104 protein-coding genes and 1 tRNA gene are annotated in these 113,709 nt (G+C 66.9%); 45 read left to right on the top strand and 60 right to left on the bottom strand.

Annotation, left to right across the window (positions count from 1 at the left end; translation table 11 throughout):
• Positions 1-336 precede the first annotated feature (336 nt).
• On the top strand, positions 337-1,215 hold the full coding sequence (locus tag DOL89_RS02815) for a hypothetical protein (RefSeq protein ID WP_162937291.1): 879 nt from the start codon (positions 337-339) through the stop codon (positions 1,213-1,215).
• A 94-nt stretch (positions 1,216-1,309) separates the two neighbouring features.
• Positions 1,310-2,617, top strand: coding sequence for a DUF3422 family protein (locus tag DOL89_RS02810; protein WP_119677777.1), 1,308 nt, complete (start codon positions 1,310-1,312; stop codon positions 2,615-2,617).
• Between the two features lie 4 nt (positions 2,618-2,621).
• Here the strand turns inward: DOL89_RS02810 and DOL89_RS02805 are convergent, their stop codons facing one another.
• A complete protein-coding gene (locus DOL89_RS02805) occupies positions 2,622-2,912 on the bottom strand; it encodes a hypothetical protein (RefSeq protein WP_119677776.1) in 291 nt (96 codons plus the stop codon).
• A gap of 53 nt (positions 2,913-2,965) precedes the next feature.
• Between DOL89_RS02805 and DOL89_RS02800 the strand changes: the two genes are divergently transcribed.
• Complete coding sequence (locus DOL89_RS02800; RefSeq protein ID WP_119677775.1) at positions 2,966-3,241, top strand: DUF3072 domain-containing protein; 276 nt, start codon at positions 2,966-2,968, stop codon at positions 3,239-3,241.
• 21 nt (positions 3,242-3,262) lie between these two features.
• Here the strand turns inward: DOL89_RS02800 and DOL89_RS02795 are convergent, their stop codons facing one another.
• The 9 genes from DOL89_RS02795 to DOL89_RS02760 form a co-directional block, all read right to left on the bottom strand.
• The gene (locus tag DOL89_RS02795; protein ID WP_119680198.1) at positions 3,263-4,240 is read right to left on the bottom strand and encodes a threonine ammonia-lyase; all 978 of its coding nucleotides are present in this window, start codon (positions 4,238-4,240) and stop codon (positions 3,263-3,265) included.
• A 162-nt stretch (positions 4,241-4,402) separates the two neighbouring features.
• Entirely contained in the window at positions 4,403-5,191 is a 789-nt protein-coding gene (locus DOL89_RS02790; protein WP_119677774.1) for an FtsX-like permease family protein, read from the bottom strand.
• Between the two features lie 72 nt (positions 5,192-5,263).
• On the bottom strand, positions 5,264-6,757 hold the full coding sequence (locus DOL89_RS02785) for an ABC transporter permease (protein WP_162937290.1): 1,494 nt from the start codon (positions 6,755-6,757) through the stop codon (positions 5,264-5,266).
• A 57-nt stretch (positions 6,758-6,814) separates the two neighbouring features.
• On the bottom strand, positions 6,815-9,274 hold the full coding sequence (locus DOL89_RS02780) for an ABC transporter permease (RefSeq protein ID WP_119677772.1): 2,460 nt from the start codon (positions 9,272-9,274) through the stop codon (positions 6,815-6,817).
• A 68-nt stretch (positions 9,275-9,342) separates the two neighbouring features.
• Entirely contained in the window at positions 9,343-11,832 is a 2,490-nt protein-coding gene (locus tag DOL89_RS02775; RefSeq protein ID WP_162937289.1) for an ABC transporter permease, read from the bottom strand.
• Between the two features lie 64 nt (positions 11,833-11,896).
• On the bottom strand, positions 11,897-12,577 hold the full coding sequence (locus DOL89_RS02770; RefSeq protein ID WP_119677770.1) for an ABC transporter ATP-binding protein: 681 nt from the start codon (positions 12,575-12,577) through the stop codon (positions 11,897-11,899).
• A 60-nt stretch (positions 12,578-12,637) separates the two neighbouring features.
• Complete coding sequence (locus DOL89_RS02765) at positions 12,638-13,900, bottom strand: efflux RND transporter periplasmic adaptor subunit (protein ID WP_162937288.1); 1,263 nt, start codon at positions 13,898-13,900, stop codon at positions 12,638-12,640.
• Positions 13,901-13,929: 29 nt separating this feature from the next.
• The gene (locus tag DOL89_RS24715; RefSeq protein ID WP_162937287.1) at positions 13,930-14,082 is read right to left on the bottom strand and encodes a hypothetical protein; all 153 of its coding nucleotides are present in this window, start codon (positions 14,080-14,082) and stop codon (positions 13,930-13,932) included.
• A gap of 256 nt (positions 14,083-14,338) precedes the next feature.
• Complete coding sequence (locus DOL89_RS02760) at positions 14,339-16,789, bottom strand: ABC transporter permease (RefSeq protein WP_119677768.1); 2,451 nt, start codon at positions 16,787-16,789, stop codon at positions 14,339-14,341.
• Between the two features lie 204 nt (positions 16,790-16,993).
• Between DOL89_RS02760 and DOL89_RS02755 the strand changes: the two genes are divergently transcribed.
• Positions 16,994-18,427 carry a sigma-54-dependent transcriptional regulator gene (locus tag DOL89_RS02755; protein WP_119677767.1) on the top strand — a complete coding sequence of 478 codons (1,434 nt, stop codon included), beginning with the start codon at positions 16,994-16,996 and terminating at the stop codon, positions 18,425-18,427.
• Complete coding sequence (locus DOL89_RS02750) at positions 18,417-19,781, top strand: sensor histidine kinase (RefSeq protein WP_119677766.1); 1,365 nt, start codon at positions 18,417-18,419, stop codon at positions 19,779-19,781. Before DOL89_RS02755 ends, DOL89_RS02750 begins: the two co-directional genes overlap by 11 nt.
• A 106-nt stretch (positions 19,782-19,887) precedes the next feature.
• On the opposite strand, the gene rsmA is transcribed toward DOL89_RS02750, so the two are convergent.
• The 5 genes from rsmA to lptF form a co-directional block, all read right to left on the bottom strand.
• Positions 19,888-20,733 (bottom strand): 16S rRNA (adenine(1518)-N(6)/adenine(1519)-N(6))-dimethyltransferase RsmA, encoded by an 846-nt coding sequence (gene rsmA / locus DOL89_RS02745; protein ID WP_119677765.1) that lies wholly within the window; start codon positions 20,731-20,733, stop codon positions 19,888-19,890.
• A 5-nt stretch (positions 20,734-20,738) separates the two neighbouring features.
• Positions 20,739-21,782 (bottom strand): 4-hydroxythreonine-4-phosphate dehydrogenase PdxA, encoded by a 1,044-nt coding sequence (pdxA, locus tag DOL89_RS02740; protein WP_119677764.1) that lies wholly within the window; start codon positions 21,780-21,782, stop codon positions 20,739-20,741.
• A gap of 19 nt (positions 21,783-21,801) precedes the next feature.
• A complete protein-coding gene (locus DOL89_RS02735; RefSeq protein ID WP_162937286.1) occupies positions 21,802-23,073 on the bottom strand; it encodes a peptidylprolyl isomerase in 1,272 nt (423 codons plus the stop codon).
• Between the two features lie 78 nt (positions 23,074-23,151).
• Positions 23,152-24,246, bottom strand: a complete 1,095-nt coding sequence (gene lptG / locus DOL89_RS02730) for an LPS export ABC transporter permease LptG (protein ID WP_119680197.1) — start codon at positions 24,244-24,246, stop codon at positions 23,152-23,154.
• Between the two features lie 5 nt (positions 24,247-24,251).
• Complete coding sequence (lptF, locus tag DOL89_RS02725) at positions 24,252-25,379, bottom strand: LPS export ABC transporter permease LptF (RefSeq protein WP_119677762.1); 1,128 nt, start codon at positions 25,377-25,379, stop codon at positions 24,252-24,254.
• 263 nt (positions 25,380-25,642) lie between these two features.
• On the opposite strand from lptF, the gene DOL89_RS02720 reads away from it, so the two are divergent.
• Together DOL89_RS02720 and DOL89_RS02715 are read left to right on the top strand one after the other, a co-directional pair.
• Positions 25,643-27,136, top strand: a complete 1,494-nt coding sequence (locus DOL89_RS02720) for a leucyl aminopeptidase (RefSeq protein WP_119677761.1) — start codon at positions 25,643-25,645, stop codon at positions 27,134-27,136.
• 77 nt (positions 27,137-27,213) lie between these two features.
• Entirely contained in the window at positions 27,214-27,663 is a 450-nt protein-coding gene (locus DOL89_RS02715; protein ID WP_119680196.1) for a DNA polymerase III subunit chi, read from the top strand.
• A 234-nt stretch (positions 27,664-27,897) separates the two neighbouring features.
• Here the strand turns inward: DOL89_RS02715 and mltG are convergent, their stop codons facing one another.
• The 5 genes from mltG to fabD all read right to left on the bottom strand — a co-directional run bounded on the left by mltG (position 27,898) and on the right by fabD (position 32,515).
• Positions 27,898-28,947: an endolytic transglycosylase MltG gene (gene mltG / locus DOL89_RS02710; protein ID WP_318658528.1), complete on the bottom strand. Its 1,050-nt coding sequence runs from the start codon at positions 28,945-28,947 to the stop codon at positions 27,898-27,900.
• Positions 28,948-28,966: 19 nt separating this feature from the next.
• Entirely contained in the window at positions 28,967-30,232 is a 1,266-nt protein-coding gene (gene fabF, locus DOL89_RS02705; RefSeq protein ID WP_119677760.1) for a beta-ketoacyl-ACP synthase II, read from the bottom strand.
• Between the two features lie 167 nt (positions 30,233-30,399).
• Positions 30,400-30,639 (bottom strand): acyl carrier protein, encoded by a 240-nt coding sequence (locus tag DOL89_RS02700; RefSeq protein ID WP_119677759.1) that lies wholly within the window; start codon positions 30,637-30,639, stop codon positions 30,400-30,402.
• Positions 30,640-30,806: 167 nt separating this feature from the next.
• Entirely contained in the window at positions 30,807-31,544 is a 738-nt protein-coding gene (gene fabG, locus DOL89_RS02695) for a 3-oxoacyl-[acyl-carrier-protein] reductase (protein WP_119677758.1), read from the bottom strand.
• Positions 31,545-31,582: 38 nt separating this feature from the next.
• Entirely contained in the window at positions 31,583-32,515 is a 933-nt protein-coding gene (fabD, locus tag DOL89_RS02690) for an ACP S-malonyltransferase (RefSeq protein ID WP_119677757.1), read from the bottom strand.
• Positions 32,516-32,905: 390 nt separating this feature from the next.
• On the opposite strand from fabD, the gene rpsF reads away from it, so the two are divergent.
• The 8 genes from rpsF (at position 32,906) to DOL89_RS02650 (ending at position 41,103) form a co-directional block, all read left to right on the top strand.
• Positions 32,906-33,367 (top strand): 30S ribosomal protein S6, encoded by a 462-nt coding sequence (rpsF, locus tag DOL89_RS02685; RefSeq protein WP_119677756.1) that lies wholly within the window; start codon positions 32,906-32,908, stop codon positions 33,365-33,367.
• Positions 33,364-33,639, top strand: coding sequence for a 30S ribosomal protein S18 (gene rpsR, locus DOL89_RS02680; protein WP_119677755.1), 276 nt, complete (start codon positions 33,364-33,366; stop codon positions 33,637-33,639). Before rpsF ends, rpsR begins: the two co-directional genes overlap by 4 nt.
• A 22-nt stretch (positions 33,640-33,661) precedes the next feature.
• Positions 33,662-34,219, top strand: a complete 558-nt coding sequence (gene rplI, locus DOL89_RS02675; RefSeq protein WP_119677754.1) for a 50S ribosomal protein L9 — start codon at positions 33,662-33,664, stop codon at positions 34,217-34,219.
• Between the two features lie 215 nt (positions 34,220-34,434).
• Entirely contained in the window at positions 34,435-35,664 is a 1,230-nt protein-coding gene (locus tag DOL89_RS02670) for an SAM-dependent methyltransferase (RefSeq protein ID WP_119677753.1), read from the top strand.
• Between the two features lie 217 nt (positions 35,665-35,881).
• Complete coding sequence (locus tag DOL89_RS02665; RefSeq protein ID WP_119677752.1) at positions 35,882-37,378, top strand: replicative DNA helicase; 1,497 nt, start codon at positions 35,882-35,884, stop codon at positions 37,376-37,378.
• A gap of 24 nt (positions 37,379-37,402) precedes the next feature.
• Entirely contained in the window at positions 37,403-38,536 is a 1,134-nt protein-coding gene (gene alr / locus DOL89_RS02660) for an alanine racemase (RefSeq protein ID WP_225889862.1), read from the top strand.
• Positions 38,537-38,606: 70 nt separating this feature from the next.
• Complete coding sequence (locus DOL89_RS02655) at positions 38,607-39,251, top strand: vitamin K epoxide reductase family protein (RefSeq protein WP_119680194.1); 645 nt, start codon at positions 38,607-38,609, stop codon at positions 39,249-39,251.
• 79 nt (positions 39,252-39,330) lie between these two features.
• Entirely contained in the window at positions 39,331-41,103 is a 1,773-nt protein-coding gene (locus DOL89_RS02650; protein ID WP_119677750.1) for an ankyrin repeat domain-containing protein, read from the top strand.
• Between the two features lie 33 nt (positions 41,104-41,136).
• Here the strand turns inward: DOL89_RS02650 and DOL89_RS02645 are convergent, their stop codons facing one another.
• On the bottom strand, positions 41,137-41,784 hold the full coding sequence (locus tag DOL89_RS02645; RefSeq protein WP_119677749.1) for an FMN-binding negative transcriptional regulator: 648 nt from the start codon (positions 41,782-41,784) through the stop codon (positions 41,137-41,139).
• 174 nt (positions 41,785-41,958) lie between these two features.
• Positions 41,959-42,471 carry an Lrp/AsnC family transcriptional regulator gene (locus DOL89_RS02640; protein WP_162937285.1) on the bottom strand — a complete coding sequence of 171 codons (513 nt, stop codon included), beginning with the start codon at positions 42,469-42,471 and terminating at the stop codon, positions 41,959-41,961.
• Between the two features lie 162 nt (positions 42,472-42,633).
• On the opposite strand from DOL89_RS02640, the gene DOL89_RS02635 reads away from it, so the two are divergent.
• The 3 genes from DOL89_RS02635 (at position 42,634) to DOL89_RS02625 (ending at position 46,396) form a co-directional block, all read left to right on the top strand.
• Positions 42,634-43,632 (top strand): mitochondrial fission ELM1 family protein, encoded by a 999-nt coding sequence (locus DOL89_RS02635; protein ID WP_162937284.1) that lies wholly within the window; start codon positions 42,634-42,636, stop codon positions 43,630-43,632.
• Between the two features lie 64 nt (positions 43,633-43,696).
• Positions 43,697-44,326 carry a 2OG-Fe(II) oxygenase gene (locus DOL89_RS02630; RefSeq protein ID WP_119677747.1) on the top strand — a complete coding sequence of 210 codons (630 nt, stop codon included), beginning with the start codon at positions 43,697-43,699 and terminating at the stop codon, positions 44,324-44,326.
• A gap of 138 nt (positions 44,327-44,464) precedes the next feature.
• Positions 44,465-46,396 (top strand): hypothetical protein, encoded by a 1,932-nt coding sequence (locus DOL89_RS02625; RefSeq protein ID WP_119677746.1) that lies wholly within the window; start codon positions 44,465-44,467, stop codon positions 46,394-46,396.
• A gap of 21 nt (positions 46,397-46,417) precedes the next feature.
• Here DOL89_RS02625 and DOL89_RS02620 read toward each other — a convergent pair whose 3' ends face one another.
• From DOL89_RS02620 to DOL89_RS02605, 4 genes are all read right to left on the bottom strand, one after another.
• Positions 46,418-47,608 (bottom strand): DUF2336 domain-containing protein, encoded by a 1,191-nt coding sequence (locus tag DOL89_RS02620; RefSeq protein WP_225889861.1) that lies wholly within the window; start codon positions 47,606-47,608, stop codon positions 46,418-46,420.
• Between the two features lie 114 nt (positions 47,609-47,722).
• Positions 47,723-48,274, bottom strand: coding sequence for a MarR family winged helix-turn-helix transcriptional regulator (locus DOL89_RS02615; RefSeq protein ID WP_318658527.1), 552 nt, complete (start codon positions 48,272-48,274; stop codon positions 47,723-47,725).
• Between the two features lie 294 nt (positions 48,275-48,568).
• Entirely contained in the window at positions 48,569-49,006 is a 438-nt protein-coding gene (locus DOL89_RS02610) for a TIGR01244 family sulfur transferase (protein ID WP_119677745.1), read from the bottom strand.
• Between the two features lie 125 nt (positions 49,007-49,131).
• Positions 49,132-49,635 carry a MarR family winged helix-turn-helix transcriptional regulator gene (locus tag DOL89_RS02605; RefSeq protein WP_162937283.1) on the bottom strand — a complete coding sequence of 168 codons (504 nt, stop codon included), beginning with the start codon at positions 49,633-49,635 and terminating at the stop codon, positions 49,132-49,134.
• Positions 49,636-49,957: 322 nt separating this feature from the next.
• On the opposite strand from DOL89_RS02605, the gene DOL89_RS02600 reads away from it, so the two are divergent.
• The 3 genes from DOL89_RS02600 (at position 49,958) to DOL89_RS02590 (ending at position 51,786) form a co-directional block, all read left to right on the top strand.
• Complete coding sequence (locus tag DOL89_RS02600; RefSeq protein WP_119677743.1) at positions 49,958-50,536, top strand: hypothetical protein; 579 nt, start codon at positions 49,958-49,960, stop codon at positions 50,534-50,536.
• Between the two features lie 72 nt (positions 50,537-50,608).
• Positions 50,609-50,848, top strand: coding sequence for a hypothetical protein (locus DOL89_RS02595; protein WP_119677742.1), 240 nt, complete (start codon positions 50,609-50,611; stop codon positions 50,846-50,848).
• Positions 50,849-50,859: 11 nt separating this feature from the next.
• Positions 50,860-51,786 carry a ribonuclease Z gene (locus tag DOL89_RS02590; RefSeq protein ID WP_119677741.1) on the top strand — a complete coding sequence of 309 codons (927 nt, stop codon included), beginning with the start codon at positions 50,860-50,862 and terminating at the stop codon, positions 51,784-51,786.
• A gap of 21 nt (positions 51,787-51,807) precedes the next feature.
• Here the strand turns inward: DOL89_RS02590 and DOL89_RS02585 are convergent, their stop codons facing one another.
• From DOL89_RS02585 to DOL89_RS02555, 7 genes are all read right to left on the bottom strand, one after another.
• Complete coding sequence (locus DOL89_RS02585; RefSeq protein ID WP_119677740.1) at positions 51,808-52,572, bottom strand: phosphocholine cytidylyltransferase family protein; 765 nt, start codon at positions 52,570-52,572, stop codon at positions 51,808-51,810.
• 193 nt (positions 52,573-52,765) lie between these two features.
• The gene (locus DOL89_RS02580) at positions 52,766-53,428 is read right to left on the bottom strand and encodes a Fe2+-dependent dioxygenase (RefSeq protein WP_119677739.1); all 663 of its coding nucleotides are present in this window, start codon (positions 53,426-53,428) and stop codon (positions 52,766-52,768) included.
• A gap of 119 nt (positions 53,429-53,547) precedes the next feature.
• The gene (locus tag DOL89_RS02575) at positions 53,548-53,772 is read right to left on the bottom strand and encodes a PP0621 family protein (RefSeq protein ID WP_119677738.1); all 225 of its coding nucleotides are present in this window, start codon (positions 53,770-53,772) and stop codon (positions 53,548-53,550) included.
• A gap of 82 nt (positions 53,773-53,854) precedes the next feature.
• A complete protein-coding gene (locus DOL89_RS02570) occupies positions 53,855-55,252 on the bottom strand; it encodes a M20/M25/M40 family metallo-hydrolase (protein WP_225889951.1) in 1,398 nt (465 codons plus the stop codon).
• A 109-nt stretch (positions 55,253-55,361) separates the two neighbouring features.
• The gene (locus tag DOL89_RS02565; RefSeq protein ID WP_318658526.1) at positions 55,362-56,282 is read right to left on the bottom strand and encodes a S49 family peptidase; all 921 of its coding nucleotides are present in this window, start codon (positions 56,280-56,282) and stop codon (positions 55,362-55,364) included.
• Positions 56,272-57,051 carry a tRNA1(Val) (adenine(37)-N6)-methyltransferase gene (locus tag DOL89_RS02560; RefSeq protein WP_119677737.1) on the bottom strand — a complete coding sequence of 260 codons (780 nt, stop codon included), beginning with the start codon at positions 57,049-57,051 and terminating at the stop codon, positions 56,272-56,274. The genes DOL89_RS02565 and DOL89_RS02560 overlap by 11 nt, the downstream gene beginning before the upstream one ends.
• A complete protein-coding gene (locus tag DOL89_RS02555; protein WP_119677736.1) occupies positions 57,051-57,266 on the bottom strand; it encodes a putative signal transducing protein in 216 nt (71 codons plus the stop codon). Before DOL89_RS02555 ends, DOL89_RS02560 begins: the two co-directional genes overlap by 1 nt.
• 225 nt (positions 57,267-57,491) lie before the next feature.
• On the opposite strand from DOL89_RS02555, the gene DOL89_RS02550 reads away from it, so the two are divergent.
• From DOL89_RS02550 to DOL89_RS02495, 12 genes are all read left to right on the top strand, one after another.
• A complete protein-coding gene (locus DOL89_RS02550; RefSeq protein WP_119677735.1) occupies positions 57,492-58,514 on the top strand; it encodes a polyprenyl synthetase family protein in 1,023 nt (340 codons plus the stop codon).
• A 117-nt stretch (positions 58,515-58,631) separates the two neighbouring features.
• A tRNA-Pro gene (locus tag DOL89_RS02545) sits at positions 58,632-58,708 on the top strand.
• Positions 58,709-58,869: 161 nt separating this feature from the next.
• Positions 58,870-59,256: a DUF6491 family protein gene (locus DOL89_RS02540; protein WP_119677734.1), complete on the top strand. Its 387-nt coding sequence runs from the start codon at positions 58,870-58,872 to the stop codon at positions 59,254-59,256.
• A gap of 114 nt (positions 59,257-59,370) precedes the next feature.
• Complete coding sequence (locus tag DOL89_RS02535; protein WP_205574621.1) at positions 59,371-59,952, top strand: tyrosine phosphatase family protein; 582 nt, start codon at positions 59,371-59,373, stop codon at positions 59,950-59,952.
• Positions 59,953-60,051: 99 nt separating this feature from the next.
• Entirely contained in the window at positions 60,052-60,657 is a 606-nt protein-coding gene (locus DOL89_RS02530) for a GNAT family N-acetyltransferase (protein WP_162937281.1), read from the top strand.
• 267 nt (positions 60,658-60,924) lie between these two features.
• Positions 60,925-61,569, top strand: coding sequence for a response regulator (locus tag DOL89_RS02525; protein WP_119677732.1), 645 nt, complete (start codon positions 60,925-60,927; stop codon positions 61,567-61,569).
• Between the two features lie 63 nt (positions 61,570-61,632).
• Positions 61,633-62,271, top strand: coding sequence for a bifunctional nicotinamidase/pyrazinamidase (gene pncA / locus DOL89_RS02520; RefSeq protein ID WP_119677731.1), 639 nt, complete (start codon positions 61,633-61,635; stop codon positions 62,269-62,271).
• A 138-nt stretch (positions 62,272-62,409) separates the two neighbouring features.
• Positions 62,410-63,162: a glycosyltransferase family 2 protein gene (locus tag DOL89_RS02515; protein ID WP_318658525.1), complete on the top strand. Its 753-nt coding sequence runs from the start codon at positions 62,410-62,412 to the stop codon at positions 63,160-63,162.
• On the top strand, positions 63,159-63,515 hold the full coding sequence (locus DOL89_RS02510) for a lipid-A-disaccharide synthase N-terminal domain-containing protein (RefSeq protein ID WP_119677729.1): 357 nt from the start codon (positions 63,159-63,161) through the stop codon (positions 63,513-63,515). The genes DOL89_RS02515 and DOL89_RS02510 overlap by 4 nt, the downstream gene beginning before the upstream one ends.
• Entirely contained in the window at positions 63,512-65,191 is a 1,680-nt protein-coding gene (locus DOL89_RS02505) for an ArnT family glycosyltransferase (protein WP_119677728.1), read from the top strand. Before DOL89_RS02510 ends, DOL89_RS02505 begins: the two co-directional genes overlap by 4 nt.
• 57 nt (positions 65,192-65,248) lie before the next feature.
• Entirely contained in the window at positions 65,249-65,716 is a 468-nt protein-coding gene (locus DOL89_RS02500; protein WP_119677727.1) for a RidA family protein, read from the top strand.
• 84 nt (positions 65,717-65,800) lie between these two features.
• A complete protein-coding gene (locus tag DOL89_RS02495; protein ID WP_119677726.1) occupies positions 65,801-66,973 on the top strand; it encodes a GNAT family N-acetyltransferase in 1,173 nt (390 codons plus the stop codon).
• Positions 66,974-66,983: 10 nt separating this feature from the next.
• On the opposite strand, the gene DOL89_RS02490 is transcribed toward DOL89_RS02495, so the two are convergent.
• From DOL89_RS02490 to DOL89_RS02480, 3 genes are all read right to left on the bottom strand, one after another.
• Positions 66,984-67,457: a nucleoside deaminase gene (locus DOL89_RS02490; RefSeq protein ID WP_119677725.1), complete on the bottom strand. Its 474-nt coding sequence runs from the start codon at positions 67,455-67,457 to the stop codon at positions 66,984-66,986.
• 113 nt (positions 67,458-67,570) lie between these two features.
• A complete protein-coding gene (locus tag DOL89_RS02485) occupies positions 67,571-68,407 on the bottom strand; it encodes a DUF2279 domain-containing protein (RefSeq protein ID WP_119677724.1) in 837 nt (278 codons plus the stop codon).
• Positions 68,408-68,496: 89 nt separating this feature from the next.
• A complete protein-coding gene (locus DOL89_RS02480; protein ID WP_162937280.1) occupies positions 68,497-69,003 on the bottom strand; it encodes a hypothetical protein in 507 nt (168 codons plus the stop codon).
• 176 nt (positions 69,004-69,179) lie between these two features.
• Between DOL89_RS02480 and DOL89_RS02475 the strand changes: the two genes are divergently transcribed.
• Positions 69,180-70,415, top strand: coding sequence for a TCR/Tet family MFS transporter (locus DOL89_RS02475; RefSeq protein WP_119677722.1), 1,236 nt, complete (start codon positions 69,180-69,182; stop codon positions 70,413-70,415).
• 106 nt (positions 70,416-70,521) lie between these two features.
• On the opposite strand, the gene clpA is transcribed toward DOL89_RS02475, so the two are convergent.
• The 3 genes from clpA to DOL89_RS02460 form a co-directional block, all read right to left on the bottom strand.
• Positions 70,522-72,819 carry an ATP-dependent Clp protease ATP-binding subunit ClpA gene (clpA, locus tag DOL89_RS02470; protein WP_119677721.1) on the bottom strand — a complete coding sequence of 766 codons (2,298 nt, stop codon included), beginning with the start codon at positions 72,817-72,819 and terminating at the stop codon, positions 70,522-70,524.
• Between the two features lie 6 nt (positions 72,820-72,825).
• Positions 72,826-73,152 carry an ATP-dependent Clp protease adapter ClpS gene (gene clpS, locus DOL89_RS02465; protein ID WP_119677720.1) on the bottom strand — a complete coding sequence of 109 codons (327 nt, stop codon included), beginning with the start codon at positions 73,150-73,152 and terminating at the stop codon, positions 72,826-72,828.
• 332 nt (positions 73,153-73,484) lie between these two features.
• Positions 73,485-74,012, bottom strand: coding sequence for a phasin family protein (locus DOL89_RS02460; protein WP_119677719.1), 528 nt, complete (start codon positions 74,010-74,012; stop codon positions 73,485-73,487).
• Between the two features lie 390 nt (positions 74,013-74,402).
• Between DOL89_RS02460 and DOL89_RS02450 the strand changes: the two genes are divergently transcribed.
• The gene (locus tag DOL89_RS02450; protein WP_119677717.1) at positions 74,403-75,152 is read left to right on the top strand and encodes a peptidase; all 750 of its coding nucleotides are present in this window, start codon (positions 74,403-74,405) and stop codon (positions 75,150-75,152) included.
• Here DOL89_RS02450 and DOL89_RS02445 read toward each other — a convergent pair.
• The gene (locus tag DOL89_RS02445; RefSeq protein ID WP_119677716.1) at positions 75,136-75,720 is read right to left on the bottom strand and encodes a hypothetical protein; all 585 of its coding nucleotides are present in this window, start codon (positions 75,718-75,720) and stop codon (positions 75,136-75,138) included. The genes DOL89_RS02450 and DOL89_RS02445 overlap by 17 nt on opposite strands.
• A gap of 244 nt (positions 75,721-75,964) precedes the next feature.
• On the opposite strand from DOL89_RS02445, the gene DOL89_RS02440 reads away from it, so the two are divergent.
• Positions 75,965-77,260 carry a D-alanyl-D-alanine carboxypeptidase gene (locus DOL89_RS02440; protein ID WP_225889860.1) on the top strand — a complete coding sequence of 432 codons (1,296 nt, stop codon included), beginning with the start codon at positions 75,965-75,967 and terminating at the stop codon, positions 77,258-77,260.
• Positions 77,261-77,363: 103 nt separating this feature from the next.
• Here the strand turns inward: DOL89_RS02440 and pgmG are convergent, their stop codons facing one another.
• The 5 genes from pgmG to DOL89_RS02415 form a co-directional block, all read right to left on the bottom strand.
• Positions 77,364-78,761, bottom strand: coding sequence for a phosphoglucomutase/phosphomannomutase PgmG (pgmG, locus tag DOL89_RS02435; RefSeq protein WP_119677714.1), 1,398 nt, complete (start codon positions 78,759-78,761; stop codon positions 77,364-77,366).
• Between the two features lie 12 nt (positions 78,762-78,773).
• Positions 78,774-80,138 (bottom strand): UDP-glucose dehydrogenase family protein, encoded by a 1,365-nt coding sequence (locus DOL89_RS02430; protein ID WP_119677713.1) that lies wholly within the window; start codon positions 80,136-80,138, stop codon positions 78,774-78,776.
• Positions 80,139-80,192: 54 nt separating this feature from the next.
• Positions 80,193-81,062: a UTP--glucose-1-phosphate uridylyltransferase GalU gene (gene galU, locus DOL89_RS02425; RefSeq protein WP_119677712.1), complete on the bottom strand. Its 870-nt coding sequence runs from the start codon at positions 81,060-81,062 to the stop codon at positions 80,193-80,195.
• A 132-nt stretch (positions 81,063-81,194) separates the two neighbouring features.
• Positions 81,195-81,923 carry a J domain-containing protein gene (locus DOL89_RS02420; protein ID WP_119677711.1) on the bottom strand — a complete coding sequence of 243 codons (729 nt, stop codon included), beginning with the start codon at positions 81,921-81,923 and terminating at the stop codon, positions 81,195-81,197.
• Between the two features lie 8 nt (positions 81,924-81,931).
• Entirely contained in the window at positions 81,932-82,666 is a 735-nt protein-coding gene (locus DOL89_RS02415; RefSeq protein ID WP_225889859.1) for a vWA domain-containing protein, read from the bottom strand.
• Positions 82,667-83,046: 380 nt separating this feature from the next.
• Here DOL89_RS02415 and DOL89_RS02410 point away from each other — a divergent pair, with 380 nt between their 5' ends.
• Both DOL89_RS02410 and DOL89_RS02405 read left to right on the top strand, forming a co-directional pair.
• Positions 83,047-83,709: a LuxR C-terminal-related transcriptional regulator gene (locus DOL89_RS02410; protein WP_119677710.1), complete on the top strand. Its 663-nt coding sequence runs from the start codon at positions 83,047-83,049 to the stop codon at positions 83,707-83,709.
• A gap of 63 nt (positions 83,710-83,772) precedes the next feature.
• Positions 83,773-84,714, top strand: a complete 942-nt coding sequence (locus DOL89_RS02405) for an SAM-dependent methyltransferase (protein WP_119677709.1) — start codon at positions 83,773-83,775, stop codon at positions 84,712-84,714.
• A 57-nt stretch (positions 84,715-84,771) separates the two neighbouring features.
• Here the strand turns inward: DOL89_RS02405 and DOL89_RS02400 are convergent, their stop codons facing one another.
• On the bottom strand, positions 84,772-85,734 hold the full coding sequence (locus DOL89_RS02400) for a patatin-like phospholipase family protein (protein WP_119680186.1): 963 nt from the start codon (positions 85,732-85,734) through the stop codon (positions 84,772-84,774).
• A 228-nt stretch (positions 85,735-85,962) separates the two neighbouring features.
• On the opposite strand from DOL89_RS02400, the gene DOL89_RS02395 reads away from it, so the two are divergent.
• Positions 85,963-87,267 carry a globin-coupled sensor protein gene (locus tag DOL89_RS02395; RefSeq protein WP_162937279.1) on the top strand — a complete coding sequence of 435 codons (1,305 nt, stop codon included), beginning with the start codon at positions 85,963-85,965 and terminating at the stop codon, positions 87,265-87,267.
• A 27-nt stretch (positions 87,268-87,294) separates the two neighbouring features.
• Here the strand turns inward: DOL89_RS02395 and DOL89_RS02390 are convergent, their stop codons facing one another.
• A complete protein-coding gene (locus tag DOL89_RS02390) occupies positions 87,295-88,494 on the bottom strand; it encodes a BaiN/RdsA family NAD(P)/FAD-dependent oxidoreductase (protein ID WP_119677707.1) in 1,200 nt (399 codons plus the stop codon).
• A 313-nt stretch (positions 88,495-88,807) separates the two neighbouring features.
• Complete coding sequence (locus DOL89_RS02385) at positions 88,808-89,224, bottom strand: response regulator transcription factor (protein ID WP_119677706.1); 417 nt, start codon at positions 89,222-89,224, stop codon at positions 88,808-88,810.
• Positions 89,225-89,931: 707 nt separating this feature from the next.
• Here DOL89_RS02385 and DOL89_RS02380 point away from each other — a divergent pair.
• The 3 genes from DOL89_RS02380 (at position 89,932) to DOL89_RS02370 (ending at position 94,384) form a co-directional block, all read left to right on the top strand.
• The gene (locus DOL89_RS02380; RefSeq protein WP_162937278.1) at positions 89,932-91,671 is read left to right on the top strand and encodes an ABC transporter ATP-binding protein; all 1,740 of its coding nucleotides are present in this window, start codon (positions 89,932-89,934) and stop codon (positions 91,669-91,671) included.
• 112 nt (positions 91,672-91,783) lie between these two features.
• Positions 91,784-93,043 carry a glycosyltransferase family 61 protein gene (locus DOL89_RS02375; protein WP_162937277.1) on the top strand — a complete coding sequence of 420 codons (1,260 nt, stop codon included), beginning with the start codon at positions 91,784-91,786 and terminating at the stop codon, positions 93,041-93,043.
• Between the two features lie 144 nt (positions 93,044-93,187).
• Positions 93,188-94,384 (top strand): glycosyltransferase family 2 protein, encoded by a 1,197-nt coding sequence (locus tag DOL89_RS02370; protein WP_119677703.1) that lies wholly within the window; start codon positions 93,188-93,190, stop codon positions 94,382-94,384.
• On the opposite strand, the gene cysG is transcribed toward DOL89_RS02370, so the two are convergent.
• From cysG to DOL89_RS02310, 12 genes are all read right to left on the bottom strand, one after another.
• Positions 94,374-95,822, bottom strand: coding sequence for a siroheme synthase CysG (gene cysG, locus DOL89_RS02365; RefSeq protein ID WP_119677702.1), 1,449 nt, complete (start codon positions 95,820-95,822; stop codon positions 94,374-94,376). The genes DOL89_RS02370 and cysG overlap by 11 nt on opposite strands.
• Positions 95,797-98,460, bottom strand: coding sequence for a nitrate reductase (locus DOL89_RS02360; protein ID WP_119677701.1), 2,664 nt, complete (start codon positions 98,458-98,460; stop codon positions 95,797-95,799). Before DOL89_RS02360 ends, cysG begins: the two co-directional genes overlap by 26 nt.
• 11 nt (positions 98,461-98,471) lie before the next feature.
• Positions 98,472-98,819, bottom strand: a complete 348-nt coding sequence (gene nirD, locus DOL89_RS02355) for a nitrite reductase small subunit NirD (RefSeq protein WP_119677700.1) — start codon at positions 98,817-98,819, stop codon at positions 98,472-98,474.
• Complete coding sequence (gene nirB, locus DOL89_RS02350) at positions 98,816-101,284, bottom strand: nitrite reductase large subunit NirB (protein ID WP_119677699.1); 2,469 nt, start codon at positions 101,282-101,284, stop codon at positions 98,816-98,818. The genes nirD and nirB overlap by 4 nt, the downstream gene beginning before the upstream one ends.
• A 13-nt stretch (positions 101,285-101,297) precedes the next feature.
• On the bottom strand, positions 101,298-102,098 hold the full coding sequence (locus DOL89_RS02345) for an ABC transporter ATP-binding protein (protein ID WP_119677698.1): 801 nt from the start codon (positions 102,096-102,098) through the stop codon (positions 101,298-101,300).
• A gap of 11 nt (positions 102,099-102,109) precedes the next feature.
• Entirely contained in the window at positions 102,110-103,015 is a 906-nt protein-coding gene (gene ntrB, locus DOL89_RS02340; RefSeq protein WP_119677697.1) for a nitrate ABC transporter permease, read from the bottom strand.
• Between the two features lie 14 nt (positions 103,016-103,029).
• Positions 103,030-104,400, bottom strand: coding sequence for a CmpA/NrtA family ABC transporter substrate-binding protein (locus tag DOL89_RS02335; RefSeq protein WP_119677696.1), 1,371 nt, complete (start codon positions 104,398-104,400; stop codon positions 103,030-103,032).
• A gap of 306 nt (positions 104,401-104,706) precedes the next feature.
• Positions 104,707-105,963, bottom strand: a complete 1,257-nt coding sequence (locus DOL89_RS02330; RefSeq protein WP_119677695.1) for a CmpA/NrtA family ABC transporter substrate-binding protein — start codon at positions 105,961-105,963, stop codon at positions 104,707-104,709.
• A 37-nt stretch (positions 105,964-106,000) separates the two neighbouring features.
• The gene (locus tag DOL89_RS02325; RefSeq protein WP_119677694.1) at positions 106,001-106,588 is read right to left on the bottom strand and encodes an ANTAR domain-containing response regulator; all 588 of its coding nucleotides are present in this window, start codon (positions 106,586-106,588) and stop codon (positions 106,001-106,003) included.
• 56 nt (positions 106,589-106,644) lie between these two features.
• Complete coding sequence (locus DOL89_RS02320; RefSeq protein ID WP_119677693.1) at positions 106,645-107,592, bottom strand: alpha/beta fold hydrolase; 948 nt, start codon at positions 107,590-107,592, stop codon at positions 106,645-106,647.
• A complete protein-coding gene (locus DOL89_RS02315; protein WP_205574620.1) occupies positions 107,589-108,410 on the bottom strand; it encodes an SDR family NAD(P)-dependent oxidoreductase in 822 nt (273 codons plus the stop codon). The genes DOL89_RS02320 and DOL89_RS02315 overlap by 4 nt, the downstream gene beginning before the upstream one ends.
• A gap of 17 nt (positions 108,411-108,427) precedes the next feature.
• Positions 108,428-109,966 carry a flavin-containing monooxygenase gene (locus tag DOL89_RS02310; protein WP_119677692.1) on the bottom strand — a complete coding sequence of 513 codons (1,539 nt, stop codon included), beginning with the start codon at positions 109,964-109,966 and terminating at the stop codon, positions 108,428-108,430.
• 196 nt (positions 109,967-110,162) lie between these two features.
• On the opposite strand from DOL89_RS02310, the gene DOL89_RS02305 reads away from it, so the two are divergent.
• The 3 genes from DOL89_RS02305 to DOL89_RS02295 all read left to right on the top strand — a co-directional run bounded on the left by DOL89_RS02305 (position 110,163) and on the right by DOL89_RS02295 (position 113,670).
• A complete protein-coding gene (locus DOL89_RS02305) occupies positions 110,163-110,819 on the top strand; it encodes a TetR/AcrR family transcriptional regulator (RefSeq protein WP_119677691.1) in 657 nt (218 codons plus the stop codon).
• Between the two features lie 104 nt (positions 110,820-110,923).
• The gene (gltS, locus tag DOL89_RS02300) at positions 110,924-112,132 is read left to right on the top strand and encodes a sodium/glutamate symporter (protein WP_162937276.1); all 1,209 of its coding nucleotides are present in this window, start codon (positions 110,924-110,926) and stop codon (positions 112,130-112,132) included.
• 14 nt (positions 112,133-112,146) lie between these two features.
• Positions 112,147-113,670, top strand: a complete 1,524-nt coding sequence (locus DOL89_RS02295) for a TAXI family TRAP transporter solute-binding subunit (RefSeq protein ID WP_119677689.1) — start codon at positions 112,147-112,149, stop codon at positions 113,668-113,670.
• Positions 113,671-113,709: the final 39 nt, after the last annotated feature.

The raw sequence follows: 113,709 nt of genomic DNA, 5'->3' as shown, positions 1-113,709 counted from the left end.
CCGGCAACGATCCAGGCCCGTCCTGCTGTCCTGCCAATTCCGGAATTGATCCCGGCCAACGCGGACACGGTTGCCCAGCCCCAAGCCGCTCCAGCCCCGGCCCGGAGCGCTCCTGCCCTGCCGGCCCTGGCGCCGGACGCATCGGCGTTCCTCCCGGATGCGCTGGCGCATGCGCCTGAAAGCGCGCAGGGAAAACCGACCGTGCCCCAGGCGCCGGTCTTGCTGGTGCCGGGCCAGCAGCTCCGGCTTCGGATCGTCTCCATTGAGGGGGAAGCGCAGCCGGTGCCGTCCCAGGCTGCGACGGCCGGAACTGTAACCGGCATGAGACCGCCGCCCATGGCAACCGCGTACCCGGCTCCTCCGGCCCCGCCGGGTCCGGTCCTGATCGGGACGCTGATGGGCAGCACGGCAGGCGGGCTGCCGGTCATCTCCACGCCTCAGGGCACCTTGGTGCTTCAGGCCGCAACCAGCCTGCCGCCCGGCACCATCGTCCATCTGGCGGTGGAAGCGGATTCGGAGGAAGTCGTCCGCAGCATGCTGCCGGCCATCGACCCGCTGCAAGGACGGGGCTGGCCGGCGCTGAAGGATGTCATGGCCCTGATCGCCGCCAGCGACCCTGCCCTGGCCCGGACCCTTGCCCATGCCGTGATCCCGCAACCGAACCGGCGGCTTACAACGAACCTGCTGTTCTTCCTGACGGCTTTGCGCGGCGGGGATGCCGCCGGCTGGCTCGGCGGTGCTGCCATGGACGTGCTGGACCAGTCCGGCCGACGTGACTTGTTCCAACGGCTGACGGAAGATTTCCAGTCCATCGCCCGGCAGTCGGCAGAGCCGCTGGCCGATGGCTGGCGAAGCTGGGCCGTGCCGTTCGGCGATCCGGCCCGGCTGGAGCGGCTGCAATTCGCAGTGCGCGCCGCCAGCGAGGAGGAAAATGAAGGCGGGCGTGCCGCCGGCGACCGGTCCAAGCGGTTCCTGATCGATCTGACCCTGTCCCGCTTCGGCCCTGTCCAGATGGAGGGCATGGTGCGGCCCGCCCGGCTGGACCTGATGATCCGGACCATGGAGCGGCTGCCGGGCGGCCTGGGCGCGGAGATCGGGGAGATGTTCCGCTCCAGCCTGGAGGCGGTCGGCTTCACCGGAGTGATCGCCTTCCAGACCGGCGCCCATGCCTGGGTGAAGCTGCGCCCGGCCAGGCGCTCCGCCGCCAATGCCTGAAGGTGATTCCGCCGCACAGCGGCTATCCGCGGCAGGCTGGCGCGGGTCCTGTGCCGCTGGCATAGTCGATCGGGTTTGAACCGGGAGCAATGCCATGCAGGATGCCGTGGAGATCGCGACGGCCCTTCCGTCCGGCGGCGAGCATGCGCTGCGCCGGGAGCTGAATGACGAGCTGCATGCGCGCCCTCATCTGCGGGTGCCGATTCCGTCCCGCGTCACCCACATGGCCCTGCTGTCCGGTGAGGATCAGGCCGACCGCGCGCATATCGAGACGCTGTGCACCCGCTTCGGCCTGCTGCCCCCCGCGCCCACGGACCGGCAGGTGGTGCTGCATATCGACGGCCGCATCTTGAAATGGGAGCGGCACACCGAATTCACCTCCGTCACCGTGGTCCAGCCGAATCCGCCGGACGGCCAGGGCTGGTCTGCCCTCAGCCTCGGCCTCGCCGACTGGGTGCGCGGCCTTCCGGGAGAGCGGCTGGTGGCCGTCCACCTGCGTTTGGAGCCGGATCAGCTGCCGCAGCATGATGCAGCAAGCCTTTCCCACCTCTTCACCGGCGAAGTGCAGGGATCGCTGGTTCATGGCGGCGACGCCCTGGTCTGGACTGATTTCCAGATCGGCACGGACGGGCATACCCGCCTGCTGGTCCGCGCCGTCAACCTGTCGATCAACCGGGCCGGTCGGCTGATCCAGCGGCTGCTGGAGCTGGAAACCTACCGCATGATGGCCCTGCTGGGCCTACCGCTGGCGCGGGAAAGTTCCGGCATCCTGTCCGGCCTGGAACGGCGGCTGGGCGAGATCGTCGAGCGCACCGCCGCCGCCGACAAGGCCGGGGTGGAGGATGAGCACCGGCTTCTGGACGCGCTGACCCAGTTGGCGGCAGAGGCGGAGGCGCTGGCCTCCCGCACCCGCTACCGCTTCGGCGCCACCAAGGCCTATGCCCATCTGGTGGAGCGGCGGCTGTCCGACATGCGGGAGGACCGCATTCCCGGCCTGCAACGGCTTGGCACATTCCTGGAGCGGCGCTTCGGTCCCGCCGTCCAGACCTGCATGGCCGTGGCGCGCCGGCAGGAGGAGCTGTCGGAGGGGATCAGCCGCGCCAGCGGCCTGCTGCGCACGCGGGTGGACGTGCATCTGGCTGCCCAGAACGCCGACCTTCTGCGCTCCATGGCGGCTCGGACGGAGGCGCAGTTGCGCATCCAGGAGACGGTGGAGGGTCTCTCGGTCTTCGCCATTTCCTACTACTTCATCGGACTGATGAAGTACCTGCTGGACGGGCTGCCGGTGCTGGGATATGGCGGCGGGAAGCAGATCCTGACATCCATCGCCGTGCCGGTGGTGATCGCCGCGGTCTGGCTGGGCGTGCGCCGCCTGCGGCGGGTCCTGCACGCGGCCGAGTAGAAGCCTAGCGCTCCCCCGTCCGCTCCGGGGCCGCCGGCGCGGCATCCATGTCGAAATACTGCTCCTCGAATTCGCCGATCATCTCCTTCGCCTCGGCCAGCAGGGCGCGGATGACGCGGCGGTCGGGTTCGGTGCACAGGGTCTCGCTCACAGCCTTGCCCAGCATGGAGGAGGCCTGGGCCAGCAGCTTCACGGCCAGTCTTTGTTCGAGATTCATGCCCTTCGCCTCGGCCTGGGATCGGTCCACGAGGTCTAGCGCATCCGCGCCCTGACCTCCAGCCTCGCAGATGTTCATGGAACGTTCTTCGCATTCGGCTGTTGCCCCAGCCCGTAGCAACGGAGTTGAGCATGACCGACCAGAAGAACCCCAAGAGCGCCGACGTGACCGGCCAGCCCAGCAACCGGCAGAAAGACCCTGAGGATTGGGTCACCGGCGATGAGCCCATGACCGGCGCCCAGGCCAGCTACCTGAAGACCCTGTCCGAAGAGGCGGGCGAGGAGTTCAACGCGGAGCTGAGCAAGGCGGAAGCGTCGGAGCGGATCGACGCCCTCCAGTCCAAGACCGGCCGCGGCCAGGGCAGCGGCGGCAGCCACCACCAGGATGGCGGCAAGCGCGAGGGCTGAGCCGGCTCAGGCGGCGGCCACTCAGGCCGCGGCAAGGACCCGGGCGAACAGCCCCGGGTCCACATTGCCGCCGGACAGCACCACGGCGATGGTTCGCCCCTTCGTCTCCAGCTTGCCGGTCAGCACAGCCGCAAGCGCGACCGCCCCGCCCGGCTCCACCACCAGCTTCAGATGCTGGAAGGCGAAGCGCATGGCGGCGAACGCCTCCTCATCCGTGACGGAGAAGCCCGGCCCAAGCTCACGCTGGGCAATGGCGAAGGTGATGTCGCCGGGCGTCGGGGCCATCAGCGCGTCGCAGGCGGAGCCGCTGGCGCTGGCGTTGCGCTGCTTCTGCCCGGTTTCCAGAGAACGGGCGAAATCGTCGAAGCCGGCCGGCTCCACCGTGTGGGCCTTCGCATGGGGGAAGATCCGGTGCAGGCCCAGCGCCATGCCGTTGGCGAGCCCGCCGCCGGAGCACGGGGCCAGGGCCTCCTCCACCGCCAGCCCCATGCCCAGCGCCTGATCCCCGATCTCCAGCCCGACGGTGCCCTGGCCGGCGATGATGTAGGGATCGTCGAAGGGCGGCACGATGATGGCGCCGCGCTCCTGCGCGATGCGGCCGCCGATCTCCTCCCGGCTTTCGCGTACGCGGTCGTACAGCACCACCTCCGCCCCCAGGGCGCGGGTGTTGGCGATCTTCAGGGCCGGCGCGTCGGCCGGCATGACGATGGTGGCCGGAAGGCCCAGCAGACCCGCCGCGGCGGCGACGCCTTGCGCATGGTTTCCCGACGACCAGGCCACGACGCCCTGGGGCCGGTTCTCCTTCGGGATGCGGGAAAGGCGGTTGTAGGCGCCGCGGAACTTGAAGCTGCCGGTGCGCTGGAGAACCTCCGGCTTCACCAGGATGGTGCCGCCGGTCAGCCGGTCCAGCTCCGCATTGCGCAGCAGCGGCGTCCGCACCGCCCACCCTTCCAGCACCCGCGCCGCATCCTCGACATCAGCGCCCGTGGGCAGCGCCATTCTGCCGGCAGCTTTCATACCCGTAACCATCGCCGCACCTCGCATCCTTTCCGTCCGGCCTTGTGCCCCACCAAGCAGGCCGATGCAAGGTGCTCACTCATGGCGCAGGGCATGGATCGGCTTCTGGCGAGCAACATGGGCCGCATGACCGGCAACCGTCACCTAGGCAATAAGCATGGCGGCAATGCCGACAGCCAGGAAGAAGAGGGGATTGAGGTCGATCCGGTTCACGAAGCCGGAAAGCCAATCCTCCAGCCCCAGCCACGCGATCGGCCACGCGATCAGGCAAGCCGCCGCCACCGGCCGGCTGAACTGCCAGACCAGAAGCCTGACAATATCAGCGGTGCGGGCCCCCATCACCTTGCGTATCCCGATCTCCCGGCTGCGCCGCTCGGTGGTGAACGCCGCCAGACCGAACAGGCCGAGGCAGCCGATTCCAACCGTCAGAACCGCAAATGCTCCGAGCACGATTCCTTGCCGCAACTCCGCCCGATGGATGCGCTCGATCCGTTCGTCCAGGAACTCGCGGTTAACGGGCAAGTCGGTAAACAGCTCCCGCCAGACCGCGTCGATCAAGCCATGCACCTCGGGCGCTGCCCCGCCCCTTACCCGGACAGCCAGGGTGGATATGCCCTGCTTCTGGACGGTAAAGATCGTGGGCGCGTGGGGCTGGCGCGCGGAATAGAACTGCAGGTCGGGAATGACGCCGATCACCGTCAGCGTGATGTTCTGCCCCTCTTCCGGCACCAGGACGGTGCCGCCCAGCGCCGCCTCCGGCGATCTCCAGCCCAACAGTCGGACCGCCGATTCCGACAAAATGACATTGGCCGCGTCTTTCTGCGGCCCCTTGGAATCGACCAGTATGTCGGCTGACCGCCCCTCCTCGAACCCGCGCCCGGCGACAAGCGGAATGCCCAATGTTTGAAGATAGGTCGTATCGACCGCCTCCATCCTGAGGCTGAGCTCGGCCGATCCATTCGGATGGCGCACTATGATGGAGGAGTCGGACCCGTCGCCTGGAACCTACCGCACAGCAGCGGCGCTGACGACGCCCGGCAGCTCCGTCACGCGATCCCGGAAGACCTGCCAGCCCCCTGCAACCGCGGGATTGTTCAATCCGCGCCACAGGACCACGTTCTCGCGGTCAAAACCCAACTGTGCGGAACCGGCGTGGCGGGTCTGGGCTAGGATCACCAGGGATGCGGTCGACAATCCGATCGCCACGGCGAACTGCCCGACGACGAGCGCCGTCCGCAGACGTCCCGACCCTTGGGGGGCCGAACCGCCGCGCATGGTGTCAGCCGGATTGTGGCGGGTGAGGAGGAAAGCTGGATAGATCCCGGAGAGGATTCCGATCACAAGCACCAGACCTGCCAGCGTCAAGAGCTGCGACAACGGGCTGGCGAAATCCTCTTCCAACCTGATGTTGAGCGCGTCGGTCAGCAGCGGCAGCAGAAGTTCGGCCAGCGCCATGGCCACGACGCCGGCCAACGCCGTCAGCAGCACCGCCTCCCCCATGAAACGCAGGACAAGACCCCCGCGGGAAGCGCCCAGTGTCTTGCGGAGCGCCACTTCCCTCGCGCGCAGCGTGGCCCGGGCGGTGGACAAGTTCACGAAGTTGATGCCGGCGACGATCAGGATCAGGCCTGCTACAGCGGCGAACGCCGCCAGTGTCCTGCGTCCGGAATAATCCAGGCCTGGGAAAGGTCCCAGGTGGAAATCGGCCAATGGCTGCATATGCAGCGTGAAGGTGGAACTCGCCTTGCCCGGCGGTTCGTAGTTCGGAACGTGGCGCTGGAGCATATCGCCTAGCTCCGCTTCCACCGCGTTGGCCGACTCGCCAGGATGCAAGCGGACAAAGACGTTCAGCCAATTATTGAACCAGAGCGTCCGTGGCTTCTCGAATTCCGGGAACGGCGTCGCGAGGGACACGACCATATCGAACTGGATGCTGCTGTTCGTCGGAGGGTCGGCGACGACTCCGGTAACTCTGAAGCTTTCGCCGCGAGCAATGGACAGGCTTTGCCCCACCGGGTCCGCATCGCCGAAATACTTACGGGCCATCTTTTCTGTAAGCACCAGCCCATATGGCTCGGCAAGGGCGGTCACCGGATCGCCCTTCAGGAACGGCAAGTCGAAAATCTGGAAGAAGCCCGGACTGGCAATGTGCATGATTTCCCGGATCGGCTCGCCTTCATGCTGCAAGACCACGGGGAACCAACTGATCAAGGCCAGATGTTCGAACTCCGGGCGCTCCCGCTGTAGCAACTCGCCGACAGGGTACGACACCGGTCCGACGGGCCGGGGCTGCTGGCCGGAACGATGCTCGATCCGAGTGATCCGATAGATGCGGTCGCCATCCGCATACATACTGTCATAGGACAGCTCGTGACGCACATAGGTCCCGATCAGCAGTGCCGCGGCAAGTCCGACGGCGAGGCCCATTATGTTGATTGTTGTGTAGAGCCTGTGCCGGATCAGTCCCCGCAAGCACACCGTCAACCAGTCGCGCAGCACTGTTCACCCTCTCCTTCCAAGCTGGCGCCGCCTATGGCGCAATGCCGATCAGGAAAATCACTCATACCGTAAAGCGGTGACCGGTCTGCGCCGCGCCACCCGCGCCGCGTGGCCGGCCACGGTGGCCCAGGCGATCACCAGGGCGCCGGCTCCCGCCGCCAGGAACGGGCCGGGGCCGAGGTCGATGCGGATGGCGAAGCCGTTCAGCCAGTGCTCCATCGCAATCCATGCAACCGGCCAGGCGATCAGGTTCGCCAGCAGCACCGGACGGGAGAACTGCCAGACCAGCAGGCGGACGATGTCGCGCGTGCGGGCGCCCAACACCTTGCGCACACCGATCTCCTTCGTCCGCCGCTCCGCCGTGAAGGCGGCAAGGCCGAAGAGGCCAAGACAGGCGATTACGATGGTAAGGCCGGCAAAGGCCGCCAGTACGGTTGCCTGCCGCGCCTCCGCTGCATAAAGCCTGCGGACGCGCTCATCCAGGAAGTCGCGGCGCACCGGCACGTTCGGAACGACGTCCCGCCACATTGCATCGATGGCGGCCAACGTGTCCGGCCCCGTGCTGGCCGCGAGCCGGATGGCCAATACGTCCAGCTGCGTGCGATCCACCATGAAGACCGTGGGCACCAGCGCGTCCCGCGCGGAGGAGAATTGGATATCCTCCACAACGCCGACGATGGTGACGATATGGTGCCGCTCCACCCCGTCGGTCACGGTGCTTCCATAGATCATAGGCCGCCCCAGTGCCTCTTCCGGCGTGGCGACGCCCAGCACCGGCAGAATCCCGGCAGTGACCACCGCGGTGCCATCGAAGCGGCCATTGGTCTGCCCTGACTCCTGGAACAGGTCCACCGGCCGGGCGCGGTCGAAGATGCGGCCGGCCAGCAGCCGTGCGCCCAGCGCCTCCAGATAACCGAAATCCACCGGCTCGTTGCGCAAGGTGACCGCCCTCTCCTCACCCGGGAAGCGGAAGGTGGTGGTCCGCTCGGAGGGGTCCGCCGGCGCCCAGGAGGTGAGGCCGGCGGTCACCACGCCCGGCAGACGGCCGATCCGCTCTATCAGCGCTTCGCGTTGCGGACGTACCTCATCCAGGTCCAGGCCCCTGAGCAGCACCAGATTCTCCTGATCGAAGCCGAGGCGCTGGCTGCTGGCGTAGCGGGTCTGCGTCAGGATGACGGTGGTGCCAATCACCAGCGCGATGGCGATGCCGAACTGCACCACGACCAGCACGGTGCGGAGCTTTCCACCGCCCGGCGCGGTGCCGCCCCCCTTCAGCGCGGACGCGGGAGCGAAGGCGGAGAGGATGAAGGCCGGATACAGCCCCGCCGCCACACCGAGGAGCACCAGAAACGGCAAGGCGTAGGTCAGCAGCTCCAATGATTCCGCCGGCCCTGCAAGGGCTGGTAGTTCCAGTCCTTGAAGAACCAGGGGCAGGCTGAGCTCCACCAGCGCCAGGGCGACCAGCCCGGCGAACAACGACAGCATCACCGATTCCCCCAGGAACTGGGCGATGATGCTGGCGCGGCGAGCGCCCAGCGTCTTGCGGACGGCAACCTCGCGGGCGCGCAGGCTGGCACGCGCGGTCGTAAGGTTCACGAAATTGATGCCCGCCACTAGCAGGATCAGCCCCCCAACCGCGATCAGCGCATGGATGACCGTGGTCGGCGTTCCTGGCTCACCGCCCTGCGGATTGGTGTTGATCTCCGCCAAGGGTTGGAAGGAAAGCGTGAAGCTGTAGCCCAGTCCGGGCGTGTCGGGCCGCTGATAATCAGGGGTTTCCGCCAGCACATCCTCCATGCGGGCCTGCATGGCCGCGAGGTCGGCGCCGGGACGGAGCAGCAGGTAGGTGGTGAGCCAGTGGTTGGACCATCCATCAACCCTTTCCCGATACCACTGGTCGGCGCTGTCGCTGAAGCTGCTGTCCAAGTGGGTGATGATGCCCGCATCGAACCGCGTATTCACGGGCGGGTCGGCTATCACGCCGGTAATGCGCCAACTGCGCCCGGTGGTCAGCGTCAGCGTGCGGCCGACAGGGTCCACATCACCGAAATATTTGCGCGCCTTGGATTGGGTCAGCACGGCGCTGTCCCGCTCTGCCAACGCCAGGGACGCATCCCCGTGCAGAAAGACCGCGTCGATCAGTTGGAAATAGCCGGGATCGGTCCGGAATACCCGTTCCCGGAACACGCCTCCATCGGTCTGGATGATAGCGCCGAAGCGGGCCACCCGCACCATCATCTCCACTTCGGGATATGCATCGGCCAGAGTCGGGCCGACCGGCATGGCGGTGGTGCCGCTGGTCTGGGGAGCGCGCTCTGCGATGAATTCCGTCCGGTTCACCCGGACGATCCGGTCCGCGTTCGCATGAAACCCATCGAAACTGGTTTCATGCCGGACCAGCACGGCGATCAGCAGGCAGGCAGCAAGCCCTACCGCCAGGCCAAGTATGTTCACCGCCGCATAAAGACGATGACGCGCCAGATTGCGCAGGGTCACTGTAATCCAATTCCTAAGCATCCCGCCCCTCCTCACACGACCCTTGCGCACGCAGGGGCGGCCCGTTCCGGCCGCCCCCTTTGCCCGGCTTACTCGTACCGCAACGCCGTGACCGGCTTGGACCGCGCGACCTTGGCGGCATGCAGGCCAACCGTGGCCCAGGCGATGGCCAGAGCCGCCGCTCCCGCCAGCAGGAAGGGCAGCGGGTTCAGGTCGATGCGGTAGGTGAAGCTCTCCAGCCAGCGGGACATGCCGTACCAGGCCAGCGGCCATGCAATCAGGTTCGCCACCAGCACCGGCTTGGAGAACTGCCAGACCAGCAGCCGCACGATGTCGGTCACGCTGGCGCCGAGCACCTTGCGGAGCCCGATCTCCTTGGTCCGCCGCTCCGCCGTGAAGCTGGCCAGCCCGAAGAGGCCGAGGCAAGCGATCACGATGGCGAGGCCGGAGAAGGCGGCGAACAGGGTGCCGGTCTGCTGCTCCCGCTCATAGAGGGCCTGAAGCTGGTCGTCCAGGAAGGCCCGCTGCACCGGCACCGACGGGTTGGCATTGCGCCAAGCCGTGTCGATCGCCTCCAGCGCGCCCCGCACATCGTCGCCGCGCACCCGGATCACGGCATCGCTGCTGTATCCGTTGTCGGTGATGAAGAAGCCAGGCGCGATGGGATCGTGGATGGAGCGGAAGTGGAAATCCTCCACCACGCCGATGATGGTCAGGTCGAGCGAACTGACCTCGCTGTCGCCCGCCGTGAAAGTCTGGCCGATGGCCGCTTCCGGCGACGCGTAGCCGAGGCGGCGCACGGCGGACTCGTTGATCAGCGCCGCACCCGGCTGGGAGAAAGGCTGGGTTCCCTCGGGCGTGGGTTCGCCGCGGAGCTGCCAGTCCGGCCGCTGGATCACATCCGTGCCGCGGGACTTGTCGAAGTCGCGGCCGGCAATGATCCGCATGCCCATGGTGGAAACGAATTCCGGCCCGACCGTGTCGTTGCGAATGACGATCTGCTCCGTCGGGTCGCCGCCCGGCAGGCGGATGTTGGTATTGCTCTCATCCATCTCGCCGGGAATGATGTTGGTGGCGGCCGCGCCGACGATGCGCGGGTCCTGGCGCAGCGTTTCCAGAAGACCGTTCAGATTGTCCCGCACGCCGGGACGGCCGGTTCCGCTCAGGACAACCAGATTGTCCCGCTGGAAACCGAGGTTCTTGTTCTGGGCAAAGAGGAGCTGCCCATAGACCACGGCAGTGGCGACCATCAACCCGATGGAGATGGAGAACTGCACCACCACCAGGATCATGCGCAGCCGGCCGCTACCCCCGCCCACTCCGCTGGAAGCGCCCTTCAGCACCTTGGCCGGGTTAAAGCCGGACAGGAAGAAGGCCGGATATGCGCCGCCCGCGATGCCGACGAAGAAGGCCAGACCGAGCAGGATCGCCAGCAGAGCCGGATCGCTGTAATCGAAGGCGAGATCCTTCTGCAGGAAGGCGCTGTAGGCCGGCAGCGCCAGCTCCACCAGCGCCAGCGACAGCAGCAGCCCGATCAGGGTCAGCAGCACGGATTCGCCGATGAACTGCGCCACGATCTGGGTGCGGCTGGCCCCCACCACCTTGCGCACGCTGACTTCCCGTGCGCGTTGGGTGGCGCGGGCCGTCGCGAGATTCATGAAGTTGATGCTGGCGATGGCCACGACCAGGAGCGCCACGGCGCTGAAGGTATAGATTTCAGCCTTGCTGGTGCCTGGGCGCATGTCGCCCAGAAGCGGTTCCATATGGACATCGGCCACCGGGCGCAGGCTGGGAATGAATGCATCGCCCAGATTGACGCTGCCGTTCGGGCCGTTCAGCGTGGGGGCGGTCCGCTTCATCCAGGGAAGAAGCCGCTCACGCACATCCTCGATGTCGGCACCCTCGGCCAGCCGCACATAGGTCTTGCAGCAGATCGCCCCCCAGTTCTCCTCCAGCGCGCGCAGATTGCGTGCCGCGACGGAGTTGATGGGCATGACGATGTCGAAGTCGAACTGCGTGTTGGAAGGCAGGTCCTTGAACACACCGGTGACCACCAGCTCATGCTGATTGTCGATGGTGATGGTCTGGCCGAGTGCGGACCGCTCCCCGAAATATTTCCGCGCCATACGCTCGCTGAGCACGATGCCGGTCGGCTGATCCAGGGAGGTTTCCCGGTCGCCCGCCACGAAGGGGAAGTCGAACATCCGGAACATCGAAGCATCGGCGAGGATCACCAGTTCGAAGAACTGGGTCTCGTCCCGCCGGAGGACGGAGCGCTGCCGCACGATGCGGGTGGTCTCCTCTACCTCCGGGAAGCTCTCCTTCATGGCGCGGGCGAAGGGCAGCATGGTCATGCTGGTCTTTTCCGGCTGCCGGCCGGGAGTGTTGGCCGTGATCGCGACCTGATAGAGCCGCTCATGGCCGGTGAAGAACCGGTCGTAGCTGAGCTCGTTGCGCACGAAGACGAGGATCAGGACGCAGGCTGCAAGCCCTACCGCCAGCCCCACGATGTTGATCGCGGAGTAGAGCCGGTGCTTGACCAGATTGCGCAGGGCGACGGTAACGTAGTTGCGGAACATGGAGGGGTTCCTTCGGGCTTGCAGGGATCGGGCGGCCCGCCGCGGGACGGCGGCGGGCGCCGGATCAGGCCGCGCGCAGGTTCTCGGCCACGACCTGGCCGTCGAACAGGTTGATGATGCGGCGCGCATACTGGGCGTGCGGCATGGAGTGGGTGACCATCACGATGGTGGTCCCCTCCTTGTTGAGGTCGGTCAGCATGTTCATGACCTCATCGCCATTGGCGCTGTCCAGGTTGCCGGTCGGCTCGTCGGCCAGCAGCATCTTCGGCCGGCTGACCACGGCGCGGGCGATGGCGACGCGCTGCTGCTGACCGCCGGATAGCTGCTGCGGCAGGTGTCCCTCGCGGTGGCTGATCGCTACCTTCTCCAGCGCTTCCTTGACCCGCTGCTTACGCTCCCGCGCCGGGATGTCGTGGTAGAGCAGCGCCAGCTCGACGTTCTCGAACACAGTGAGTTCGTCGATCAGGTTGAAGCTCTGGAAGATGAAGCCGATGTTCTTCTTGCGGATATCGGCCAGCTTGCGCTCGCCGTACTTCGAGACTTCCTCGCCCGCGAACCAGTATTCGCCCGAACTCGGGCTGTCGAGCATGCCGATGATGTTCAGCAGGGAGGACTTGCCGCAGCCAGACGGCCCCATGATGGCGACGAACTCGCCCGGATGGACATGGATGTTGGCCTGGTTGAGGGCGGTCGTCTCGACCTCCTCGGTGCGGTAGACCTTGGTGAGGTTCACAAGCTTCAGCATCGTGTTTCTTCCTTCTGATCGGCCGGATCGCAATCCAGCGGTGTCCGTGGTCGGTTCGGTTCAGTTGAACTGGATGCGGTCCATGCGGACCATGTCTCCATAGGCCGAGGTGATGACCCGCTCGCCGGGAGCCAGCCCCTCCTCCACCTCGATCACCTGGGTGTTGCGGCGGCCCACCTTGATGTTGCGCTTGGTGGCGAATTCACCGGACGGGTCCACCACGAAAATCCAGGAGCCGCCGGTATCCTGATAAAAGCCGCCGTTCGGGATCAGCAGCGCGGTGGAGGTGGCCCCCAGCCGCAAGCGCATCTGCAGCGTCTGGCCCGGCCGGATGCCGGCCGGCTTCTCGTCTCCGAATTCCAGGTCCACCCGGAACTGGCCGTCCCGCACCTGCGGGTAGATCTTTGCCACGGTCAGCCTGTAGCTGCCGGAACCGATGGCGGCCTCGGCCGACTGCCCGACCTCGAGGCGCGAGAGGTAGAACTCGTCCACCTGGGCGACGACCTTGAAGCCGTCGGTGCGGTCGATGCGGCCGATCTGCTCCCCGCGGGTCTTGTTCTGGCCGATCTCGGCGTCCAGCACGGTCAGGATGCCATCCACCGGCGCACGGACCGTGAGATTGTCCAGCGAGCGGCGCATGATCTCAAGCTGCTGCTCCAGGCTGGCCGTGGACTTGGCGAGCTGGTCATACTGCTCGGCCCGCATGCGGTCGGTGGTGCTCACCGTCTCCAGCAGGACGGCACGGCGGTTCTTGTAATAATCAAGCTCGTCGCGGGTGTCCTGGTACTCCCGTTCGGATACGGCAGAGGTCTTCACCAGGGTGGAGCGGCGCTCCAGCTCCCTGCCCAGCCGGACGATCTCGTACTCGACCTGCACCAGCGCCGTCTTGTTGGACAGGCGGGTGCTCTCCAGCGAGATTTCCAGGGATCGGAGCTGGTTCTGCTGCTCCACCACCTGCACCTCGTTGCCCAGCACCTGGAGCTGGAGCTGGGTGTTGGAGAACTCAACCAGCGGCTGGCCGGCCTTGACCGGCTGGCCCGGCTCCACCAGACGGCGCTCGACCCGGCCACCTTCGCTGGCGTCCAGGAAAATGCTGGTCAGCGGCTCCACAGCGCCGCGGACGGGGATGAAGTCCTCGAACTGGCCTTCCTGCACGGCCGCGACCGACAGCCGCTCCTGCGCCATGCGGATGGTCTGCCCGCCTCCCATGCCGGACGCCGCGTAATAGCCGCCGCCCGCCAGAAGCAGCGCCACCGCGGCAGCACCGATCCAGCGCTTGTGCTTGGTCCAGCCGGCCTTCTCGATCTTCCGATCCATTCCCATCGTTGCTTTTCCTTCCGTCCGGACCAGCGTCAAGCGAGGCGGTTGAGCCATGGCACGATCACCGCGAACACGGCCCCCGCGAGCCAGAAATCGGGATTCACGGAAGCGATTCCGTCATCCAACCGCTCCCACAGGGTGCGGCGCTGTGCTCTGTCCGGGTGCGCTTCAGGGGCAGTGTTCATGGTCGTCCTCATGGGTCCCGCACACAGGTCCGGGCAATCCGCCCGTTGTCGCGAGTTTCATGGCAATCCACGTGCCAGAACTGGAAGTGACGGAATTCTTGAGGTTGCGGGCCGAGCGTCACTGTCCGGAAATGAACGCTGTCCGCAATCGGACACTTACCTGCATGTCCGATTGCGGACACCTGCAAGGGGACAAAAAAAGAGGCGCCATGGTCAAGCCATGGCGCCCCAGGATTTCCTGGGCAGTCGGGAACGGCTACTCGTAGCGCAAGGCCTGGACCGGCGGGCGGGCGGCCACACGGGCGGCATGGCCGGCCACCGTGATCCATCCGATCAGCAGCGCGCCGCCGCCGGCCAGGATGAAGGGCAGCGGCGTCACGTCGATACGGTAGGCGAACCCGCCCAGCCACTCCGCCACAAGGAACCACGTCACCGGCCAAGCGATGAGGTTCGCGATCAGAACCGGGCGGGAGAAGCGCCAGGCCAGCAGCCGCACGATGTCCAGCACCGTCGCCCCGAGGACCTTGCGGACACCGATCTCCTTGGTCCGCCGTTCCGCCTCGAACGCAGCGAGGGCGAACAGACCCAGACAGGCGATGGCGACGGTCAGCGCGGCGAAGCCGCCCAGCACTCCGGCGATCCGCTTCTCCCGCTCATACATGCGCTCGATATACTCGTCCAGGAAGCTGCGGGCGACGGGGATATCCGGCGCGAAGCGGCTCCAGACGACATCCACCTGCGTCAGAACCCTATCCAGGTCGGCTCCCGGCGCCAGCCGCAAGGTCAGGAAGTTGTAGCGGTACACCGGGTCGCCGCCGACGAAGACCGTGGGGCGGATCGCGTTGCGGGCATTGCGCGGGCGGAAATCCTCCACCACCCCGATGACCCGCAGCCGTGACGTCACCGGCGTGTCATCACTGAAGTCGAGGATCTGTCCTAGCGCCTCTTCCGGAGAAGCGAAGCCGAGGTTGCGTGCGGCCGTGGCGTTCAGGACAGTGCTGAAGACCTGCGGTCCTTCCACCCCGTCGGGGAACCGCATCTCGTCCTCAGCCCGGGCCCGATCGAAGCCGCGGCCGGCAAGCATGCGGACACCCAGAACGTCCAGGAAGCCATGCTCGACCCGGTAGACCTCGGGGTTCATTCGTTCGCCGTCCGGCGTGCCGGGCAAATAGACCTCCCGCCCCTGCGCTCCCGCCCCTCCGGGCACCATCCAGGAGGCGGCTGCCCCCGTGACGCCGGGAATGCGCAGCAGTTCGTCCTTCAGCGGTTCCAACTGGAGCCGCACCTGCTCATGCCGGATGCCGCTGAGGATCAGACGGTTCTCCTTGTCGAAGCCGAGTTCGGCGGTGGTGGCGTAGCGGGTCTGCTGCACGACGATCAGCGTGGCCGCGGCCAGCCCGACGGCGCAGGCGAACTGCACGATCACCAGGGCGGCGCGCAGCCGTCCCGCCCCGCCGACACCGCCTTTCCCCGCCCGCAGCACCGCCGCCGGCCGGATACCGGAGAGATAAAGGGCGGGATAGGCGCCTCCCACCACGCCCACGCCCAGCGTCAGCAGGATGGCGCCGGTGAGCAGTAGCGGGTCCGTCCAGGGGCTGAAATAAAGCCTGATGCCGATAAGGCTGGCGAAGGGCTCCGCCATCAGTTCGGTCAGGACCAGGGCGAGGAGCAATCCGCCGGCTGCTACCAGGATGGACTCGCCCAGGAACTGGACGATCAACTGACGCCGTTTCGCCCCCACCGTCTTGCGCAGCCCGACCTCGCGGGTCCGCAGACTGGCGCGAGCGGTCGCCAGATTCGTATAGTTGATCGCCGCAATGCCGAGGAGCAACACGGCCACGCCGGCGGTGGCATAGACCGTTGCCGCATTGGCTGGAGGCTGGTTCATGCTCGTCCAGCGCCCGGAATGCAGATAGAGATCCGACAGCGGCTCCAGGCCGAGGCGGATTTCGCCCTGGTCCTCCCGTACCTCGCCGGGCACAAGCGGCGGGATGACCTCATCCAGGCGACGTTCCAGTTCCGCTCCCGATACGCCCGGCGACGCCAGGATATAGACCGGCCCGTTGCTGTTGATCCATTGCGGCGGGCCGATCAGGGGCGAACTGGTGGACATCAGCGCCTCGAACCAGACCTGGCTTGGACCGCGCGGCTCCGCGATCACCGCGGTCACGCGCAGCACGGCGCCGGTCTGGGCGGTCAGCATGCGCCCGACCGCCTCCCTACTTCCGAAGAACTTGCGCGCCGCCGCCTCCGAAAGGACCAGACTGTCCGGCGTGGCCAGCGCGCTCCGCGGATCGCCCGCGATGAACTCGAAATCGAAGATCCGCAGGAATTCCGGGTCCACGATGCCAACGCTCTGCGAAAGCGGCGGCCCGCCTTCCGAGAGGATCAGATTGCCATTTTCCACCCGGCTCACCGCCTCGATCCCTAGCGATGCACCGACGCCGCGGATCATGTCGGCCATGGGCTGGGACGCCAGATGGTGACGGATACCGTCCGACTGGCTCTCGTCCCGCGGGTCCTGCGCCAGTCGGTAGATACGGTCGGCCTGGGTGAAGTGGCGCTCGTACGAGGTTTCGTGGCGGACATAGATCAGGATCAACAGGGCCGCCGCCAGACCGACCGCCAATCCGAACAGATTGATCGCCGCATAGAGCCTGTGCCGGGCCAGCGTGCGGAGCGCCATCAATGCATAGTGCCGGATCATTGAGCCCCTCTCCCCTGGGTGCGCCGCGACCGTATATCGGCGCGGGTCCGTGGGGAGGCATGTAGCAAGACGCGCGCCAAGCTGGCCTGCCCCTTGCTTCAGCCGGTTGCAGAGCTTTTCTGATGCACCTTTTCGGTGCCGCCTGTACGTTTACGGACAGTTGTGTCCGGAACCGGACAGAGCACCCAACCTGGATTGCCGCCCATGTCTGAAGCCGGACGCGTCCTGATCGTCGATGATGATGAGGATATCCTCGTCGCCGCACGCCTGCTGCTGAAGCGCCAGGGCATCCAGTGCCACACGGAATCGCGGCCCGACCGCATCCCGCAATTGCTGAAGGACGGGCAGTTCGATGCCGTCCTGCTGGACATGAATTTCGCCATCGGCGCCAATACGGGGCGCGAAGGCTTCCAATGGCTGAAGCGGATCGTGGAGATCGATCCGACGCTGTCCGTGGTGCTGATCACCGCCTATGGCGATGTCGGCACGGCGGTGGAGGCGATGAAGCAGGGGGCGGCCGACTTCGTGCTGAAGCCCTGGCAGAACGAGCGGCTGGTGGCCACCCTCTCCTCCGCCCTCAAGCTCACCGCATCGAAGCGGGAGGCGCAGACGGCGGATGCCCGCGCGAAGGAACTGGCAACCGCGGCGGACGGAACCGGGCAGGCCATCGTCGGCACCGCCCCCGCCATGCTGCGCGTTTTCCAGCTCATCGACCGGGCTGCCCCCACTCAGGCAAATGTGCTGATCCTTGGCGAGAACGGCACCGGCAAGGAGGTGATCGCGCGAGAAATCCACCGGCGCTCCAGCCGCGCGGACAGGATTTTCCTCTCCGTCGACCTCGGCGCGGTGACGGAGACACTGTTCGAGAGCGAGCTGTTCGGCCACAGGAAGGGCGCCTTCACCGACGCCAAGGAGGACCGGGTCGGCCGTCTGGTGGCCGCCAATGGCGGCACCCTGTTCCTGGACGAGATCGGGAACCTGCCGCTCTACCTCCAGGCAAAGCTGCTGACGGTGCTGGAGCGGCGGGAGGTGGTGCCGGTGGGCGGAACCCGGCCGATGCCCATCGATGTCCGCCTGATCAGCGCCACCAACATGCCGCCGGAGCAGTTGGGGCGAGAGGATGTGTTCCGCCAGGATCTGCTGTACCGCATCAACACGGTGGAGCTGACCCTGCCACCCCTGCGCGACCGGCCGGAGGACATCCCGACGCTGCTGGAGCATTTCATCGGTCTCTATGCCCGCAAGTACAACATGCCGCGCAAGCGGGTCTCGGCCGACGCTCTGGCCCGGCTGATGTCCTATCGCTGGCCGGGCAATGTGCGCGCCCTGCGCCATGCGGTGGAGCGGGCGATGATCCTGTCCGCCGGCGATGTGCTGGAGGCGGAGGATTTCTCCCTCCCCTCCACTGCCGGACAGCCGGCCGCTGCGACCGTGGCACACTCCCCGGCCATCGTGGCGACCGATGCCGACAGCCCGGCTGGCGGGCTGCATCTGGACACCTTCGACCTGGAGGCGGTAGAGCGGGAGGTGATCCGACGGGCGCTGGAGAAACACCAGGGCAATATCAGCCACACCGCGCACGAGTTGGGAATCACCCGCACTTCGCTGTACCGCCGGATGGAAAAGCATGGGCTCTAGGATCGGCTCCCGGCGGTTCGAGCTGAACGTCACCGTCCGGGTGGCGCTTCTGGCCTTCTCTTCCATGCTGCTGGGCGTGCTGCTGGTAGCGACGGAGTACCGCGCCACATCGCTGCTGGTGGGCATCGCCATCCTGGTCCAGATCGGCGGATTGCTGCGCAAGGTGACGATGACGAATCGGGAGTTGTCCCGCTTCCTGACCGCCATTGCCCATTCGGATTTCTCCCAGACCTTCGGCATGCGGGGCATGGGCTCCGCTTTCGATGAGCTGGGCGCCAGTTTCACTACGGTGCTGGAACGCTTCAAGGCCACCCGCGCCGATACCGAACGCCAGGCCGAATATCTGAACGCCCTGCTGGAGCATGTGCCGGTGGCCCTTGCCGCGGTCTTCCCCAGTGGACGGGTTGAGCTGCTGAACAATGCCGCCCGCCGCCTTCTGGGGCCGGAGGATCTGAACCGCCGTCTGGCGGACGGAAGCAAGACGGTGGCCGACTCGCTGCGCGAGTTGAAAGCCGGAAGCCGCGCCCTGCTGCGCGTCGCGGGCGGGGTCGGCGGCGGGCCGCTGCAGATGACGGTGGCGGCCACACAGCTCACCCTGGCCGGGGAACCGCGGCTGCTGGTCTCCCTTCAGAACATCGGCGCGGACCTGGAAGCGACGGAGGTGCGCGCTTGGCAGGAGCTGGTTCGGGTCCTGACCCATGAGATGATGAATTCCCTCACCCCCGTCTCCTCCCTCACCCGCACAGCCAAGGCGGTCATGGAGGATCTGACGGAGAAGGTGGCCGACCGCCCCGATCTGGCGGAGGAGATGGGAGACGCCGTCCAGGCCATCGACACCGTGGCCCGCCGCAGCGACGGGCTGCTGCGCTTCGTCGAACGCTATCGCCAGTTCACCCAGGTGCCGAAGCCGGCGCTGGAGCGGATCAAGGTGCGGGAAGTGCTGGACCGCATGCGCCGCCTGATGGCCCCCGCGCTGGCGGAAAAGCGCATCCGGTTCGAAACGCTGGTGCTTCCGCCGGCGCTGGAAATGGCGGTGGACCCCGATCTGTTGGACCAAGTCCTGATCAATCTGTTGAAGAACGCGGTGGAAGCGTTGGCCGGGCAGGAGGATGCCTGCGTACGCATGAATGCCTTCCTGGACGAGGGCGGGCGCGTAGCCCTTCAGGTCATCGATAACGGCCCCGGCATCCCGCCGGAGGTGGCGGACAAGATTTTCGTCCCCTTCTTCACCACCAAGCGCGAGGGGTCCGGCGTCGGCCTCTCCCTGGCCCGCCAGATCATGCTGGCCCATGGCGGCAGCATCGCCGTGGCGCGGGCGGAGGAAGGCGGGACGGTCTTCACCCTGCGCTTCTAGGCGAATCGCGATGCTGTGCGATGGGCGGTTTTGAAAGATGGGAAGGAATCCGGCTTTGCCGGCCTACTGACAGAAATAAGAGTCGGCTACGCTGTGCGTGTCTGATCTACGTAGCCCGAGCGCGTTCCCAGGCTTTCGCCAGTTCCACGAAACCTGCCACCTCCACCTCCTCCGCCCGGGCGGTGGGCAGGATGCCGACGCTTTCCAGCAGGGGTTCAGGCTCCCCCAACGTGCCGCGCAGGCTGGAGCGGAGCATCTTGCGGCGCTGGTTGAAGGCGGCGGCGACCAGCGTTTCCATGGTGCGGAAGGCCGGATCGTCGGCGAGGCGCGCGCGCGGGGCGATGCGAACGACGGCGCTGTCGATCTTCGGCGGTGGAGTGAAGGCGCGGGCGGGCAGCACCATCATGGTCCGGCAATCCGCCAGCCACTGGCACATCACTGCCAGCCGCCCATAATCGGAGCTGCGCGGGCGGGCCACGATCCGGTCGACCACCTCTTTCTGGAACATCAAGGCGAGGAACCGGTACTCCCCGATCCGCTTCAGCCAGTTGAACAGCATCGGCGTGCCCACATTGTAGGGCAGGTTGGCGATGATGGCCCGCGGGGCAGGCACCAGCTCCACCGGGTCCACCTCCAGCGCATCGGCCTCGACGAGGCGAAAACGCCCGCCGGATGCCTCCACCACATCCGCCAGGGCCGCGGCGAAGCGCGTATCGCGCTCGATAGCGGTGACCGTAACTGCATCGGACTCGACCAGCGGGCGGGTCAGGCCGCCGGGACCGGGCCCGACCTCCACCACATGCACGCCCTCGAGGTCTCCGGCCTCGCGCACGATGCGGCGGGTGAGGTTGAGGTCGAGCAGGAAATGCTGGCCGAAGGATTTGCGGGCGGCAAGATCGTGCTGCGAGATCACATCCCGCAGCGGCGGCAGGTGGGACAGGTCGGTGGTCATTGAACTTAGCTTGTGGCGGCGCGGCGGGCGGCGATCCGGGCCGCCGACTTGGCCGCCGCGATCAGGCTGGAGGGGCTGGCGGTACCGGTCCCCGCGATGCCCAGCGCCGTGCCATGGTCCGGCGAGGTCCGCACGAAGGGCAGGCCCAGCGTGATGTTCACGCCGGTGTCGAAATCCAGCGTCTTCAGCGGGATCAGCCCCTGATCGTGATACATGCAGATGACGGCGTCATACCGTTCCCGCGCGGCGGCATGGAACAGGGTGTCGGCCGGCAGTGGGCCGGTGACCTCCAGCCCATCCTGCTGGAGTTCCGCCACGGCGGGCGCGATCACCTCGATCTCCTCCCGTCCCATGCTGCCCCCCTCCCCCGCGTGGGGATTCAGGGCGGCCACTGCGAGGCGGGGCCGATCGATGCCGAAATCCCGGCGGAGCGCCGCCGCGACCACATGCGAAACCTGCACGATGCCGTCCCTGGTCAGCACGTCCGGCACCTGTCGCAGGGACACATGGATCGTGGCAAGTGCCACCCGCAGGCCGCCGCCTTCCAGCAGCATCACAGTCCGGTCCTCCGCCTGACCGGCGAGGTGGGCGAGATATTCGGTATGGCCTGGCCAGCGGAACCCGGCGGCGTAGAGCGCGCTTTTCTGGATCGGGTTGGTCACAACGGCTGCGGCGGCCCCGGACCGCGCAAGCTCAACGGCCCGGTCGATGCTGGCGATGACGGACCCGCCATTGGCCGGGTCCGGCCTGCCCGGCGTTACCGCGGCCGCGAGATGCACCGGCACGACCGGCAGCGCCTCCGGAAAGCGGCGCGCCGCCTCCGTCGGGTCGGCCACTTCGGCGATGCGCACCTGCCAGCCCAGGCGGGCCGCCAGATCGGTCAGCCGCCTCGGATCATCCAGCAGCACGAAGGGCGGGACCTGCCGCTCCTTGCGCAGACGCCAAGCGGCCAGCGCGATTTCACCGCCGATGCCGGCCGGATCGCCCATGGTGAGGGCGAGCGGCGGCAGGTCCGGCGCGAGTGGAGAGGAGATGCTGCCGCCCGACATGGTGGCTCCTTCCCCGCCGTCAGAGACGGTATTCGATGGACGCCTCGCGCCGCAGGTCACGGAGATAACGGCGCTGGAGCATATCCAACCGCTCCATCATCAGGGCGTTGCGGACCTGGTCCACCGGCGGGGTGGAACCTTCCGGAACTTCGCGCTCGCAGATCATCAGCAGCATCACGCCGACATCGGTGACCAGGGGCTGGGTCGGGGTTCCGACGCCCAGATTCTGGACCAGGGCGCGGATTTCCTGCGGAATGTCCCCCATGCGGGTCAGCGGCAGTCCGGCCACCTGGGCGCCCGGCAGCCGGTCCGCAGCGTTCTGGAGCGCCTGACAGCTCGACGCCTCCTCGGCAACGGCCGAGACCTGCTGGAACTGCGGCGCGGCATCGGCGCCCTGGGGAACGGGCAGGATGAACTGCCCGATCGCGACCTTGATGTCGTTCGGGTCGCCGGCGATCACCGTGCGCTGGTCGCGCATCCAGAAGATATGGTAGCCGCCGGTGCCACGGATCGGGCGGGAGAACTGGCCAGGCTTCAACTGCTGAAGGGCGCGGTCCAGGTCGGGCTCGAGCTGGCCGAGCTGGACCCAGTCCAGGTTGCCGCCCGCAGCCGCGCTGGCGCTTTGCGAGAACTGCTGGGCGACGGCCGCGAATGGCGCGCCGGCGCCGATCTGTTCGACCAGCCGGTCGGCCAGCCGCCGCACCTCGGCCTCGCTCGCGGGATCGTCCACGGAAAGGAAGATTTCGGAGATCAGATATTCCGGCTTGCCGACATTCGCCTTGATCTGTTCCAGCCGGTTCGCGACCTCCTCCTCCGCCACGGTGGCGGTGGGACGCAGGCGACGCTGTACGATCTGGCTCCAGGCGATGCCGGCGCGGGTCTGCTCCCGCAGGGTGTTGAAGGGAATACCCTGCTGGGCCAGCGCCTCCTGGAAGGTCGCCGTGTTCATCTCATTCCGTCGCGCGATGTCGGAGATTTCCCGGTCGACCATCTGGTCGGTGACCTGCAACTCCAGACGGCGGGCCTCCTGGATCTGAAGCCGCTCATCGATCAGCACGCGCAGGACCTGCGGCAGCAGCCGTTGCCGCACCTCGGGGCTGTCCGGCAGGCCGGACGATGCGAGGGCGAGCCGCATGCGGCCCATCAGGTCGGAATAGGAGACCACCTCCTCATTCACGAGGGCGGCAATCCGCTCCACCTCCGCCTGCTGCTGCTGGGCAGCCGCCATGCCGGGCGCCGCGCAGAGGGCGGCAGCCAGGGCGACCAGGGCGGACCGGGCGAATTTTGTCATGGTATTTCGTTTCACGGCAGATGACATGGGCGGTGTTATAGAGGCTAAAGGCGCTGCTGGCAAAGCTGCTGGCATCGCTTATCCGTCTTCGAGGTGAAGCAGGGCGGCAGTGCCGAGCATCACGGCCACGCCAGCCGGCGCCCAGGCTGCCAGTGCCACGGGGATGGTCCCCGACAGGCCGAGCGCCAGGACCACGTCCTGCACCGCGAACAGCACCAGCGCCGCGACAATGCCGGTCCCGATCAGGGCCAGGCTGCCCCCCGTGCGCGAATGGCGCAACGCGAACGCCGCCGCCAGCAGCACCATGGCCGCGAACAGCATGGGACGGGCCAGCAGCGTATGCCAGTGCATCCGGTGCCGGACGGAGGAAAGTCCCGTTGTCTCCAGAGTCCGGATGAAGCCGGGCAATTCCCAGAAGGACAAGGTGTCGGGAGAGGCGAAGCTGCTCTGGATGCGCTCTTCCGTCAGATCGGTCGGCAGCTCGTACTTGGCGAGGAACTCCGGCGGCAGGCCGGGTCGGTTGTACCACGCCTCCCGCAGCAGCCAGTGCCCGTCGGCCAGAGTGGCGCTTTCCGCGTCGAGGCGGCTGGTAATGCGCCCGCCGGGCGCTTCCAGCAGCACCATGACACGCCGCAGCGTGACCGTTCCTGGCACCACCGATTCCGCATGGATCAGATAGCGCTGCGTCTCCCCCGTCTGACGCAGCCAGAGGCCGGAACGGGCGATGTCGAGGGAGGAGGTCTGGCCGCGCAGATACCGGTTCTCCAGATGCTCGTAGCGCGACAGCATGGCGGAGAAGACGGGGTTCAGCACCATGATTTGCGCCAGACCCAGCAGCAGCGCCACGGCCAGCACGGGAGCCATGAACTGCCAGACGGAGATGCCGCTGGCCCGCGCCACCACCAGCTCCTGTGTGCGGGTCAGCCGCCAGAAGGTGTACATGCCGCCGAACAGCACGACGAAGGGAAACACCTCCTGCCCGATCTCCGGCAGCTTCAGCAGGCCCATGCCCACGACCAGCTCGAACGAGGCGTCAGGCTTGTTGGCGGCGCGGCGCAGCAGTTCGACCGTGTCCAGCAGATAGATGATGGCCAGCATTCCGCCCAGCACAGCCAGAAACCAGACTAGAAACTGGCGGCCGATATAGGTGGAGAGGGTGGGTGAAAGACGCATGATGCTCACCCCTCCGTCGCGGCTACGGGCCGTTGACGGCCATACCGGTGGCGCATCCGCCGCCAGTGCTTCATGTACCAGAGGCCGCCGATGACGGGCAGCAGGGCCGTCGCATAGAGCAACGGCACCAGCGCGGGGATCTTGCCCACCAGATTGGAAAGCCCCAGCACGGCGCTTTGCAGCAGCAGGGCCAGCACGGCCGCCAGTCCGATGCGGCGCACCTGCCCGCGGCGGGAGAATTCGCCGGGCAGCAGGGCCGCCAGCGCGATCACGGTGAAGGCAAGGGCCAACAGGGGATTGGCCAGGCGCGAATGCAGCTCCGCCCGCAACCGGCCGGCAGCGGCGGCATCCTGTGGATTGGCGGAGAGCTGGATAAGGTCCCACAGGCTGCGCTCCCGCGGGTCGGGCTGCCGGTCCCCGATCTGACGCCGGAGCACCTGGAGATCCACCGTGTAGCGGGAGAATTCCAGCCAGTCCTGCCGCCCGGTTTCCGGGCTGAAGGTCATCTGCGTCCCGTTGTAGACGACGACCTGGGGGGTTCCGTTCCCGGTGACGAGTTGCCCGCTTTCCGCCACCACGGTGGTCAGCAGATCGGGCTTGCGCGCGTCGTGGATCAGAAGGTCCGACAGCTCTCCGCCATGCCGCTCCCGCACATAGACGGTCAGCCCCTCGCCCACATCGTTGAAGGTGCCCTCGCGCAGCAGCACGGCGGAATAGTCGCTCTGGGCGGCATAGCGCAGGCGCACCAGTTCCCGCTGGGCTGCGGGGCCGATATGGATTGTCAGCACATAGCAGATCAGGGTCACGATGCCGGCCAGGACCAGCGCCGGTTTCGCCAGCGCCAGCGGCCCCATGCCCGCTGCCCGCATGACCACCAGCTCGCTGTCCATGGTCAGGCGGTTATAGGTGAACAGCACCGATGCCAGCAGCCCCAGCGGCAGCACCACCGCCAGGAAGGTCGGCAGCGTCAGGACGGCGAGTTGCAGGAAGATCCAGAACGGCGCGCCGCCTTCGACCACCAGTTCCACAAGGCGCAAGGACTGCGTCAGCCAGATGGCCGCGGACAGCCCGGCGGTGACGAACACGGTCGCCACCGACAGGTTGCGTAGGAGATAGCGGCTGATCTGGTTCATCACGCGCGTCAGAAATCCAGGCGGTTGGTCGGCCGCTTCCCGGGGCCGGCAGGCCCGCGGATCATCCCATGGACGTGCCTAACCCGTTATCTTGGCGGTTCTTGGGCAGAAGTCTTCGGTCCCGCATCCGCCGCCATCAACCCGCAGCGGCTTGACACCGCCCGACCACTGTTCTTTATCGGGTCCGGACCCGCCAAACAACAGCCGGGCGCGCCGGCCCGCCATGCCGGATGCCCGCCGTCCCCACCAGGTGAGAGAAACTCATGAAAATCGCCTTCTCCTCCCTCGCGCTGCCGAAGTCGGGCGCGCTTGCCGTGACCGTGGCCGCCGGGGCCAAGCTGGGCAGCTTCGGCGCCGAACTGGATGAGCGCACCGGAGGTCTGCTGGGCCGCTCCATGAAGGCGGCCCGTTTCAGCGGCAAGGCGGACGAGACGCTGACCGTCCTGGCTCCCAACGGGGTCGAGATCAACCGCATCGTGCTGGTGGGCATCGGCAATCCGGCGGATGCGACGCAGCTGACGGCTGGCAACGCCGGCGCAACCGTGGTCGCCGGCCTCCTCACCTCCGGCGAGACGGAGCTGTCCATCGCGTCGGACGCCCATGAAGGCCTGACCGTTCCGGCGGCCGAGTTCGCGGCAGAGCTGGCATTCGGCGCGCTCGCCCGCGGCTGGCGGTTCGAGCGTTACAAGACGAAGACGCCCGAGGAGAAGAAGCCGACCCTGACCAGGATCACCCTCCTGGCCGGCGAGGCGAAGGCCGCCAAGAAGGCGTGGGAGCGGCTGGAGAAGGTCGCAGACGGCGTGTTCCTCGCCCGCGAGGTCGTCTCCGAGCCGCCGAATGTCCTTTATCCGGAGAGCTTCGCCGAACGTTGCGCGGCGCTGCGCGACCTGGGCCTTGAGGTCGATGTCCTGGACGAGAAGCGCATGCGGAAGCTCGGCATGGGCGCGCTGCTGGGCGTCGGCCAGGGCAGCGCCAAGCCGCCCCGGCTCGTCGTCATGCGCTGGAACGGCGGCAAGCCGGGCGACCAGCCCATCGCCTTCATCGGAAAGGGCGTCACCTTCGACACCGGCGGCATCAGCCTGAAGCCCGGCCTGAACATGGACGACATGAAGTGGGACATGGCCGGCGCCGGCGCCGTCTATGGCCTGATGGCGGCCCTGGCCGGCCGCAAGGCGAAGGCCAATGTGGTCGGCATCGTCGGGCTGGTGGAGAACATGCCGGACGGCAACGCCCAGCGTCCGGGCGACGTGGTCACCAGCATGTCCGGCCAGACCATCGAAATCCTGAATACCGACGCGGAAGGCCGCCTCGTCCTGTGCGACGCCATGTGGTACTGCCAGCAGGAGTTCAAGCCGAAGTTCATGATCGATCTGGCCACCCTGACCGGCGCCATCATCGTCAGCCTCGGCAACGAGCATGCCGGCATGTTCGCCAACAATGACGAGCTGTCCGAGAAGATCGCCAGGGCCGGTCAGGCGACGGGCGAGAAGGTGTGGCGCATGCCGCTGGCTCCGGCCTATGACCGGGACATTGACTCCGACATCGCCGACATGCGGAACATCGGCTCTCCGGGCAAGGCCGGCTCCATTACCGCTGCCCAGTTCCTGGCCCGCTATACCAACGGCGTGCCGTGGGCGCATCTCGATATCGCCGGCACGGCCTGGTCCAAGGCGGACAAGGGCGTGGTCCCGAAGGGCGCCACCGCCTTCGGCGTCCGCCTGCTGGACCGGCTGGTCGCGGACAATTACGAGGGCTGAGCGCGCTTGCGCGGGTGATGCCAAGGGGCCGGAGCGATCCGGCCCCTTTTCCTTTGCCGATCTGCTATCCTACCGTCATGACCGAGCTGCGCTTCTACCACCTGACCCGCAAGACGCTGGAACAGACCCTGCCGGACCTGCTGGAGAAGTCGGTCGAGCGGGGCTGGCGCGCCGTGGTCAAGACCGGCAGCGAAGAGCGGGCGGAGGCGCTGGCCCAGCATCTCTGGACCTACAAGCCGGACGGCTTCCTGCCCCATGGCACGGCCAAGGACGGCCACGCCGAGTCGCAGCCGATCTGGATCACGCCCGGCGACGATCGCCCCAACGCCGCCACCGTCCTGTTCCTGACCGACGGGGCGGAAGGTGCGGCGCTGAACGAATACGAGCTGGCCTGCGACCTGTTCGACGGCAACGACCCCGATGCGGTCTCCGCCGCCCGCCGCCGTTGGAAGGCGGCCAAGGATGCCGGCCACGAGTTGACCTACTGGCAACAGACCGAGCGCGGCGGCTGGCAGAAGAAGGCCTGACCGGGACGGCCGGTTCTGCCGTAGGTCGGATCAAGCGCAGCGCCGATCCGACACGGTGGCGAAGACCGGGGGCACTGTGTCGGATCATCGCCCCTCCGGGGCTCGATCCGACCTACGGCGGCCCACCCCACCCCACCCCTCGTCCTGAGCCCGTCGAAGGACACCAGGACGACCAGCACGGCGAAGGCCCTCTCACCCTTCGACAGGCTCGGGGTGAGGGGTGGTGATGCGGTCCTACTCCACCTCTTCCGCCGGCTGGCCCTGCTCCCGTTGGAAGCGGCGCCAGGCCGCGACGTTGCGGTTGTGCTCCTCCAGCGTCTCGGCGAAGGCATGGCCGCCGCTGCCGTCGGCGACGAAATACAGATATTCGTGGTTGTCGGGGTTCAGCACGGCCCGGATCGACTCGGCGCCCGGATTGGCGATGGGGCCGGGCGGCAGGCCGGCGATGAAATAGGTGTTGTAGGGATGCTCCAGCTTCCAGTCGGCGCGCGTCAACGGCCGGTCCAGCGGCCCCTTCCCCTCCGTCAGCGCGTAGATCACCGTGGGATCGGACTGGAGGCGCATGCCGAGGCGCAGGCGGTTGACGAACACCGCGGCCACCTTCGGCCGCTCCGCCGCCACGCCGGTCTCCTTCTCCACGATGGAGGCCAGGGTCACCGCCTGCTCCGCCGTGGCTACCGGCAGGTCGGGAGCGCGCTTCTCCCACGCCTGGGCCAGCAGTTCGCGCATCCCGGTTTCCATGCGGCCCAGCAGCTCCGCCCGGTTGTCGCCATAGCTGAAATGGTAGGTTTCCGGCAGCAGCGTGCCATCGGGCGGCACCTCCGCGATCTCGCCGGACAGGGCCGTCTCGGCCCGCAGCAGCTCCACGATTTGGGCGGAGGTCAGCCCCTCGGGAATGGTCAGGCGGCGGACCACCGTTTTCCCGCTTTCCAGTATGTCCAGCGCGCCCTTCAGGCTGATTCCCGCCGGGAAGGCGTACTCCCCGGCGCGCAGGCGGCGGGCGGATTCGCGCAGTCTGGCCGCGATCAGCAGTTCCCAGTGCCGGCGGACGATCCCGGCGGATTCGAGCTGCCGGGCGATGGCCTGCACGCCGCTGCCCCGCTCCACCACCAGCGTGGCGTCGGCGGCCAGCGGCCCGGGCTGGATGTAATGCTGCCGGGCGATCCAGGCCGTTCCGGCACCCGCCAGGACCAGCACAAGCAGAAGCGCCGCCACCAGCCAGGGCCAGCGGCGGCGCTTCTTCGGTGCGGCGGACGGGGTGGACTCTGATGTCGGGTCCGTCACCCTCGCAGACTCCCGCGCCTTACGAGAACTGCTTCAGGATCAGCGAGGCGTTGGTGCCGCCGAAGCCGAAGGAGTTGGAGAGCGCGGCCTTCACTTTGCGCTCCTTTGCCTGCTTCGGAACGAGGTCCATGCCCTCCGTCCCCTCGGACGGGTCCTCGAGGTTCAGCGTCGGCGGAACCACCTGGTCGCGGATGGCGAGGATCGAGTAGATCGCCTCCACCGAACCGGCCGCCCCCAGCAGATGGCCGATGGCCGACTTGGTGGAGGACATCGAGACGCCAGCGGCCGCGTTGCCCAGCAGGCGGCGCACGGCTCCCAGCTCGATCATGTCGCCCACCGGCGTCGAGGTGCCGTGCGCGTTGATGTAGTCGATTTCCGACACGTCCAGCCCGGCCCGCTTCAGCGCCATGCGCATGGAGCGGAAGCCGCCATTGCCATCCTCGGACGGGGAGGTGATGTGGTAGGCGTCGCCGGACATGCCGTAGCCAACCACCTCGGCATAGATGTGGGCGCCGCGCTTCTTCGCGTGCTCCAGCTCCTCCAGCACCACGATGCCGGCGCCCTCGCCCATGACGAAGCCGTCACGGCCCTTGTCATAGGGGCGCGAAGCCCTCTCCGGCGTGTCGTTGTAGCCGGTGGAGAGGGCGCGGGCGGCCGCGAAGCCGGCCATGCCGAGGCGGCTCACCGCGGCTTCCGTACCGCCGGCCACCATGATGTCGGCATCGTCGAAGGCGATCAGCCGGGCGGCGTCGCCGATGGCGTGCGCGCCGGTCGAGCAGGCCGTGACCACCGCGTGGTTCGGACCCTTGTAGCCATGGATGATCGACACATGGCCAGAGGCCAGGTTGATCAGGGCGGAGGGGATGAAGAAGGGCGAGACGCGGCGCGGACCCTTTTCGGCCAGCAGCAGCGAGGTCTCGTAGATGGCCGGAAGACCGCCGATGCCGGAGCCGATCATCACGCCGGTGCGCTCGGCCTGCTCCTCGGTCTCGGGCTTCCAGCCGCTGTCCTTGATCGCCTCATCCGCCGCGCCGATGGCGTACAGGATGAAGTCGTCGATCTTCTTCTGGTCCTTCGGCGGGACATAGGCGTCGGGGTTGAACCCGCCTTCCATGTCAGCGCCGCGAGGAACCTGGCCGGCGATCTTGACCGGCAGGTCGGATACATCGAAATTCTCGATAGTTCGGATGCCCGACTGGCCGGCGATCAGGCGCTGCCAGTTGTGCTTGACGCCCGTACCCAGCGGGGTGACGAGGCCTAATCCGGTGACGACGACGCGACGCATGTGTCCGACCCGCAGAAATTGGCGGAAATGGTAACGGACCCGCCCGGTCGGCCATCAAGGCGCCCGGTCGGGCCCAGGCCCGGAGATGGGCGTCCAGCCCCACAGGCGGGCGCTGGACTGGAACAGCAACAGGGCCAGCCGCATGGGCTGGCCCTGGAGACCTGTGATCAGGCCGCCGACTTCTGCTGGATGAAGTCGATGGCGTCCTTCACGGTCAGGATCTTCTCCGCGGCGTCGTCCGGAATCTCGATCCCGAACTCCTCTTCGAAGGCCATGACCAGCTCAACCGTGTCGAGGCTGTCGGCGCCGAGGTCGTCGATGAAGGAGGCGTTCTCCGTCACCTTGGCCTCTTCCACGCCCAGGTGCTCGACGACGATCTTCTTAACGCGCTCCGCGATGTCACTCATGTCTTCTGACCTTATCTTCTGGTGGTCTGGTGGTTTGGACGTGGTCCGTGACGGGTTGGTCAGAGCCGGTGTGACCCGTGCGCCGGTGCCTCAAAAGTGCCGTCACATACCATGGACGGCTGCGATTGACCAGCGCCGGAAACCGGCTCTTACCCCCCTTTCCCGGATCAGATCATGGCCATGCCGCCGTTGATGTGCAACGTCTGGCCGGTGACGTAGGCCGCTTGCTCGCTCGCCAGATACAACACGCCGGCGGCGATATCGTCCGGGGTGCCGAGGCGGCCCGCCGGAATACGGGAATGCATGGCTTCCTTCTGGGCGTCGTTCAGCACGTCCGTCATGGCCGTCTGGATCATGCCCGGCGCCACGCAGTTCACGGTGATGTTGCGGCTGGCGACTTCCTGCGCCAACGCCTTGGTCATGCCGATCATGCCGGCCTTGGAGGCGGCATAGTTCACCTGCCCCGGATTGCCGGTGACGCCGACCACGCTGGTGATGCCGATGATGCGGCCCCAGCGGCGCTTCATCATGCCCTTGACCATGGCGCGGGACAGGCGGAAGCCCGCCGTCAGGTTCACGTCGATGATCAACTGCCAGTCCTCGTCCTTCATACGGAGGACCAGCCCGTCGCGGGTCAGGCCGGCATTGTTGACCAGGATGTCCACCTGGCCCAGCGCCGCCTCCGCGTCCTTGGCCAACTGCTCCACCGCAGCCGGGTCGGACAGGTTGGCGGGCGTGACCTTCGCGCGGTCTCCCAACTCGGCGGCCAGCTTCTCCAGCGCCTCGACCTTGGTGCCGTGCAGGGCGACGGTGGCGCCCCGGGTGTGCAGCGTGCGGGCGATGGCGGCGCCGATGCCGCCGGAGGCGCCCGTCACCAGGGCGGTCTTGCCGGTCAGGTCGAACATGGGGGAGGCTCCCTAAATCTTCTGGTTCTGAGAAAGGATCAGGGCTCGAAACCGGCGACATCGGCCGGCGTGCCGATGGCGCGGCCGGCGATTTCCTTGTCGATCCGTTTGGCAAGGCCGGACAGCACCTTGCCGGCGCCCAGCTCCACCAGTTCGGTGACGCCCTGCTCCTTCATGTAAAGGACACCCTCGCGCCAGCGCACCGCACCGGTCACCTGCTCCACCAGCAGGCGGCGAATAGTTTCCGGGTCGGTCACGGCGGAGGCGGTGACGTTCGCCACCAGCGGCGCCCGCGGGGCGGCGATCGTGACGCCGGCCAGCGCCTCCGCCATCGCATCGGCGGCAGGCTGCATCAGCGGGCAGTGGAAGGGCGCGGAGACGGGCAGAAGCACGGCGCGCTTGAAGCCCTTCTCCGCCGCGATCCGGATGGCGCGCTCCACCGCCGACTTGTGGCCGGACACGACCACTTGGCCGGGCGCGTTGTCGTTGGCGGCCGAACAGACCTCTCCCTCCGCCGCTTCCTCCGCGATGGCGCGGGCGGTGTCCAAGTCGGCGCCCAGGATGGCGGCCATGGCCCCGACACCCACCGGCACCGCCTTCTGCATGGCCTGACCGCGCAGCCGCAGCAGCCGGGCCGTATCGGCCAGGGTGAAGGACCCGGCGGCGCAGAGCGCTGAATATTCACCCAGGCTGTGGCCGGCGACGAAGCGCGCGGACTTGGACAGGTCCAGTCCCTTTTCCGCTTCCAGCACCCGCAACACGGCAATGGACATCGCCATCAGGGCCGGCTGGGCGTTCTCGGTCAGGGTGAGTTGATCCTCCGGCCCCTCGAACATGAGGGTGGAGAGCTTCTGGCTCAGCGCATCGTCCACTTCGGCAAAGGTCTGGCGGGCCACGTCGAACGTATCCGCCAACTCACGGCCCATGCCGACGGCTTGGCTGCCCTGCCCCGGAAAGACGAACGCACGCATCGGAAGCTTCCAATACCTGGGTAGAATCACGGAACCGCCAGGGGTGCCCCCGACGAATTGGCGACCTTGATAGCGCCTTCCGTGCCTTAGTCAAGCAAACACACAGGATTTAGTCTGCTTCCTTAGTTGACGTATACGTAAGCCGGCCGGCATCTTCACCGCGCATGCCTTATATATTAGGGCGTCCCTGCGATGCCCTTTCCCCATGCGCTCAGGTCCGCCCGGCCATGCCGCTTTGCGCTTGAGCGGAAGGCGGTTCCGTGTATATTGCGCGGCTTCCTTATCCCTGCCGGCGTGCGCCATCGCGCCGGCTAGGCTCGTGCGGCTGGCGGCCGGCGTCGAAACCGGAACCGTACAGCGGCGGGCCATCAACAGCCATGGGGAGTCCATATGGCACTGTATGAAACCATCATGATTGCCCGCCAGGACGTCACGTCCTCGCAGGTGGAGAGTCTCACCGAGACCTTCTCCAACATCCTCACCGAGAATGGCGGCAAGATCGCCAAGACCGAGCAGTGGGGCCTGAAGACCCTGACCTACCGGATCAAGAAGAACCGGAAGGGTCACTACGTGTATGTCGCTTACGAGGCTCCGGCTGCCGCCGTCGCCGAGATGGAGCGCAACATGTCCATCAACGAGGACGTGCTGCGGTACATGACCGTGAAGCTGGACACGATCCCCGAGGGTCAGACCGCCATGCTCGCCAACAAGGGTGAGCGTAGCGAGCGCGGCCCGCGCCGGTTCGACGGCCCCCGTGGCGGTGGGTTCGGCGACCGGGGTGATCGTGGCGACCGCGGTGACCGCGGTCCCCGTCGTGAGCGCAACACCGAGGGTGAAGGAGACCGCGCATGAGCGCCGAGCGTACCTCTTCCGGCCCCCGCGCCGGTGGCGGCGGCGGTGGCCGTCGTCCGTTCTTCCGTCGCCGGAAGACCTGCCCCTTCTCCGGCCCGAACGCCCCGGCCATCGACTACAAGGACGTGAAGCTGCTGAGCCGCTTCATCTCCGAGCGTGGCAAGATCGTTCCGAGCCGCATCACCGCCGTCTCCACGAAGAAGCAGCGTGAGCTGGCCCGCGCGATCAAGCGCGCCCGCTTCCTCGCCCTGCTTCCCTACGTGGTGAAGTAAGCTCTAGCCGAGGAGAACTGACATGGACGTGATCCTGCTGGAGCGCGTTGAGAAGCTCGGCCAGATGGGCCAAGTGGTGAAGGTCCGTCCGGGCTTCGCCCGGAACTTCCTGCTGCCGCAGAAGAAGGCCCTGCGCGCGACGAAGGCGAACCTCGCCTTCTTCGACAAGCAGAAGGCCCAGCTCGAGGCCGCGAACCTCGAGCGCCGCAAGGATGCCGAGCAGGTCGCCGGCAAGCTGGACGGCATGTCCGTCGTCATCACCCGTCAGGCGGGTGAAACCGGCGTGCTGTACGGTTCCGTCGCCGCCCGCGACGTGTCCGAGGCGGTCACCGCCGCCGGCGTCACCATCGAGCGCCGTCAGGTGTCGATCGACGAGCCGATCAAGACCCTGGGCCTGTTCAAGGTCCGCATCGTCCTGCACCCCGAGGTTTCCGTGTTCGTCACGGTGAACGTTGCCCGGTCCCAGGACGAGGCCGAGCTGCAAGCGCAGCGCGGCGGCATGGTCACCGGCATGCCGGAGGACGATGATGAGGACGAGACGGTCGAGACCACGGACGAGACCACCGAGGAGCAGGCCTGAGCCTGATCCCCTCGATCCGAGAGATGAGCGGCGCGCCCCACCGGGCGCGCCGTTTTTCTTTGCACACATCGGTCGGGGTATAGCGAACGCGCCCGCCGCCCTCCCCCTTCAAACCGCCCGCTTGTATCAGCAGATCATAGAATAGCGTGCATCGCCGCGCGTTTGTCCCGTGCGCCCTGGAGATTGATCCGCCACCCCGCAAGGAGGCACCCGCCATGCTCTTCGCCCGACTGCTGAAGCCCCTGATCCGCACCGGCCGCATCACGCTGATCGACGCGCATGGAAAACGGTGGGAGTTCGGCGGGGAGTCGGGCCCCGCGGATGAACGGCCCTGCACGGTACGACTGACCGACCCGTCGCTGCACTGGAAGCTGGGCGTCAATCCCGGCCTGCATGCGGGGGAGGCCTATATGGCCGGTACGCTGGTGGTGGAGGAAGGCTCCATCTACGATCTGCTGAGCATCGTCACCCGCAACGCCGGCGACAACCATCTCGGGCCAGTGGGCAAACTCCGCCGGTTCGGCGTGGGGCTGCAACGGCTCTGGCAGCAGGCCAATCCCGCCGACCGGTCCCGCCGGAACGTGGCCCACCATTACGATTTGTCGGAAAAGCTCTACGACCTGTTCCTGGACAAGGACCGGCAATATTCCTGCGCCTATTTCGCTGATCCCGGCATGAGCCTGGATCAGGCGCAGGCGGCCAAGAAGCGGCACATCATCGCCAAGCTGCTGCTGAAGCCCGGCTTGAAGGTGCTGGATATCGGCTGCGGCTGGGGCGGGCTGGCGCTGGAAATCGCGAAGAGCGCCGACGTCCAGGTGAAGGGCATCACCCTGTCCCAGGAGCAACTCGCCATCGCCCGGCGTCGCGCTCGGGAAGCTGGGCTGGAGCACCGCGTCCAGTTCGAGCTGCAGGACTACCGCGCCGAGTCGGGCACATATGACCGAATTGTCTCCGTCGGCATGTTCGAGCACGTAGGCGTGCCCCAGTACGGCGCCTTCTTCCGCAAGATCGACGAGCTGCTGGACCCCGACGGAGTCGCCCTGCTGCATTCCATCGGGCGCACGGACGGGCCGGGCACGACGAATCCCTGGCTGCGCAAATACATCTTCCCCGGCGGCTACAGCCCGGCCCTGTCAGAGGTTATTCCGCATGTGGAACGATCAGGCCTGATGCCGACGGATATGGAGTTCCTGCGGCTGCATTATGCCGAGACACTGTGGCACTGGCGGCAGCGGGTTGCGGCCAATCGGGACAGGCTGGTCGCGCTCTATGACGAGCGCTTCTACCGGATGTGGGAATTCTATCTGGCCGGCTGCGAATGTGCCTTCCGCCATCAGGGCCACATGGTCTGGCAGCTCCAGATGGCCAAGCGTGCCGACGCGGTCCCCCTGACCCGCGACTACATCTACGAGGCCGAGCACCGGATGGCTGTCGCGGCGGAGTAATGGCTCCCGGGCGGCCTGAGAGCCCAGCTTCTCACCCTGAGCTTGTCGAGGGATGAGGCGGAGAGCTCACAGGTGGCACATGCGTTCTCCGCCCCAAGCCGCGCACAGAGTTTTCCCACTTATCCACAGATCTGTTCACACTCTGTCCACGGTTTGCACCTATGCCTCTGGCCTTGCGGATTACCCGCCCATGGCCCGACGCTGTTAGAGTGCGCGTATGGACACGAAGCTGATCGATCCCCCTGGTCTCCGCGAGTCGGCACTCGCCTACCGGACCCCGCCCCATAATGAGGAGGCGGAGCAGGCGTTGCTGGGTGCCATCCTGGTCAACAACAAGGCGTTCGAGAAGGTGGGCGAGTTCCTGCGCCCAGAACACTTCTTCGATCCCGCCAATGGCCGCATCTATGCCGCCTGCCTGAAGCTGATCGACCGCGGGCAGGTCGCGAACCCGCTGACGTTGAAGGCCTATTTCGAGCAGGACAAGGACCTGTCGGAGATCGGCGGCGCGGAGTATCTCGCCCGTCTGGCCGCCGCGATCGTGGCTGTCCACAATGCCGAGGATTACGGCCGCATCATCCATGACCTGTTCCTGCGCCGCCAGCTCATCGAGGTTGGCGAGGACATGGTCAACACCGCCTACAAACATGAGCTGGACGTCGGCGCCACGGACCAGATCGAGGAAGCGGAGAAGAAGCTGTTCGATCTCGCCTCCTCCGGCGACATCAAGGGCGACTTCATTCCTTTCGAAAAGGCGCTGGCGGGGGCGATCAACTCCATCGAATCCGCCTTCCGCCGTTCCACCCATGTCACCGGCGTCACCACGGGCCTGCGCGATCTGGACCACAAGCTGGGCGGCCTGCATCCCAGCGACCTGCTGATCCTGGCCGGCCGTCCTTCCATGGGTAAGACGGCGCTGGCCACCAACATCGCCTTCAACGCCGCCAAGGCGCACATGCTGTCGGGCGGCAAGGAAGGGGCTGCCGTCGGCTTCTTCTCCCTGGAAATGAGCGCCGAGCAGCTTGCCGGCCGTATCCTGGCGGATCAGGCGGAGGTGTCGGGCGACAAGATGCGCCGCGGCGAGATCGCGGCCAGCGACTTCCCGAAATTCGTGGAGGCCAGCCAGTATCTGTCCCGCGTTCCCTTCTTCGTGGACGACACGCCGGCCCTCACCATCACCGCCGTCCGCACCCGCTGCCGCCGCCTGAAGCGCACCCACGGGCTGGGACTGGTGGTGGTCGACTATCTCCAGCTCCTGCGCGGCGGCGGGCTGAAGGGGTCGGAGAACCGGGTGCAGGAAATCTCCGAAATCACCCGCGGCCTGAAGGCCATCGCCAAGGAGCTGCATGTGCCCGTGCTGGCGCTGTCCCAGCTTTCCCGCGGCGTGGAGCAGCGCGAGGACAAGCGGCCCCAGCTTTCGGACCTGCGCGAATCGGGCTCCATCGAGCAGGACGCCGACGTAGTCATGTTCGTGTTCCGCGAACAGTACTATCTGGAGCGCGCGGAACCCGGCCGGCGGCCCGACGAGGCGGAGGACAAGTTCAACGACCGATATCAGCGTTGGAAGGAGCGTCTGGAGCTGGTCCACAACACCGCCGAATGCATCATCGGCAAGCAGCGCCACGGTCCCGTGGGCACGGTGCGACTGTTCTTCGACGGCAACTACACCCGCTTCGGCGATCTCGACACCCATCACGACTTCGGACCCGACGAGTAAGGCGGGTTGATTATGGACGAGGCTGTGAAAGACGGCCCGGACCTTCCTGACCTCTCCTCCGTGCCGGCCCGTGCCGGTGCGGTGCTGGTGGTCGATTTGGATGCGGTCAGGGGCAACTGGCGGCACATGGCCGGTCTTGCGGACGGTGCCGAGTGCGGGGCGGTGGTCAAGGCGGATGCCTATGGCCTGGGGGCCGCCCCGGTGGCCCGGGCGCTCCGGGCCGCCGGCGCCCGCACCTTCTTCGTGGCGACGATCGAGGCCGGGATCACGCTGCGGAAGGGCCTGCCCGATGCGCGCATCGCGGTGCTGCACGGCATTCCGCCGGGCTCGGCCCCAGATATCTCCGGCGCCGGGCTGGTTCCCATCCTGAACACGCCGGGCGATATCGAACAATGGCAGGCGGAGGCGCGCCGGCAGGGCCGCCCCCTGCCCTGCTTCATCCATCTGGACACCGGCATGAACCGGCTGGGGCTGACCCCGGCGGAGGTGGATGAACTGGCAGACGACGCCGCCCGGCGGCTGGACGGGCTGGAGGTGCAGGCCTGGATGAGCCATCTGGCCTGCGCGGACGATCCGGGCAACCCGATGACCGCCCGGCAGGCGCGGAGCTTCCGCGCCTCCCTGGCCCGCCTGCCCAAGGCCCCGGCCAGCCTTGCCAACTCCGCCGGCATCTTCCACGGGGCGGAGTACCATTTCGACCTGGTGCGGCCGGGCATCGCGCTGCATGGGGGCAATCCCGCCCCCTGGATGTCGAACCCGATGGCCCCCGTGATCCGCATCCTGGCCCGCATCCATCAGGTGCGGCATGCGCCGGCCGGCGATACCGTGGGCTACGACGCCACCCACCGCATCGATCGTCCGGCCAAGGTGGCGGCGCTGGGCATGGGCTATGCCGACGGCTATCCCTGGCGGCTGGCCGGCAAGGGGCATGTCCGCATCGGCGGGCACATCGCCCCGATCATCGGGCGCGTGTCCATGGATCTGCTGACCGTGGACGTGACCGAGGTGCCGGATCGGTTCCTGGCCGAGGGCGCCTGGGTGGAGGTGGTCGGCCCCCACCGCACGGTGGATCAGGCGGCGGCCGAGGCCGGCACCATCAGCTATGAGATCCTGACCTCCCTCGGCGACCGTTACCACCGGGTCTATCTGGGCGGCTGAGCCGCCGGCGCAACGTTTGCGGCTCTTTCCCATTGTCATTCCGGATATGGAACAACCGGAGGAATGGCCCATGGACCCGCGGCGGCTGAGCCATGAGTTGCGCAAGGACCGGTCGGCGGAGCTGCGCCGACGCAGGCAGATCACCGGCCTTTCCCTGGTCGGGGCTGCGGCGGGGGCCATCGTCGGCGCCTACCAGATGGGAATGCTGCGCCGCCTGCCCGACCTGCCGCTGCGCGTCTTCGACGCCAGCAAGGTCGATGCCTCGCCCTATGGCTACAAGCGGATGGAAACGCCCGACGGGCTGCTCATGATCGCCAACTACGCCTTCACCGCCATCCTGGCCGGTGCCGGCGGGCGGGATCGCTGGCGCGACCAGCCCTGGCTGCCCTTGGCCCTGTCCGCCAAGACCCTCTACGACGCCGTTACCTGCCTGCGCCTGGCGCGGGAGGAGTGGCAGGACAACAAGGCGCTCTGCGGCTACTGCCAGTCGGCCACCCTGGCCTCCATCGCCTCCGCCGTGCTGTCGGTACCGGAGGCGGCCCGCGCCGTGCAGGCGCTGCGCGGACATGGCAAAGAGCAGGCCGATGACGCCTATGTCTATGAGGATGGCTACGGCATCGAGGAGGAGAGCCTGTACGAGGCCGACGCCTTCGACCGTGCCTATCCCGACGACATCCACCCGCACCCGCGGCACCGCTACCGGGCCTTCGCCTGACCGCAGGCCGGCCGCACATCCGGGTTGAGCCCTCCACCTCCGGCACCTACTCTGGCCCTTGTCGGATTTGGAGAGCGATATGTGGCGCAACGCGGCCGGTATGGGTGTGGTGCTGGTTTCGCTTGCCATGCCGGCTGCGGGCCGGGACGTCGCGAGGCCCAGCTTTTCCTGCGAGGCGGCGCGCGCCCCCCTCGACTTGGCGATCTGCGGGAATGAAGGGCTCTCCCGCCAGGATGCCCTTCTGGCCGATCTCTACCGCCGGCACCTGGAGCAGTCCGGATCGGAGGAGGAGCGGCGGGCGCGTGTCCAGGCGCAGCGGCAATGGATCGCTCAGCGCAACGGCGACTGCCGGTCCGGCGACGCGGCTGCGGAGTGCCTGTCCGCCCAGTACGGCCAGCGCGTGGCGGACCTCTACAGGGCGGTGCATCCGCCGGAGGAGACCGAACTGGCGGCCGCCATCGAGGCGATGACCTCCGATCCCGACCGGGCGGAAGGGCTGCTGGAGCCGTTGCGGTCGGCCACGGCGCGGCTGGACCTGATGCTGTTCCTGCACGCCTTCCGCCCGCCGGGGCCGGAGCGGGATGAGCGCATACGATCCATCCAGGCCGGGATCGACGGGCTGGCGGAACCGGCGCTGGACCCGTTCGCCCGTGAGGTCTTCGGCCCGCCCACCCCCTATGACGGCAGCGACGCATCGCTGGTCTGGACCGTGATCGCGGTTCCCACGGCCAGGCTGGCCGACGGATACGCCCTGCCCTGCCCCGTCCTTCAGCGCCGGCCGGGCCTGTTGGAGGCGACGGCCCCACGCTTCGGGAGCAGCCGCGACAATTTCCTTCCGCAGTCGGGATGTGACCAGGGCCGCGGCTCGGTCGCGGGATTCCCGAATGCGGATGTCGAGCGGTTCATGCAGGCGGCACAAGCGGCGGACGGAAACTTCCTGGCCCTCCATCCGGGCACTGTCCGCTTCGCCATCGCGGCCCAGCAGGCGCAGCAACTCCAGGCGCTGAAGCTCACCCCCAGCGAGATTCTGTCCGAACCGCCGCCGGCCCAGACGACGCCCTATCGGACATGGTCCTATCTGGCGGTGAACAACCGCCATGTCCATCCGGGCGTGGCCGCGGCGTACGCCCAGGCCCATGCCGCCCTGTCCGCCTTCTACGCCGATGCGGGGCTGAGCGGGGACGAGGCTGCGGAAGCGGCGCGCCGGGGCCTGTTCATGCTGGTGTTCGGGGCGGATTGCGGGGACGCGCCGCCCCCACGGTCGTTGCGTACCATGATCCTGGATGGGGCGTCGCGGGACGATGTTTCCGCATTCCTTACACGCGGAAGCTGGCAGGACGCGGCAATGCTGGAGCCGTTCAGCCGCTGCGCGGAATCCGCGGGCAAGGACCCGCTGATCCATCTGGCCGTGACCCGGCCGGAGCTGCTGGACGATCTCGCCGCGCTCGCGGCATCGGTCCCGGCGGACCGGCGGAATGCCCTCGACCTCGACATGGAACCGCAGGCCGTGAACGGCTTCGGCAAGACGCCGCTGATGTCGGCCGCCCAATGGGACAGCTTGCCCGGTCTGGAGTGGCTGCTGGCCAGAGGGGTGGAGGTCGATGCCGCTACCAGCGCGCCCGAGGAGTTCGGCGAGGGCCCGCGACACGGGCTGCGCACCGCCCTGATGTACGCCGCCGCGAACGCCTCCCTGCCCGTGATCCGGCGCCTGCTGGATGCCGGAGCGGACAAGGAACTGCGGGACAGCCAGGGGCTGCGCGCCCATGACTACCTGACCGGCAACGGCCCTGTTCCCGCCAACCCGCTGCTACAGGGGCCGGAGCGGGAGCAGGCTGAAGAACTGCTGCGATAGCAGGAGCGCCGTAGCCCGGTAAATCTTCGGCCATCAGCATTGGCGCGGTTCCAAGCTGTCCATCATCGCCTCTGCCACGGCCCGGTCGCCCGGGTTCCCATCGGTCAGAAGACCTTCACGGACGCCGGCCCGATCGTCCGCGCGCCGGTTCTGGCTGAGCTTCCACTTGGCCTCGACGCGGTCCACCACCAGGCGGATGCCGACGATGCCCTTGAGCTGGGCCGCGATATAGTCGGCCGGGGCATCGGTGACAGACCAGGGGGCGGAGCGGCCGGCTTCGTGCCGGCTGGTCAGGCGGGTGACGATATCCAGCTTGCCGGCCGCGTCATCCACCAGCTCCAGCCGGCCATGGCAATGCACGGCGATGTAGTTCCAGGTCGGCACCACCCGCCCGGTCTCCGCCTTCGACGGGTACCAGGACGGGGTGATGTAAGCGTGCGGCCCTGCGAAGATGGCAAGCGCCGGCATCGCCGCATCGAAGTTGCGCCATTGTGGATTGGCCCGCGCCAGATGACCGATCAGGGTGCCATGCGGCCCGCCGTCCGCCGTGCGCAGCAGGGGCAGCGGCGTGGCCGACAGCCCGCCCTCTCCCACCGTCACCAGTGTGGCGAAGGGGTGCGCGTCCAGGAAGGCCGCGATGGCGGCGGGATCGTCCTGGCGGAAGGCGGGGGGCGTGTACATGGCGCGGGGACTTGCAGGGAGGGGTTGGATGGGGTCGCCTCCATTTCACCTGCTTCCCGGCGCTTGTCATCCCGAACCTTGTCCGGGTGACAAATCCCAGAACGGAAACGGGCGGGCGCCTGTCCGACTGCCCGCCCGTCTCCGGGAACGCTGATCCTGTTGGAGGGAAGAGGATCAGTCCTCCTCATCCTCCTCCTTCGACTCCGGGCCCACATCGACGTCGATGGGCACGCCGGGCGCGAACTTGGACTGGCGGATCGCCAGGGCCGACTTCACATGGCTGACATTGGGGGCCGCCGTCAGCTTGCTGGTGAGGAAGCGCTGATAGCTGTCCCAGTCGGTGGCGACGATCTTCAAGAGGAAGTCGGTTTCGCCGGCCAGCATGTTGCACTCGCGCACTTCGGCCCAGCTATTGACCAGCTCTTCGAATTTCTTCAGATCGTTCTCCGCCTGGGAGGAGAGGCCGACCTGGGCGAAGACGGTCACATGGTAGCCCATGGCTTCAGGGTTGATGTCGGCATGGTAGCCGCGGATATAGCCCGCCTCCTCCAACGCGCGGACGCGCCTCAGGCAGGGCGGAGCCGAAATCCCGGCGCGCCGTGCAAGTTCAACATTGGTCATCCGGCCATCCGCCTGCAGGTCGCGGAGGATACGCCGGTCAATTCGGTCGAGTTTGACCCGCCGCATGGTGATTTCTTAAGGCTCCCGGGAGATAGGGTGAGCAATGATATTACACGTATGCAGTCCATTCGCCAAGCCGTGCCCGCATCACCGGCATATTCCAGGCGCATCCGTGGTAAGCGCGATGGAGATGGACAGGAGCCGTTTAATCCGGCGGAGTGCAATATCATGAATGAAATTAACAATTTCAGCGCGCCGGTCTGCTGGGTCATGTCCGATGGAAAGGCCGGGATGGAGAACCAGTGCCTGGGCCTTGCGGAGGCTGTCGGAGCCGTTCCCGTGGTCAAGCGCATCGGCCTGAAGTCGCCCTGGCGGCAGCTTACCCCCTATCTGCCGGTCGCGATTCCCGGATCACTGACGGATACGTCGGACAGGCTGGCGCCGCCCTGGCCGGACCTTCTGATCACCAGCGGGCGGCAGGCGGTGGGCCTGGCCCTCGCCATCCGGCGGAGCAGCGGCGGGCGCACCTTCTGCGTCCACATCCAGAATCCCGGCGTGCCCACCGCCCTGTTCGATTTGGTGGTGATGCCGCAGCATGATCGCAAGACCGGCCGCAACATCGTCACCACGCGCGGGGCTATTCATCGGGTGACGCCGGAGCGGCTGGCCGATGCGGCGTCACGTTTCGCGCCCCGCCTCTCCCACCTGCCCCGCCCCCCCGTCGCCGTCCTGATCGGCGGCAGCAATGGCGTCTATGAGCTGACGCCGGAGGTGATGCGCGACGTGGCCGGCAAGCTTGCCGGGCTGGCGCGCGACCACGGCGCCGGGCTGATGGTGACGCCGTCCCGCCGGACCGGGGCGGAGAACGAAGCCACCTTGCGCGCGGCGCTCGACGGGCTGCCGGCGGAAATCTGGGACGGCACCGGCGAGAACCCCTATTTCGCCTATCTGGGGCTGGCGGACACGGTGGTCGCCACCTGCGACAGCGTCTCCATGATCTCGGAAGCGGCAAGCACCGGAAAGCCGGTCCATGTCATCGAACTGGCGGGGGGATCGGCGAAGTTCCGTCGCTTCCATGAGATGCTGTACCAGGACGGCACGGCGCGCCCCTTCACCGGCGAGCTGGCGGACTGGAGCTATACGCCGCTGGACGATACCGTCCGCGTCGCGGCGGAGGTGCGACGGCGCATGGCTGAGAAGACGGTCACGCGGCAAAGGGCTGCTTGATCGGACTGGAAAGCAGGGTCAGATAGTTCAGCGGCCTCACCGCCAATCCATTGGACCAAGCCCTATGACCGCCGACCTGATCGATCTGGACAAGTTCCGCACGACCCCTCTCTCCGCCGATCCCTATGACCATCTGGTCGTGCCCGGCTTCATCCGGGCGGAAGCGCGGGAGGCGATCCATAAGGATTATCCGGAGGTCGCCACCCCCGGCAGCCATCCGCTACCGGAGCTGAGCTACGGCCCGGTCTTCCGCCGCTTCATGGAGGAGATCCAGGGGCCGGAGATGACGGCGGCCTTTTCCGAGAAGTTCGGGATCGACCTGACCGGCCATCCCACCATGGTCACCGTGCGCGGACATGCACGCGCCAAGGACGGGCAGATCCACACCGACAGCAAGACCAAGATCATCACCGTCCTGATCTATATGAACCCGGCCTGGGAATGCCCGGACGGCCGCCTGCGCCTGCTGCGCACGCCCGACAGCCTGGAGAACCCGGTGGTCGAAGTGCCGCCGGACGAGGGCACCCTGCTTGCCTTCCGCAACAGCCCCACTGCCTGGCACGGCCATACCAGCGTGGAAGGCCCCCGCCGCGCCATCCAACTGAACTGGGTGACGGATGAGAGCGTGGTGCGCCGCGAGCAGTTCCGGCATGGCCTGTCATCCAAGCTGAAGAAGCTGAATCCCTTCGCCTGACGAAAGAGCATGCCGTCCGCGCCCCTCTGCCCTGAGCGGCGATGCGCCATGCAGTGAGTCGGGGTGCTCGGTGGGCAGCCGGGGGTCTATATAGGGGCCTTCATTTTCCCCTTTCGCAGATCAGGCTGGACCCGTCCCATGGCGCTGCGCATTGAGACTTTCAGCAACGTGACCGGCGGCAACGCCGTGTTCAAGGCGCTTGGCCACCCGCTGGTAGCCCCCAAGGCGGACAAGCTGCTGATGGAGCTGCGGTGCGCCGGCCCGGTGGCGGTCTATGACCCGCTGGGCCTTGCCGTTCCCTTTGCCGAGCTGTTCCCGCTGACCGGGGTGGAGATCGCCGCGGTCTATGTCCAGGACGTGCAGAAGATCGGCGCCCGCGTGCTGGGCGTGGAGGCGGAGCCTGTAACCGCGCTTGCGGGCAGCGACGCGCGCGTGCTGTTCGTCGTCTCCTTTGATGCCGACAAGCTGCTGGGCCATGTCCGTCATCTGATCCCCGAGGGTGTCGAGGTGGTGACGCTGGATGGGCTGAAGCTGCCCGACCGGCTGCTGACCGAAACGCGGCAGTATCTGGCGCCGTTGAACTTCGCCACCAATTTCGCCTTCTTCCGCGACAAGGACGGCCACCACACCCGCGTCGTGACGGCCAATTACTGGTCCGGCTATGGGGCGAAGGGGCCGCGGCTATGGCTCTGCCTGTTTGCCGATGACGGCCGGGTGCTGGCCGAGTGGCAGGAGGATGTGCCCGGCGCCGGCGCCACCGTGGTGGTGGACAGTGCCGAGGTGCGCCGCCGCTTCGACCTGCCGGAATTCGAAGGCCAGCTTTTCATCCATGTCATCGGCGCCGCCGGCCACGATGTGGTCAAGTACGCGCTGGACACATACGGCGACGATCCGCACGTCCTGTCCTGCACCCATGACGCCAACGCCTGGCCCGCCGATTACTATGCCGGCCTGCCTGCCCCGGCGGAAGATGAGCGGGTGATCCTGTGGGTGCAGAACAGCCATCCCACCCCGATCCCGGCCGGCGCCATCAAGCTGAACCCGATGGGCCGCGACGGCGAGGCTGTGGCGCTGGAGCGTGAGGTGCCGGCCTTCGGCAGCCATGCGCTGGACGTGGCGGAACTGCTGCCGAACCTGCGCTGGCCGGGTCAGATCGAGATCGCGGCCGGCAAGCACATGGTGCGCCCCCGCTATGAGGTGGTGCGGCTGAACAAGGAGGGTGCGGAGGTCCGCCGCCGCATCGCCCATCCCAATGTCGAGCGTACGGACCTGAAGCCGGACCCGCAGCTTGCCGAGCTGGGCAACCTGATGGGCAAGGGCTTCATCCTGCCGGCACCGGTCTTCCCGGTGGGGCGCTTCCGCACCATCGCCCTGCCGACCCCGATGGCCCGTACGCAGGAGCGGTTGCCGATCACCGCCATCCTGTACGATGCCGACGGAACCGAAGTGGCCCGCTCCAGCCTTGGTGCCCTGCCCCGCGACCATGTCACGGCGCTGGATGCGGCGGAGTTGCTGAATGGCCATCACCTGAAGTCCGGCTATGGCCATCTGGAGATGATCTACGATTTCTCCGCCGGCCAGGATGCGGATGGATGGCTGCACGCCCTGTTCCGCTATCAGGACAAGATGACGGGCCATGCGGCGGAGACCAGCTTCGGCGCACACATGTTCAACACCTGCCTCACCTACAAGGGTGAGCCGCAGAGCTATTCCTCGCGGCCGCCGGGGCTTTCCACCCGGCTGTTCCTGCGCCTGGGCTGCCAGGGTTTGGACACGCTGTGCCACCTGATCTACCCGGCCAGCACGACTTGGCACCCGTTCAGCGACACGCAGTTCGTGCTGACCCGCCGCGACGGGTACGAGGTGGCGCGGCGGCAGGTGAAGATCGCCTGTTCCGGCAGCTTCCACTTCCGCGCCAGCGAGCTGTTCGACGCGGAGGAGATGCGGGAGGCCGGCGGCAACGGCTATATCCTGATCCGCGACACCACCTGCCGGCTGTTCGGCTATCACGGACTGATCCGGGAGGGCGAGACCGGCGCGTTCTCCCTGGACCACATGTTCGGCTTCTAGGAACGAAGCGGGGCGCAGCGCTCAGGCCTGCGCCCCGCGCCCATCCTCCCGCAGCGGAACGAAGGGCATGCCGGCCATCTCCATGGCCTGCTCGATCATGTCCGCGGTTTTCTGGTCGAAGAGCTGCATCAGCAACTCATCCACGGCCCGCTCCTCGGTCTCGCCGCAGTCGGCATGGACACGGGCCAGCACGGCTACCTGGAAGTAGCGCCGTCGCTCCTCCTCCCCCCTGTAGGCCAGTTGCTTCACCACATTCAGGGCGGAGCGGAAGGGCGGCAGCAGCAGCGCCGGAATCCGCGCCCGGTTGAACACCGCCCGGAGCGCCAGTCCACCATCGTCCAGCAGCAGCAGCCGCGCATTCTCCACTGTGATGCCCGCGCGCACCGCCATTCCGGCCACGAACAGATCGATGTCGCCGGTGCACAAGGCCCGGAACAGCAGCGATGCCGTCAGGCGGCCGTTCAGCATCAGGTGATGGGCGAACAGCTCCATGTCCGTGCCCTGGCGCACCAGCGGCTGGAGCATCAGCACGGTAGCCGCCTCTCGGCCATGGGCCACCAGTCCCGCCACCATTTCCGGTCCCAGCCCGTACCGCTCCACCAGATCGCAACGCAGCTCGTCGGAGACGCGGGCGATCAGCTTTTCCACCACCGCCATCGGCAGGTGCGCCCGACCGGCCATCGGCTCGGCGACGAACGGCACGTCGCCATAGCGGTCGGCCACCTTCTCCAGCGTCGGGGGGCCGATCTCGGCGCCCTCGTTCCGCAGCAACGCCCCGATGGCGGTGAGGTTCGCGGTTTCCACGATGGCGTCGGCAACAGCGGGAGAGACGGTGGGCCTTCCGGCAATCGCGACCTGCTTCTCCGCATCGCGCTGCCCGATCAGTTCGAGCAGGAAGTCGTCGGCCAGTTGCTCGACATGGCGAAGGATGGGGAAGGCAACCCTGCCGACATCGTTCGCCAGCCGGCGCGCCAGTTCCTCGGACAGTAGCGGGCTATTATAGATCTGCCAGGCGACCGCCTCCCGCACGGCGATTTCCGCATCGCGGGCGAACCGCTCCAGCACATCGCGGGCAAGCTCCGCCTCGCGTCCCGCTAGGCCCGCCCGCAGGTCGGCGACGACCTTGACCATGGTATCGATCCGCGCCTGCGCCGTCCTGTCGGTCAGCAGCCGCTCCACATCGGAAGATGACAGGGTGCTGGGCTTGTTCACCGTGGAACCTCCGGGCGTGCGAGGCCTGCCGGCCGGGACCTGTGCCCGGCCGTCGTCTGCAGTTGGCGAAACATCTGTGGAACCGTGGAACGGGCCGGCGGGGCCGGTCTCCGGTCAGGGGTAGTCCAGACCGTGGTAGCGGATGACGTCGGTCCAGGTCCGCTCCAGCCGCCGCAAGGTCCTGTAGGTGGCTTCGACGTCCTGCCCGTCCTGCTCCGCCCGGATCAGGCTGTCGATATGGCCGGCCTCCATGCGCTTCAACTCGGCGCAGAGTTCCAGACCGCGGGGAGACAGGCTCAGCCGGGCGGAACGCCGGTCGCGCTGGCTCTGCGTCCGTTCGACGAAGCCCGCCTCGACGAGATGCTTCAGATTGTAGGAGGCGTTGGAGCCGAGATAATAGCCGCGCTCGATCAGGTCGCGGACGGACAGCTCATCCGTACCGATGGTCATGACCATCAGGGCCTGCACCGGGCTGATATCCTCCACCCCCAGACGGGCCAGCTCGATCCGGACCACATCCAGGAAGCGCCGGTGCAGACGCTCGATCAGGCGGGCGAGATCATGATAAAGCCGCATCGTGGGCTGCCGGCCCGGCTGCTCCGGAAGGCTGCGGTCCTCGGATGGCGTGGCCGCGATGAGTTCGGCAGCGGTCGAGAGAGCGTTCATTCGTCATCCATCCCCATGCTTGCGGTCCCTGTATCCCAGGGGCTTCCTCTGCACTCGGATCGCAATTAGTTCGATTTTATACGCAACTTCTTCCATTTAGACTTCACTGAAAGAAGTCCGCGCGTTACTGGGAAAACGATAACACTCCCTTCGCGCCTCCGCTAGAAGGAGTTAAGTATTTCTTTAGGAGCATGATGAGACCCGGGACAAGGCGCACACCGGCGCTGGCTACGGCCGGGCGTGGCTCCGGCCGCAGCATCCGTCGATATGCATGCGTGTCCCGGCGTAGCGGGCTCAGCCGCCGGCCAGTCTCTGCAGGGCGGGCCGCAGCGGCTCAAGGTCGTAACCGGCGGATGAGGCCCGGCCGATGATGTCTTCAACCGGCTTGTCGCCCTTCCTCGCTTCCGCCATGGCCCAGAGATGGGTGCTGCGGGTACCGCTGCGGCAGTGCGCCAGGATCGGCCCCTCATTCGCTTCGACCGCCCGCCCGAACTCTTCGGCGACGGCGGGTCCCATGGTCTGGGCGTTCACGGGGATGTAGACATAGGCGAGGCCGTGGGCCTTGGCGACCTGGGCGGCGCGCTCGGCCGGAAGCTGGCCGGGCTCCTCCCCGTCCGGGCGGTTGTTGATGATCGTCCGGAAGCCCTGGGCCGCCGCTTCGGCGATGTCCTCTTCCGTGATCTGGGAGGCGGCGGAGACGCGGTCGTCGAGTTTACGGGGGGAAAGCGCCACGGGAATCCTCCATTACATTGTTCGGCAGGCATCTCGTACAGCGGATGACCACCGGCCTGAAACGGCACAGACCCGACGCTAGACCAGCGCCGGGCGCAAATCCACTGCGAGCGCCGCCCCCTTTCTCAGACAGCAGCGCGCAAGGCCGGCTCGGGTGCCGCTTCCAATGTGCGCGCCCGATGCCGCAACCTGACCAGCGTGTCCAGCAGCGCCTCACGCTGCTCCAACGGCAGATCGCCCAGCAGCGCGTCGTTGATCGACTGGCGGAGCGGCTGCAGGCGGCGAAGCACCGACAGGCCTTCGGCGCTGATGGACAGCAGCTTGCGGCGGCGGTCCGCCGGATCGTCGTCCTGGCGGATCAGTCCCTTGCGGATCAGTTCAGTCACGGTAGCGCTGATGTGCGGGCGGGAAAGGCCGCGCGCGGCCGCGATCTCGGAAGAGAAGATGCTGCCGCCCTGCCGGCAGATGTCCTGGAAGTTCGCATCGCCGGCGACGTTCAGCAGAACCGTCCACTGCGGCGCGGTCAACCCCGCCTGCTCGAGGATCGCCTCACTCTGCCGCGAGATGGCATTGGCGAGGTCCACGAGGCACAGGGTAATGGCGTCCTCGGGACGGAAGCGGAAGTTCATGTCAGGCATCGGCTTGGCCCCGATTGGATGTGACTGTGCCCACTCTGCGCCGCCGCCGCATCCCCGGCATTGATGCGGATCAATAATGGTTTGCGCGAAAAGCTCCTGCCCACCCGCAACATTCGAGCGGCCAAGGCGGTTGACCCTCATGACATTTCGATGACAGTCTTATTTCAGAACTATTGCATGGAGGGTCGGGAGAATGATCGCAGCCCTGCGAAGTGCCAACAAGGCTACTCCTCTCTGGTGCGCGATATCACTTTCGATCGTCATTCTTTGCATTCTGCTCGGCATGTACTTCCATGCGCGGACTGGCGTTCGCATGTCCTTTCTGTACAGGGACGCGAATGCCATCGCCGGACAGCCCTTCTATTATGGCGTCCTGGAAATCGCGACCGGGGCCATGCTGCTGATGTCGGGGGCCGTGCTTCTGTATGAGGGGGCGGCCGGCCGTCTGTTGGACAGGGGCGTGACGCGCTTCCTGCTGCTTTTCGGGGGTCTGACGGTCCTGCTGGGGCTCGACGACATCCTGATGCTCCATGAGTCTGCCGGGTTCTTCTACTGGCGGCTCACGGAACAGCATGTCTACGCGTTCTATGGTCTGGTGCTGCTGCTTGCCGCCGGCATGAATGTGAGGCTGTTCCTGCGCACGCCCTTCCTGCTGCTGGGGCTGGCAATGTGCTTCCTGGCGCTGTCCACGGCGGAGGACCAGCTCGGCATCCGGCCGCTGGGAGTGGGTCTTGAGGATTATCTGGAGATTTTCGCCTTTGCCTTCTGGTCGTCCTACGCACTGTCCGTGGCGGTTGCCGCCCGGCGGGGCCTGATCCGCTCACAGGAGGAGACGTCCCGGACGCAACAGCGCGCCATGGTGCTCGGCAACACCAGCTCACGCGGCCTCTGACCGCGCGGGACGGCGGAACGCCCCTGCCCCGCCGCTGTTCGAACGGCACAGCTGAGCGAGAGGGATACCGTCATGAGCCGCAGGAAGGTGCTGGGGGTCGAGGTGGAGACGGATGATCTGCCCGACCCGGATGAGGTGAATACCGACGCGCCAGGCCCCGCTCCGGGCGGGTTCTTCAACACCGGCCCGACCGCCGGTCCCGGCGAGGCCGAAGCCACCAATGTGGCCCGCATTGCCGACAGCCTGGAAGGCATACGGTCGGAACTGGCGGAAATCCGCAAGATGCTGACCCGGTTCGCGGGCCAGGGCTGAAGCACGACCCCATGTTCCAGGTCACTTTCCTTGGCACCGGGGCCACCGTGCCCTCGGCCGACCGCGGCCTGTCCTCCCTGATGGTGGAGCATGAGGCGACGCGCGTCCTGGTGGATTGCGGCGAGGGCACCCTGCGCCAGATCCGCAAGGCCCATCTGGGCATGCGCCGCCTGGATCGGGTGCTGCTGACCCATGGGCATCTGGACCATGTGCTGGGGCTTGCCGGCATCGCGAGCACGTTGGAGCTGTGGGACCAGGCAAGCGGCCTCACCATCCATGGCAGCGACACCGCCTTGCAGGTCGCCCGCACGCTGCTGGACCAGGTGGTCTGGCCGGAGGATGGGCCGGCCATTCGGGTCGAGTACCAGGAGGTCAAGCGCGACAGCCCGGTGCTGGACCAGAACGGGCTCCGCATCACCGCTTTTCCCGTCCGTCATCATGAGACGCACAGCTTCGGCTATCTGTTCGAGGAGGCCGGGCGGCGGCCGATGGATGTCGGTAAGCTGGAGGAGTTGGGCGTTCCCGCAGGGCCGGATCGGCATCGCCTGACGGAGAAGGGCAGCATCGACCTGCCCGATGGGCGCACGGTGCGTCTGGAGGATGTGCTCGGCCCACCGGAGCGGGGCGCCCGGCTGGCTGTGGTCGGGGATGCGGAGCGCATCGACGATCTCGTCGAACCTGTCCGCGGGGCCGACCTGCTGGTGATCGAGGCCACCTATGTCACCGCCGACGAGGGAACGGCCCGGAGCCGCGGTCATCTGACCGTGCGCGATGCCTGCGAGCTGGCCAAGCGGGCAGAGGTGCGCCGGCTGCTGCTGACCCACCAGTCCAGCCGCTATGATCCCGAGGCCGTGCGCCGGGAGGCGCAGGAATTCTTCCCCGCAGCGGAGATCGCGAAAGACTTCGACAGGGTGCGGGCGGAAGCGTCGGCCGGCTGACCGGCGCTTCCGCTCAGGATGTCAGACCCGGACCTTCTCACGCTGGTTGGCACGGGCCAGCCAGCCGGAGGTCAGCTCCTTGTTGCGGGCCACATCGGCGGGGAAATCCATCTCGCCCCACTCCAGCCCTTCGATGGAAACGGTGCCGACCGCGCCGGTCTGCTTGGCGATCGTGTCGATCACCGACAGGTACCAGCGGCGCAGACCTTCCGGCGTGCGCATGGTGCGCTCTACCTCTTCCCGGAACAGGCGGCCGCCTTCCGCGCTGAAGCGCAGGAAGCCGATGCTCTCGCCCGTCACGATATCCAGCGGCAGCGTCTTGCCGATCGCCAGCAGCGCGCCGTCCACGTCCTGCACCTTCATATCGTCTGCGTCGTAATCGTCCTTGCGGTCGATGGTGACGGTGATCGGGGCCGTGGCACGTGTCAGCAGCTGCTTCACCACCGCCGGCTCCAGCAGCGTGTCGCCGTTGAGGATCAGGAACTCGCCCTGCATCTCATGCCGGGCGACCCAGCAGCTCGCCGTGTTGTCGGCCAGCGCATAGAAGGGGTTGTACAGCGTGCGCACGGAAATACCGGGCACGGCCATGCGCTCGATGGCGCGGTCCACCATGTCGGCGGCGAAGCCGGTGACGACCACCGCCTCGGCCACGCCGTTGGCTGCCAGGGCGCGGATCTGCCATTCCAGCAGGGACAGGCCGGACAGCTCGATCAGGCATTTCGGCCGATCGGCGGTGAGCGGCATCAGGCGCTTGCCCTGGCCGGCGCTGAGGATGATCGCTTTCACTGGTGTCTACCCATCTGAAGCAGGTCCGGCGGAGGACGCCGGACCCGATGATCCCTTGTCCTGGCAGGCCCGGATCGGCCCTTTGTTGCCAGGACGGTAAATGATGGATACGCCAAGGTCGATTGCCAAGGCTGTGACCGGTCTCACGCCTGTGCGGAAATCTCACAGGCGATGCGCACAGAACACAGGTTTCCTAGTCTTCCATCCATTTGCGGAGCAGATTGGACAGGCACTTGGACAAGAGGTCGAACTCCGCGGTTTTGCCTTGCGCCTTGAACAAGGACTGCCGGGCGGTGTCCAGGTCGAACAGAAGTTCCCGGTCCGCGGGATCGCGGACATAGCTCCGTATCCATCCCACCGCGGCCATCCGCTGACCGCCGGTGACCGGTTCAACCCGGTGAAGGGTGGTCGAGGGATAGAAGATGGCCGCGCCCGCCGGAAGCTTGAAGGCCATTTCCCCCGCCGCGGTCTCCATCACCAGCTCCCCGCCCTGGTAGCTGTCCGGATCGGCCAGGAAGATTGTGAAGGACACGTCGGTGCGGACGCCGCCCATAAGCGCATCGTCGACATGGCTGCCATAGGTCTGGCCGCCGCCGTAGCGGCTGAACAGGATGGGACCGAAGCTTTTGGGCCGCGTCGCCATGGCGGCCACGGGATGCGCCCGCACCGCCTTCTCCACCTCTGCACGCAGATCGGCATGGGCGGGGTCGGCGGCGCTGAGCTGGTCGTTGTGCTTGACCAACTTGGCGTGCCAGCCCGCCGTCGCCTTGCCGTCCTGGAAACGGCCAGCGGACAGGCGATCGAGGATGGCCGCGACCTGGTCGGGCGTAAGGATATCGGCGACGGGCAGGATCATGGCCCATGATTGCCATGCCGGCGGGATGCGAGCAAATGAGAATGACTATCAGCACCCATGCGGGCAGGGTCTGCCAGGGCCGGAAGCATTCGACGCGTTGCCGGCCTCAAACGCCGTCATCAGCCCTGGGGACAGCCAGGGCGACCGCACTTCATCGCGCCCACGGCCGGAACATAGACGCCGCAGGCCTTGCACTGGACCATGTCCTCGGCCGAGACACGGGCCGGGTTGCGGGCCTTCTCCATCTCCGCCCTGGCCCGCTGCTTCTGGATGCGGCCCATGACCTTGAAGCCGTACCAGACGGCCAGAACCAGGACGATGAAGACGAGAAGTTTCGAAAGCATGGGCCAATTCAGGTAGGCTGGCGGGCAGGTCGGACCAGCATGGCGATCCGCCCCGCCCGTGCAAGCGTAATCGTCCGCGGGCTTACTCCGCCGGGATCGGGCCGAAGCTGCCCCTGCCCTGCGCCGCCAGCCAGGCGAAGGTGACATAGGCCGCGACGGACTGGTCCAGCTTCGCCGGATCGACCCGCGCCAGCGTGTCGTCGGCGGTGTGGTGGACGTCGAAATAGTCGGTCCCGTCCAGTTCCAGATCGACCACCGGCATGCCGACCTGACGCAGGGGGATCATATCCGGCCCGCCGCTGGCCGGCTCACCGCTGGGCAGGATGCCGAGCGGGGCCAGATGGCCCATGATCAGGTCTGTGGCGGGTTTGGCATCGGGGTGGACGCGGGTGCCGAAGGCATAGACCGGGCCGGCACCGAAATCCGCTTCCGTCCCGATGACGTGATTCGCCATCTCGTCCTTATGTGCGGCGGCATAGGCCTTGGCGCCGATGAGACCGGCCTCCTCCGCCGCGAACAGCACGACGCGGATGGTGCGGCGGGGCCGCTGGCCGCTGTCCATGATCAGCTTCGCAGCACTGGTCACGATGCCGATGCCGGCTCCATCATCCACCGCGCCCGTGCCGAGGTCCCAACTGTCCAGATGCGCGCCCAGGATCACGATCTCCTGCGGCGCTTCGGCTCCCACGACTTCACCGATCACGTTGTGGCTGGTGACCGCGCCCGGGAACTCCGGCGTCATGCGCAGCCTCACGCGAACCGGCTTGCCGCGGTCCAACATCCGCTCCAGCTGCTCGGCATCGGCGACGGACAGGGCGGCGGCCGGAATCTTCTCCACCCCTTCGGCATAGCGCATCACGCCGGTATGGGGAAACCGATGGTCGTCGGTGCCGACCGAACGGATCAGCACCGCTACCGCGCCGCGCTTTGCCGCCTCGACCGCGCCTGCCCCGCGCATCCGCACGGCATAGCCATAGCCGGCCCCGGTCTGGGTCCGCGCCGTGCGCTGGGCGATGAAGGCAATCTTGCCTTTCAGTGCCCCCTCCGGTGCCGCCAGCATGGCGTCGAAGGTCGGGAACCACGCGATCTCCGCCTCCACCCCGTCAGGGCCGGTGGGGACGGAGCCGCCCAGCGCCGTGACGTGCAGCGGCTGCGGATAGGGGGCGGTGACTTCCGCCCGCTCCTCGCCCCGGATCCAGCCTTCGACCTGCACCGGCTCGGCCCGGACGTTCTCGAATCCCAGTTCCTTCAGCTTGGCGATGGCCCAGTCCACCGCCGCCTTGTCGGCCGGCGTTCCGACCAGCCGCGGCCCGACTTCCGTCGTCAGCGACTCGACGATGGCGTAAGCGCCGGACCCGGCCAGCGCCTTCTTCTGCAGGTTGGAAACGATGGCGCCCTGATCGGCAGGGATGCTGGCCGGTTCGGCATGGGCCATGGCGGCCCAGCCCATGAGAACCGCAGACGCGGCCCCGATGATCACCTTGCGCAACTGACTGACTCCCTTCGGAATTTCCTGGAAGGGAGAGTATCGGCCGATGCCTGCTGCGTGAAGCCGTCTGTTGCCCCGCCTGCCCCGCGGCCCGGAAATCCTACAGCCCGTACCGCGCCCACATGGCCCGGTCCTCCATGGCCGTCATCAGGCCGGACGGCAGGTCCGACAGCAGGTCGGAGCCGATTTCCGGCGCCACGACGCTGAACCGCAGGCGGGAAAAGAGCGACTTCTTCTGACCGATTCCGCGGATCACGACCTTGTTTCCGAACCGCTCGCGCAGGACGGTGCGGGCATCGCCCAGCCGGTCCACCAACCCGAGTTCCAGCCCCTTGGCTCCCGTCCAGAAGGCGCCGGAGAACAGTTCCGCCGCATCCCCGTTCAGCTTTCCGGCACGGCGCTGGCCGACCCATTGCTTGAAAGCGTCGTGGATTTCGAGCTGGAGGGACTTGAGCCGGGCCACATCCTCCTCCTTCTCCGGCTGGAAAGGGTCGAGAATGCTCTTGTTCTCGCCGGCCGTGTAGACACGCCGCTCGACGCCCAGCTTCCGGATCGCCTCGGTGAACCCGAAGCTGGCGGAAATGACGCCGATGGAGCCGACGACGGAGCTGGGGTCGGCAACAATCTCATCGGCGGCACAGGCGATCCAGTAACCGCCGGAGGCTGCCACATCCTCAACGAAGGCGATAACGGGAACCCTCTTCTCCTCCGCCAGCGCGCGTATCCGCTTTCCGATCAGGGCGGATTGCACGGGCGAGCCGCCGGGGGAGTTGATCACGATCGCGACGGCCGCCAGCCCGGCCGGGGCAAAGGCCCGCTCCAGCAGCGGCGCTGTGCCGGCGATGTTCAGACCGCCCTGGCGCAAGGGCCCGCCCCCGGCGGCAATGACGCCGGACAGGCGGATCAGGGAAACGACGGGTGGGTTTTCCAGGCCGAACAGCCTGCGGAAGCGACGCATCATCATGCAGATATAAATGGTGGCGGCCTGCCCGCCTTGCCAGATGCGGTCATCAGGCGGCATTGGGATCGGAAACGACGGAAATCGACGCGCCGTCGCGCAGCACCGCCTCCGCCTGCGCCGAATAGCGCTGGCCCTCCGCATGCAGAATCAGGCCGGGCAGCAGAACGGACGGGCTTCTTACATTCCGGCGGGCATGGACGATGATCCTGCGGGCCGGCTCCCCGGCGCGCGGCCAGAGAGGCAGGATGCTGATTCCGCCGAATCGGCCTTCCAGCAATGCCACCACCCTGTCCAGCCGTTCCGCGCTGTGGATGATGGTCAGCGTTCCCCGCGCACTCAGCAGGCGCAGTGCCGCCTGCACCCAATCCGCCAGCCCGGCCGCCCCTTCCCCATGGCTGACCGCCTTGTGGGCGAAGGGGGAGCGAGTGTGGCGGCCGGCGGGGTGGAACGGCGGGTTCATCATGATGCGGTCGAACCGGCGTGCGGCCAGCCCGGCCGGTGGAACCGACAGGTCCCCCTGGTGGACTGCGACGCGCTCCGCAAGGCCGTTCAGCCCGATGTTGCGCACCGCCAGTTCCGCGTTCAGCGGTTGAAGCTCCAGCCCCTCCACCCGCACGCCGGGCACCCGCGTAGCCAGGCACAGGGCTGCCGCCCCGACGCCGCAGCCGAGGTCCAGCACGCTTTCCCCCGCCCTTGCGGGAACGGCCGCCGCCAGAAGAACCGGGTCCACCGCCACGCGGTAGCCGTGGCGCGGCTGCAGCAGCCGTACCCTGCCGCCCAGCAGCGAATCTTCCGTCACTTCCATGGGCTCCACGGCTGGTTCCCGCATCAGTCCGCCGCCCGGATATCCGCATCTGCAAGAATGTCGCGGGCCTGCTCCCAATCCTCCTCATCCACCATCAGACGCCGGGGAATCGCGCCAATGGAGCCCTCGAGGACGGATGTGTGCTCATCCAGCAGCACCGTCGCGATCCCGGCATCGGCCAGCAGCGCGCGGCAAAAGGACAGTTCCACCAGATTGTTGCTGCGCATCAGCGCCTTCATGCCGCATCGTCCATGTCCGGTTCCGTTCCTATCTCGACCGTAGCATCACCGACGCGCTTTTCCGGCGGCCGGTTCCCGGCATGGGAGCCATGCGGCGCCCCCCATGAGAGGCCGAAGACTTGACCGCCGGGGGACCGCGGCTATGCTCGCGGACGGGTGCCGGCCGGTCAAGCCGGCAAGTCCCGCGCCTGGATGTCTGTCGCCGTTCTGCAGGAGTGCCCGCACGTGGCCGTTGTGACCAACCTGGATACCAAACGCCGCAAATCCGGTGACGATCCCCTGGACGCGCTGGCGGCGCTGGTCGCCGACGAGCTGAAGGCGGTCAACGACGTCATCATCTCCCGCATGCATTCGCCGGTGGAACTGATTCCCCAGCTTGCCGGCTACATCGTGGCGGGCGGCGGCAAGCGCCTGCGGCCGATCCTGACCCTCGCCGCGGCCCAGCTCTGCGGCTACAAGGGCGACCGGCAAAAGCCGCTGGCGGCCTGTGTGGAATTCATCCACACCGCCACCCTGCTGCATGACGATGTCGTGGATGAAAGCGACCTGCGCCGCGGCCGCGCCAGCGCCAATGCCGTGTTCGGCAACAAGGCCAGCGTTCTGGTCGGCGACTTCCTGTTCGCCCGCGCCTTCCAGGTGATGGTGGAGGACGGCTCGCTGGACGTGCTGCGCATCCTGTCCAACGCCTCGGCGGTGATCTCCGAGGGGGAGGTGCTGCAGCTCACCACGACCAACGATACGGAGACGAGCGAGGAGGCCTATCTGGAGGTCATCCGCGCCAAGACGGCGGAGCTGTTCGCTGCCGCCTGCCGCATCGGCGCCGTGGTGGCCGAGCGCCCCCATGCGGAGGAGGAGGCGCTGCGCGCCTATGGCCTTAATCTCGGCATCGCCTTCCAGCTCGTGGATGACGTGCTGGACTATTCCGCCGTTCAGGCCCGTCTGGGCAAGACCATCGGCGACGATTTCCGCGAGGGCAAGATCACCCTGCCCGTCGTGCTGGCCTTCCGCCGCGGCGATGAGGAGGAGCGGACCTTCTGGCGTCGGACCATGGAGGAGATGGACCAGCAGGAGGGCGACCTGGAGCGGGCCATCGAGATCATGAACCGGCACAACGCCCTGCGCGACAGCGTGGAGCGGGCGCGCCACTATGGCGCCGTTGCCCGCGACAGCCTGGGCCTGTTCGCCTCCTCGCCGGTCAAGCGCGCCCTGCTGGACGTGATCGACTTCGTCGTGAACCGCGACTTCTGAGAAAAATGCATCTCCGCCCGAATGGACGCTACAGACTGCTTGCAGTGTCCGCTGGAGGGCGCTATATAGCCGCCCACCCCGCACGGCAGCCACTGCCGGGCCGGGGCCGAAGCCTGACGGGGTGTAGCTCAGCCTGGTAGAGCGCTGCTTTCGGGAGGCAGAGGCCGGAGGTTCGAATCCTCTCGCCCCGACCAAAAAGCTTCGGCACAGAAGGGCCGCTGGTCTTCCAGCGGCCCTTCGTCGTTTCCGGACCTGGGCACTTCTCTGTCCGTCATTGAAACGCCATGCTGCCGGTGCATGTTGGCGGAAGTGCCGGTGCCGATCTCCGGTCCCGTTCCGCCATTCGGAGGCCGCCATGCGCCACCATCCTGCCCTCCTGCTGCCCGCCGCTGCCCTGATCGCCCTGCTCACCCTGCCTGCCGCCGGACTGGCGCAGGCGCCGGAAGAGCCGGATGAGGGTCGGCGGGTCTGCGTCGATGTGGACCGGATCAACGGCTGGACCGTAGCCGGCGACCGCACCGTGGAACTCCGGGTCGGCGCCCGCGACCGCTATCTCGTCGAGCTGGGAACCATCGCCGAATCCGCCGGGCTGCGCAGCTCCTCCCGCATCGGGATCGTGCCGGATATCGCCGGCCGGCTGTGTAGCCGCGGCGGCCGCATCCTTGCCGACGGGCTGCGCATTCCCGTGCAGGATATCCAGCGGCTTCCCCCGCGCGGCAGTGAGGAAGCATCGACCGAGTGAGACCTTGTCGCCCTTCCAGCGCGCCTCCGGACGGGTTCCGGGTGGCGGCCGGGACCGGGCCGGCTATCTTCATGCCCACATGATCCGCCCATCCACCACCAGGAGAGCATCCCCGTGAGCGAAACCGGATTCGCGCCCTTCCGTATCACCGTCTGCGGCATTGACGAGCTGCCCGGCCATTGCGATGTCGGCGTCAGCCATGTGCTGTCCATTCTGGACCCCGGCCTGCCGCCGCCGCCTGCCTTCGGCAGCTTCGGGGAGCATGTCCGCCTGGATCTGCGGTTTGACGACATCATCGACCCGATCCCCGGCAAGACCCTGCCGGAGCCGCAGCATGTGGATGCGGTTCTCGCGTTCGGTCAGGAACTCCTGGCGGAAAGCCCGGGCGCCCACCTGCTGGTCCATTGCCACATGGGTGTTTCGCGCTCCACCGCCAGCATGGCGCTGATCCTGGCCCAGTCCCGGCCGGACCGCGATCCGGCGGAGGCATTGGCGGAAGTCGTGCGTATCCGTCCGCAGACCTGGCCCAACCTCCGCATCCTGGAAATCGGCGACCAGAAGCTGGGCCTTGACGGAAAAATGGTTGCCGCGGCACGCGACCATTATGCCCGCGCCGCGAAGGCCGAGCCGCAGAAGGCGCGCTTCTTCCGCGAGGTCGGGCGTGGGCGGGAGGTGGAGCACCTGGACCTGCCCTGAACTCCAGCTCTGCCCGCCGGAACCCGGCCCGGCCCCCGCCAGTTGACCCGGCGTCGAAAGACCGGATCACAAGGGCGGAGCGGTATGGGCAGCGATCGGATGGCAAGGCGGAATACTGCGGCGGACGAACAGGGTAGCCCCGACCGGGTCCAGCGGCTGATGACTCCGGACGGGTCCGAGATCGACCGGCTCCAGGGATTCCGCCTGAACCTGAAGATCGAGTTCCGACGCTGTCGGCGGGACGATCTGGAAGCGCTGGAATGGTGGGGGCAGTTCAGCGAACACCGGGAAATCATCCGCGCCGCCTTTGAGCGGCAGCGCCTTGGCGAGCTGGTCATGCTGCTGGCCGATCTGGAAGGCTTCCCGATCGGTCAGGTCTGGATAGATTTCCGCCCCACCCCGCGTACCGAAGAGGGAAAGATCAGCGCATCCCTCTGGGCCGTGAGGGTTCTGCCGCCGCTTCGCAATCAGGGCATCGGCGAGAAGCTGATGCTGGCGGCGGAGGAAATCGTCCGCGGCCGCCGCTATGACGAACTCGCCCTGACCGTGGAACGTTCGAATCCGGGGGCCAAGCGCTTCTATGAGCGGCTGGGCTATCGCACCTCCGGCAATGCGGATGGCGAATACAGCTATCGCAGCCCTACCGGCCAGGTGCGGCGCATCCCGCTGAACCAGTGGGTCATGCGCAAGCCGCTGCCGCGGTGAATGGAACGATCCGGGCATGAATTCACGATTTCAGGGCGGCACCTTGTAGTTAACAATGCCGCCGACAGACATATTCTTTCCGTTTTCAACTGCATTCGCAGACTTCGCCGCGCCCATTCATTCGGTGTTAATAGGTTAACTTTTCCCCGGCCTTTTGGGTGCCGCCTCCCTCCCAAGAGACTCATCGAACCTCGACATTGGTTCCATTGACGCATTGCTTGCTTGCGACATAGTCTCTCCCTAACCAGCGAAGAGACACACAATCGCATGCCTAGCATCCTAGTCGCGGACCACCACGCACTGATGCGCGAGGGGCTGGTCCTGATCCTGAGGGACCTGGTCGGCGGGAGCGCCCAGGTTTCTTCCGTCCCTACCTGTTCCGAACTCTTCGCCAGATTGGAGAATGAGGGGACGGGCATGGTCCTGCTCGACCCGCACATGCCGGGCTCGCCCGGCAATTCCGTGTTCGCGGAACTCCGCCGCCGCGCCCCGAACTATACTCTGGTCGCGGTCAGCGGCCGCACGGACCAGCACACGGTGGCGGAGGCGCTGCGCAACGGCGCACGCGGCTTCATCCCGAAGGCGAGCGGGTCCAACGTGCTGCAGGCGGCGCTGGAGACCATCTGGGCTGGCGGCGTCTTCGTGCCAGACTTCCCCTGGCAGCAGCCCCCCGCCGGCGCGGTTGCGATCAATGGTGCGAACGAGAACCGGGCCGATGGCAGGGAAGCGGCGCGGGCCGGCCTGACCCGGCGGCAGGCGGAGGTGCTAGACTGCATCCGGCGGGGCTATTCCAACCGCGACATCGCCCTGGAACTCGGCATGTCCGAGGGAACGGTCAAGAACCACGTCAAGGCGCTGATGAAGGTGCTGAAGGTCCGCAACCGCACCCAGGCGGCGCTGCTGGTGCTCTAGCCTTCCGATTCCGCGCGAGCTGCGCCATGGTGGGCCCGTCCTGACCGATGGAGAGCCCCAGCCATGCCCCGCATCCAAGCACAATCCGGCGACGCCCTGGTGCTGGTGGACATCCAGAATGACTTCTGCCCCGGCGGCGCGCTGGCCGTGGCGGAGGGGGACGAGGTAGTGCCCGTGGCCAACAGGCTGGCCGGCCTGTTCCCCATCGTGGTTCTGACCCAGGACTGGCACACGCCCGGCCATCACAGCTTCGCCAGCGCCCATCCCGGCAAGGCCCCGTTCCAGACCACCGAACTCAGCTACGGGACGCAGGTGCTGTGGCCCGACCACTGCATCCAGGGGACGGAGGGCGCCGGGTTCCATCCCGGCCTGGACACCGGCCGCGCCCATCTGGTCATCCGCAAGGGCTTCCGGGCCGAGATAGACAGCTATTCCGCCTTCCGCGAAAATGACCGGCAGACCACCACGGGACTTGCCGGCTATCTGCGGGAACGCGGAACCCGACGGATCTTCTTCGCCGGTCTCGCCACCGACTACTGCGTCGCCTGGTCGGCGGAGGACGCCGTGCGGAACGGGTTCGAGGCCGTGATGGTGATGGATGGCTGCCGCGCCATCGACCAGGGCGGCTCCCTGGCCGCGGCGCTGGACCGGCTGAATGCGGCCGGCGTCACCCTGGTGCAGAGCGGGGACGTGGCCACCTGAGCCGTTCCCCGCCCCTGTCATGCGTCCAGGGAGCCGGGCGGTTTCGAAACCGTCACTGGCGCAGAGCATGCGCTTTCAGGATAAGTGCGCGCGCGGAGGCGGCCCGCGGCCGGACCTTCATGCCTGAGGACAGATTTGTTGCATTATTCGATCGTCATCCCGGTCCTGAACGAGCAGGACAACATCCTGCCGCTGACCGAGGAGCTGTTCGGTGTCCTTGGCGACGGGGATTACGAGGTCGTCTTCGTCGATGACGGCTCCACCGACGCGACCTGCGACCGGCTGGCCGAAGCGACGGGCCGTTTTCCCCGGCTGCGTCTGGTCCGCCATGCCCGCCGATCCGGCAAGAGTGCCGCCCTGCTGACCGGGGTGAAGGCGGCGAAGGGCGATTGGATCGTCACCATGGATGGCGACGGGCAGAACGATCCGCGCGACATCCCCGCCCTGCTGCAAGCCGTCGGCGCCGACCCGCGCACGGTTCTGGCGGCCGGGAACCGGCGCAAGCGCGACGATACTCTGGCCAAGCGGCTGGCCAGCAGGGCCGGCAACGGCATCCGGCGCGCCCTGCTGCATGATGCCTGCCCGGACACGGCCTGCGGACTGAAGGCGATCCGCCGGGACGTGTTCCTGGCGCTTCCCTTCTTCGACAGCATGCACCGTTTCTTCCCGGCCCTGGTCCGCAGCCGCGGACTGCATTATGTGAACGTGCCGATCAATGACCGCGCCCGGCGCGCGGGGCAGAGCAAGTACACCAATCTCGGCCGCGCCATGACCGGCCTGTTCGACCTGTATGGCGTCATGTGGCTGCTGCGGCGCACGACCCTGCCGCCCGCCGTCACTGAAGTGGAGCATCAGGACCGGAACGGGTCCGTTGCTGGAGAAGCCCGATGATCTGGACCCATATCGAAGCCTGGTGGGCTGCGGCCGTCGCCGACAAGGGTTGGCTGGTCGTGTTCGGCTTGGCCGCCCAGACCATGTTCATGATGCGCTTCGTGATCCAGTGGGTCAGCAGCGAGCGGGCGAAGCGCAGCGTGGTGCCGGAAACCTTCTGGTATTTCAGCCTGGCCGGCGGGCTGATGCTGGTGGTCTATGGCGTGCTGCGGCCGGACATCGTCATCATCTTCGGCCAGCTTCCGGCGCTTGTGGTCTATTCCCGCAACATCGTCCTGATCCGGCGGGAGAAGCGGCGGCTCGGCTGCGTCGATGCGCGGACCGAATCCGTGCGGGAGATCGTCACGGAATGAGCCGCCCGCCTGCCCGCCTGACCGTGCTGCGGCCGGTCCACTTCGCCCTGCTTCTGGTCGTCAGTCTGGTGGCGTTCCTGCCCGGCTTCTTCACCATCCCGCCCTTCGACCGGGATGAGAGCCGCTACGCCCAGGCCAGTCATCAGATGCTGGAGACCGGCGACTATGTCGATATCCGCTATCAGGACGAGGCCCGCCACAAGAAGCCGGTCGGCATCTACTGGATGCAGGCCGGCGCCGTTTCCCTGCTGACCGGCGGCGACACCCACGGGCCGATCTGGATGTACCGGCTGCCCTCCCTGTTCGGCGCGGTGGCCGCGGTGCTGTTGACCGCCTGGGCCGGTGCGCGGCTGTTCGGGGCCACGGTGGGCGCGGCGGCCGGCCTGATCATGGCCGTGACGGTGATCCTGGGCGTGGAAGCCCGGATGGCCAAGACCGATGCCGTGTTGCTGGCCACGGTCGTGGCGGCGCAGGGCGCACTGGCCCGGATCTATCTGGATGCGGCGAAGCCGGGGAAGACACCGCTTCCGCTGGCGCTCGCCTTCTGGGCGGCGATAGGGCTGGGCATCCTGGTGAAGGGGCCGGTGATCCTGATGCCGGTTGCTGGCGCCATCCTGGCCCTCTGGGCCATGGACCGGGACATCCGCTGGGTCCGCGACCTCCGCTTCGGCATCGGCGTGCCGGTCCTGCTCGCCATCGTGCTGCCCTGGCTGGTCGCCATCGGGCTGAAGACCGAGGGCGCGTTCTTCAGCTACGCCATCGGGCACGAGTTCCTGGGCAAGGCCCATGCGGAGCAGGAGAACCATGGCGGCCCGCCGGGATACTACCTGCTGACCTTCTGGCTGACATTCTGGCCCTTCTCCCTGGCCGCGGTGCTGGCGCTGCCCTGGGTGTGGCGGAACCGGGGGGACGCGGCGGTGCGTTTCTGCCTGGCCTGGATCGTGCCGAGCTGGGTGATTTTCGAGATCGTGGTCACCAAGCTGCCCCACTACACCGTCATCGTCTTCCCCGCCATCGCCCTGCTGACCGTGGCCGCGGCGCTGGAGCGGTTCGAGGCGATGCAGGCCCGGCGCGGCATCGGCTTCTGGCTGGCAGCCGCCTTCTTCCTGCTGGTCACCATCGCCTTTGCCGGCGTTATCGTTGGCTTCCCCTATCAACTCACCCGGCAGGTGCAGCCCTTCGCCGTTCTGGGCGGGGTGCTGATCCTGGCCACCGGCATCGCCGCCGTGGTGCTGGAGAGGATGCGGGAGCCGAACCGCCTGATGGCCGGGCTGGTGATCGGGGCCGCCCTGACCTACGGCACCGTGCATGGCATCGTGCTGCCCCGGCTGGAACCGATGTGGCTGAGCCGCACGGTGAAACAGGCCGTGGACAGCCATGCCCCATGCCCCGGCATGCTGCTGGCGGCTTCCGGTTATACGGAGCCCAGCATGGTGTTCCTGGTCGGCACCGCTACGAAGCTGGGCGGTCCCGGCATGGTGGCGGAGCATCTGGCCGCCGACCCCGCCTGCGCCCTGGGGCTGGTGGAGGGCCGCGACCAAGCTGATTTCGAGCAGGCGCTACAGACCCTCGGAGCCGAGGCGGAACTGCTTGAGACCATGAGCGGCTTCAACTATTCCCGCGGGCATGAGGCGGTGCTGCGCCTGTACCGCGCGAAACCCGTATCGGACAACTGACCAGAAGGCGGGCGCATCCGACGCCCACCATCCAGACCGGAACAACAGGAGGAAACCATGGCCGGACGTATCGACGCACGACTGAAGGAACTGGGGATCGAGCTGCCGCAGGCCGCCGCCCCGGTCGCCGCCTATGTGCCCTTCGTGCGCACGGGCAACCAGCTCTTCATCTCCGGCCAAATCCCGCTGGTGAATGGAGAGGTCAAGCACAAGGCCAAGCTGGGCGCCGATTACGGCGTGGAGCAGGGCTACGAGGCCGCGAAGACCTGCGCCATCAACATCATCGCCCAGGCCAAAGCGGCCCTGGACGGCGATCTGGACCGGGTCGTCCGCGTGGTGAAGCTGGTGGGCTTCGTGAACTCCACGCCCGACTTCACCGACCAGCCCAAGGTGATCAACGGCGCTTCGGAGCTGATGAGCCAAGTCTTCGGCGATGCCGGCCGCCACGCCCGCTCCGCCGTTTCCGCGGCCAGCCTGCCGCTCGGCGTGGCGGTCGAGGTGGAGGCGATCCTCGAAGTGGCGTGACAATCCGCGCTGCGCCTGCGAAGCTTGCCCAGCGGGTCGGGTGTGCTACATGGCACCTGACCCGCCCGAAGCCGCGGAGCCAGTATGCCCGACGGATCAGATCAGGACGCACGCCTTTCCATCCGGCTGGAAACCAGCATCGCCAGCATACCGGCGGCGGAATGGGATGCCTGCAACGGCCCCGGCGCGCCCTTCACCAGCCACAGCTTCCTACGCATTCTTGAAGAAAGCGGGTCCGTTGGCGACGGCACCGGCTGGTCTCCCCACCATATGGCGGTGCGGGACGGCAATGGACGGCTGGTGGCCTGCGCGCCGCTCTATCTGAAGTCCCATTCCTACGGGGAATATGTCTTCGACCATGGCTGGGCCAATGCATGGCAGCAGGCCGGCGGTCGTTACTACCCCAAGCTCCAGCTCTCAGTTCCCTTCACGCCGGTGACCGGCCGCCGTCTGCTGCTGAGCGCCGGCGCGCCGGAGGGAACGCTTGAGTTGATGATGGCCGCGCTGGCCAAGATCACGGGCGACAACCGCCTCTCCTCCGCCCATGTGACCTTCCCCACCAAGGCGGAATTCGACGCCTTCGGAAAGGCCGGCTGGCTACAGCGCACCGGCGTCCAGTTCCACTGGGAAAACCGGGGCTATGGCAGCTTCGACGATTTCCTGGCCACCTTCTCATCGCGCAAACGCAAGGCCGTGAAGAAGGAGCGGCGGACGGTGGCCGAAAGCGGGCTGGAGCTGCTGACCCTGACCGGCGCCGAGCTGAAGCCGGAGCACTGGGATGTCTTCTACCGCTTCTACATCGATACCAGCGACCGTAAATGGGGCTCCCCCTATCTGACCCACGAGTTCTTCCATCTTCTGGGGGCCGAAATGGCGGATCAGGTCGTGTTGGTCATGGCGCGCGACAATGGGCGCTGGGTGGCGGGCGCATTAAACCTGCTGGGCGGCGATACGCTCTATGGCCGCAACTGGGGCAGCAGGGGCGACTATCCCTACCTGCATTTCGAGGCCTGCTATTATCGGGCAATCGAGTTCGCCATTGAGCGTGGGCTGGCGCGGGTGGAGGCCGGGGCGCAGGGGCAGCATAAAATCCAGCGCGGCTACCTGCCGGTGCCGACCTACAGCGCCCACTGGATACCCAATGCGAGCTTCCGGACGGCCGTGGCCGACTTCCTGGATCGTGAGCGTGAGGAGATGGAGGAGGAGATCGCGCTGCTGGCGGAGGAGAGCCCCTACCGCAAGGACGGGGAGAGTTGAGCTCCTCCGGTCAGTAAGGAACCCGGTCCGCCTTCGCCGTCCACTCCTTGAACACGTCCAGCGCCTCCCGCAGGGGGACGTGCTTGCAGGGCAGATCACGATCTTCCGGAGCCAGAGGAATCTGGCCATAGATCAGAGCATCGTCAAACCCGATGGAGGCCGCCTCGTCCCGGCTGTTGGCGAAGACGATCCGGTCCAGCCGCGCCCAATGGATGGCGGCGAGGCACATGGGGCAGGGTTCGCAGCTCGCATAGATCACGCCTCCGCGAAGATCGAACCGGCCAAGCTCCGCGCAGGCCTTGCGGATCGCCACCACCTCGGCATGGGCGGTGGGATCGTTGGTGGAGGTGACCTGGTTCCACCCTTCCCCCACCACCTTCCCGTCCAGCACGATCACCGCCCCGAATGGCCCCCCGGCGCCGGTCAGCATTCCATGCCGGGACAGTTCCGCCGAGCGGCGAAGGAAGGCGAGATCGTCGGTCATAAGGCGGGTCTCAAGTCGTTCAGGAACGGTGCAATCACCGGGGCGACCATAGAACATGCCTCCGCCCCAGGCCAGAGGAGCGGTGCACATGCGCCCGGTGGCTGCCAAGCCTCTCAACGGTCGACGTTCCAGCCGTGCGACACGTAGGTATAGGGCACCTGGATGTAGTTGAAGACCCTGCCGACATCCGCCCTCGCCCCCAGAAGCCGGGTAACATTCAGGCCGATCCCGACATAGACGTGCCGCCGCCGCTCATCCTGCTCGGGTTGGAACTGGTCGTAATCCCGATACCCGCGGGCATAGAAGCCGAGATGCAGTTCTAGGCTGCGCAGCGCCGGGTTCTGGATCGCGTCGAAGCCCTCCGCCTTGATGGCCAGCAGATATTTCAGCCGCTCATAATCCGTGAACACGTCGGTCTGGAACGGACCGCCGCGGAACGGGTCGTACTCGGCCCGAAAATCGATTTTCCGCGCCAGGTCCGGATAGTCCCAGAGGACGTAGCCAAGGGCCGCCCCGGCGACGTTGAACAGCATGTCCTGATATGAGAAGCCGTAATCGTCGCTGATGGAGTCGCCCAGCTCCACCAGCCCCATGATGCCGATGGAGGAGAATGCCCCATACCGGGCCGCCTCCCTTTGCGTAAATCCCCACTGCTCGTACTGGCGGGAAAAGAGATGGCCGAGGGCATAGCCGCTCCACCCATGGCCGAGCTTGTCGGCGCCACCCTCCGTCGTCGTGCGGCTGAACCAGCCCTCATCCTGAAAACGCGGACCACCGGAGCCCCAGTCCCAGGCGAAAGCGCCCCAGGCGAGAACGGAAGCACCGGCGCCGACATTGAGATGGAACGCCTTGCGCTCTTTGCTCCATTCCTCGTCCCAGAGGGCCGCTGCCGGCCCGGTCATGCAGATGAGGAGAGCGACGATGCTGAACAACCGGATCAGAAGCGGCATTTGCTGGCGCGGGTCCCGACTCTGTGGATAGGCCTGCCAGCGGCAACATGATCGCGGTGATTAAGCTCCGACCGCGGAGCCGGACTGTCCTAATTCCCGAAGCTCAGGAGTGCGGGCGCTTTGTGGATGATCTCCTCCAGGATCATCTCCGCCGTCTCCAGATCCGCTTTGAGCTTGTCGCCCAGCTTGTCGGCATATTCGGGGCGTTTCAGCTTCTCCGCCGCCTCGTAGAGGATGCGCAGCTCCTGCACGAAGATTTCGCGGGCTCCCATGGGCAGCGTCGTCTTGGCCGAAAGAACAAAGAAGAAGCGCATGCTGGCCCGCACGAGCACGCCAAGCATCAGCATGTCCAGCCGGGCATATTCCTCCCGAAGCTCGTTGACCCAAGCCGTATCGATGACCTTGAAGCGCCCCTCGATCAGGATGCAGAGCGCCCGGAACTCCCCGACCTTGCTCCGGAACTCGTTATAGACCTTGAAGCTGTCCTTGGCCGCTTCCTCTTCCGCAAGTTTCGCGAGCGCCACCGCATCCCGGGCTTGGCGTTCAAGCGCCGCGATCAGGGCCTGGACTTCTGTTTTCGTATAGGTGCGTTTCACGTCGGCCCGCGGAGATATCGGATTACCTTCCAGGAAGTGTATAACCCCCGCTGCACCCTCGCGGAAGTGGTCGGACGCAGGTTGCAGGCTCCTGCTTCCAAAAGCTGACAGTCTGGTGCATCGTCCGCGCGCGGAGCGCCGCCCGGCACCGTCCCATCCTTCCTGGTCCTGTTCAGATGCCGTTGCCCGGTTCGCGCTCCGCCGCTGTTCCTTTTATCCTGGTCACGATCTTCCTCGATGTGCTGGCCTTCGGGATCGCCATTCCCGTGCTGCCGGAGATCATCCGGCAGATGACCGAAGGAAGCGCCGATCTGGCAGCCCGGTGGACCGGGCTGTTGATGGCGGGCTTCGCCTTCATGCAGTTCGTGTTCGCGCCGATCCTGGGGGCGTTGAGCGACCGGTTCGGCAGGCGGACGATTCTGCTGGCCTCCGCCTTCGGGGCGGCATTGGACCATCTGGTCGTGGTCTTCGCGCCCACCGTGTGGTGGCTGCTGGTCGGCCGGATGCTGTGCGGCGTCACCGCAGCAAGCTTTCCCGTGGCGAATGCCTATATCGCCGACATCACCCCGCCGGAGCATCGGGCCCGCGGCTTCGGTCTGCTGGGCGCGGCCTTGGGGCTGGGCTTCGTCCTGGGGCCGATCATCGGCGGAGTCCTGGGCGGGATCGACCTCCGCCTTCCCTTCATGGTCGCGGCCGGGCTGGCGGGCCTGAGCTTCATCTACGGCTTCCTGGTCCTGCCCGAAAGTCTGCCGGCGGAGCATCGGCGGCCATTCCGCTGGAGCCAGGCGAACCCGGCCGCATCCTTGCTGGCCCTACGGGAGAACCCGACGGTAATGGGGCTGGCCGGCACCTTGGTCTGCTTGATGCTGGCCTTCGGCGTGCTCCAATCGGTCTGGGTACTTTCCACCGCGGAACGTTTCGGTTGGTCGCCCTTGGAGAACGGGCTAAGCCTGACGCTGGTCGGCTTCGCCACCGCCCTGGTGCAGGGCGCGCTGCTATCCCCCATCGTCAAGCGGCTGGGGGACCGGAGAACCATTCTGGGCGGCATCGGGACGATGCTGCTGGCCTATGTGGCCTACGGGCTGGCTCCCGCAGGAGTCGTCTTCTGCGCGGCTATTCTGATGCATACGCTGGGCGGGGTCGCCTCTCCCACCATGCAGGGGCTTATCACGCGTTCGGTCGACCCGGGCCGGCAGGGCGCCGTCCAGGGGGCGATCACCAGCCTGAACAACCTGACCTTCATCGCAGCGCCCATGATCGGCGCCGGCCTCTTCGCCGGCTTCACCGGACCGGCCGCCGCCCTGCCCTTGCCCGGCATCCCCTTCCTGTTCGGCGCGGCGAGCCTGGGAGCGGCATTCCTCATCGCCCGGCGGGTGCTGGGGCGGATGCCGGTCGCAGTGCCCGCGGAGTAGGATCGGCTCGCCCGCACAGCGTAGCGCTGATCCAGCAACCGACCGCCTAAAGAAAAAAGCCCCGGGATCGCTCCCAGGGCTTTTCTCCATCCGGTGACGGCGGAGATTACTCCACCATCTCCGGCACCTTCTCGTCCTCGCGGCCGCCCTTCGGCTCCGCGTAGGTGAAGTCCAGGTGGTTGTCCTTGACCACCACCGTGACCGCACCGCCCTTGGTGAGACGGCCGAACAGCAGTTCCTCCGCCAGGGGCTTCTTGACATGCTCCTGGATGGTGCGGGCCAGCGGACGGGCGCCCATGATCGGGTCGTAGCCCTTCTTGGCCAGCCACTCGCGGGCCTCGTCGGACAGCTCAATGGTCACGCCGCGGTCGCTGAGCTGGGCTTCCAGCTCCATCACGAACTTGTCCACGACGCGGGCCACCGTCTCTTCCTTCAGACCGGCGAAGGGCACGATGGCGTCCAGCCGGTTGCGGAATTCCGGCGTGAACATCTTCTTGATCGCCTCCTCATCCTCGCCGATCCGGACCTCCCGGCCGAAGCCGATGGCGGCCTTGGCCATGTCGGCAGCGCCGGCATTGGTGGTCATGATCAGGATGACGTTGCGGAAATCCACCGTCTTGCCGTTGTGGTCGGTCAGCTTCCCGTGATCCATGACCTGCAGCAGGATGTTGTAAAGGTCCGGATGGGCCTTCTCGATCTCATCCAGCAGCAGGACGCAGTGCGGGTGCTGGTCCACAGCGTCGGTCAGCAGACCGCCCTGGTCGAACCCGACATAGCCCGGAGGGGCGCCGATCAGGCGGCTGACCGTGTGCCGCTCCATGTATTCCGACATGTCGAAGCGGGTCAGCTCGATCCCCAGCGTGCGGGCGAGTTGCTTGGCCACCTCGGTCTTGCCGACGCCGGTCGGGCCGGAGAACAGATAGTTGCCGATCGGCTTCTCCGCATCGCGCAGGCCGGCACGGGCCAGCTTGATGGCGGAGACAAGGGCGTCGATGGCCTGGTCCTGGCCGAAGACCATGGTCTTCAGGTCGCGTTCCAGGTTCTGCAGCACTTCCTTGTCGTCACGGCTGACGGATTTGGGCGGGATGCGGGCGATCTTGGCGATCACCGCCTCCACGTCCTTCTGGGCGATGGTCTTCTTCCGCTTGCTGTCCGGCAGCAGGGCCTGGGCGGCGCCGACCTCGTCGATCACATCGATCGCCTTGTCGGGCAGCTTTCGGTCCCCGATGTACTTGGCCGACAGCTCCACCGCCGACTTGATGGCGTCCTTGGTGTAGCGGACCTTGTGATACTGCTCGTAGTAAGTCTTGATGCCTTCCAGGATCTTGATCGCGTCATCGATTGTCGGCTCGTTGACGTCGATCTTCTGGAAGCGGCGCACCAGGGCCCGGTCCTTCTCGAAGTAGTTCCGGTACTCCTTGTACGTCGTGGAGCCGACGCAGCGCAGCGAGCCCGAGGCCAGGGCCGGCTTCAGCAGGTTGGACGCATCCATGGCTCCGCCGCTGGTGGCGCCGGCGCCGATCACCGTGTGGATTTCGTCGATGAAGAGTATCGAACCTTCCAGCGCCTCCAGTTCGGAGACGACGGACTTCAGCCTCTCCTCGAAGTCGCCGCGGTAGCGGGTGCCGGCCAGCAGCGCACCCATGTCGAGGGCGAAGATGGTGCTGTCCTTCAGCACCTCCGGCACCTCGCCGTGGACGATGCGGCGGGCGAGGCCTTCCGCGATGGCGGTCTTGCCGACGCCGGGGTCACCCACATAGAGCGGGTTGTTCTTGGAGCGGCGGCACAGGATCTGGATGGTCCGTTCGACCTCCTGCTCCCGGCCGATCAGCGGGTCGATCTTGCCGCTGGCCGCCTTCTTGTTGAGGTTGACGCAGTACGCTTCGAGGGCCTCAGTGCCTTTTTTCACGACCTTCTCCGCCTGGGCGTCGTCGTCAGCTCCGGAGACACGCTTTGTTTCAGTGCGGCCGGGCGCCTTGGCGATGCCGTGAGAGATGTAGTTCACCGCGTCGAACCGGGTCATCTCCTGCTCCTGCAGGAAATAGACTGCGTGGCTCTCGCGTTCGGAGAACAGGGCAACCAGCACATTGGCTCCCGTCACCTCTTCACGGCCCGAACTTTGGACGTGGATCGCCGCCCGCTGCAGGACGCGCTGGAAGCCTGCAGTCGGTTTGGCGTCGTCGGGCCGGTTGGTGATCAGGTTTGTCAGTTCGTTGTCGAGGTACTCGACAAGCTCCGTGCGGAGCTTCTGAATTTCCACCCCGCAAGCACGCAGGACCGCCACGGCGTCCTGGTCTTCGGTCAAGGCAAGCAGGAGGTGTTCGAGGGTAGCGTACTCGTGGCGGCGCTCGTTGGCGAAGGCCAGGGCTCGGTGGAGCGTCTGCTCGAGGTTACGCGAGAGCATGCCGGGCTAATCCTTCTCAAGAGTACACTGCAGAGGGTGCTGGTGCTGGCGGGCGAAGTCCATGACCTGCGTCACTTTCGTCTCCGCCACCTCGTAGGTGAAGACCCCGCAGACACCAACCCCGCGCCTGTGCACATGCAACATGATGCGGGTGGCCTCTTCGCGGTTCTTGTTGAAAAAACGCTCCAACACGTGGACGACAAACTCCATCGGCGTGTAGTCGTCATTCAACATCAAGACTTTGTACATCGAAGGCTTCTTGGTCTTCGGCTTGGCCTTGACGACCACGCCGGTTCCCGTACCCCCGTCTCCAGTCTTGTCCTGATCGGCCATGGCTTCAGGTATCGTCGTCACTCAAGGTCATCCTACGCTCAATCATATGAAATCGGGGGCGCAGGTTGGAAGGGGCGACATTTAGGTTCATCCGCTTTCCCCACCGCTTTCCAATGGCCCCACCCCCGCCGCGGTTCCGGCAGGACCAGCGTCGCACCGGCAGAGTCCTGTCCCCGGCGGCTTAGCCCATCCGCGAACAGCTAGCCCTATTTCCGCTTCCGGCGAAACAGAAAAGGGTCCGGCGGAGCGAACCACCGGACCCTTGGCCCACCGCAGGCGACAGGCGGCGGCCCCGTCCGGGTCCTGCCGCCGCCGCTTCCGCGGATGCGAGATCAGGCTGCGAGGCCCGGCTTCGCAAGCTTCTCAACCGTCGCGTTGATGCGCGCGGAGATCGGCTCGACCGCCTCGCTCGCCACCTTCACGGAGATTTCGGAGACCTTGGTGGCCTCCGCGACCATGGCGTCGAAGCTGGTGCGGGCATATTCGGTCTGCAGATCGACCAGCTCGCGCATCGTCTTCACGGCCATCATGGCCTTGGCGGCGGTGACGCCCTGCTCGTACTGGGCCTGGGTATAGGCCATCATGGCCCTGGACAGGGTCTCGAAACCCTTGGCCACGACGGTGCTGGACTGCATCAGCGCGTCCACGTTCGCCTTGTACTGGCCGGCGACATCGTCATAAGCCTGAAAAACCTGCTTGCCCATCTTATCCACCTGTTCCTTCGCATAGGCCATGGCCTGCTCCACATTCTTTACGGCCGTGTCCGGGGCCGCCTGCGCATTGGTCTGGATCGTTTCGGCCGCTTCCGTGGCTGGCGCCACGGCTGCTGCGACCTTCGGGGTTCTGGCACGGATCGCCATGGTTCATCTCCTTGCGCTCATTCGGATGCCGGTCCAGATCGGCCCCGGCACCGGGTTGCCGCTCCGGTCTGCTCAGCCGCATCGCTCCGATCCGGGGCAGACCGCGGCGCCCGGGCCGATCCAGCGGCCCGAATTTTCCGGCCCCGCCATGCTGCAATGCAACATGCACCGTTATATCGACTCGACAGACGCGGGGTCAACCGGCACTTTTGTGCACCGCAACATCAGACGCTGGTAACTGCCCGGATCGCTTGAGAGAATCGGCGGGGCGTGACAGGATGCCGCAGGCGTTGACGTTGCGCGCAACGGAGATGTCAACTTTTCACCTCTACTCTGGCCGGGCAATCCCGAGGCTTGCCGGCGCCTCGTTCCACCGTCCAGGGCAAGACAATGACCTACTGCCTCGGCATCAAGATTCGCGACGGACTCATCGGACTCTCCGATGGCCGCATCACCAGCGGTAGCCAGGTTTCCGTGGCCCGCAAAGTGACGCTGCTCGGGTCCGGCGGCGACCGCTTCTTCATCATGACGTCCGGCCTGCGCAGCGTGCGGGACAAGACACTGGCCTATCTACGGCGGGAGCGGAGCCGCCCCGATGCCAAGCCGTTCGAGACCATGCTGGACGCGGTAACGGCCTTCTCCGATTGCCTGCGGCAGGTCACGGCGGAGGACAAGGATGCGCTGGCTGCGTCCAAGCTGGCCTTCAACCTGCACGCCATCATCGGCGGCCGCCTGCCGGGCGACACCGAACCGACCATGTTCCTGGTCTATCCGGAAGGCAACTGGATCGAGGTGGATGAGCGGACGCCCTATCTCTCCATTGGCGCCACAGCTTATGGCAAGCCGATCCTGGACCGGGCCCTGTCCCACGATACCCCGATGCAGACGGCCCTGAAGATCGCCTACCTTTCGTTCGACAGCAGCCGGTACAGCAGCGCCGACGTGGGCTTCCCCGTGGATCTCGTGACCTACAGCAATGCCGACCGGACCTGGCGGGAGGCGCAGTACGATTACGACGATCTGGTCGAGCAGCGGCAATGGTGGAACAAGCACATCACGAAGCTTGCCACTGAACTTCCGGATTCGCCCTGGGCCGACCGGCTGCTGACGCCGCGCAACATCGTTACGGCTGCGGAATAAAGCTGATGTCCTGGCGCGCGCCCGGCTGCGCCGTATAGGCGGACAGGAAATAGAACCCGTCGAAGCAGCCGGTCGCGAACCAGCGGAGCTTGGAAGCGCCGAGGTCGAGTTGGGAATGTGGCGGCAGGAAGACCCCGCCTCGGGCGAGACGCAGGGCCACCGCCTGGAACTGTTCCGCGGAGAGGGAGGCGACGTTGCCCGGCACGCCCTGCGCCGGCAGGGCCGGGTCGCCGGGGCCGAGCTGGGAGACATTGCTGACGGCAAGCTGCCACACCGTCATGGTCCCGCCCTTGTCCGGTCGGCCGGCAAGTTCCAGGATGCGCACCGACTGGCCCGGTAGGCCGGCGTTGAAGATCAGCCGGTACCGGTCAGCCGTGCCCTCGCGGCAGCCGTCGCGCAGATCCTCGCCATAGAGATAGCCGGCCCAAGTGAGCCCGCCGGCGCTCTGCGCCGCCTTGCCGGCGGCCATCCGCCCCGGATCGGACGCACCCGCGCAGCCCGTCACAAGCCCAGCCGCGAGCAACGCGGCGGACAGGCGGGTCGTCAGGGTTCTGCGTCTCTGGCCCATCCCCTGAACATAGTCGCCCCCAATCATCCAAGCGAGGCGGCTGTCAAGCCCGATAGGCTGTCCCGAACGAAATACCCGTTTGGGCATCACAATGGGGCGGAAATGGGCCAAGCCGAAACGTCTTCTCAACGAATCTCCGGTAGACACTGATTTCATTCGAATTTAGCTTAGCGGAGCAGAGCCGGAATGGCTGCTTCGAGGGGGGCCTTGCACCGTGACCATGACATCAGCGCGTCGACCTTCCATGTTCTCAACCGCCGATGCTCCTTCCCGCGTGGGGCATCTCCGGGCCGCGCTGCTGATGCCTCTGGCACTGCTGGCGTTGCTGGTCCTGGCGCCCCTCCCCGCCCTGGCCAAGTACGCGTCCATTGTCATCGACGCGAAAAGCGGACAGGTGTTGCACGCCGCCAATGCGGATACCCGCAATTTCCCAGCGTCCCTCACCAAAATGATGACGCTGTTCATGACCTTCGAGGCGCTGGAGCGCGGGAAGCTGAAGCTCGACCAGAGTCTTCCGGTTTCCGCCCGGGCCGAGGGCATGGCTCCCAGCAAGCTCGGCCTGCGGCGCGGTCAGACCATCACGGTGGAGGAGTGCATCCGCGCCCTCGCCACCAAGTCCGCCAATGATGCGGCCGTCGTGCTGGCCGAGGCGATCGGCGGAACGGAAATCGAGTTCGCCCGGATGATGACGGAGCGCGCCCGCAAGCTGGGCATGACCCGCACCACGTTCCGCAACGCTTCCGGCCTTCCGAATGCCGGCCAGCTCTCCACCGCGCGGGACATGGCCCGGCTGGCCCAGGCGCTGATCCAGGATCAGGGCAAGTACTACCCCTACTTCAACACCCGCAGCTTCAGCTTCCGCGGCGTCACGCACCGCAGCCACAACCGGTTGATGGCCCGATACGAGGGCATGGACGGTCTGAAGACCGGATATATCCGTGCCTCCGGCTTCAATCTCGTCTCCTCCGCCGTGCGCGACGGGCGGCGGCTGATCGGAGTCGTGTTCGGCGGCGAGACCGCGGCATGGCGCGACAACCACATGGCGGACCTGCTGGACGAAGCGTTCAATGGCACCACCACGCCGATGCTGGTGGCGGCGGTGGGCGCGGCCGGCCGGCGCGCTGCAGACATGCCGGTTCCCAGCCGCAAGCCCGACGGATCGGAGAACGACGTGGCGTCGGTCGTCGCCGCTGCCGCCGGAGCGATCGCCAGCGGGGCCGGTGAACTGGCCCTGGCCAAGCCGGCCATTGCCGGAACCCTCGCGGCTCCCAACCCTGCGCGGGAGCCGAGCGGCTGGGGCATCCAGGTCGGCGCCTTCAACAACAAGGCCGCCAGCCAGAAGGCCGTCGCCAGCGCGTCCGAGCGGGCGCCAGCCCTGTTGAACGCCGCCATCCCCCATGTGGTGGAAGTGCCGACCGACGGCGGCAGGCTGTACCGCGCCCGTCTGATGGGCCTGGACGAGAAGAGCGCGCGCACCGTCTGCGCCCAACTCTCCCGCGCCGGCCTGGGCTGCCTGACGGTTCCTCCGGCAGGACGCTGACCTTAGGTTTGTTGGCCGGCCGGGCCTTCCGGTCGGCACCTGCAAAAAAAAGCCCCCGCATCCTACGATGCGGGGGTTTTTCTTTCCGAGCAGAGCGCTTGGATCAGAAGCCGGCGGGCGCTTCGATCCCGCTGGCCTTGAGCTGCTCCTTGATGAAGCCCTTCAGCCGCTCCAGCCCTTCCTCGCTGAACGCCTCGGCGCGGGCCACCAGCACGTCCTGGGTGTTGGACGCGCGGAGCAGCCACCAGCCGTCCGGGGTCTTCACCCGAACGCCATCGATGTCGTTGACCTGAAGGTCGGGGTTGCCAGCCGCATCGGCCTTCACCCGCGCCTTGATCTCGTCAATGGCGGCGAATTTCCGCTCTTCATTCACCTGGAAGCGGACTTCCGGCGTGTTCAGCACCGGCGGCAGCCGGTCCCGCAGGGCGGAAAGCGGGCCCATGCGGCTGACCAGCCCCAGCAGGCGGATGCCGCAGTACAGGGCGTCGTCGAAGCCGTAATATTTGTCGGCGAAGAAGATATGGCCGGACATCTCACCCGCCAGCGGGCTGCCGGTCTCCGCCATTTTCGCCTTCAGCAGGGAGTGGCCGGTCTTCCACATCAGCGGCTTGCCGCCATTCCGCTCGATCTCATCGAACAAGGTCTGGCTGGCCTTGACGTCGGCGATGATGGTCGCGCCCGGATGATCCTTCAGGACATCCATGGCGTAGATGGCCACCAGCTGGTCGCCCCAGACGATGCGGCCCTTCTCGTCGATGGCGCCGATACGGTCGCCATCGCCGTCAAAGGCGATGCCCAGCGCGCACTTCTCCTTATGGACCGTTTCTGTGATGTCCTCGAGGTTCTCGGGCACCGTGGGGTCCGGATGGTGGTTCGGGAAGTTGCCGTCGATCTCGTCGAACAGGGTGATGTGCTCACCCGGCAGGCGCGCCACCAGCCGCCGGAGGATCTCACCCGTCGCGCCGTTGCCGGCATCCCAGGCGCACTTCAGCGGCGTGGTGCCGTCATAGTCCTGAAGCAGGCGGTCGACATAGGCGTCCTTGACGTCGATCTGTTCCGACGAACCCTGGCCGGTGACGAAGTCGCCCTCCGCCGCCAGCTTCCCGATCTGCAGGATCTGCTCCCCGAAGAAGGGGGCCTTGCCCAGCATCATCTTGAAGCCGTTATAGTCCGGCGGGTTGTGGGAGCCGGTGATCATGACGCCGGCATCGAGATTCATGTGCCGCACGGTGAAGTACAGCATCGGCGTCGGGCCCAGGCCGATGCGCACCACGGACAGGCCGGTGGAGACCAGCCCCTCCACGCAGGCCGCCTCGAGTTCCGGCGAAGACAGGCGGCCGTCATAGCCGATGGCCACGCGCCTTCCGCCGGCGCGGGCCACGATGGTGCCGAAGCCGCGGCCAATGGCGCGGGCGTCGTCGGCGGTCAGAGTCTTACCGATGATCCCGCGGATGTCGTATTCGCGCAGAACCGTGGGATGGAACTGGTGGGCAAGCGTCATTGAAAGCACCTATCAGATCAGCGCCGTCTCTTGGGGTTCGCGCGTTGTTGTCGCGTGCGGCAGGCGGGACGGGCGTCCGATCGAGTAGTACTCGAAACCGGCCATGTCCATTTCTTCCGGATTATAGATGTTGCGCAGATCGACCATGACCGGCGCCTTCAGCAGCGAGCGGACGCGGCGAAGGTCGAGCGCGCGGAACTCGTTCCATTCCGTAAGGATGGTGACACAGTCGGCCTCCTCCAGCGGGGCATAGGCATCGTCGCACCAAGTCACACCCGGGAGCATCCGGCGCGCCTCGTGCATGCCGGCAGGATCGTATGCGTAGACCTGCGCCCCGGCCTCCTGAAGCATCGGAATGATGTCCAGCGACGGAGCGTCGCGCATGTCGTCGGTGTTGGGCTTGAAGGTCACGCCCAGAACGGCGACGCGCTTGTCCTTCACGCTGCCGCCGCAGGCCTCGATGATGCGCCCGGCCATGGCCTTCTTGCGCTGGTCATTGACCTCGACCACCGTTTCGATGATGCGCAGCGGCGCACCGTAATCCTGGGCCGTACGCACCAGGGCCAGCGTGTCCTTGGGGAAGCACGATCCGCCATAGCCGGGGCCCGGGTGCAGGAACTTCTTGCCGATCCGGCCGTCCAGCCCGATGCCCTTGGCGACGTCGTGAACGTCGGCGCCCACGCGCTCGCACAGGTCCGCCACCTCGTTGATGAAGGTGATCTTGGCGGCCAGGAAGGTGTTGGCGGCGTACTTGATCAGCTCGGAGGTTTCCAGGCTGGTCAGCACGATCGGGGTCTCGATCAGGTACAAGGGCCGATACAGCGCCCGCATCACCGCCCGCGCCCGATCGCTGTCGGTGCCGATCACCACCCGGTCGGGGCGCATGAAATCGGCAATGGCCGCACCCTCGCGCAGGAACTCCGGGTTGGAGGCCACATCGAAATCCGCCTCCGGCCGGGCCTTGCGGATCACCCGCGCCACTTCGCGGCCCGTCCCCACCGGCACGGTGCTCTTGGTCACCACCACCGTGTAACGGTTGGGGTCCAGCGCGCGCCCGATCTCCTCGGCCGCGGCATAGACATAGGAAAGGTCGGCATGGCCGTCGCCGCGCCGGGTCGGCGTGCCCACCGCGATGAAGACCGCGTCGGCGCCCTGGACGGCCTCCGCCAGATCGGTGGTGAAGCTCAGCCGTCCGGCCTTGGCGTTCTTCTCCACCAGATCCTCGAGGCCCGGCTCGTAGATCGGGATTTCTCCCCGCTTCAGCCGCTCGATCTTGCCTGCGTCCTTGTCGACGCAGCACACTGTCACGCCGAATTCGGAGAAGCAGGCCCCCGAGACCAGACCCACATACCCCGTACCGATCATCGCGATCTTCATCGCATACGCCCTTCTACTGTCGAAAGCCCGATCAGCGCCCCTGAACGGGCCGGATCAGATCATGTCCCTTAACGCAGTACGAACCTTGTCGGCCATGTCCGGCCGCTCCAAGGCGTAGGCGACGTTTGCGAGGACGAAGCCCAACTTATCACCGCAATCGAACCGCCGCCCCTCGAATTTGAATCCGTGAAAGGGCTGGGACCCGATCAGGCGGGCCATGGCATCGGTGAGCTGGATTTCGCCCCCGGCGCCGGTCTCGAACCGGGAGAGATGATCGAAGATTTCGGGCTGCAGGATGTAACGGCCCTGAATCGAAAGATTGCTGGGCGCGTCGGCCGGGTCCGGCTTCTCCACCAGCCCCTTGACCGCGACCAGGCGTCCATCCTCCTTCTCGATGTCGAGGATGCCGTACTTGTTGGTCTGCTCGCGCGGAACTTCGAAGACGGAGAGAAGATTGCCGCCGACCTGTTCGTACGCGTCCATCATCTGCGCAAGGCACGGCTTCGGCCCGAGCACCTGCTCATCGGGCAGGATGACGGCGAAGGGTTCATCGCAGATGAATTCGCGCGCGCACCAGACGGCATGCCCCAGGCCCAACGGCTGCGGCTGCCGAACATAGGACAGGTTGCCGCTTTCGATCTGGAGATCTTCAACGACCTTCAGCAGGTCGTTCTTGCCGCGCTTGCGCAGCGTCTCGTTCAGTTCATAGTTGTAGTCGAAATGGTCTTCCAGCGGGCTCTTGCCGCGGCTGGTGACGAAGCAGAACATTTCGATGCCAGCGGCCTTCGCCTCTTCGACCGCATGCTGGATCAGCGGTCTGTCCGCAAGCGGAAGCATCTCCTTTGGAATCGCCTTGGTGGCTGGAAGAAACCGGGTGCCGAGACCCGCAACGGGGAATACGGCCTTACGGACTTTCTGGGGCATGACGATCCTTGGAAAAATCGTAGGGCTTGCCGGAGTTCCGCCATGCAATAGCGGCCCGGATGCCGCAACTTGTGCCACACGGTCAGAGACACTGACAACCCACCCGAACCGAGCAGTTTTCGACCATTTTGGTCAGGTTCGGGACCTGGAATGCTCCAAAAGCAGGTCCTTCGCCCGGTTGATCTGCGCCGCGATATAGGTAGACCCACCCTGGTCGGGATGGTTGCGCAGCATCAGCCGCCGGTGCGCCTCCCGGATTTCCGCCTCGCCAGCCCCAGGTTGCAGGCCCAGCACCTCCAGCGCCTGTTCCACCGACATGTCGCCGGAAGCGGAAGGCGGAGCATAGTAGTCATGCCGGGCAGCGCCCTCGTCGCGCCCGTCCCGCCAGTCAGGAAATGCGCGGTCGAGGAAGGCTTCGACCAAAGCCTGGGACTGCGGATCGGCCGAGCGCAGCTCTTCCCGCAGCTCCAGCAGTTCGCCCCGACTGAGCTGTCCAAGTTGCTGCCCCTGGAACCGGCTGGACAGCACCTCCCCATCCATCGCGCCGCTGTCATGGTCCAGCCACATGCGGAGATATGCAGTCTCCACGTTCGAGGTCTGGCCGGGCGCCGGGCCTGCGGCCGCCTTGGCGCGGTTCATCTGCATCCGCCAGCGGACAATGAAGGGAAGAAGCAGCGGCAACAGCCAGAGCACCAGGCCGAGTCGCCCGCTTACCACCAGCGCGACCGCCGCCAGCCCTACCAGGACGATACCGACCCAGCGGACGGTGCGGGCAAGCTTCCGCGGATCGGCGTTCGCAAACCCCCGCGCCAGCAGGGTAGTCCCGATCAACAGCCCGACGCCCAGGATCAGCCACTGCATGCGCCGTCCTAATCCATCTGGCTGGTCAGCAGACGGACTGCGCCGGAGCGGCCACGGCTCCAGTCCTGAAGCGCTGCCCGGCCGCCGGCGGCATAGACCGCGACTGCCCGCAGCAGGTCCTTGAGCTGCTGCGCACTGGACGAGTCGAAGGGACAGTAGGCGCCCCGCGACAGCTTGGCGATCTGGCGGAAGACATTGCCCACTACCGGATCGCCCCCTTCGTGGAACATGAAGACCGGAACGCCGAGCAGCCCCAACTCCCCCGCCAGATGGCAGAGATGGTCCGGGTCCTCCTCCATCGCGTCGCCGACAAAGATCAGGGCGTTCACCCTTTTATCCTCCGTCTGCCGCCGCGCATGGGCCAGTACCTTGCCGATCTGGGTCTGTCCGCCAAGACAGGTCACCGCCGTCATTCTGCCGAGCAGCGCTCCGGCATCGCCGACCCAGGGGCTGGCCTTGCATTCACCGAAGCCGCGATAGAAGACCAGCTGCACCTCCAGCCCGCCCAGGCCGGCCGCAGCCTCGAACATCTCACCCTGGATATGCTGGGCACGGTCCCAGGTCGGCTGCCGGCTGGCTGTCGCGTCCAGGGCGAAGATCAGGCGACCCTTCGTTCCCGCCGACCTGGAGGGCGGGGGCATGGCGGCGACCTTACTGAGAAAAGCGGCGACGTCGCCCCCGGTCCCGGCAGCCGCAGGAGGCGTGGAGGACCGGTCGCCGGCCTTGATTGCAGGGCCGGGCATTCGCTGTCGGGTTCCGTCTCCGTCTCGTCCTGCCATCCGCACTCCCTTCGTCAGCGCCTTGGAATTGAAATGGGGATGGGCAGCGCCGCGGTCCAGGGGCAAGCCGTACAGACGCTGGCGAAGGGTTCCACGGCCCCATCCGGAATCCCCGGCTGCCTGCTGAACGGGCGAATTTCCGACGCGAATGTGAAGGATTAGGCCCCAAGGCTGCCGAACGATCCGACTTCCCGGCAAGAGGTACGAAACCTCGTGACAGATGGGCACGGACTTTTGTACTACTATGTTGTTAATAGATTGCGCCGGTCGTACTGGCAGCCTCAGGGGCCACCCCGAATCGTTACCACCTTCGGGCGGTTTTGTGGACAGACCACGAGATTAGAATGAATATCCTCATCGGCGACGATCATCTCCTTTTCCGTGAAGGACTCTGCCGGCTGCTGACGCAGCTGGATACAGATGCCAACTTCACTGAAGCCGGTACTTTCGATGAGGTGATGGAACTCGCGCAGGGCGACCAGGACTTCGACCTGATCCTTATGGATCTTCAGATGCCGGGCTGGCCCGGCTTTGCGGGCATCCAGCAGATCTGCGAGTTGCAGGCCGGTACGCCCGTGGTGATCGTCTCCGCCTCGGAAAGCCAGTCGGACGTCCGCGCCGCTCTCGATGCCGGCGCCTCGGGCTATATCCCCAAGAGCTCCAGCGTGAAGATCATGCTGAGCGCGCTGAACCTCGTCTTCTCCGGCGGCATCTACGTGCCGCCCGCCGCCATCCAGGGCGAGGGTCCGGGCGTCGGCAACGGCACGTCCAGCTCGAGCAGCAATGCCGGCTCCAGCAACAACGGCAACTCCGCCCTCCCCTCCCTGACCCAACGGCAGCGCGACGTCCTGCGCTGCCTGCGCGAGGGCAAGTCGAACAAGCAGATCGCTTATGAGCTTGGCCTGTCCGAGGGCACGGTGAAGATCCATGTGACCGCCGTGATGCGGAGCCTGGGCGTGCGGAACCGCACCCAGGCGGTCATCGCATCGGCCGACCTGCTGCCCTGACCGCACGCGCGTCCAAGGCGCCGGGACGGTCCCGTAACCGTCCCGCCACTGGAGAACTTCCGCGTGTCGAACAATCCGTCCGCCCAGAACGCCCCGGAGGCCCAGCCCACCGGAGCCACAGGCTATCTGGCCGATGAGGAGTTCCTGGAGCCGCTGCTGGCGGAACTCGGAGAGGTGCGGGACGTCCATGGCCGGCTGGTGCTTGCCGACGGACCGCCGCGGCCGGCCGCCTGGGCACTGAACATCTGGTACGATCCGGTCGTCATCCCCATCGCCTCCATCAAGCAGGGGGCGAAGGCGCTGCGGTCGATCCAACGCAACTGGGCGCCATACACCTTCCAGCATCACCGTCGGGCCAGCCTGATCCAGGAGAACCTGCCCCACGTCTCGGCCAAGCCGATGGAGTTCTATACGCCGGCGCCAACCGCTCCGCTGGGGTCCTGGACCCTGCTGGACGAGTCGACCATCCTCGCCGCCCCGCACTGCTCCAGCCCCTTTCCCAACGGGGAGGTGCGATTCGTGGAGAACCGTTCCGCGCCGCCGGCCCGGGCGTATCTGAAGCTGTGGGAGGTCTTCACCCGACTGGGCGTGATGCCGACGGCAGGAGAGCTGTGCCTGGATCTTGGCGCCTGCCCGGGCGGCTGGACCTGGGTGTTGCAAGGGCTGGGAGCCAATGTGATCGCCGTGGACAAGGCCCCGATCGATCCGGCCATCGCCCGCCTTCCTGGCGTGAGCCAGCGGCTGGAAAGCGCTTTCGGCCTGAATCCGGCGGAAGTCGGTCCGGTGGACTGGTTGTTCTCCGACATCATCTGCTACCCGGCCCGCCTGCTGCGGCTGGTGCGGAGCTGGATGGATACAGGAATGGCGCGCAACTTCGTCTGCACCCTGAAATTCCAAGGGGAGACGGACCATGAAACCGCCCGCGCCTTTGCCGCCATCCCCGGCTCACAACTCATGCACCTGTCGGTGAACAAGCACGAACTGACCTGGGTGCTGACGCGCTGAGCCGGTCGCGGCTACTGCCACCATCTTTGGCGCCCCTCCCGTCGAGCGGAAAAGGCTTCAGCGCGGGCCGAATGCCAGCTCGATGGCCGGGCGGCAAGCCATGGCTGCGGCATAGCCGATTTCGACCAGCTCCTTCCCGCGGTCGAAATCCAGGATTCCAATATGCCCGAGTCGGGGTGCGATCAGCACGTCCGGCGGGTCGCCCGCCAACCGCGACCGGGTAATCCGGTCCTGCATGATGTCGATGGACCCGGCGACCACCTCGACCACGCTGGGCGCAGGCTCACGTTCCCCTTTCAGTTGGGCCGCCAGGGCCCTGGTCCGCTCGCCTACCGTGGCCCCGATCTTCGCCAGGAACTCCGCCACCGGGTGGGATGTGGAATCGCCTGATGAGCCCGGCACCGGCCCCGCCACTGGGGCCGGCGGCTCCACCGGTTTCGCCAGACGCGGCAGAGTGGAGAGTTCGGAGTTGAGGTTCACAGCCACCACCACCTCAGCGCCCATGGCACGGCAGAGGGAGACCGGCACCGGATTCACCAGCGCTCCGTCCGCCAGCCACTGCCCATTCTGGAAAAGAGGCGGGAACAGGCCCGGCATGGCGGCGGAGGCGCGGACCACGTCCAGCAGATGCCCATTACGCAGCCACACCTCCCGACCGGTGGCGAGATCCGTCGCCACTGCGCCGAAGGGCCGGTCCAGCGTCTCGATGGGAATGTCGGTGCGGGGATTGCGGAAGCGCTCGAACACCTTCTCGATGGCCACCAGCCCGCCGCGGGCGAAGGTAATGTCCACCAGCTTGAGGATGCCAAGCAGCCCAAGCCCCTCCGCCCAGAGCTGCAGCTCGTCCAACTGGTCGGTCAGATAGGCGGCCCCGACCAGCGCGCCGACGCTGGTGCCGCAGACCACATGGGGCTCGATCTCCATTTCCTCCAGCGCGCGCAGCACGCCCACATGGGCCCAGCCGCGCGCCGCGCCGCTGCCCAGCGCAAGCCCGACCTTCACCCCGGATTTCGTCCTCATTCCGGACATGCCCGCCCTCGGCCCCTTCATCCGCATCTGCGCGCAGCATGGCACGGTTCGGTTACAGCGGCGCTCATCCTGCTGCGGCATAGCGACAAGGGGCCGATCCGCCGACCAGCCGCGGCTGTCCGATTACGCGAAGAACCGGCCCAATCGATTCACCTCTGTATGCAGGTGCGGACAAACGCTAATATGCAGAAAAACACGAACCGCGGGTCGGGGGGCTGCATGTCGGATTTTCTCGCACTGTTCAAAGCCAAGTTCGAGGCCAATGCAAAGCCGGTTGCGGCGGCCATGGCGGAGGTCATGCCGCTGCTGGAGCCGCATCTGGCGGAGGTCATGCGCACCACCTACCGGCGGCTGGGCGTCACGAATCCTGCGGACCTGGACCGGTTTGCGGAACTGCTGGTTCCTCACTTCCGGCAGCATCTGCGCGGAACCTTCGATCCAGGCTATCTGAAACTGGTTCAGGACCTCGGCGCCGAGCACCAGCGCATCAGGATGGAGCTGAAGAACTATTTCGCCGGCTATTGTGAGATGGTGAACTGCTTCGCCGAAATTCTGGTCAAGGCGCTGCGCTGGAAGCCGGAGCGGCTGGTGCGCGCGCTTTCCGCAGTGAACACCATCATGTATGCGGAGATGGACCTGACCCTGACCCTTCATATCGCCAGGGCGGAGGGGGAGGCCAGGAAGGCGCGCGGGCAGCTTGCCGACAAGCTGGAGGCCAGCATGCACAGCGTGGCGGCGGAGTTGGCGAAATCGTCCCAGGCGCTCCAAGCCGCGGCCCAGACCATGGCCGACACGGCCGCGGCGACCGAGAACCGGGCTTCCGCCGTCGGCTCTTCGGCCGAACGGGCCGCCCACAATGTGGAGACCGTCGCCGCCGCGGCGGAGGAGCTTTCCGCTTCCATCGGAGAGATCGCGCGGCAGGTCGGCGCCTCGTCCAGCATTGCCCGCCGGGCAGCGGAAGAAGCACGCCGGACCAACGCCACCATCGAAGGGCTGACCTCCGCCGCCGCCCGCATCGGCGAGGTGGTGAAGCTCATCAACAGCATCGCCGGGCAGACAAATCTACTGGCCCTGAACGCCACCATCGAGGCGGCGCGCGCCGGTGAGGCCGGCAAGGGTTTCGCCGTCGTTGCGAACGAGGTGAAGAGTCTGGCCAACCAGACGGCCCGTGCGACGGAGGAGATCACGGCGCAGGTCCAGGCGATCCAATCAGCGACGGGAGAGACGGTGGAGGTGATCCGCGGGATCAGCGGCACCATCGACGAGATCAACCAGATCGCCGCCAGCATTGCCGCCGCGGTGGAGCAGCAGGGCTCCGCCACCACGGAGATCGCCCGCAACGTCGCCGAAGCATCGGACGTCACGACAGACGTGACGTCCAGCATGGCGGATGTCACGTCCGCCGCCAACCGGTCCGGGAACACTGCCATAGACGTGCTGGAAGCGTCCGGAACCGTCGCCGGTCAGGCGGAGCAGTTGGAGCAAGCGTTGAACCAGTTCCTGGCCAGCATCCGCGCCGCCTGAACCGTCCGGATCACCCGCCGGCAAGGCTCATGCGGCCATGCCGGCGGCGTATCCGCTGCTCCAGGCCCATTGGAAGTTATAGCCGCCCAGCCAACCGGTAACGTCCACCGCCTCCCCCACCACATGGAGGCCAGGCACGGATTTCGCCTCCATGGTCTTGGAGGAGAGGGCCGCGGTGTCAACGCCGCCTGCCATCACCTCCGCCGTCCGGTACCCCTCCGTTCCGGCGGGCCTCACCGTCCAGCGGTGCAGCAGGGACGCGACCCGCTCCAGATCCTTATCCTTCATGTCGGCAAGGGGGCGGCTGATCAGCGCCTCGCCCAGCACATCCGTCTCGAACAGCCGCTCGGCGAAGCGGCGGGGCAGCCGTTCCGCCAGCACAGTGCGCAGCTCCGCGCGCGGCCGCTCCCGCTTCAGAGCCTTGAGGTCGGCGGCTGCGTTCCCGTCGGGCCAGAGGTCCACCTGGATGTCCCGGCCCGGCCGCCAGTAGCTGGAAACCTGGAGGATGGAGGGACCGGACAGACCACGGTGGGTCAGCAACAACGCCTCCCGGAACGCAGCTCCATCGCAGGCGACGGTGCCATCCAGCGCGATCCCGGTCAGGTCGCGTGTCTTGTCGAGGTCCGAAGGCGCGAAGGTGAAAGGCACCAGGGCCGGGCGCGGTTCCACGACCGGCAGTCCGAACCGGGCAGCGACCTCCAGCGCGAAGCCGGTCGCCCCCATCTTGGGAATGGAAAGGCCGCCGGTCGCCAGTATAAGCGCATCGGCCGTGAACCGCCCGTGCGATGTCTCCAGTGCGAACCCGCCCCCCTCCTCCCGCGCCAGATCCCGTACCGCGCAGGAGAGGCGGAGGCCGACGCCGGCGTCGGCGCACTCGGCCAGCAGCATGTCGAGGATGTCCTGGGCGGAGCGGTCGCAGAAGAGCTGGCCGAGTTTCTTCTCATGCCAAGGGATGCCGTGCCGGTCCACCAGGGCGATGAATTCGTGCTGCCCGTGTCGCTTCAGCGCCGAAATGGGGAAGTGGGGATTGGCGGACAGGAACCGCTTCGGCTCCACGCCCAGATTGGTGAAGTTGCAGCGCCCGCCGCCGGAGATCAGGATCTTCTTCCCCGGCTTGTCGGCATGGTCGATGACCAGCACACGGCGTCCCCGCCGGCCGGCGAAGATGGCGGCATAGAGACCGGCGGCGCCGGCCCCGAGGATGATCACATCATGATGAGAGGACATGGTGCGCCGTGTTTAGTCCGGCACACCTCCCCTGTCACGCATATCCGGCCCTGCCACGCATATCCGGATGCCGGATGGACGGCCGACGGCCCCGCGCATCCGACCGCAACGAAAGCCGGCCACCCGGTTCCCGGCGCTTACCGCCCGCGGCGCACCATCCGAAGAACCTTGCGAAGAAGGAAAAGTCGTCCCAATAGCCTGAGCATCACCAGATCTCCTATTTGCATCCGGCTCCACGGATAAACCGCGGAGCCTAGGAGATTGGCAACAGCACCCACCCCAGGAAATCACGCCCGCCGCCGGGCATGGATTATCAGCTCACCCGGCGGAGCCGATCCGTGAACAGCTCGAGCCGGTCCGGAAGCTGACCGGGATTTCCGCCGCAGAGCAGCTTGCCGACAGCCCGCACCGTGGTTGCCAGCTCTTCGCCGGTGAAGGGCTTGTGCAGCACGCCCAGGGCGAAGCTGCCGACATGGTCGGGAATATCCAGGCCCGTGGCCAACAGCGACGGGACGCTGTAATTCTCTAGAAGGATCTGGCAGGTGGCGATGCCGCTGTCCCCATAGGCCAGCCGGGCATCGACCAGCGCCAGATCGAATGGCGTAACAGCCGCAAGGGCGATGGCTTCATCCGTGCCGGAGGCGTGTTCGGCGCTGAAGCCCGCCGCCTCCAGCGCGTCGATCACCGTCATTGCGATCAGCTCTTCGTCTTCGACGACCAGAATCTTCATGGGCCCTCACTATCCATGCCCAATTCATAACGTCCCTTCCGGCGCGCGCATACCCGGCCAGCCGGGGTGCCCCGAGAGGCAAGGAAAACCGCCCGCCTACTCCCCTTGCGGTACAGGAAATCCGGACGATCCGGTGTATACGGCGCTTCCCCTCGGGGGACGGCGCGCCAGCTTATGCTGCGTAGCAATAATGTCACCCGCCCGGACGGGCTAATCACTGGAACTTCCCGCGGCGTGACCGCGTTCACTTGACGCGGCGACGGGCTGGACCGGGCGCTGCGGACTCCTGCCCGCGCTCGGACGGCCGGGCCCATGGTGAGGATGACTGCCCGAGATGGCCTCTTGCGAACTGCTCCATCCCATTGCGGATCGGCTGGCTCCTGCCAACCATGCGCGGATCGTTGCGGCGCGCGCGGCGGCCGGAAGTTCCGGCACTGCCGGCGGAGGTTTGCACCGCCCGCTGTTGTGGATCGGATCAAGCGGGCGATCCGCCGGCCCGACTCCGCCTTGAGCGGCGGCATCCGGGGGTCCGGGAACCGGGACCCCGGCCAGGATCTGTTTGGAAGCCGGATAGGCTGTTCGTCGCCACAGTAAGGAAAGGGCGTAGGCAGGTGCCGCGGCATCGCCGCCTACGAAATACCGCGACTATGCTGGATCAGCTCAAAAACCTCATTTCGCTTCTCAGCCCCCGGGACCGCCGCAATGGCATGATCCTGCTTGTGCTGATGGTTACCGGCGCCGCGCTGGAGGTGGTGGGCGTTGCCGCCGTGCCGGCCTTTGTCAGCGCCGTCGTCTATCCGGACAAGCTGGCGCAATTCCCGGCGCTCTACAACATGCTGCAGAACCTGGGCCTGACCACGACGGAAAAGCTGGTTGTCTGGGGCGCGTTGGCGCTGGTGATCGTGTTCGCGGTCAAGAACGCCTATCTGATCCTGAACTACTGGGTTCAGATGAAGTATGTCTCCAACCGGCGCGTCGATTTCGCCCGCCGGCTGACGCAGGCCTACATGCAGGCGCCCTTCACCTTCCATATCCGCCGCAACACTTCGGAACTGCTGCGCAACATCGACCGCGAGGCGACCGTCATCGCCTATCAGGTCATCGGCGCCATTCTCGAGCTGATGACCCACACGCTGATCCTGGTCGCGGTGCTGGCATTCCTGTTCATTGCCGAGCCCTGGATCACCTTCTGGTGGATGGTGATCTTCGGCGCCATCGGCGGTCTGGGCGTATCGGCTGTCAGCGCCAAGCTGAAGCGCTACGGGCTGGAGGAGCAGGAGGAGCGGAAGAACTTCGTCCAGGCCCTGTACCAGGGTTTCGGCAGCATCAAGGAAGCGCGCGTCCTCAACCGCGAGCATTTCTTCGCCCGCAAGGTGGGGGAAACGGTCGAGGCTATCGCGCGAGTGGTCCGGTTCAAGAACTTCACCCAGAAGGCCGTCGGTCCGGTGACGGAGTTCGCGGCCATCGCCGGCCTTCTGGTCATCGCCGCGGCGCTGGTGCTTCTGCAGCGCCCGACGGAATCCGTGCTGGTCACCCTGTCCCTCTTCGTCGTCGGCCTGGTCCGGCTGCGCCAGACCATCGGATCGGCGATGACCCACCTGACGGCCCTGCGCTACAGCGCAGTGTCGGTCGATCCGGTTTATGACGATCTGAAGCTGCTCGAGGGCAAGGGCCTGCCCTGGCGCAACCTGCCGGCCTCCCAACTTCCCCCGCCCCGGCGGCTGGACCAGTCCATCGAGCTGGAGAATATCTGGTACCGGCACGAGAATGCCCCGGACTATGCCCTGCGCGGCATTTCCCTGACCATTCCGGCGGGATCGGCGGTGGGTTTCGTCGGCAGCACGGGCGCTGGCAAGTCGACGCTGGTGGACATGATCCTTGGCCTCCTGACGCCGGAGAAAGGCCGCGTCCTGGTGGACGGCACCGACATTCGCCAGAACATCAACTCCTGGCAGCGCAGCATCGGGTACGTGCCGCAGTCCATCTACCTGCTCGACGACACGATCCGGCGCAACATCGCGCTCGGCATCGACGACAAGGATGTCGATGAGGAAGCCCTGCGGGTCGCCATCCGCCTTGCCCAGCTTGAGGCCTTCGTCGAGAAGCAGCCGAACGGCCTGGACGAGCAGATTGGCGAAGGCGGCGTGCGCCTGTCCGGCGGCGAGCGGCAGCGCATCGGCATCGCCCGCGCGCTCTACCACGATCCGGAGGTGCTGATCCTGGACGAGGCGACCTCCGCCCTGGACAACGCGACGGAGCGGGCGATCATCGCCGCGGTCGAGGCGCTGAAGGGACGGCGCACCGTGATCATGATCGCCCACCGCCTGACCACCGTGCGCAATTGCGACACGCTCTACTTCCTCAAAGCCGGCCAGATCGATGCGGCAGGGAATTATGATGAGCTTGAGAACAGGCACGCCGACTTCCGGCTGATGTCGTCCGGCTGACAGGCGACGGGCAACTGTCGAAGCGGCCATGCGGGCGCGGCCGCTCCGACAATTTCTGGAATCGAACAAAACGGGCAAAAGGAGGCCCCGGAAACAGCGGAGGAATTGCGGGATGACTCTGACAAGCCGGCACACCAGCCCCAGAGAGGGCATCGACGAGGCGTTCAGACGTCTGTTCTGGAAATTCCGCTGGCATCTGAACCGGCTGCCGGAACGCTTGGTGGAACACGGCCTGCCGGCCGGATGGCTGGGCTATCGGTGGGCGCCCAAGGAAACAGTGCGGGGCTATTTCGCCCGCCATGGCGCCGAAATCCCCTCCGCCGGCGCGGTGGATTGCTCCGCGGGCAGCTTTCGGACGATCCATCCAGAGTCGGTGGCCCGGAATCCCTTGCCTCGTAACGTCCGGGATCTGGACGAGCTACCGGCGGACCCAGGCTGGTGGGGTTATTCCTTCCACGATGTGCCCGCCCGGCGGTCGCTGGAGACCTTCATCGCAACCCTGCCGGACTGCCGGATGGCCTTCTATACGGAAGGCGAAAAGAACAACTTCTATCCCGGCATCCTGAACCGCGATGGCAGGGGTCTGCACCTTCGGGAAATCGTCTTCCGTCCCGGTCACGGAAAGGCGCTGCGGCGCGGCCGCCGGCCCCTGCGCGTTGAACGCGCCACCTGGATCGCCGAGCGGGTCTATCACAACCATTCCCACTGGCTGACCGCGCATCTGCCGAAGCTGTGCCTGCTGAAGGAGTTGGGCGGGCTGGAGCATGTGATGCTGCCCAAGCGGCGGAATGCCGCCATCGACGCCTCGCTCCGCCTGCTTGGACTGGACCCTGCCGAGTTCAGGACGTTCGATCCCGACGTTCCGCTGGAGGTGGAGGAGTTGACCGTCCTCGGCACAGACCGCTTCAGGCCCGAACTGCTGCGCCCGGTGCGTGCGGCCCTGGTGGGTGAAACGCCGCCCAGCCCCTGGCGGCGCGTCTTCATAAGCCGCGCCAAGTCCCGAGGACGCCGCTTGGTCAATGAGGCGGAGCTATGGCCCATGCTGGAGAAGGCTGGGTTCGAACGCGTCCTCATGGAAGAGCTGGCGTTCGATGCCCAGGTGCGACTGATGTCCGAGACCGCCGTGCTGCTGGCTCCGCACGGCGCCGGCCTGACCAACATGATGTTCTGCCCAGCCGGTTCCCAGGTTGTGGAGATCGCCGATCTCTCCTACCCCAATCCGAACTTCTATGCCTTGGCCAGCGCCATGGGGCTTGGTTACTGGCTGATCCGGGGCGCTGGCATCGGGCCCGGTCATCCGCTCGACCAGGATCTTGTCGTCGATCCCGCTTCGGTAGCGGCGGTGCTGGGCAGCCTTGAGGAGGTGTCCTGATTACATCCGTCCGCATATCCTTCGTCCGGGTTCTGCTGCAACGCCGAAAAAGGTCACGGAACTGGTAGTATTAATCCATCGTTCACACGTCGGCCTAAGCGGTCGGTCACCGCAGCAGATCGGGAAGCGTGAGGTTTCCATTCAATGGCACAGATTTCCGTCGTCATCCCGACCTTCAACCGGTCAGAGCTGCTGGTCGGGGTTGTTGACGCCCTGATGGGTCAGACAGTTCCGGTAAAGGAAATTGTCATCGTCGACGATGGTTCCTCGGATGATACGGCGGAGCGTGTTGCCGGATTGAGCGGGCCGATCCGCTATCTGCGCCAGGAGAACAGCGGGAAGTCCGCGGCGCTGAACCTGGGCATCGCCAACGCCTCGGGCGAGTTCATCTGGATCTGCGACGACGACGACCTGCCGGTTCCGGAAGGGGCGGAGCGCCTGCTGGACGCCCTACGCGGCAACTCGGCCGGCTTCAGCTTCGGCGAGTACAGACGTTTCCAGGTCGATCCCGCGACAGGAAAACCGGAAGTCCTGGACTCAGGCTATTGGCCGGAGATCGGGGAGAACCATCTGCGCCTGACGCTGATGGAGGATTTCTTCCTGTTCCAGAACGCCATGCTGGTGCGCAAGTCGGCCTTCGAGGCCGTCGGCCCGTTCCGGACCGATCTGGTGCGCTCACAGGATTACGAGATGGCGATCCGGCTGGCCCGCCGGTTCGAAGGGGTGCATGTCCCCCATGTGGTCTTCCTTCAGCGCATCCATGAGGGTGACCGCGGGTCGGAGCAGGAGCGGTTCTCCGCCGACCGGCAGTTCGAGAAATGGATGCATTATGACGGGCTGATCTTCCGCGACCTGCATGCGGAAATGCCCCTGACCGAGTTCACCCCGGCGGGGATGGAGCCCTATCCGACCCAGATCGGCACCCGCGCCGCCCTGTTGCAGCGCGCCTGCATCATGGCCCGGCGCAAGCAGTGGGACCTCGCCCTCGCCGATCTCGGCCGCGCCCTGTGGCTGGCCCCCGAGGAGCCGCTGACGGAGCCGGAGGCGCAGGTCTGCAAGCGCTTCCTGATGTCCAAATATGGCTGTGAGGAATTGCTGACCAACACCGGCATCGGCCGCCGGCTGCGCTCCTTCGCCGAGAGCAGCCCGCTGGGCGAGGCGGCCGTCCGCATCATCAGCGAGCCCCTGCTCTGGCGGGCGCGGGAGGCGTTCGCGGAGGGCGACATGAAGACCGGCTTCGGCTTCGCCGGCCAGCTCGTCTCCCTGCGCGGCTACCGCGGCAGCTCCGAGGTGGTCTGGTCCGCCGTGCAGCGCCGCGCGCCCTGGAAGCTCAGCGCCTGATCCGGCGCTGAGTCCCCTGCCCTTCCACGAAAGTCTCCCCGGCTTCCCGCCGTCCAAGGGCGAGCGCCCGACCGATGGCGATCAGGACCGGATCGTCCGTCGGAACGCTGGTTTCCAGTAGACCGGCCAGGGTGGTCCGCTCCACCTTCTCGTTCGGCCGGCTCACGGCGGTGACGATGCGCACCGGGGTATCCGCGGACAGGCCCTCCGCGATCAGCCGGCCCGCCGCCTCGCTGGCCGTGCGTCCTCCCATATAGACCATCAGCGTCGTGGCCGGATCGGCCAGCCCGCGCCAGTCCAGCCCTTCCGGCAGCACGCCCTTGCGGCTGTGGCCCGTCAGGAAGCGCACCGACTGCGCGGCATCCCGGTGGGTCAGGGAGACGCCGAGGCGTGAGGCCGCGGCCAGGGCCGCCGTGATGCCGGGAACCACCTCCACCGGTATCCCGGCATTCTCCAGCGTCTCGATCTCCTCCCCGGCCCGGCCGAAGATCATCGGGTCGCCGGACTTCAGCCGCACCACATGCTTGCCCTGCCGGGCGAGCTGGAGCATCAGCGCGTTGATGTCGGCCTGGGAGCAGGATTCCCGCCCGCCGCGCTTGCCCACCACCATGCGCTTGGCCTCGCGCCGGGCCAGCTCCAGAACCTCCGCGCTGACCAGATCGTCGAACAGGATCACATCCGCCGACTGCAGGGCACGGACGGCCTTCAGGGTCAGCAGCTCGGCATCGCCCGGCCCGGCCCCGACCAGGGTGACCCGGCCGCCCGTGGCGCTGTCCGTTCCTTCGGTGATCCTGGCCAGCAGCTCCTCGGGTCCGGGCGCCGCGCCGCGGGCGGTAATGGCGAGGTCGGCGAACCGCTCCCAAGCCGCGCGGCGGGCCTGCTTGTCCGGAACGGCCTTGGCGATCAGGCCGCGCAAGGCCTTCGCCGCCGCGGTCCAGCCGCCCAGCGCCGGGGGCAGCAGCGTCTCGATCCGGCGGCGGATGGTCTGGCCCAGGATAGGGGCCGCCCCGTCCGTGGTGATGCCGACCACCACCGGGCTGCGGTTGACGATGGCGCCGAAGGTGAAGTCGCAGAAGGTCGGCCTGTCGATGATGTTGCAGGGCACGCCGGCCGCCTTTGCCATGGCGTAGAGGGAGGCGGCCTCCCCATCCTCCTCGGCGTCCGCCACCAGGATGGCGGCGTCCTCCAGGTCCGCCGGCACGATGGCGCGGTGGTGCAGGGCGATGCCGGGCAGTGCGGCCATCTCCGCCCCCGGCTCGGCGGCGAAGACATGCACCTCCGCCCCGGCCGCGGCCAGCAGCTCCGCCTTCCAGGCCGCGGGCGCTCCGCCGCCGCCGATGATGGCGCGGCGGCCGTTCAGGTCCAGGAAGACCGGCAGGCGTGCCAGCGGCGCCATCCGGGCGGGAGCGGCCTCACTGGGCGTGCGCGGGCTTTGCATGCGTGAGAATCCTTCCGATTTCCGTGCGGCAGGAGCCGCAATTGGTCCCGGCGCGCAGGCGCTTGCCGACGGCGTCAACGGTTTCGCAGCCCTCCGCCGCCGCCTGCGCGATCTGCTTGGCCCCGACATCGAAGCAGGCGCAGACGATGGCCCCGCGATCCGCCCCCGCCTTGCCCGGCCGCCCGGCCAGAAGCTGGCGGATATCCGCGCCGGGCTGGGACATCAGGTCCACCACCCAGGTGCGGGCCACGGTCACCGGTTCGGGCGCCAGGAACAGCACGGCCTCGACACCGTCCGCCCCGACCAGGGCGAAGCGGTGCCGGCCGGTGGCGGGATCGCCATATGACACGATCTCCCCCTGCCCATCCCCGAACAGCCGCTCCGCGAAGGCCAGCCAGTCCGCCGGCACGGCCACGCCGGCCAGCTCCACCCGCCAGCCCTTGCGCGTGCGGGCCTTGGCCCAATAATCGGCCGCCAGCTCAAGCGGTTCCCGGTTCAGCACGGCGAAGCCGTACCAGGCCATCGGTGCCGGCGTGACCGTCACGGCCGTGTTCTTCAGCGCCGGCTGGCCGGAAACCGGATCGGTGCGGGGGGCCACCACGGCGTCGATCCTGCCCTTGGCACTGTAGCGGTCGGTCCAGTGCATGGGCGCGAAGACGCTGCCCCGCCGGGCCGTGTCGGTCACCAGGGCGCGCAGCAGCGCCTCCCCATGATCGCTTTCCACCCGGACGATGCCCGCGGGCACGATGCCGGCCGCCGCCGCGTCGTCAGGATGGATTTCCAGGAAGGGCTCCGCCAAATGTTGCGACAGGCGCGGGGATTTGCCCGTGCGGGTCATGGTGTGCCACTGGTCGCGGATGCGGCCGGTGTTCAGCACCAACGGACGGGCGACGGGCAGGCTTTCCGGACGCACCACGCAGGTGGGCACGAAGCGGGCGCGGCCGTCCAGCGTCGCGAAACGGCCATCGGCGAACAGCCTAGTCGCGTCGGCAGCACCGCTCGAGCGAACCGGCCACTGCACCGGCTCCAGCCCGGCATAGCCGGCATCGTCCAGCCCGGCCATAGCACCGATATCTAACGGGCGCTGGCGGCTGGCGGCGGCCAGCGCGGTCAGGGCCGCATATTCCCGGAAGATGTCGGCCTGGCTCCCATAGGCGAACTGGTCGGCGAAGCCCATGCGGCGGGCCACCTGGGTGATGATCCACCAGTCCGGCCGCGCCTCCCCCGGCAGCGGCAGGAAGGCGCGCTGGCGGGAGATGCGGCGTTCGGAATTGGTGACGGTGCCGTCCTTCTCCCCCCAGCCGGCGGCGGGCAGCAGCACATCGGCATGCAGGGTGGTGTCCGTCTCCGCCATCACGTCGGAGACGACGACGAAGGGGCAATCCGCCAACCCCGCCCGCACGGCATCCGCCGCCGGCATGCTGTCCACCGGGTTGGTGCCCATGATCCAGACGGCCTTGACCCGTCCGTCGGCAATGCCCTGGAACAGGTCGACGGCCTTCAGCCCGGCCTTATCCGCCATGCGGGGGGCATTCCAGGCCTGGCGCACCAGTTCCCTGTCCGTTGGCTCCTCCAGCGTCAGATGCGCGGCAAGCTGGTTGGCGAGCCCGCCGACCTCCCGCCCGCCCATGGCGTTGGGCTGGCCGGTGACGGAGAGCGGGCCCATGCCGGGCCGGGAGATGCGGCCGGTCAGCAGATGGCAGTTGATGATGGCGTTGACCTTGTCGGTACCGTGACCGGACTGGTTGACGCCCTGGGAGAAGACGGTGACCACCTTCTCCGTCCCGGCCCAGAGCCGGTAGAAATCGGCGATCCGCTCTGCGGCGAGCCCCGTCAGCTCGGCCACTCGGCCCAGGTTCAGCCGGGCCGCTTCCAGCGCCGCATCCAGGCCGGCGGTATGCGCCTCCACGAAGGCGCTGTCGGTCAGGCCGGCCTCGTGCAGGTGGGTCAGCAGCCCGTTGAACAGGGCGGTGTCGCTGTCCGGGGCCAGCGGCAGATGCAGGTCGGCCGCCGCAGCCGTCTGGGTGCGGCGCGGATCGACCACCACCAGCTTCATCCCCGGCCGCGCCTCGCGCGCCGCCTGGATGCGCTGGAACAGCACCGGATGGCACCACATCAGGTTGGAGCCGACGAGCACGATCGTATCCGCCTGCTCCAGATCCTCATAGCAACCCGGCACCACATCGGCCCCGAAGGCCCGCCGGTGCCCGGCCACGGTCGAAGCCATGCAGAGGCGGGAATTGGTGTCGATGTTGGCGGAGCCGATGAAGCCCTTCATCAGCTTGTTGGCGACGTAATAATCCTCCGTCAGAATCTGGCCGGAGACGTAGAAGGCGACGCTGTCGGGCCCATGCTCCGCGATGGTGCGGGCGAAGGTGTCGGCAACCAGTTCCAGCGCCTGATCCCAGCCCGTGCGCTTGCCCTTCACCATCGGGTGCAGCAGCCGGCCCGACAAATCCACCGTCTCGCCCAGCGCCGATCCCTTGGAGCAGAGCCGGCCGAAATTCGCCGGGTGGCCGGGATCGCCTTCAACCCGTACGCCGCCATCCGGACCCGGCGTCGCCAGGATTCCGCACCCGACCCCGCAATAGGGGCAGGTGGTCTTGACGGAGGCCGGCGGCTGCAATGCATCAGGCATGGAAACTCCCCTCAGGCCGCACGCACGCCGAGCGCTTCCGCGGAGAGGCCGAGAAGGATGCGGTCCCCCTCCAGCCGCACGGGTGCGGTACGGGCGCAGGCCTTCTCCTCCCCGCCCGCCTCGCCGGTCGCGAGGTCGAAGACCATGTTGTGCAGCGGGCAGGTCACGGCCCGGCCATGCACGATGCCCTGGGCCAGCGGCCCGCCCTTGTGCGGGCAGGCATTGTAGAGGGCGTAGACCTCATCCGCCGCCGTGCGGAACACGGCGATCTCCCCGTCCCGCGTGGTGACGGTGCGGGCCCCGCGGGGCGGGATGTCGGCCAGGGCGCCGATGGCGATCCAGGTGACGGGCGTGGTCATTCCGCGGCCTCCAGGATGGAAAGGTTGGCAAGGGGCTTGAACTCGTGCGCGTCCACGCCGCGCACCCGCTCCGCCCAGGGATCGACCTGCGCGAACTGCTGGGAGTAGACGAAGCGGTCGTAGAGGGCGCGGCGGCGCTCCGCATCCTCGACGATCTGGGCGCGGATCATGTCGGTGCCGACGCGCTTGGCCCATTTGTAGATGCGCTCCAGATAGCGCCCCTGCTCGCGGTAGAGCTGGGTCAGGGCGGCGGCATACTCCATCACCTCGGCCTCCGTCTTCACATGGCAGAGGACCTCGGTGCCCTTGATCTCCAGCCCCGCGGCACCGGCGAAGTGCAGCTCGTAGCCGCTGTCCACGCAGATGACGCCGATATCCTTGCAGGTGGCCTCGGCACAGTTGCGGGGGCAGCCGCTGACCGCCAGCTTCAGCTTGGCCGGGGTCCAGGAGCCCCAGAGGAACTTCTCCAGCTTGATGCCGAGCCCGGTGCTGTCCTGGGTGCCGAAGCGGCACCATTCCTTGCCCACGCAGGTTTTCACCGTGCGCAGCCCCTTGGCATAGGCATGGCCGCTGACCAGCCCGGCCGCGTTCAGATCGGCCCAGACGTGGAGCAGATCCTCCTTGCGGACACCCAGCAGGTCGATGCGCTGCCCGCCGGTAACCTTGACGCTGGGGATGTTGTACTTGTCCGCCACGTCGGCGATGGCGCGCAGCTCCTTGGCGCTGGTCATGCCGCCCCACATGCGCGGAACCACCGAGTAGGTGCCGTCCTTCTGGATGTTCGCGTGCAGGCGCTCATTGACGAAGCGGGACTGCTGGTCGTCCTGGTACTCTCCGGGCCAGGTGGACAGCAGGTAGTAGTTCAGCGCCGGTCGGCACTTGGCGCAGCCGCAACTGGTCTTCCACTCCAAGGCCTGCATCACGGCCTGCATGCTCTTCAGCTCCTGCGCCACGATCAGGCGGCGGACCTCGTCATGGCCGTAATGGGTGCAGGCGCAGACCGGCTGGACGGCGGCCGGCTTGTAGGCGTCGCCCAGCGTCAGGCCGAGCAGCTTTTCCACCAGCCCGGTGCAGGACCCGCAGGAGGCGGAGGCCTTGGTGGCGGCGCGCACGCCATCCACATCGGTCAGGCCCTTGGCGGTGATGGCGGTGACGATCTTGCCCTTGCAGACGCCGTTGCAGCCGCAGATCTCTGCCTCATCCGGCAAGGCTGCAACGGCCGCCATAGGGTCGAGGGGGGCGCCCCCCGCATAGCTCTGGCCGAAGATCAGGGTTTCGCGCAGGTCGGAAATGTCTGTGCCGGAGCGCAGCAGGTCGAAGAACCAGGGGCCGTCCGCCGTGTCGCCATACAGCACCACGCCGACGATGCGGTTGTCCTGGATCACCAGCCGCTTGTAGACGCCGCGGGTGGCGTCGCGCAGCACGATCTCCTCCCGCCCCTTGCCCTCGGCGAAGTCGCCGGCGGAGAAGAGGTCGATGCCGGTGACCTTCAGCTTGGTGGAGGTGACGGAGCCGGTATAGGCCCCGCCCGCGTCCCCCGCCAGCCGCCCGGCCAGCACCTTGCCCATCTCATAGAGCGGCGCGACGAGGCCGTAGCACTGGCCGCGATGCTCCACGCATTCGCCGACGGAGAAGATGTCCGGATCGCTGGTGCCCAGCGCGTCATCCACCAGCACGCCGCGGTTCACCTCGATCCCCGCCGCCTTGGCAAGCCCGGTGCTGGGGCGGATGCCGACGGCCATGACCACGATGTCGGCGGGGATTTCCCGCCCGTCATCCAGCCGCACGCCTTCCACCTTCGCTGTTCCGGTGATGGCGTGGGTGTTGGCGCGGGTGATGACGTCGATGCCGCGAGCCTTGATCGCCTGCTCCAGCAGATGGCCGGCGGCCTGGTCGAGCTGGCGTTCCATCAGGGTGGGCATCAGATGCAGGACGGTGACCTCCATCCCCTGCGCCTTCAGCCCGGCCGCGGCCTCCAACCCCAGCAGCCCGCCGCCAATCACCACGGCGCGGCGTCCCGGCGTTCCGGCCACGGCCAGCATGGCCTCCACATCGTCCAGGTCGCGGTAGGTCAGCACGCCGGGCAGATCCCGGCCCGGCACCGGAATGATGAAGGGGTCGGAGCCGGTGGCGAGCAGCAGCTTGTCGTAATGCATCTGCGTGCCGTCCGCCGCCGTGACGGTCTTGGCCGCCCGGTCGATGGCGGTGACCTTCCTGCCGGCCAGCAGGGTCACGCCATTCTGGCGGTACCAGTCCTCGTCATGGATCAGGATGTCCTGGTACTGCTTCTCCCCCGACAGGACCGGGGACAGCATGATGCGGTTGTAGTTCACCCGCGGCTCGGCGCCGAAGATGGTCACGTCGTACTTGCCGGGGGCGCGCTCGAACAGCTCCTCCAGCACGCGGCCGGCGGCCATGCCGTTGCCGATGACGACGAGACGCTCTTTGCGGATGGGTCCATGCATGACTCTGGTCTCCTCAGGCGGCGGCGCTGGCGGGCGCGTGCCGCTCGTACAGGAAGCGCAGCACCTCGGTGCGGGCGCGCACATAAGCGGGATTGTCCGCCAGCTCCAGCCGGCGGCGCGGGCGGGGAAGGTCGACGGTCAGGACCTGACCGATGGTGGCGGCGGGGCCGTTTGTCATCATCACGATGCGGTCGGACAGCAGCACCGCCTCGTCCACATCGTGGGTGATCATGATGACGGTGGTGTTCAGCCGGGCCTGGATCTCCATGGTCGTGTCCTGGAGATGGGCGCGGGTCAGCGCGTCCAGGGCGCCGAACGGCTCATCCATCAGCAGGACCTTGGGCTCCATGGCCAGGGCGCGGGCGATGCCGACGCGCTGCTTCATGCCGCCGGACAGCTCGTCCGGACGCTTCTTTGCCGCATGCTCCATATGGACGAGGCGGAGATTGTGCAGCGTCCAGTCGTGCCGCTCCTCCTTGGACTTGGTGCGCCCGAACACCTTGTCGACGCCCAGGCGGACATTCTCGTAGGCGGTCAGCCAGGGCAGCAGGGAGTGGTTCTGGAACACCACGGCCCGGTCGGGTCCGGGCTCGTCCACCTCCCGCCCGTCCAGGATCACCCCGCCGCCGGTGCAGCGGTTCAGGCCCGCCACGATGTTCAGCAGGGTGGACTTGCCGCAGCCGGAATGGCCGATGATGGAAACGAACTCGCCCTTGTCGATGCCGAGGTTGACGCCCTTCACGGCGCAGAAGCGGTTGCTCCCCACGGTGAAGTGCATGTCGACATTCTCGAGCGACAGATAGGGGGTGGTCATGGCGGCCCTCCTCAATTTGCGGTGCGGCCGCCGACGCGGACGGCGATGAGGGCGATGGCGCGGTCCAGCATGAAGCCGACCAGGCCGACATAGATCAGGGCCAGGATGATCTCGCTCATCAGCGAGCTGTTCCAGGCATCCCAGATGAAGAAGCCGATGCCGACGCCGCCGATCAGCATCTCCGCCGCGACGATGGCCAGCCAGGACAGGCCGATGCCGATCTTCAGCCCGGTGAAGATGTAGGGCACCGTGGCCGGCAGCATGATCTTGAAGAAATATTCCGGCGGCGACAGGCGCAGCACGCGGGCCACGTTGACATAGTCCTTGGGAATCTGCCGGATGCCGACCGCGGTGTTCAGGATGATCGGCCACACCGCCGTGATGAAGATCACGAAGATGGCGGAAGGGTCGGCCTGCTGGAACGCGGCCAGGGAGATCGGCAGCCAAGCCAGCGGCGGCACGGTGCGCAGCACCTGGAACATCGGGTCCAGCCCGCGCTGGGCCAGGCTGGACTGCCCGATCAGAACGCCCAGCGCGATGCCGGCCACGGCCGCCAGGCTGAACCCGATGGCGACGCGCTGCAGGCTGGCGGAGAGGTGCCAGAACATCCCCTTGTCGGTGCCGCCATTGTCGAAGAAGGGATCGACGATCAGCTCCCACGTATCGGTGAGCACCTGGGAGGGCGGCGGCAGCGCCGCACCCTCGCCGCTGCACAGCAGCTCCCACAGCCCCAGCACCAGAAGCAGGGCGACGGCGGGCGGCACGATGGCGGAGGCCGCGCTACGGGCAGCGCCGCCAAGGCGGGCCGGGATGCTGGCGCGGGGCGGCGCCGGCAGCGGGTGGACCACCGCCTCGGCGCGGCGCGGCTGGGCGGCGGCTTCGTCGCCGGAGAGGTCGAGCTTGGTCAGTGCGGTCATGGCTGACGATCCCCTCAGGCGACGCGCTTGATGGACAGGGCGGCGAGATAGGCGGACGGGTTCTCCGGATCGAAGACGGCTCCGTCGTAGAAGGTCTCCTTCCCGCGGGAGGTGCCTTCCGGCATGTCCGCGGCGGCGACGCCGATGGCGGCGGCGGCCTCGCGCCACATCGCCTCCCCGTTCACCTCCTCGATCAGCGCCTTGGCGTCCAGATCGGCGGGCATGTAGCCCCAGCGCTGGTTCTCGGTCAGGAACCAGAGATCATGGCTGCGGAAAGGGTAGGAGGCGTGGTCGCGCCAGAACTTCATCAGATGCGGGCTGTCCTCCACGACCCGGCCGTTGCCGTAGTCGAAGGTGCCCTGCGCCCGGCCGACGATGTCCTTGACGGGAACCTTGAACCATTCCCGCTTTCCGACGATCTCGCACATCTCCTCCTTGTTCTCGTCCTTGTCGCACCATTGCTGGGCTTCGAGGACGGCCATCAGGAGGGCCTTGGCGGCCATGGGATGCTTGTCGATCCAGTCGGCGCGCATGCCCAGGCTCTTCTCCGGATGCTTGCTCCACAGCTCGCCCGTGGTCAGCGCCGTGTAGCCGATGTTCTGGTTCACGAGCTGGGCGTTCCAGGGCTCGCCGACGCAGAAGGCCTCCATGGTGTCGACCTTCATGTTGGCGACCATCTGCGGCGGCGGCACGACGATGGTGGAGACGTCGCGGTCCGGATCGACGCCGTTGGCCGCCAGCCAGTAGCGCAGCCACAGATCGTGGGTGCCGCCGGGGAAGGTCATGGCGCATTTGACCTCCTTGCCCGCCGCCTTCTGCTTGGCGAACTCGGCCTTCAGCGCGCCGGCGTCCAGCCCGACGCCCAGCTCGCTGTAGCGGCGGTGGACGGAGATGCCCTGGCCGTCGGTGTTCAGCCGGGCCAGGATGCGCATGGAAAGCTTGTTGTTGTTCTTGGTGACCTTGCCGGCGCTGATCAGATACGGCATGGGCGTCAGGATATGCGCCCCGTCGATGCCGCCGGCAGCGCCGCCGAGTTCCAGATTGTCGCGGGTGGTGCCCCAGGAGGCCTGCTTCTGCACCTCCACATCCGGCAAGCCGTATTTGGCGAACAGCCCCTTCTCCTTGGCGATGATCAGGGGGGAGCTGTCGGTCAGGGCGATGAATCCCAGAATGGCCTTGGTGGTTTCCGGCGCGTCGGCCGTGGCGGCCCAGGCGCCCGCCGGCAAGGCGGCGCGGGCGGCGGCGATCACCGCGGCAGCGCCGGCGAGGCGCGTGGTGGCGGACAGCAGGCCGCGCCGCGACAGCGGTGCGGACGGAGCCGACGGGGAGATAGCGGACCCGGCCTGGACGGCTTTGGGCGGGGCGGCGTCAGGGAACTTTGTCATGGCATGCTCCTCTGGCTCGGGCCAAAAAAAAGCCGCTGATCGTTTCCCGGCGCAGTGGTTGCGCGGGAACGGTCAGCGGCGTCGCTAATGGCCCCTCGTCGGGCCCTATGTTCGGTGCCGGGCTACGTCGCCTGGCGTTCCCCTATCAGCAAGAGGCGTGCCAACTCCGGAGCGGGCTGGATTCCCTGGAACTCTGCGGGTTTCAGGGCACTGCCGGGAATCAGCGATTTCGCAGATGCGAGGATTCTAGGCGCACGCACCATGCAGATGCCCGCTTTTCAGGCACTTGCGGCATTTGCCTGCGCACTAGGCATTCCGCTTGTGAATGGCGAAGCCGGCGATGTAGCGCTCCACATCGTCGGGGTCGAATTCCAGCCCGTCGAAGAAGCCGTCCGGCCCCAGCACCATCCGCCCGGTGGAGGAGGCGACCGGCGTCGGCGCCTTCAGCGCGCCCTCCACCTTCATGCTGGCATTGGGCAGCGCCACGCCTTCCGGCCCCAGCACCCGGCGGTAGATGTCCGGCCGGTAGGTGCGCCGGGCGCGGTCCTGGTTTTCCGCGGTCTCGGCCGTCTGGCCCCAGCGGACCATCTGGCTGTAGATCCACAAGGCATGGCTCTGCCACGGGAAGGTGGCGGCGGAGCGTTCGAACAGCAGGAAGTCGGCCACTTCCACCGGCTCCCCTCCCCGCTCCAGCACCAGCCGGTGGGACAAGGCGCGGCCGATGATCCCGGCATCCACGCCCAGATAGCGGGGATCGGCCAGCAAGGCGGCCAGCTCCTCCCGGTTCGCGGCATCCTCGGCCCAGGCCGCTGCCTTGACCAGAGCGCGCAGCAGGGCGGCCAGCGTTTCCGGCGCCTGCTCCGCCCAGTCGGCGCGGACGGACAGCACCTTCTCCGGACCCTGCCGCCAGAGCGCCGCCTTGGTGGTGATGATCCGGCCCACCCCGGCCTCCACCGCCAGGCTGTTCCAGGGCTCCCCCACGCAGAAGGCGTCCACCTGCCCCGCGGCCATGGCGTCGGCCATGAAGGGCGGCGGCACCACCACCAGCCGCACATCCTCGTCCGGGTCCACCCCGGCCGCAGCCAGCCAGTAGCGCAGCTCGTAATTATGCGCGCTGAAGGGATGCACCATGCCAATGGTCGGCGGCGGCCTCCCAGCGGCAGACCGTGCGCGCACGACAGCGGCCAGGGCCTCCCCCATCCCACGCGGATCGGTGCCGGACAGCTCCCCCCCGGCGGCCGCCTTCATCTCCGCCCACAAAGCCGTGGAGGCGGTGATGGCGTTGCCGCCAAGATTCAGCACCAGCGGCACCGACATGGGCGTGTGGAGCGAGCCGATGCGCAGATTTGCGGATACCGGCATCGGGGCCAGCATGTGCGCCGCATCGAAATGGCCCAGCACCAGCCGGTCGCGGATATTGGCCCAGGAGGTTTCCCGCACCAGATTGAGCCGCAGCCCCTCCGCCGCGGCGAAGCCCCGTTCATGCGCCACCACCAGCGGCGTGCAGTCCACCAGCGGGATGAAGCCGATACGCAGCTCCCGCGCGCCGTCCGGGCCGGCCATTGTCCTGTCCTCCGGGGCTGTGCCGTCCATACTTCACTTACCCCAGCAATTTTGCGGCTGTCACGACGCTTTGGGCAATGTCGATGATGCGGCGGTTGTCGCTCATCGCCAGACGGCGCAGGGCGGCGTAGGCTTCCTCCTCCGACATCTTGCGGGTCTTCATCAGGATGCCCTTGGCGCGCTCGATCACCTTGCGCTCGGCCAGCTCGTTGCGGGCCTTCTCCAGCTCGTCCTGAAGGCGGCTGAAGGCGTTGAAGCGGCTGATCGCCATGTCGACGATGGGTTTGATCCGCTCCTTCCTCAGCCCGTCCACCACATAGGCGGAGACGCCGGCATCCACCGCCGCCTGGATCATGGAGCTGTCGGAGCGGTCCACGAACATGGCGACCGGCCGGGCCACGACACGGGAGACCTGGAACATCTGCTCCAGCACGTCGCGGCTGGGATTCTCCAGGTCGATGATGACCACGTCGGGGGCGAGGTCAACCAACTGGCGCAGCAGGTTGGTGGTGTCGGAAATCAGCGTGACCTGGCTGATCCCGGCGGAGACGAGCCCCTCCTCCAGGATCGCCGCCCGCATCTGATTCTCATCGACAATGGCGACGGAAAGCCCGGCGTTCTGCATGTGCGAAGGATGACATCAGCCTCGCCGCGGCGCAACATGACGAGCGGCGTCCGGCCTCAATCCTTCTTGAGACCATTCGCCGCTCTTCTGACCCAGTCCGCCGTCAGGTCCGGGGCCGTGACCGGCAGCATATGGCCGCCCTCCACCAGCTCGAGCTCCAGGCCCGGAACCTTGTCCTTCATGGCGGCGCCATGCGCCTGCCAGTCCAGCACCCGGTCGCCACGCCCATAGAGGATGCGGACCGGCAGCGTGATGGCGGGATAGCGCTCCACCAACGACGGCAGGTCGATATTGATCGACACCATGTCGGTGGAGGCGGCGTAGAAGGCCCCCGGCCGCAGCCCCAGCAGCCCGCCCCCCGCCGTCGCGAAATCCGCCGGCGGCTTGTCCGGGCCGAACACGAAGTCCAGCACCTGGTCGCGCTTCATGATCGCCGCCGGCGTCGCCAGTGTCCAGGACACTATCCGCCGGGCCAGCTTGGACTCGATGGCGAGCCCCTTGAACGAGGCCGGCACCGCCTGCTGCACATGGGTCAGCGGGGCGATCAGCGCCAAGCCGCCGATGCAGTCCGGATGGTCCAGCGCCACGGCCAGCGCAATAGCCCCGCCCAGCGAATGCCCGACCAGCAGCGGCTTCTCCAACCCCAGCGCACGGATGAACCCGGCGATGATATCGCCCTGCGCCCGCAGGCTGGCCGAGGCCGTGGCAGGCCGGGTCGAGTAGCCGGAACCGGGCCGGTCCACCAGGATGACCCGGAAGTCGCCCGCCAGCCGGTCCAGCAGGGAATGGCTGAAATTCCCCATCTGCCCGCCGAGGCCATGGACCATGACGATGGCCGGCCCCGTCCCGCGGTCCAGATAGTGGAGGCGGGCGCCATCGACCTCGATGAACTGCCCCTGCGGCGGCATGGCCTTTTCGATCCGGCGCGCCGTCATGCCCGTGAACATGGCAAGCCCGCCGAAAACCGCACCGACGGCGGCGGCTCCGATCACCAGGGGGGTCATGCTTTCGGCCTCATCTTCTCCAGGAGCTTCCAATAGGTGACGGGCTTCAAGCGCTCGATCACCGATACGATCTTGGCATCGTTGCCGACCAGCACGCGCGCCTGCCGGCGCTCGATCCCCGTCACGATGATCTCCCCCGCCTTTTCCGGCGGCAGGGTCAGCATCTTATCCGATTCCGCCCGGCGGCGTTCGACTTCCTCCGCCGGCACATCCTTGGGCGCCCGGGCATTCTTGGCGATGGAGGTGGCGACCCCGCCGGGATGCACCACCGTTACCCCGATATGCGTTCCCTCCAGCTCATGCCGCAGCGCCTGGGAAAAACCGCGCACCGCGAACTTGCTGGCGGAATAGGCGCTCTGGCCCGGCGGGGCGATGATGCCGTAGATGCTGGACAGATTCACCAGCCGCGCATCGTCGCTGGCCCGCAGCAGGGGCAGGAAGGCGCGGGTCATCCGCACCACGCCCCAGAAATTGATCTCGAACAGCCACTCGAAATCGGCTTCACCGACCTGCTCGAAGGTGCCGCCGATGGCCACGCCTGCATTGTTCACCAGGATGTCGACGCCGGGATGGGCGGCCCGCACCGAATCCGGAAATGCCGCGACCGCTGCCCGGTCGGACACGTCCAGCCGGTGGCGGCTGATCCGCACCCCGTTCCCGGCCAGCCGGGCCGTTTCCTCAAGCCCGGCCTCGTTCAGATCGGCCAGCGCCAAATTGCAGCCGCGCCGGGCCAGCGATATCGCGATGGCCCGCCCGATCCCGCTCGCCGCACCGGTGATGACCGCCGTGCGGCCCTGAACCTTCATCATGTTGGTCATCCGCCGCTCCCCGCGCCTCAAGCGGCGCGCCTCCCCGGGGCGGTGCGGCCGAACTCCAGGCTGCCATCCTCCACGGTGCCATAGCGCAGCGCCGCCATGTCGAGCGCATAGTTCTGGTTGAGCCGCCATGGCTTGCGGGTGCCCTGCTTGGGCAGGATGGAGCTGGCCCGCTGCACATAGCCGGAGTTGAGATTGATCGCCGGCTCCACCTCCAGCCCCTGCGCCGGGCGGCGCGGCACGCACCAGGCATAGCCCCGCGCATCCATGTGCTTCAGCAGGCGGCAGACATATTCCGATGTCAGCTCGCATTTCAGCGTCCAGGAGGCGTTGGTGTAACCGATGGCCGCCGCCAGATTGGGAATGTCGCTGAACATCATGCCCTTGTAGGTCAGGGTGTTCGGCATCTCCACCGGCCTGCCATCCACCTCCATCCGCATGCCGCCCATCATCTTCAGCTTGAGGCCGGTGGCCGTCACGACGACGTCGGCATCGAGCTGCCCGCCGGAGCGGAGCCGGAGTCCCGTCTCGGTGAAGCTGTCGATCTGGTCGGTCACCACCGACGCCTTGCCGTCCCGGATCGATTTGAACAAATCGGCATCGGGAACCAGGCAGAGCCGCTGGTCCCACGGATTGTAGCTGGGCGTGAAGTGCTTCTCCACATCATGGCCGGGCCCCAGATGCGCCTGCACCCCCTTCAGGATCATGCGCTTCACGAGGTCGGGCTTGAAGCGGGAGATGTTGTAGAAATACATGCTGAGCAGCACGTTCTTCCACCGCGCCATGCGGTGGGCCGGCCCGGACGGCAGCCGCTTCTGCAGCCAGAGCGCCATCTTGTCCTCCCCTGGCCGCGCCACGATGTAGGTGGGGGAGCGCTGGAGCATGGTGACATGGGCGGCCCGCTTCGCCATCTCCGGCACCAGCGTCACCGCCGTGGCCCCGCTCCCGATCACCACCACCCGCTTGCCGCTGTAGTCCAGCTCCTCCGGCCATTTCTGGGGATGCACGATGCGTCCGCCGAACCGCTCCATGCCGTCCCAGCCGGGCATGTAGCCCTCGTCGTAATCGTAGTAGCCGCTGCACACATAAAGGAAGTTGCAGGTGAAGCGGGCCGGGGCGTTGTCCGGCCCGACCTCGGCCTGCACGGTCCAGAGCGCATCGGCCGTGCTCCAGGACGCGTGCGTGACGCGGTGGCCGAAGCGGATCTTCCGGTCGATGCCGTGCTCCGCCGCCGTCTCACGGACATAGTCCCGGATGGAAGGCCCGTCGGCGAAGGCCTTGCCGCCCAGCCAGGGGCGGAAGCTGTAGCCCAGCGTGTACATGTCGGAGTCCGACCGAATGCCGGGATAGCGGAACAGGTCCCAGGTCCCGCCGATCGTGTGCCGCCCCTCCAGGATCGCGTAGCTCCTGTTCGGGCATTCGGTCTGAAGATAGTAGCCGGCCCCGATGCCGGACAGGCCGGCCCCGACGATCAGCACGTCGAAATGCTGTACGCCGCCCGGAGCGCCCGGCGCTTCTGCCGGCGACTCCGCCGCGGCGCTTCCAACAGCCATGTCCATGCGATGCCTCCCCGATGCTGCGCGGCTCCCGGCTTCTGCGGGCAATGCGCCCCGTCCGGTTGCCCGCGTGATGGACTGGTCCAGCCTTGGCTGGCATACTCGAAGCCTAAGGTGCTTACCTTAGGCACGTCAACAGGTGTTCACCTTAGACGATGATGCTCCTTGGGATAGGAGCCGGAAGGAAGAGGGCCGGTGTATGGCGGAAGAAGCGGAATCCAAGCGGCGGCCGAAGACGCGCACGCGGATTCTCACCATCTGCCAGGAGCTGTTCAACGAGCGCGGGGCCGCCGACGTGACGACGGCGGAAATTGCCGCCGCCGTCGGGATCAACGAGGGCAACCTCTACTACCACTTCCAACGCAAGGAGCAGATCCTGGAGGCGCTGTTCGAAGCGTTCGAGCAGGCCCTGCGCGATGTGGCGACCGCTGACCTGGACTATGGCGACGATCCCCGCCGCTATACCGACTATCTGCGCGGCTGGTTCAACCTGATGTGGGAATGGCGTTTCTTCTACCGCGACGGCGGGGCCGTCTGCCGCCTGGCCCCTTCCCTCCGCTCCCGCCTCAAGGTCCTGTCCGATGACGGGCAGGACCAGATCAGGCGGGCGCTGGACGGCATGAAAGCCGCCGGCCTGATCCGTGCGACGCCGGAGGAGACGGAGCGGCTGATGGTCAATGCCTGGATCGTCTCCACCTACTGGATCGACTATCTCCGCTCCCGCCACGGCATGTCCGACATCACGCGCCAGCATGTGGACTGGGGGGCCGCGCAGGTGATGAGCCTGTTCCTGCCCTACACCACGCCGGCCGGACTGGCGCTGGCAGGCATCGGCCCGCCGCCGATGCGCGAATAGCGCATTCCGCGCGATTGGGAGCATCTGTAGGGAACCATAAGGTGGTTCTCGCGTGTTGCCCTCTGCTTGCGTTCACAATCGCGCAATGAAGGATGGAGGGCACGGTGACCCTGGAAATCGACGTCGTCACCACGCTGGTCCTTGCCATCATCGTGCTGATGATCGGCCGGGCGTTGATTTCCCGGATCGGCTTCCTCAGCCGCTACAATATTCCTGAGCCTGTGGTGGGCGGCCTGCTTGCCGCATGCGTGATCACCGCCCTGCACATCTGGGCGGGGGCGCAGATCACCTTCGACATGTCGCTGCAGACGCCGCTGATGCTGGCCTTCTTCGCCACCATCGGGCTCAGCGCCGATCTCCGCTCCCTGGTGCAGGGCGGTCGGGCGGTGGTGATCTTCCTGCTGGTCGTTGTTGTGATGCTCCTCTTGCAGAACGCCGTTGGCGTTGCCGTGGCGATGAGCATGGATCTGCATCCGCTGGCGGGCCTTCTGGCCGGCTCCATCACCATGTCCGGCGGCCACGGTACAGGTGCGGCCTATGCCACCCGCTTCAGCGAGGTGGACGGCGTTCAGGGCGCCATGGAGATCGCCATGGCCTGCGCCACCTTCGGGCTGGTGCTGGGCGGATTGCTCGGCGGTCCATTGGCCCAGAAATTGATCACGCGGCATCGTCTGGCGCCGGCTGCCGACACGCATGAGACCGGCGCCCCGGGTGAGCTGGAGAGCGGCATGCGACGGGCGCTCAGCCCGGAATCCTTCCTGGAGACCCTGCTCCTCATCCTCGCCTGCATCATGATCGGGTCCTGGCTGGGCAAGGCCTTCACCAACCCCTACCTCACGCTGCCCACCTTCGTGTGGACCCTGTTCACCGGTGTCCTCCTGCGCAATGTGCTCAGCCTCGGCAGGCTGCGGCATATCGACGACGACACGGTGGAGCTGCTGGGCACGGTCTCGCTCTCGCTGTTCCTGGCCATGGCGCTGATCGCGCTCCGCCTCTGGGAACTGGTGGCCCTGGCCCTGCCGATCCTCGCCATCCTGGCGGCCCAGGTGGTGGCGATCGCGATCTATGTCTACTTCGTCACCTTCCGGGTCATGGGGAAGAACTATGACGCAGCCGTGATGTCGGCCGGCCATGTCGGCTTCGGCATGGGGGCGACCCCGACCGCCATCGCCAACATGCAGGCGCTCACCGCCCGCTACGGCCCCTCGCGCCAAGCCTTCCTCATCATTCCGGTGGTGGGGGCATTCCTGATCGACCTTGCGAACGCCCTGGTGATCCAGGGCTTCATGAGCCTTCCCATGTTCGGCTTCTGACCGGGGAGAGTGCCATGGCGCGCAGACTGGCCCACCTCTTCATCCTCCTCCTGGCGCTCATCCCGCTCAGCGCTTGTGAGCGCACGCCGACGGAGGAACAGGTCCGGGAAACCGTCCAATCCCAGTTGCAGGGCGCGTTCCCGGAACCGGTGCTGGAGATCGAGGCCTTCTCCCGCCTCGGCAGCAGCCCGTTGCCGGACGAGCCGGACGGAACCGCCCGGAAGATTGTCTACTACAACGCCCAGCTCCGTCTCCTCCGGGACTATTCCTTCAATGACTGGGAGTCCCTGAACCCCGCCTCGCTGGCCCAGATCCTGGGCGCCGCCGAACGGGGGGTGGAGGGGATCGAGCGCGACGGCAACAAGGCCGGCGACCAGTTGCGCGTGCGCGGGTCGGTCACGTTCCAACAGGCCGAGGATGGGAACTGGCAGCCAACGGTCTTCGTCCCGCCGCCGTTGCAGCAGCCGCCCGCGCTGGACAATACCGGCCCGCCGGCCGTCGCCCGCGGCTTGGTCGACCAGATCATGGGCATGTTCGAGGGGCCGCCCCCCGGCATGGCCAGCGAGGCGCGGGCCATCATCACGCAGGAGCTCCATCAGGCCTACCAGCAGATCACCCTGCGCATGGACCGGTTGCAGCGCAGCTTCGTCATTGCCGGCGGTCCGGCGGGCGGCGAATATGATCTCATTGCCACGACGACGGCGGACTTCATCGCCGCTGGCGGCCTGCGCTCCACGGCTGTCGCCACCGCCGGCAGCGTGGAGAATCTCGGTCTCCTCCGCGACGGTTCGGCCGATGTCGTCCTGGTCCAGAACGACATCGCCGCCATGGCGGCGCAGGGAGCAGGCCTGTTCCAGCAGGCCGGCCCGTTCCCGGAATTGCGGGCCCTGGCCAGCCTCTTCCCGGAGGCCGTTCATGTGGTCGTGCCTGCGGACAGCCCGATCCAGGCAGTGGGCGATCTCCGTGGTAAGCGCGTCAGCGTCGGCCTTCCGGCCTCCGGCTCACGCCTGACGGCCCTTTCCGTGCTTCAAGCCCACGGCTTGGCGCCGGAGGATCTGGGGGAAATGGCGGAAATCGGTCCGGTCGAGGCTGCGGAGGCCCTGGCTGCCGGCCGGATCGACGCCCTGATCGGCGTCATCCACGCGCCGGCCCAACTGTTCCAGCAATTGTCGGCCCGTCCGGGGATCAGGCTGGTGCCGCTGGACCGGGACGCCGTCGCCGCCATGGCCGGGGAGAATCCCAGCCTCGTTCCGCTCACCCTGCCCGCCGGCACATATCCCAGGCAGGCGCAGCCGGTACCGACGATGGCCGTCACCGCCCTGCTGGCCACCCGCGCCTCCATGCCCGAGGTGGAGGTGAGGACGCTGCTCTCCACCATGATGGGGGAGATCAACTATGTCGCTGCCGGCAGTTCCGCCGGATCGGCGATATCCATGCACAGGGCCCGCACGGGCCTGTCCATCCCCCTGCATCCGGCGGCGGAGCTTTTCCTGAACGGCACTCCGCCAGAACCGGTCGAGCCGGTTGCGGAGGAGTGAGGGATCTGTGGGACCCCAAACGCACTTTGCCCCGCTGGC

The organism is Indioceanicola profundi (assembly GCF_003568845.1).
Classification (GTDB): Bacteria; Pseudomonadota; Alphaproteobacteria; order Azospirillales; family Azospirillaceae; genus Indioceanicola; species Indioceanicola profundi.
The sequence above is the reverse complement of the archived record's forward strand: the minus strand, read 5'-3'. Positions and strand labels throughout refer to the sequence as shown.

Coding starts and splice junctions, on each gene's coding strand:
- DOL89_RS02510 (WP_119677729.1), top strand. CDS start 63,159: ATGATCTGGACCCATATCGAAGCCTGGTGGGCTGCGGCCGTCGCCGAC.
- DOL89_RS02390 (WP_119677707.1), bottom strand. CDS start 88,494: ATGTCCTCTCATCATGATGTGATCATCCTCGGGGCCGGCGCCGCCGGT.
- DOL89_RS02460 (WP_119677719.1), bottom strand. CDS start 74,012: ATGGCGATCCGTGCCAGAACCCCGAAGGTCGCAGCAGCCGTGGCGCCA.
- DOL89_RS02445 (WP_119677716.1), bottom strand. CDS start 75,720: ATGGGCCAGAGACGCAGAACCCTGACGACCCGCCTGTCCGCCGCGTTG.
- nirB (WP_119677699.1), bottom strand. CDS start 101,284: ATGCATGGACCCATCCGCAAAGAGCGTCTCGTCGTCATCGGCAACGGC.
- DOL89_RS02385 (WP_119677706.1), bottom strand. CDS start 89,224: ATGAAGATTCTGGTCGTCGAAGACGAAGAGCTGATCGCAATGACGGTG.
- DOL89_RS02370 (WP_119677703.1), top strand. CDS start 93,188: ATGGCACAGATTTCCGTCGTCATCCCGACCTTCAACCGGTCAGAGCTG.
- DOL89_RS02790 (WP_119677774.1), bottom strand. CDS start 5,191: ATGGAGGCGGTCGATACGACCTATCTTCAAACATTGGGCATTCCGCTT.
- DOL89_RS02335 (WP_119677696.1), bottom strand. CDS start 104,400: ATGACAAAGTTCCCTGACGCCGCCCCGCCCAAAGCCGTCCAGGCCGGG.
- DOL89_RS02720 (WP_119677761.1), top strand. CDS start 25,643: ATGAAAATCGCCTTCTCCTCCCTCGCGCTGCCGAAGTCGGGCGCGCTT.
- DOL89_RS02640 (WP_162937285.1), bottom strand. CDS start 42,471: ATGCGGCGGGTCAAACTCGACCGAATTGACCGGCGTATCCTCCGCGAC.
- fabG (WP_119677758.1), bottom strand. CDS start 31,544: ATGTTCGACCTGACCGGCAAGACCGCCCTGGTGACGGGCGCCTCCGGC.
- DOL89_RS02595 (WP_119677742.1), top strand. CDS start 50,609: ATGAGCCGCAGGAAGGTGCTGGGGGTCGAGGTGGAGACGGATGATCTG.
- DOL89_RS02530 (WP_162937281.1), top strand. CDS start 60,052: ATGGCAAGGCGGAATACTGCGGCGGACGAACAGGGTAGCCCCGACCGG.
- DOL89_RS02765 (WP_162937288.1), bottom strand. CDS start 13,900: ATGGGAATGGATCGGAAGATCGAGAAGGCCGGCTGGACCAAGCACAAG.
- DOL89_RS02330 (WP_119677695.1), bottom strand. CDS start 105,963: ATGGCCGGCCCGGACGGCGCGCGGGAGCTGCGTATCGGCTTCATCCCG.
- pdxA (WP_119677764.1), bottom strand. CDS start 21,782: ATGTCGGGCGGCAGCATCTCCTCTCCACTCGCGCCGGACCTGCCGCCG.
- DOL89_RS02805 (WP_119677776.1), bottom strand. CDS start 2,912: ATGAACATCTGCGAGGCTGGAGGTCAGGGCGCGGATGCGCTAGACCTC.
- galU (WP_119677712.1), bottom strand. CDS start 81,062: ATGCCCCAGAAAGTCCGTAAGGCCGTATTCCCCGTTGCGGGTCTCGGC.
- DOL89_RS02615 (WP_318658527.1), bottom strand. CDS start 48,274: ATGAACGCTCTCTCGACCGCTGCCGAACTCATCGCGGCCACGCCATCC.
- DOL89_RS02450 (WP_119677717.1), top strand. CDS start 74,403: ATGACCTACTGCCTCGGCATCAAGATTCGCGACGGACTCATCGGACTC.
- DOL89_RS02360 (WP_119677701.1), bottom strand. CDS start 98,460: ATGCCTGATGCATTGCAGCCGCCGGCCTCCGTCAAGACCACCTGCCCC.
- DOL89_RS02310 (WP_119677692.1), bottom strand. CDS start 109,966: ATGGACATGGCTGTTGGAAGCGCCGCGGCGGAGTCGCCGGCAGAAGCG.
- pncA (WP_119677731.1), top strand. CDS start 61,633: ATGCCCCGCATCCAAGCACAATCCGGCGACGCCCTGGTGCTGGTGGAC.
- DOL89_RS02755 (WP_119677767.1), top strand. CDS start 16,994: ATGTCTGAAGCCGGACGCGTCCTGATCGTCGATGATGATGAGGATATC.
- DOL89_RS02380 (WP_162937278.1), top strand. CDS start 89,932: ATGATCCTGCTTGTGCTGATGGTTACCGGCGCCGCGCTGGAGGTGGTG.
- DOL89_RS02770 (WP_119677770.1), bottom strand. CDS start 12,577: ATGCTGAAGCTTGTGAACCTCACCAAGGTCTACCGCACCGAGGAGGTC.
- DOL89_RS02400 (WP_119680186.1), bottom strand. CDS start 85,734: ATGAGGACGAAATCCGGGGTGAAGGTCGGGCTTGCGCTGGGCAGCGGC.
- DOL89_RS02555 (WP_119677736.1), bottom strand. CDS start 57,266: ATGAAGGCGCTGATGCGCAGCAACAATCTGGTGGAACTGTCCTTTTGC.
- DOL89_RS02315 (WP_205574620.1), bottom strand. CDS start 108,410: ATGACCAACATGATGAAGGTTCAGGGCCGCACGGCGGTCATCACCGGT.
- DOL89_RS02320 (WP_119677693.1), bottom strand. CDS start 107,592: ATGACCCCCCTGGTGATCGGAGCCGCCGCCGTCGGTGCGGTTTTCGGC.
- DOL89_RS02345 (WP_119677698.1), bottom strand. CDS start 102,098: ATGACCACCCCCTATCTGTCGCTCGAGAATGTCGACATGCACTTCACC.
- DOL89_RS02540 (WP_119677734.1), top strand. CDS start 58,870: ATGCGCCACCATCCTGCCCTCCTGCTGCCCGCCGCTGCCCTGATCGCC.
- DOL89_RS02670 (WP_119677753.1), top strand. CDS start 34,435: ATGCTCTTCGCCCGACTGCTGAAGCCCCTGATCCGCACCGGCCGCATC.
- DOL89_RS02625 (WP_119677746.1), top strand. CDS start 44,465: ATGGCGCTGCGCATTGAGACTTTCAGCAACGTGACCGGCGGCAACGCC.
- DOL89_RS02500 (WP_119677727.1), top strand. CDS start 65,249: ATGGCCGGACGTATCGACGCACGACTGAAGGAACTGGGGATCGAGCTG.
- DOL89_RS02575 (WP_119677738.1), bottom strand. CDS start 53,772: ATGCTTTCGAAACTTCTCGTCTTCATCGTCCTGGTTCTGGCCGTCTGG.
- DOL89_RS02605 (WP_162937283.1), bottom strand. CDS start 49,635: ATGAACTTCCGCTTCCGTCCCGAGGACGCCATTACCCTGTGCCTCGTG.
- DOL89_RS02600 (WP_119677743.1), top strand. CDS start 49,958: ATGTCCTTTCTGTACAGGGACGCGAATGCCATCGCCGGACAGCCCTTC.
- DOL89_RS02780 (WP_119677772.1), bottom strand. CDS start 9,274: ATGCTTAGGAATTGGATTACAGTGACCCTGCGCAATCTGGCGCGTCAT.
- DOL89_RS02630 (WP_119677747.1), top strand. CDS start 43,697: ATGACCGCCGACCTGATCGATCTGGACAAGTTCCGCACGACCCCTCTC.
- DOL89_RS02395 (WP_162937279.1), top strand. CDS start 85,963: ATGTCGGATTTTCTCGCACTGTTCAAAGCCAAGTTCGAGGCCAATGCA.
- nirD (WP_119677700.1), bottom strand. CDS start 98,819: ATGACCACGCCCGTCACCTGGATCGCCATCGGCGCCCTGGCCGACATC.
- ntrB (WP_119677697.1), bottom strand. CDS start 103,015: ATGACCGCACTGACCAAGCTCGACCTCTCCGGCGACGAAGCCGCCGCC.
- DOL89_RS02440 (WP_225889860.1), top strand. CDS start 75,965: ATGTTCTCAACCGCCGATGCTCCTTCCCGCGTGGGGCATCTCCGGGCC.
- DOL89_RS02485 (WP_119677724.1), bottom strand. CDS start 68,407: ATGCCGCTTCTGATCCGGTTGTTCAGCATCGTCGCTCTCCTCATCTGC.
- DOL89_RS02475 (WP_119677722.1), top strand. CDS start 69,180: ATGCCGTTGCCCGGTTCGCGCTCCGCCGCTGTTCCTTTTATCCTGGTC.
- DOL89_RS02655 (WP_119680194.1), top strand. CDS start 38,607: ATGGACCCGCGGCGGCTGAGCCATGAGTTGCGCAAGGACCGGTCGGCG.
- DOL89_RS02665 (WP_119677752.1), top strand. CDS start 35,882: ATGGACACGAAGCTGATCGATCCCCCTGGTCTCCGCGAGTCGGCACTC.
- DOL89_RS24715 (WP_162937287.1), bottom strand. CDS start 14,082: ATGAACACTGCCCCTGAAGCGCACCCGGACAGAGCACAGCGCCGCACC.
- lptF (WP_119677762.1), bottom strand. CDS start 25,379: ATGAACCAGATCAGCCGCTATCTCCTACGCAACCTGTCGGTGGCGACC.
- DOL89_RS02775 (WP_162937289.1), bottom strand. CDS start 11,832: ATGTTCCGCAACTACGTTACCGTCGCCCTGCGCAATCTGGTCAAGCAC.
- DOL89_RS02590 (WP_119677741.1), top strand. CDS start 50,860: ATGTTCCAGGTCACTTTCCTTGGCACCGGGGCCACCGTGCCCTCGGCC.
- DOL89_RS02750 (WP_119677766.1), top strand. CDS start 18,417: ATGGGCTCTAGGATCGGCTCCCGGCGGTTCGAGCTGAACGTCACCGTC.
- fabF (WP_119677760.1), bottom strand. CDS start 30,232: ATGCGTCGCGTCGTCGTCACCGGATTAGGCCTCGTCACCCCGCTGGGT.
- DOL89_RS02505 (WP_119677728.1), top strand. CDS start 63,512: ATGAGCCGCCCGCCTGCCCGCCTGACCGTGCTGCGGCCGGTCCACTTC.
- DOL89_RS02760 (WP_119677768.1), bottom strand. CDS start 16,789: ATGATCCGGCACTATGCATTGATGGCGCTCCGCACGCTGGCCCGGCAC.
- rpsR (WP_119677755.1), top strand. CDS start 33,364: ATGAGCGCCGAGCGTACCTCTTCCGGCCCCCGCGCCGGTGGCGGCGGC.
- DOL89_RS02430 (WP_119677713.1), bottom strand. CDS start 80,138: ATGAAGATCGCGATGATCGGTACGGGGTATGTGGGTCTGGTCTCGGGG.
- DOL89_RS02580 (WP_119677739.1), bottom strand. CDS start 53,428: ATGATCCTGCCCGTCGCCGATATCCTTACGCCCGACCAGGTCGCGGCC.
- rplI (WP_119677754.1), top strand. CDS start 33,662: ATGGACGTGATCCTGCTGGAGCGCGTTGAGAAGCTCGGCCAGATGGGC.
- DOL89_RS02565 (WP_318658526.1), bottom strand. CDS start 56,282: ATGCCGCCTGATGACCGCATCTGGCAAGGCGGGCAGGCCGCCACCATT.
- DOL89_RS02410 (WP_119677710.1), top strand. CDS start 83,047: ATGAATATCCTCATCGGCGACGATCATCTCCTTTTCCGTGAAGGACTC.
- fabD (WP_119677757.1), bottom strand. CDS start 32,515: ATGCGTGCGTTCGTCTTTCCGGGGCAGGGCAGCCAAGCCGTCGGCATG.
- DOL89_RS02735 (WP_162937286.1), bottom strand. CDS start 23,073: ATGACAAAATTCGCCCGGTCCGCCCTGGTCGCCCTGGCTGCCGCCCTC.
- DOL89_RS02700 (WP_119677759.1), bottom strand. CDS start 30,639: ATGAGTGACATCGCGGAGCGCGTTAAGAAGATCGTCGTCGAGCACCTG.
- DOL89_RS02495 (WP_119677726.1), top strand. CDS start 65,801: ATGCCCGACGGATCAGATCAGGACGCACGCCTTTCCATCCGGCTGGAA.
- DOL89_RS02415 (WP_225889859.1), bottom strand. CDS start 82,666: ATGCCCGGCCCTGCAATCAAGGCCGGCGACCGGTCCTCCACGCCTCCT.
- DOL89_RS02815 (WP_162937291.1), top strand. CDS start 337: ATGGCAACCGCGTACCCGGCTCCTCCGGCCCCGCCGGGTCCGGTCCTG.
- DOL89_RS02560 (WP_119677737.1), bottom strand. CDS start 57,051: ATGCGGGAACCAGCCGTGGAGCCCATGGAAGTGACGGAAGATTCGCTG.
- DOL89_RS02295 (WP_119677689.1), top strand. CDS start 112,147: ATGGCGCGCAGACTGGCCCACCTCTTCATCCTCCTCCTGGCGCTCATC.
- DOL89_RS02715 (WP_119680196.1), top strand. CDS start 27,214: ATGACCGAGCTGCGCTTCTACCACCTGACCCGCAAGACGCTGGAACAG.
- DOL89_RS02650 (WP_119677750.1), top strand. CDS start 39,331: ATGTGGCGCAACGCGGCCGGTATGGGTGTGGTGCTGGTTTCGCTTGCC.
- lptG (WP_119680197.1), bottom strand. CDS start 24,246: ATGCGTCTTTCACCCACCCTCTCCACCTATATCGGCCGCCAGTTTCTA.
- DOL89_RS02305 (WP_119677691.1), top strand. CDS start 110,163: ATGGCGGAAGAAGCGGAATCCAAGCGGCGGCCGAAGACGCGCACGCGG.
- DOL89_RS02525 (WP_119677732.1), top strand. CDS start 60,925: ATGCCTAGCATCCTAGTCGCGGACCACCACGCACTGATGCGCGAGGGG.
- clpA (WP_119677721.1), bottom strand. CDS start 72,819: ATGCTCTCGCGTAACCTCGAGCAGACGCTCCACCGAGCCCTGGCCTTC.
- cysG (WP_119677702.1), bottom strand. CDS start 95,822: ATGCAAAGCCCGCGCACGCCCAGTGAGGCCGCTCCCGCCCGGATGGCG.
- rpsF (WP_119677756.1), top strand. CDS start 32,906: ATGGCACTGTATGAAACCATCATGATTGCCCGCCAGGACGTCACGTCC.
- rsmA (WP_119677765.1), bottom strand. CDS start 20,733: ATGACCACCGACCTGTCCCACCTGCCGCCGCTGCGGGATGTGATCTCG.
- DOL89_RS02420 (WP_119677711.1), bottom strand. CDS start 81,923: ATGCAGTGGCTGATCCTGGGCGTCGGGCTGTTGATCGGGACTACCCTG.
- DOL89_RS02810 (WP_119677777.1), top strand. CDS start 1,310: ATGCAGGATGCCGTGGAGATCGCGACGGCCCTTCCGTCCGGCGGCGAG.
- clpS (WP_119677720.1), bottom strand. CDS start 73,152: ATGGCCGATCAGGACAAGACTGGAGACGGGGGTACGGGAACCGGCGTG.
- DOL89_RS02795 (WP_119680198.1), bottom strand. CDS start 4,240: ATGGCGCTGCCCACGGGCGCTGATGTCGAGGATGCGGCGCGGGTGCTG.
- DOL89_RS02490 (WP_119677725.1), bottom strand. CDS start 67,457: ATGACCGACGATCTCGCCTTCCTTCGCCGCTCGGCGGAACTGTCCCGG.
- pgmG (WP_119677714.1), bottom strand. CDS start 78,761: ATGACGCTTGCCCACCAGTTCCATCCCACGGTTCTGCGCGAATACGAC.
- DOL89_RS02325 (WP_119677694.1), bottom strand. CDS start 106,588: ATGCAGAACGCCGGGCTTTCCGTCGCCATTGTCGATGAGAATCAGATG.
- DOL89_RS02800 (WP_119677775.1), top strand. CDS start 2,966: ATGACCGACCAGAAGAACCCCAAGAGCGCCGACGTGACCGGCCAGCCC.
- DOL89_RS02635 (WP_162937284.1), top strand. CDS start 42,634: ATGAATGAAATTAACAATTTCAGCGCGCCGGTCTGCTGGGTCATGTCC.
- DOL89_RS02375 (WP_162937277.1), top strand. CDS start 91,784: ATGACTCTGACAAGCCGGCACACCAGCCCCAGAGAGGGCATCGACGAG.
- DOL89_RS02645 (WP_119677749.1), bottom strand. CDS start 41,784: ATGTACACGCCCCCCGCCTTCCGCCAGGACGATCCCGCCGCCATCGCG.